This window comes from Blautia sp. OF09-25XD, assembly GCF_003482095.1.
In the GTDB taxonomy this organism is placed as follows: domain Bacteria; phylum Bacillota; class Clostridia; order Lachnospirales; family Lachnospiraceae; genus Fusicatenibacter; species Fusicatenibacter saccharivorans.
The window spans coordinates 1-115343 of record NZ_QUMG01000007.1; the positions used below are offsets into that span (position 1 = coordinate 1).

At 49.8% G+C, this 115343-nt stretch carries 100 protein-coding genes, 9 tRNA genes, 7 pseudogenes and 2 riboswitches (1 of these 118 running past the window's edge); of the genes and pseudogenes, 103 read left to right on the plus strand and 13 right to left on the minus strand.

Annotated features, from left to right (window positions below):
• Window positions 1-148 precede the first annotated feature (148 nt).
• The 9 genes and pseudogenes from DXA93_RS07275 (at window position 149) to DXA93_RS07315 (ending at window position 10254) form a co-directional block, all read left to right on the plus strand.
• Window positions 149-1177, plus strand: a complete 1029-nt coding sequence (locus tag DXA93_RS07275) for a zinc-dependent alcohol dehydrogenase (RefSeq protein WP_055268459.1) — start codon at window positions 149-151, stop codon at window positions 1175-1177.
• Window positions 1178-1186: 9 nt separating this feature from the next.
• Window positions 1187-1579 (plus strand): VOC family protein, encoded by a 393-nt coding sequence (locus DXA93_RS07280; protein WP_118719206.1) that lies wholly within the window; start codon window positions 1187-1189, stop codon window positions 1577-1579.
• A gap of 18 nt (window positions 1580-1597) precedes the next feature.
• On the plus strand, window positions 1598-2629 hold the full coding sequence (locus DXA93_RS07285) for an MFS transporter (RefSeq protein ID WP_256372639.1): 1032 nt from the start codon (window positions 1598-1600) through the stop codon (window positions 2627-2629).
• A complete protein-coding gene (locus DXA93_RS18910; protein ID WP_242998364.1) occupies window positions 2586-2963 on the plus strand; it encodes an MFS transporter in 378 nt (125 codons plus the stop codon). Before DXA93_RS07285 ends, DXA93_RS18910 begins: the two co-directional genes overlap by 44 nt.
• A 562-nt stretch (window positions 2964-3525) precedes the next feature.
• A pseudogene (locus DXA93_RS20540) lies at window positions 3526-4379 on the plus strand (YitT family protein).
• A gap of 257 nt (window positions 4380-4636) precedes the next feature.
• Entirely contained in the window at window positions 4637-6037 is a 1401-nt protein-coding gene (gene rhaB / locus DXA93_RS07300; RefSeq protein ID WP_119207985.1) for a rhamnulokinase, read from the plus strand.
• 34 nt (window positions 6038-6071) lie between these two features.
• Window positions 6072-7493, plus strand: coding sequence for an arabinose isomerase (locus DXA93_RS07305; RefSeq protein WP_119207987.1), 1422 nt, complete (start codon window positions 6072-6074; stop codon window positions 7491-7493).
• A 46-nt stretch (window positions 7494-7539) separates the two neighbouring features.
• On the plus strand, window positions 7540-8361 hold the full coding sequence (gene rhaD, locus DXA93_RS07310; RefSeq protein WP_117760516.1) for a rhamnulose-1-phosphate aldolase: 822 nt from the start codon (window positions 7540-7542) through the stop codon (window positions 8359-8361).
• Window positions 8362-8571: 210 nt separating this feature from the next.
• Entirely contained in the window at window positions 8572-10254 is a 1683-nt protein-coding gene (locus DXA93_RS07315; protein WP_117804234.1) for an AAA family ATPase, read from the plus strand.
• A gap of 64 nt (window positions 10255-10318) precedes the next feature.
• Here the strand turns inward: DXA93_RS07315 and DXA93_RS07320 are convergent, their stop codons facing one another.
• Window positions 10319-11251 carry an AEC family transporter gene (locus DXA93_RS07320; RefSeq protein ID WP_118594592.1) on the minus strand — a complete coding sequence of 311 codons (933 nt, stop codon included), beginning with the start codon at window positions 11249-11251 and terminating at the stop codon, window positions 10319-10321.
• A gap of 586 nt (window positions 11252-11837) precedes the next feature.
• On the opposite strand from DXA93_RS07320, the gene DXA93_RS07325 reads away from it, so the two are divergent.
• From DXA93_RS07325 to DXA93_RS07335, 3 genes are all read left to right on the plus strand, one after another.
• Window positions 11838-12104 (plus strand): hypothetical protein, encoded by a 267-nt coding sequence (locus DXA93_RS07325; protein ID WP_119207989.1) that lies wholly within the window; start codon window positions 11838-11840, stop codon window positions 12102-12104.
• A gap of 31 nt (window positions 12105-12135) precedes the next feature.
• A complete protein-coding gene (locus DXA93_RS07330) occupies window positions 12136-12480 on the plus strand; it encodes an L-2-amino-thiazoline-4-carboxylic acid hydrolase (protein ID WP_243109175.1) in 345 nt (114 codons plus the stop codon).
• Between the two features lie 68 nt (window positions 12481-12548).
• Window positions 12549-13355, plus strand: coding sequence for a class I SAM-dependent methyltransferase (locus DXA93_RS07335; protein WP_119207991.1), 807 nt, complete (start codon window positions 12549-12551; stop codon window positions 13353-13355).
• A 105-nt stretch (window positions 13356-13460) separates the two neighbouring features.
• Here the strand turns inward: DXA93_RS07335 and DXA93_RS07340 are convergent, their stop codons facing one another.
• Window positions 13461-14117, minus strand: coding sequence for an SDR family NAD(P)-dependent oxidoreductase (locus DXA93_RS07340; protein ID WP_055265843.1), 657 nt, complete (start codon window positions 14115-14117; stop codon window positions 13461-13463).
• Between the two features lie 229 nt (window positions 14118-14346).
• Here DXA93_RS07340 and DXA93_RS07345 point away from each other — a divergent pair, with 229 nt between their 5' ends.
• From DXA93_RS07345 to DXA93_RS07370, 7 genes are all read left to right on the plus strand, one after another.
• Window positions 14347-15078, plus strand: a complete 732-nt coding sequence (locus DXA93_RS07345) for an ABC transporter ATP-binding protein (RefSeq protein WP_119207993.1) — start codon at window positions 14347-14349, stop codon at window positions 15076-15078.
• Complete coding sequence (locus tag DXA93_RS07350) at window positions 15078-16001, plus strand: SufB/SufD family protein (protein WP_055219683.1); 924 nt, start codon at window positions 15078-15080, stop codon at window positions 15999-16001. Before DXA93_RS07345 ends, DXA93_RS07350 begins: the two co-directional genes overlap by 1 nt.
• 186 nt (window positions 16002-16187) lie before the next feature.
• Entirely contained in the window at window positions 16188-16319 is a 132-nt protein-coding gene (locus DXA93_RS18915; protein WP_256372640.1) for a hypothetical protein, read from the plus strand.
• A gap of 133 nt (window positions 16320-16452) precedes the next feature.
• Window positions 16453-16863 (plus strand): hypothetical protein, encoded by a 411-nt coding sequence (locus tag DXA93_RS07355; RefSeq protein WP_119207995.1) that lies wholly within the window; start codon window positions 16453-16455, stop codon window positions 16861-16863.
• A gap of 187 nt (window positions 16864-17050) precedes the next feature.
• A complete protein-coding gene (locus tag DXA93_RS07360; RefSeq protein WP_119207997.1) occupies window positions 17051-17887 on the plus strand; it encodes a pyridoxamine kinase in 837 nt (278 codons plus the stop codon).
• Complete coding sequence (locus DXA93_RS07365) at window positions 17887-18546, plus strand: TatD family nuclease-associated radical SAM protein (protein WP_117760508.1); 660 nt, start codon at window positions 17887-17889, stop codon at window positions 18544-18546. The genes DXA93_RS07360 and DXA93_RS07365 overlap by 1 nt, the downstream gene beginning before the upstream one ends.
• An 85-nt stretch (window positions 18547-18631) precedes the next feature.
• Window positions 18632-20014: a uracil-xanthine permease family protein gene (locus DXA93_RS07370; RefSeq protein WP_022462641.1), complete on the plus strand. Its 1383-nt coding sequence runs from the start codon at window positions 18632-18634 to the stop codon at window positions 20012-20014.
• A 281-nt stretch (window positions 20015-20295) separates the two neighbouring features.
• Here the strand turns inward: DXA93_RS07370 and DXA93_RS07375 are convergent, their stop codons facing one another.
• Window positions 20296-20778, minus strand: a complete 483-nt coding sequence (locus DXA93_RS07375; RefSeq protein WP_055265833.1) for an acetyltransferase — start codon at window positions 20776-20778, stop codon at window positions 20296-20298.
• 216 nt (window positions 20779-20994) lie between these two features.
• On the opposite strand from DXA93_RS07375, the gene DXA93_RS07380 reads away from it, so the two are divergent.
• Window positions 20995-22236 carry an Nramp family divalent metal transporter gene (locus DXA93_RS07380; RefSeq protein ID WP_119207999.1) on the plus strand — a complete coding sequence of 414 codons (1242 nt, stop codon included), beginning with the start codon at window positions 20995-20997 and terminating at the stop codon, window positions 22234-22236.
• Window positions 22237-22312: 76 nt separating this feature from the next.
• Here DXA93_RS07380 and DXA93_RS07385 read toward each other — a convergent pair whose 3' ends face one another.
• On the minus strand, window positions 22313-22948 hold the full coding sequence (locus tag DXA93_RS07385) for a LysR family transcriptional regulator substrate-binding protein (protein WP_243036242.1): 636 nt from the start codon (window positions 22946-22948) through the stop codon (window positions 22313-22315).
• Window positions 22949-22998: 50 nt separating this feature from the next.
• Entirely contained in the window at window positions 22999-23169 is a 171-nt protein-coding gene (locus DXA93_RS18380; RefSeq protein WP_242998360.1) for a helix-turn-helix domain-containing protein, read from the minus strand.
• 137 nt (window positions 23170-23306) lie between these two features.
• Between DXA93_RS18380 and DXA93_RS20545 the strand changes: the two are divergent.
• From DXA93_RS20545 to DXA93_RS20885, 39 genes and pseudogenes are all read left to right on the plus strand, one after another.
• Window positions 23307-25065: pseudogene (locus DXA93_RS20545) on the plus strand (ABC transporter ATP-binding protein).
• Between the two features lie 41 nt (window positions 25066-25106).
• A complete protein-coding gene (locus DXA93_RS07395; protein ID WP_082424887.1) occupies window positions 25107-26816 on the plus strand; it encodes an ABC transporter ATP-binding protein in 1710 nt (569 codons plus the stop codon).
• 311 nt (window positions 26817-27127) lie between these two features.
• Window positions 27128-27218: riboswitch (glycine riboswitch) on the plus strand.
• A gap of 209 nt (window positions 27219-27427) precedes the next feature.
• A complete protein-coding gene (locus tag DXA93_RS07400; protein ID WP_118697249.1) occupies window positions 27428-28792 on the plus strand; it encodes an alanine/glycine:cation symporter family protein in 1365 nt (454 codons plus the stop codon).
• A 509-nt stretch (window positions 28793-29301) separates the two neighbouring features.
• On the plus strand, window positions 29302-29502 hold the full coding sequence (locus tag DXA93_RS07410; protein WP_055227027.1) for a hypothetical protein: 201 nt from the start codon (window positions 29302-29304) through the stop codon (window positions 29500-29502).
• Between the two features lie 119 nt (window positions 29503-29621).
• Window positions 29622-29939 (plus strand): rhodanese-like domain-containing protein, encoded by a 318-nt coding sequence (locus DXA93_RS07415; RefSeq protein WP_022462633.1) that lies wholly within the window; start codon window positions 29622-29624, stop codon window positions 29937-29939.
• A 106-nt stretch (window positions 29940-30045) separates the two neighbouring features.
• Window positions 30046-30588 (plus strand): phosphodiesterase, encoded by a 543-nt coding sequence (gene yfcE / locus DXA93_RS07420; protein WP_022462632.1) that lies wholly within the window; start codon window positions 30046-30048, stop codon window positions 30586-30588.
• A gap of 16 nt (window positions 30589-30604) precedes the next feature.
• A complete protein-coding gene (locus tag DXA93_RS07425; protein ID WP_022462631.1) occupies window positions 30605-31762 on the plus strand; it encodes a THUMP domain-containing class I SAM-dependent RNA methyltransferase in 1158 nt (385 codons plus the stop codon).
• 161 nt (window positions 31763-31923) lie between these two features.
• A complete protein-coding gene (locus DXA93_RS07430) occupies window positions 31924-32448 on the plus strand; it encodes a hypothetical protein (RefSeq protein ID WP_055219714.1) in 525 nt (174 codons plus the stop codon).
• A 44-nt stretch (window positions 32449-32492) separates the two neighbouring features.
• Entirely contained in the window at window positions 32493-34223 is a 1731-nt protein-coding gene (locus DXA93_RS07435; RefSeq protein ID WP_119208001.1) for a carbon starvation CstA family protein, read from the plus strand.
• Window positions 34224-34351: 128 nt separating this feature from the next.
• On the plus strand, window positions 34352-34954 hold the full coding sequence (locus tag DXA93_RS07440; RefSeq protein WP_117760504.1) for an XTP/dITP diphosphatase: 603 nt from the start codon (window positions 34352-34354) through the stop codon (window positions 34952-34954).
• 14 nt (window positions 34955-34968) lie between these two features.
• A complete protein-coding gene (locus DXA93_RS07445; protein WP_330415456.1) occupies window positions 34969-35454 on the plus strand; it encodes a metallophosphoesterase family protein in 486 nt (161 codons plus the stop codon).
• A gap of 320 nt (window positions 35455-35774) precedes the next feature.
• Window positions 35775-35849 (plus strand) — tRNA-Pro (locus DXA93_RS07450).
• A 6-nt stretch (window positions 35850-35855) separates the two neighbouring features.
• Window positions 35856-35926 (plus strand) — tRNA-Gly (locus DXA93_RS07455).
• Window positions 35927-35952: 26 nt separating this feature from the next.
• Window positions 35953-36026, plus strand: a tRNA-Arg gene (locus DXA93_RS07460).
• Window positions 36027-36072: 46 nt separating this feature from the next.
• A tRNA-His gene (locus DXA93_RS07465) sits at window positions 36073-36146 on the plus strand.
• A 19-nt stretch (window positions 36147-36165) separates the two neighbouring features.
• A tRNA-Gln gene (locus tag DXA93_RS07470) sits at window positions 36166-36237 on the plus strand.
• A gap of 18 nt (window positions 36238-36255) precedes the next feature.
• Window positions 36256-36328: transfer RNA gene (locus tag DXA93_RS07475), tRNA-Lys, on the plus strand.
• Between the two features lie 69 nt (window positions 36329-36397).
• Window positions 36398-36479, plus strand: a tRNA-Leu gene (locus tag DXA93_RS07480).
• 285 nt (window positions 36480-36764) lie between these two features.
• The gene (gene rho, locus DXA93_RS07485; protein ID WP_119208003.1) at window positions 36765-38429 is read left to right on the plus strand and encodes a transcription termination factor Rho; all 1665 of its coding nucleotides are present in this window, start codon (window positions 36765-36767) and stop codon (window positions 38427-38429) included.
• 131 nt (window positions 38430-38560) lie between these two features.
• Window positions 38561-38761: a 50S ribosomal protein L31 gene (gene rpmE / locus DXA93_RS07490; RefSeq protein ID WP_022462139.1), complete on the plus strand. Its 201-nt coding sequence runs from the start codon at window positions 38561-38563 to the stop codon at window positions 38759-38761.
• A 104-nt stretch (window positions 38762-38865) separates the two neighbouring features.
• Window positions 38866-39849 carry a DUF1385 domain-containing protein gene (locus tag DXA93_RS07495; protein WP_117801936.1) on the plus strand — a complete coding sequence of 328 codons (984 nt, stop codon included), beginning with the start codon at window positions 38866-38868 and terminating at the stop codon, window positions 39847-39849.
• A gap of 3 nt (window positions 39850-39852) precedes the next feature.
• Window positions 39853-40710, plus strand: a complete 858-nt coding sequence (prmC, locus tag DXA93_RS07500; protein ID WP_117801937.1) for a peptide chain release factor N(5)-glutamine methyltransferase — start codon at window positions 39853-39855, stop codon at window positions 40708-40710.
• Between the two features lie 75 nt (window positions 40711-40785).
• The gene (prfA, locus tag DXA93_RS07505; protein ID WP_022462136.1) at window positions 40786-41862 is read left to right on the plus strand and encodes a peptide chain release factor 1; all 1077 of its coding nucleotides are present in this window, start codon (window positions 40786-40788) and stop codon (window positions 41860-41862) included.
• 92 nt (window positions 41863-41954) lie between these two features.
• Window positions 41955-42875: a nucleotidyltransferase family protein gene (locus DXA93_RS07510; protein ID WP_055219722.1), complete on the plus strand. Its 921-nt coding sequence runs from the start codon at window positions 41955-41957 to the stop codon at window positions 42873-42875.
• A 104-nt stretch (window positions 42876-42979) separates the two neighbouring features.
• A complete protein-coding gene (gene glmM / locus DXA93_RS07515) occupies window positions 42980-44326 on the plus strand; it encodes a phosphoglucosamine mutase (RefSeq protein ID WP_022462134.1) in 1347 nt (448 codons plus the stop codon).
• The gene (locus tag DXA93_RS07520; protein ID WP_117804213.1) at window positions 44323-45357 is read left to right on the plus strand and encodes a tetratricopeptide repeat protein; all 1035 of its coding nucleotides are present in this window, start codon (window positions 44323-44325) and stop codon (window positions 45355-45357) included. The genes glmM and DXA93_RS07520 overlap by 4 nt, the downstream gene beginning before the upstream one ends.
• 18 nt (window positions 45358-45375) lie before the next feature.
• Window positions 45376-46611 carry a GTPase HflX gene (hflX, locus tag DXA93_RS07525; protein WP_055227015.1) on the plus strand — a complete coding sequence of 412 codons (1236 nt, stop codon included), beginning with the start codon at window positions 45376-45378 and terminating at the stop codon, window positions 46609-46611.
• 247 nt (window positions 46612-46858) lie between these two features.
• Window positions 46859-49270, plus strand: a complete 2412-nt coding sequence (locus DXA93_RS07530) for a ribonucleoside triphosphate reductase (protein ID WP_055227013.1) — start codon at window positions 46859-46861, stop codon at window positions 49268-49270.
• Window positions 49271-49428: 158 nt separating this feature from the next.
• The gene (locus tag DXA93_RS07535; RefSeq protein ID WP_022463108.1) at window positions 49429-50706 is read left to right on the plus strand and encodes an O-acetylhomoserine aminocarboxypropyltransferase/cysteine synthase family protein; all 1278 of its coding nucleotides are present in this window, start codon (window positions 49429-49431) and stop codon (window positions 50704-50706) included.
• A 41-nt stretch (window positions 50707-50747) separates the two neighbouring features.
• Window positions 50748-51230, plus strand: a complete 483-nt coding sequence (locus tag DXA93_RS07540) for an acyl-CoA thioesterase (protein ID WP_022463109.1) — start codon at window positions 50748-50750, stop codon at window positions 51228-51230.
• Window positions 51231-51362: 132 nt separating this feature from the next.
• A riboswitch (ZMP/ZTP riboswitch) is annotated at window positions 51363-51443 on the plus strand.
• Window positions 51444-51521: 78 nt separating this feature from the next.
• A complete protein-coding gene (locus DXA93_RS07545) occupies window positions 51522-52235 on the plus strand; it encodes an IMP cyclohydrolase (protein ID WP_022463110.1) in 714 nt (237 codons plus the stop codon).
• A 31-nt stretch (window positions 52236-52266) separates the two neighbouring features.
• Window positions 52267-53445 (plus strand): phosphoribosylaminoimidazolecarboxamide formyltransferase, encoded by a 1179-nt coding sequence (locus DXA93_RS07550; protein WP_118594604.1) that lies wholly within the window; start codon window positions 52267-52269, stop codon window positions 53443-53445.
• Window positions 53446-53688: 243 nt separating this feature from the next.
• Window positions 53689-53931 carry a hypothetical protein gene (locus tag DXA93_RS07555; RefSeq protein WP_022463113.1) on the plus strand — a complete coding sequence of 81 codons (243 nt, stop codon included), beginning with the start codon at window positions 53689-53691 and terminating at the stop codon, window positions 53929-53931.
• The gene (locus DXA93_RS07560; protein ID WP_022463114.1) at window positions 53918-54445 is read left to right on the plus strand and encodes a DNA-deoxyinosine glycosylase; all 528 of its coding nucleotides are present in this window, start codon (window positions 53918-53920) and stop codon (window positions 54443-54445) included. Before DXA93_RS07555 ends, DXA93_RS07560 begins: the two co-directional genes overlap by 14 nt.
• Before the next feature lie 4 nt (window positions 54446-54449).
• Window positions 54450-54680 carry a hypothetical protein gene (locus tag DXA93_RS07565; protein WP_022463115.1) on the plus strand — a complete coding sequence of 77 codons (231 nt, stop codon included), beginning with the start codon at window positions 54450-54452 and terminating at the stop codon, window positions 54678-54680.
• A gap of 38 nt (window positions 54681-54718) precedes the next feature.
• Window positions 54719-55063, plus strand: coding sequence for a metal-sensing transcriptional repressor (locus tag DXA93_RS07570; RefSeq protein ID WP_022463116.1), 345 nt, complete (start codon window positions 54719-54721; stop codon window positions 55061-55063).
• A gap of 30 nt (window positions 55064-55093) precedes the next feature.
• Complete coding sequence (locus tag DXA93_RS07575; RefSeq protein WP_055219741.1) at window positions 55094-55918, plus strand: Mrp/NBP35 family ATP-binding protein; 825 nt, start codon at window positions 55094-55096, stop codon at window positions 55916-55918.
• 334 nt (window positions 55919-56252) lie between these two features.
• Window positions 56253-56480: an HPr family phosphocarrier protein gene (locus tag DXA93_RS07580; protein ID WP_022463118.1), complete on the plus strand. Its 228-nt coding sequence runs from the start codon at window positions 56253-56255 to the stop codon at window positions 56478-56480.
• A 330-nt stretch (window positions 56481-56810) separates the two neighbouring features.
• Window positions 56811-59301: pseudogene (locus DXA93_RS20885) on the plus strand (ATP-dependent DNA helicase).
• Here the strand turns inward: DXA93_RS20885 and DXA93_RS07600 are convergent.
• Window positions 59292-60185: an AraC family transcriptional regulator gene (locus DXA93_RS07600; RefSeq protein ID WP_158583280.1), complete on the minus strand. Its 894-nt coding sequence runs from the start codon at window positions 60183-60185 to the stop codon at window positions 59292-59294. The pseudogene DXA93_RS20885 and the gene DXA93_RS07600 sit on opposite strands and share 10 nt — an antisense overlap.
• 264 nt (window positions 60186-60449) lie before the next feature.
• Here DXA93_RS07600 and DXA93_RS07605 point away from each other — a divergent pair, with 264 nt between their 5' ends.
• The 7 genes from DXA93_RS07605 (at window position 60450) to DXA93_RS07635 (ending at window position 70320) form a co-directional block, all read left to right on the plus strand.
• On the plus strand, window positions 60450-61619 hold the full coding sequence (locus tag DXA93_RS07605; protein WP_022463121.1) for a galactokinase: 1170 nt from the start codon (window positions 60450-60452) through the stop codon (window positions 61617-61619).
• 40 nt (window positions 61620-61659) lie between these two features.
• On the plus strand, window positions 61660-63153 hold the full coding sequence (gene galT, locus DXA93_RS07610; RefSeq protein ID WP_055219747.1) for a UDP-glucose--hexose-1-phosphate uridylyltransferase: 1494 nt from the start codon (window positions 61660-61662) through the stop codon (window positions 63151-63153).
• A 73-nt stretch (window positions 63154-63226) separates the two neighbouring features.
• A complete protein-coding gene (gene galE / locus DXA93_RS07615) occupies window positions 63227-64243 on the plus strand; it encodes a UDP-glucose 4-epimerase GalE (RefSeq protein WP_022463123.1) in 1017 nt (338 codons plus the stop codon).
• Between the two features lie 187 nt (window positions 64244-64430).
• Entirely contained in the window at window positions 64431-66389 is a 1959-nt protein-coding gene (ftsH, locus tag DXA93_RS07620) for an ATP-dependent zinc metalloprotease FtsH (RefSeq protein ID WP_118601227.1), read from the plus strand.
• Between the two features lie 92 nt (window positions 66390-66481).
• Complete coding sequence (gene uvrC, locus DXA93_RS07625; protein ID WP_055219750.1) at window positions 66482-68341, plus strand: excinuclease ABC subunit UvrC; 1860 nt, start codon at window positions 66482-66484, stop codon at window positions 68339-68341.
• Window positions 68342-68435: 94 nt separating this feature from the next.
• Window positions 68436-69371: an HPr(Ser) kinase/phosphatase gene (gene hprK / locus DXA93_RS07630; protein WP_022463126.1), complete on the plus strand. Its 936-nt coding sequence runs from the start codon at window positions 68436-68438 to the stop codon at window positions 69369-69371.
• A 4-nt stretch (window positions 69372-69375) separates the two neighbouring features.
• Window positions 69376-70320, plus strand: coding sequence for an ROK family glucokinase (locus DXA93_RS07635; RefSeq protein WP_117509663.1), 945 nt, complete (start codon window positions 69376-69378; stop codon window positions 70318-70320).
• Between the two features lie 552 nt (window positions 70321-70872).
• On the opposite strand, the pseudogene DXA93_RS07640 reads toward DXA93_RS07635, so the two are convergent.
• A pseudogene (locus DXA93_RS07640) lies at window positions 70873-72990 on the minus strand (transglycosylase domain-containing protein); the annotation flags it as partial.
• A 205-nt stretch (window positions 72991-73195) separates the two neighbouring features.
• Here DXA93_RS07640 and DXA93_RS07645 point away from each other — a divergent pair.
• Window positions 73196-73891, plus strand: a complete 696-nt coding sequence (locus DXA93_RS07645; protein WP_117760495.1) for a YigZ family protein — start codon at window positions 73196-73198, stop codon at window positions 73889-73891.
• 13 nt (window positions 73892-73904) lie between these two features.
• Window positions 73905-74933, plus strand: coding sequence for a S66 family peptidase (locus tag DXA93_RS07650; protein ID WP_119208011.1), 1029 nt, complete (start codon window positions 73905-73907; stop codon window positions 74931-74933).
• Window positions 74934-75005: 72 nt separating this feature from the next.
• Here DXA93_RS07650 and DXA93_RS07655 read toward each other — a convergent pair whose 3' ends face one another.
• From DXA93_RS07655 to DXA93_RS07675, 5 genes are all read right to left on the minus strand, one after another.
• Complete coding sequence (locus DXA93_RS07655) at window positions 75006-75689, minus strand: Crp/Fnr family transcriptional regulator (RefSeq protein ID WP_117509659.1); 684 nt, start codon at window positions 75687-75689, stop codon at window positions 75006-75008.
• Between the two features lie 152 nt (window positions 75690-75841).
• Complete coding sequence (gene trxA, locus DXA93_RS07660; protein WP_022463132.1) at window positions 75842-76159, minus strand: thioredoxin; 318 nt, start codon at window positions 76157-76159, stop codon at window positions 75842-75844.
• A 155-nt stretch (window positions 76160-76314) separates the two neighbouring features.
• On the minus strand, window positions 76315-77115 hold the full coding sequence (gene nudC / locus DXA93_RS07665; protein WP_119206845.1) for an NAD(+) diphosphatase: 801 nt from the start codon (window positions 77113-77115) through the stop codon (window positions 76315-76317).
• Window positions 77116-77196: 81 nt separating this feature from the next.
• Window positions 77197-77268, minus strand: a tRNA-Gly gene (locus DXA93_RS07670).
• Between the two features lie 20 nt (window positions 77269-77288).
• A tRNA-OTHER gene (locus DXA93_RS07675) sits at window positions 77289-77358 on the minus strand.
• Between the two features lie 253 nt (window positions 77359-77611).
• On the opposite strand from DXA93_RS07675, the gene DXA93_RS07680 reads away from it, so the two are divergent.
• From DXA93_RS07680 to DXA93_RS07725, 10 genes are all read left to right on the plus strand, one after another.
• A complete protein-coding gene (locus DXA93_RS07680) occupies window positions 77612-77878 on the plus strand; it encodes a 4Fe-4S dicluster domain-containing protein (protein WP_022463134.1) in 267 nt (88 codons plus the stop codon).
• A 172-nt stretch (window positions 77879-78050) separates the two neighbouring features.
• Complete coding sequence (locus tag DXA93_RS07685) at window positions 78051-78506, plus strand: Lrp/AsnC family transcriptional regulator (protein ID WP_022463135.1); 456 nt, start codon at window positions 78051-78053, stop codon at window positions 78504-78506.
• A gap of 111 nt (window positions 78507-78617) precedes the next feature.
• Window positions 78618-79742 (plus strand): alanine racemase, encoded by a 1125-nt coding sequence (alr, locus tag DXA93_RS07690; protein WP_022463136.1) that lies wholly within the window; start codon window positions 78618-78620, stop codon window positions 79740-79742.
• A 206-nt stretch (window positions 79743-79948) separates the two neighbouring features.
• A complete protein-coding gene (locus DXA93_RS07695) occupies window positions 79949-80803 on the plus strand; it encodes an amino acid ABC transporter substrate-binding protein (RefSeq protein WP_119208015.1) in 855 nt (284 codons plus the stop codon).
• Window positions 80804-80809: 6 nt separating this feature from the next.
• The gene (locus DXA93_RS07700) at window positions 80810-81457 is read left to right on the plus strand and encodes an amino acid ABC transporter permease (RefSeq protein ID WP_022463138.1); all 648 of its coding nucleotides are present in this window, start codon (window positions 80810-80812) and stop codon (window positions 81455-81457) included.
• A 24-nt stretch (window positions 81458-81481) separates the two neighbouring features.
• A complete protein-coding gene (locus DXA93_RS07705) occupies window positions 81482-82240 on the plus strand; it encodes an amino acid ABC transporter ATP-binding protein (RefSeq protein ID WP_118666753.1) in 759 nt (252 codons plus the stop codon).
• A gap of 167 nt (window positions 82241-82407) precedes the next feature.
• Complete coding sequence (purB, locus tag DXA93_RS07710; protein ID WP_022463140.1) at window positions 82408-83844, plus strand: adenylosuccinate lyase; 1437 nt, start codon at window positions 82408-82410, stop codon at window positions 83842-83844.
• Window positions 83845-83985: 141 nt separating this feature from the next.
• Complete coding sequence (locus tag DXA93_RS07715; protein WP_055265795.1) at window positions 83986-85266, plus strand: adenylosuccinate synthase; 1281 nt, start codon at window positions 83986-83988, stop codon at window positions 85264-85266.
• Between the two features lie 25 nt (window positions 85267-85291).
• A complete protein-coding gene (locus DXA93_RS07720; protein ID WP_022463142.1) occupies window positions 85292-85984 on the plus strand; it encodes a hypothetical protein in 693 nt (230 codons plus the stop codon).
• Between the two features lie 27 nt (window positions 85985-86011).
• The gene (locus DXA93_RS07725) at window positions 86012-87409 is read left to right on the plus strand and encodes a glycine--tRNA ligase (protein ID WP_055265793.1); all 1398 of its coding nucleotides are present in this window, start codon (window positions 86012-86014) and stop codon (window positions 87407-87409) included.
• Window positions 87410-87484: 75 nt separating this feature from the next.
• Here DXA93_RS07725 and arcC read toward each other — a convergent pair whose 3' ends face one another.
• A complete protein-coding gene (gene arcC / locus DXA93_RS07730; RefSeq protein ID WP_022463144.1) occupies window positions 87485-88414 on the minus strand; it encodes a carbamate kinase in 930 nt (309 codons plus the stop codon).
• 197 nt (window positions 88415-88611) lie between these two features.
• Between arcC and DXA93_RS07735 the strand changes: the two genes are divergently transcribed.
• The 25 genes and pseudogenes from DXA93_RS07735 to DXA93_RS07845 all read left to right on the plus strand — a co-directional run.
• Window positions 88612-90087: a UDP-N-acetylmuramoyl-L-alanyl-D-glutamate--2,6-diaminopimelate ligase gene (locus tag DXA93_RS07735; protein WP_199709566.1), complete on the plus strand. Its 1476-nt coding sequence runs from the start codon at window positions 88612-88614 to the stop codon at window positions 90085-90087.
• Window positions 90084-92312 carry a replication restart helicase PriA gene (gene priA, locus DXA93_RS07740; RefSeq protein WP_119208017.1) on the plus strand — a complete coding sequence of 743 codons (2229 nt, stop codon included), beginning with the start codon at window positions 90084-90086 and terminating at the stop codon, window positions 92310-92312. The genes DXA93_RS07735 and priA overlap by 4 nt, the downstream gene beginning before the upstream one ends.
• 63 nt (window positions 92313-92375) lie before the next feature.
• A complete protein-coding gene (gene def / locus DXA93_RS07745) occupies window positions 92376-92867 on the plus strand; it encodes a peptide deformylase (RefSeq protein WP_055219778.1) in 492 nt (163 codons plus the stop codon).
• Window positions 92868-92894: 27 nt separating this feature from the next.
• The gene (gene fmt, locus DXA93_RS07750) at window positions 92895-93866 is read left to right on the plus strand and encodes a methionyl-tRNA formyltransferase (RefSeq protein WP_118660194.1); all 972 of its coding nucleotides are present in this window, start codon (window positions 92895-92897) and stop codon (window positions 93864-93866) included.
• Between the two features lie 86 nt (window positions 93867-93952).
• Window positions 93953-94648: a zinc metallopeptidase gene (locus tag DXA93_RS07755; protein ID WP_022463149.1), complete on the plus strand. Its 696-nt coding sequence runs from the start codon at window positions 93953-93955 to the stop codon at window positions 94646-94648.
• On the plus strand, window positions 94638-96005 hold the full coding sequence (gene rsmB / locus DXA93_RS07760; RefSeq protein WP_306665733.1) for a 16S rRNA (cytosine(967)-C(5))-methyltransferase RsmB: 1368 nt from the start codon (window positions 94638-94640) through the stop codon (window positions 96003-96005). Before DXA93_RS07755 ends, rsmB begins: the two co-directional genes overlap by 11 nt.
• Window positions 96006-96008: 3 nt before the next feature.
• Window positions 96009-97049, plus strand: coding sequence for a 23S rRNA (adenine(2503)-C(2))-methyltransferase RlmN (rlmN, locus tag DXA93_RS07765; RefSeq protein ID WP_055226967.1), 1041 nt, complete (start codon window positions 96009-96011; stop codon window positions 97047-97049).
• A gap of 30 nt (window positions 97050-97079) precedes the next feature.
• Window positions 97080-97823, plus strand: coding sequence for a Stp1/IreP family PP2C-type Ser/Thr phosphatase (locus tag DXA93_RS07770; protein ID WP_022463152.1), 744 nt, complete (start codon window positions 97080-97082; stop codon window positions 97821-97823).
• A pseudogene (gene pknB / locus DXA93_RS07775) lies at window positions 97817-99876 on the plus strand (Stk1 family PASTA domain-containing Ser/Thr kinase). The gene DXA93_RS07770 and the pseudogene pknB overlap by 7 nt, the downstream one beginning before the upstream one ends.
• A gap of 41 nt (window positions 99877-99917) precedes the next feature.
• Window positions 99918-100082 carry a hypothetical protein gene (locus DXA93_RS17830; RefSeq protein ID WP_158576257.1) on the plus strand — a complete coding sequence of 55 codons (165 nt, stop codon included), beginning with the start codon at window positions 99918-99920 and terminating at the stop codon, window positions 100080-100082.
• 2 nt (window positions 100083-100084) lie between these two features.
• Window positions 100085-100969: a ribosome small subunit-dependent GTPase A gene (rsgA, locus tag DXA93_RS07780; RefSeq protein ID WP_055219788.1), complete on the plus strand. Its 885-nt coding sequence runs from the start codon at window positions 100085-100087 to the stop codon at window positions 100967-100969.
• Between the two features lies 1 nt (window position 100970).
• Window positions 100971-101654 carry a ribulose-phosphate 3-epimerase gene (gene rpe / locus DXA93_RS07785; protein ID WP_118594617.1) on the plus strand — a complete coding sequence of 228 codons (684 nt, stop codon included), beginning with the start codon at window positions 100971-100973 and terminating at the stop codon, window positions 101652-101654.
• Between the two features lie 34 nt (window positions 101655-101688).
• Window positions 101689-102342: a thiamine diphosphokinase gene (locus DXA93_RS07790; RefSeq protein ID WP_147342458.1), complete on the plus strand. Its 654-nt coding sequence runs from the start codon at window positions 101689-101691 to the stop codon at window positions 102340-102342.
• Window positions 102343-102466: 124 nt separating this feature from the next.
• Window positions 102467-103564 (plus strand): redox-regulated ATPase YchF, encoded by a 1098-nt coding sequence (gene ychF, locus DXA93_RS07795; protein WP_022461456.1) that lies wholly within the window; start codon window positions 102467-102469, stop codon window positions 103562-103564.
• Window positions 103565-103592: 28 nt separating this feature from the next.
• A complete protein-coding gene (gene lgt / locus DXA93_RS07800) occupies window positions 103593-104468 on the plus strand; it encodes a prolipoprotein diacylglyceryl transferase (RefSeq protein ID WP_022461071.1) in 876 nt (291 codons plus the stop codon).
• Window positions 104469-104791: 323 nt separating this feature from the next.
• On the plus strand, window positions 104792-105223 hold the full coding sequence (gene mraZ, locus DXA93_RS07805) for a division/cell wall cluster transcriptional repressor MraZ (RefSeq protein ID WP_022461070.1): 432 nt from the start codon (window positions 104792-104794) through the stop codon (window positions 105221-105223).
• Between the two features lie 29 nt (window positions 105224-105252).
• A complete protein-coding gene (rsmH, locus tag DXA93_RS07810; RefSeq protein WP_055265773.1) occupies window positions 105253-106191 on the plus strand; it encodes a 16S rRNA (cytosine(1402)-N(4))-methyltransferase RsmH in 939 nt (312 codons plus the stop codon).
• 29 nt (window positions 106192-106220) lie between these two features.
• The gene (locus tag DXA93_RS07815; RefSeq protein WP_119208018.1) at window positions 106221-106664 is read left to right on the plus strand and encodes a hypothetical protein; all 444 of its coding nucleotides are present in this window, start codon (window positions 106221-106223) and stop codon (window positions 106662-106664) included.
• Window positions 106665-106803: 139 nt separating this feature from the next.
• Window positions 106804-107565 (plus strand): hypothetical protein, encoded by a 762-nt coding sequence (locus tag DXA93_RS18385; protein WP_243036621.1) that lies wholly within the window; start codon window positions 106804-106806, stop codon window positions 107563-107565.
• A complete protein-coding gene (locus DXA93_RS07820) occupies window positions 107544-108857 on the plus strand; it encodes a peptidoglycan D,D-transpeptidase FtsI family protein (protein ID WP_243109176.1) in 1314 nt (437 codons plus the stop codon). The genes DXA93_RS18385 and DXA93_RS07820 overlap by 22 nt, the downstream gene beginning before the upstream one ends.
• An 82-nt stretch (window positions 108858-108939) precedes the next feature.
• Window positions 108940-110672, plus strand: a pseudogene (locus DXA93_RS07825) (peptidoglycan D,D-transpeptidase FtsI family protein).
• Between the two features lie 240 nt (window positions 110673-110912).
• Window positions 110913-111869 (plus strand): phospho-N-acetylmuramoyl-pentapeptide-transferase, encoded by a 957-nt coding sequence (mraY, locus tag DXA93_RS07830; protein WP_119208020.1) that lies wholly within the window; start codon window positions 110913-110915, stop codon window positions 111867-111869.
• Between the two features lie 19 nt (window positions 111870-111888).
• Window positions 111889-113257 (plus strand): annotated as a pseudogene (murD, locus tag DXA93_RS07835) (UDP-N-acetylmuramoyl-L-alanine--D-glutamate ligase).
• A gap of 64 nt (window positions 113258-113321) precedes the next feature.
• A complete protein-coding gene (locus DXA93_RS07840; RefSeq protein WP_117509641.1) occupies window positions 113322-114404 on the plus strand; it encodes an FtsW/RodA/SpoVE family cell cycle protein in 1083 nt (360 codons plus the stop codon).
• 84 nt (window positions 114405-114488) lie between these two features.
• On the plus strand, window positions 114489-115343 hold the 5' portion of the coding sequence (locus DXA93_RS07845) for a UDP-N-acetylglucosamine 1-carboxyvinyltransferase (protein WP_119199198.1). Its footprint extends 333 nt past the window's final position; only the first 855 of its 1188 coding nucleotides appear in the window; its start codon is at window positions 114489-114491; its stop codon lies off the right edge, out of view.

Consider the following 115343-nt stretch of genomic DNA (forward strand, 5'->3'; position numbering starts at 1 on the left):
TACAAAAAAATATATTTTTGAAATTATGAAATATATAAAAAATATGAAAAAACATATTGACAAATTGTGTTTATAGGACAATAATATAATTACTTTAATAAAAACGTTTTATAAAACGCATAACAATATAAAAAAGGAGGAAACAACTATGTTACAGCAGGTAATGACAAATCCAGGAGAAATTATTTTCAGAGAGATTCCGGTTCCGGAGGTAAAGGAAAATCAGGTGTTGGTAAAGATTATGAATATTGGTGTTTGTGGATCAGATATTCATGTTTATCATGGAAAACATCCGTTTACAAAATATCCGGTAACACAGGGACATGAGGTTTCTGGTGAGATTACAGAACTTGGAAAAAATATCACCGAGTTTCATGTGGGACAGAAGGTGACGATAGAGCCGCAGGTATATTGTGGACATTGCTATCCATGTCGTCATGGAAAGTATAATCTCTGTGAGGAATTAAAAGTAATGGGATTTCAGACGACAGGAACAGCATCTGAGTATTTTGCAGTGGATGCATCTAAAGTAACACCTATTCCGGAAGATATGTCCTATGAAGAAGGAGCTATGATCGAACCTCTTGCTGTGGCAGTTCATGGTGTAAAACAGATGGGCGATGTGGCTGGCATGAATATTGCAGTCCTTGGAGCAGGACCGATCGGAAATCTCGTGGCACAGACAGCAAAAGGAATGGGAGCAGCGAAAGTGATGATCACAGATATCAGTGATCTTAGACTGGCGAAGGCAAAAGAATGTGGAATTGATGTGTGTGTGAATACCAAAAATAAAGACTTCGGTGAGGCGATGATCGAAGCATTTGGACCGGATAAGGCAGATGTGATCTACGATTGTGCCGGAAACAATATCACAATGGGACAGGCAATTAAATATGCAAGAAAAGGAAGCACGATCGTACTGGTGGCTGTTTTTGCAGGAATGGCAGAAGTAGATCTTGCAGTGGCAAATGACCACGAACTTGACATTAAGAGCACGATGATGTACCGCCATGATGATTACATAGATGGAATCAGACTGGTAAATGAGGGCAAAGTTCATTTGAAACCGCTCATCTCAAAGACATTTGCTTTTAAAGATTATCTGAAGGCATACCAGTATATTGATGATAACCGCGAGACAACGATGAAAGTAATTATCAACGTCAGTGAAAAGTAAGGAGTTCGTATGGAAAATAAATATGGAATTGTCGGAATTGCCCATGTCGGGCTTCCGACAAACGATTTACAGAAAACAGTTGAGTTTTATAAGAGTCTTGGATTTGAAGTAATTATGCAGTCTTATAATGAAAAAGCAGGGGAAAAAGTGGCATTTTTACAGATAAAAAATTACTGCATAGAGACTTTTGAAAATGGGAAGGCGGAAATGTCAGACGGTGCATACCAACATGTTGCACTTGATGTGGAAGACATTGAAAGTATGTATCAGAAAATCTGCAATGAAAAATACACAGTTATTACAGACGGAATCGAAGAACTGCCATTTTGGGAAAAAGGTGTGAAGTTTTTTATGATTAAGGGACCAAATGAGGAAAGAATAGAGTTCTGTCAGAAAATCTGATAAAAATAGGAGGGCCATATGGGAGGCGAAAGCAAAAATGGAAAAGTACCGCTGATCAGTAAGATTGCATATGGGTTTGGTGATGTTGGATGTAATTTCAGCTGGATGTTTGTCAGTAATTTTCTGATGATATTTTATACAGACGTGTTCGGAATCAGTATGGCGGCTGTGTCAGCACTGATGCTTTTTTCAAGATTCTGGGATGCAATCAATGATCCAATCGTCGGGGGACTTACGGATAAAACAAAATCGAGATGGGGACGGTACCGTCCATGGCTGTTAGTAGCGGCACCAATTACAGCAATTCTTCTTGTGATGACATTCTGGGCAAGACCTGACTGGCCGCAGAATGGAAAGATCATTTATATGGTAATTACATATTGTCTGCTGGTTTTGGGATATACCTGTGTGAATATTCCATACGGAACCTTGTGTGGTGCTATGACACAGGATATTGATGAACGTGCAAAAATAAATACATCCCGTTCGGTTGCAGCGATGATTGCAATTGGTGTGTTAAATATTATCACAGTTCCGCTGCTCAGCAAATTCGGCAGTCACAGTGCAAAGACAGGATATCTGACGGTTGCGGTCATATATGGGTGTATTTTTACAGCCTGTCATTTCTTCTGCTTTGCGAAGACGAAAGAGGCAGTGATTACTCCGGAAAAAGAAAAAATTTCTGTAAAGATACAGTTGAAAGCAGTCATGCAGAACAGACCATATCTTCTTGCATTGGTAGGACAGATATTATTTGGATTTACATTATATGGTAGAAACGCAGATATTCTGTATTATTTTACATATGTGGAAGGGAATGCCTCCTACTACACAACTTATTCGATGTGCATCATTATTCCTTCTATCATCGGGGCAGCCTGTTTTCAACCATTATTCCGCAAGCTGAATAATAAAGGAAGAACAGCATCTCTCTTTGCTTTGTTTACAGGAATTTCCATGTTGTCTATGTTTTTCTTCAATGCCAAAGAATCATCAGCTATTTTTTATGCATTATCTGGTCTCACACAGTTTTTTTTTCTCTGGATTTAATACCGCAATCTATGCAATTATTCCAGACTGTGTGGAATATGGTGAGTGGAAAACCGGACTTAGAAATGATGGTTTTCAGTATGCATTTATTTCACTTGGAAATAAAATCGGAATGGCAGTTGGAACAGCACTTTTAGCAGGATTACTTGGAAAATATGGTTACATTGCAAATCAGACACAAAATGCAACTGTACTTTCAATTATGAAACATGCATTTACGACGATTCCAGGTGCACTTTGGATTGTGACTGCGGTTGTATTATTTTTCTACCGGTTAAATAAAAAACGTTATAACGAGATTGTGGAGGAACTGAAAAATGGAAGAAAAAGTTAACATCGTGGCATTGGAAGAATTGCTGATTGATTTTACGGAAGCAGGACACAGCCAGGATGGGAGGAAATTAAAATACCGATACCAATAGAAATTTTAAAATCGGATACAATCTGAATGGCGTTTGCTTTTCTTCTGCCGGTGGATGCAAAAAGCCGTTTTTTTTTCTATCAGACCTTCCTGCTCCAGAAGGTTGAGGTTCTGGCTGACTGTGGATAAACCCATCTGCAGTTCCTGAACGATCTGCTGCTTGGAGGTCTTTTTCTTTCTGTAAATATATTGGTAAACCTTTGATTTATTTATTTTTTTGAGACTAATGTTGGTCAATCCCTTTTCGCTCATGTTGTTCTCCTGATTACGTTGCAAGATAATGTTAAGTTTATTGTAGCATAGAACGAAAAAAAGCAATAAAAAGGATATGTATTACAGAAAGCTGACGGAAAAGCAACAACGATACACAAATATGTTGGAATGATTCCCGGAAAGGGTTTACAGATCTTCAAAATGCCATTAATATAAGGAAGGGATCTTCCCACCCATAAAAAATAAGATACGGAGAATTAACATGAAAAAACAACTGAAGGATACTCAGATTCTGTTGGAAATCCTGATCCTGACAGCAGCTGTTGCTATTATTGCAGCGGCAGTCTATTTTTTTCTGGTACCAAGCCATACTTCTGTCAGCAGTATTTCGGGTCTTGGTATCGTACTTTCCAACTTTGTACCGTTGCCTCTTTCCACCATCACCATGATTCTGAACGTAGTACTTCTGATCATCGGCTTTTTTACCTGCGGAAGAGAATTTGGTGTAAAAACCGTCTACACCAGTATCATGCTTCCTGTTTTTCTTGGACTTTTTGAAAAATCTTCCCGGATTTTGGTTCGATGACAAACAGTCAGGAGCTGGATGTTCTGTGCTATACACTTGTAGTCAGTGTGGGACTCAGTATTCTTTTTAACAGAAATGCTTCTTCCGGCGGACTTGATATTGTAGCAAAGATCATGAATAAATATCTTCATATGGAGCTTGGAAAAGCTATGTCGCTGTCCGGTATGTGCGTTGCCCTGTCTGCAGCACTCGTTTACGACAAAAAAACGGTAGTCCTGAGTATTCTTGGAACGTATTTTAATGGAATTGTTCTGGATCATTTTATTTTTGATCATAATATCAAACGCCGGGTATGTATCATCACTCCAAAGGAAGAAGAACTTCGGGAATTTATTCTTCATGAGCTGCACAGCGGTGCTACGATCTATGAAGCCTATGGTGCCTATAACATGCAGAAGCGCAAAGAAATCATCACGATCGTAGACAAGACAGAATACCAGAAATTGATGAATTTTATCAACAAACTTGATCCGAAAGCGTTTATCACAGTTTATAATGTATCCAACATGAGATATCAGCCTAAAATGTAAAAAAAGTTCCGCAGCACCTCAATCACAGAAGTGCTGCGGAATTTTTTTACCGTAATTTCCTGTGAAAACGTTTTTTGAATTATTCCATGGAGCAAAAACTCCGGCGCGGCGGAAGGAGAAGAAGAGCGGACGGATGCAGATGGATACGATCAATGACATTGCTATAGTGCAAATAAGGACACTTTTTTAGACAAAGCGTGTTCTTTTTTTACCACATAAAGTTATCTATAATTAGAGACAGAAAATGGAGGAAGGGTATGAAAAGATATTATTTAGCAATTGATATAGGAGCATCCAGCGGAAGACATATTCTCGGGCATATGGAAGATGGGAAAATGGTTCTCGAGGAAATTTACCGTTTCCCGAATGGAATGCAGAAACAGGACGGTGAGAAGGTGTGGGATATCGAGGCACTCTTTGAAGCCGTGTTGGCCGGAATGAAAAAATGCAGAGAACTTGGAAAGATCCCGGTGAGTGTCGGAATTGATACATGGGCAGTTGATTTTGTCCTTCTGGACAAGGATGATCAGCGGATCGGAAATGCCGTTGCTTATCGCGATGACCGCACGAAAGGAATGGATGAGGAGGTTTATCGCACAGTGCCGGAGGAAGAACTCTATGCATCGACCGGTATTCAGAAACAGATTTTTAACAGTATTTATCAGCTTATGGCGTGGAAGAAGAAAAAACCGGAACAGCTGGAAAAAGCAGAGACTCTTCTGATGATTCCGGATTACCTGAATTTCCTGCTTTCCGGCGTGAAAGCGCAGGAATACACAAATGCAACAACGACCCAGCTCGTCAATCCGGAAACCGGGGACTGGAACAGGGAGATGATTCAAAAACTGGGATACCCGGAGAAAATTTTTCTGCCGATCCGTGAGCCGGGGACTGTGATCGGCCATCTGAAAAAAGAAATCCGGGAGCAGGTCGGTTTCGACTGTGAAATTGTTCTTCCCGCAACACACGACACTGGCTCTGCGGTAGTCGCTGTGCCAAGCAATGAGGAGCACGTGCTCTATATCAGCTCCGGAACCTGGTCTCTGATGGGAACAGAATTAAAAGAGGCCGATTGCGGAACAGAAGCTATGCAGCACAATTTTACCAATGAGGGCGGCTACAACGGAAAATACCGTTTCCTGAAAAATATCATGGGCCTGTGGATGGTCCAGTCTGTGAAAAAAGAAATCGCAGAAGATTTAAGCTTTGGAACGATCTGCGAAATGGCATCGAAATGCACCATCCAATCTATCGTGGATGCAAACGACGACCGTTTCCTTGCACCGGAAAATATGACAGCCGAGGTACAGAAGGCATGTGAAGAAAGTGGCCAGCAGATACCACAGGGAATTGCAGAGGTTGCAGCAGTGATCTATAACAGCCTGGCAGTATGCTATGCAAAGACATTAAAAGAACTGGAAGAACAAACAGGCTGCCGGTACCGAACTATTCATATCGTAGGCGGCGGCTCCAATGCCGACGATTTGAACCGACTGACGGCAGAAAGGACCGGAAGAACCGTGCTGGCGGGACCGACCGAGGCAACTGCCATCGGCAATCTGGCGGTGCAGATGATCACCGGAAAGGAATGCAGCAATTTGAAGGATGCGAGAAACTGTATTTTCCATTCCTTCGAAATCAAACAATATGAGCCATAAAAAATGAGACGAAAGGTTAAAAGGGGCAAAGAATATGTTAGTTGAAACAAAAGCAAAAGTAGGTGTATTTGCAATCGCACTGGGTGCATATCTGCCGCAGTTCCCGACGCTGGTTCCGGAATTTGAGGCACAGTATGATGCGTTCAAAAAGACGATTCCGGATACCGTTGAAATGATCGATGGTGGAATCGTTACAACGAAAGAATTATCCATGGAAGCAGGAGATAAGTTCCGTGCAGCGGATGTAGATCTTGTTATTTTACAGCTTCTGACCTACGCGACCAGCTACAATATGCTCCCGGCAGTCCGTGACCTGAATGTGCCGGTTGTGCTTGTGAATGTACAGAAACGGAAAGCACCGGATTATGCCAATACCGATACACCAAAATGGCTCGGTGAGCTGTATGCCTGTGGCGCAGTCGGTGAGATGGTAGCCGATCTGGAGCGTGCGGGCAAACGTCATGCCGTCATCACCGGTGTTGTAGAAGGCGGAGATGCTTACGTGGCAAAGGAAATCGATGAGTGGTGCCGGGCAGCCCAGGTACGCAGAAGATTCCGCTACACCAATATTGCCCAGATCGGAAGACCATATCCGGGAATGATGGATCTGTATATCGATGAAACCAATCTTTACAACCGGATGGGACTTTACACGAAACAGTTCGACTGGGAGAAAATGTGGGCAATCGCGGATCCTGTCACAGATGAGGACGCAATCCGCGCCAAGGCAGAGGAGATTCTGGATACCTTTGACATCGAGGGCGGTGCAACGGTAGAGACCGTATGGGATATGGCAAAATATGTCGTTGCTTTTGAAGAATGGGTGAAGAAAGAAGAGCTTGGTATGGTGGCATCCCATTATGACGGTTTTGCAAAAGGGGTTGCCGGAAAACTGGACAGCATGCTGATTCCGGCATTTTCCATGCTGATCAAACAGGGTACAGCCTGTGCCGTAGAGGGTGATATGAAAGTTGCAATGGCAATGAGCATTCTGAAAACAATCGCCGGAACCGGTCAGCTTTCTGAGATGTATTCGATCGATTTCAATGAGGATATCTGTATTATCGGCCACTCCGGATCGGGAGATGCTGATATTTCGCAGGCGAAAAAACCGTCCATGAAAATCGTTGATGTTTTTCATGGCAAGACGGGCGGCGGATATCTGACGCAGTTTTATCCGCCAGTCGGAGATGTTACATATCTTGGAATTACGCAGGATAAAGACGGTCATTTTAAATTTGTTGCTGCAGAGGGTGTCAATGAGGATGGTCCGATCTTTACCTTTGGCGATACAAACATGAGAACACGTTTCTCCATTGGGGCAAGAGAATTCTGCAACAGATGGAGTGAAGCGGGACCAACACATCATATGGCAGCAGCTGTCGGACATCATATTGATACGATTCTGAAAGTTGCAAAAATCCTGGATGTGCCGGTAGAGGTTGTGTGCCGGTAAATATCGATAAAAGAAGAGGAAAAGAGAGAAAGAAGAGGGAAAAAACATGAAATTTTTAGATGCAGAATTTGTAAAGGGCTTTATCCGAATGGCAAATGACGGCTGGGAGCAGGGATGGCATGAGAGAAACGGCGGAAACCTTTCTTACCGTGTGAAACCAGAAGAGGTTGAAGAGGTAAAAGAAAACTTTGAGGCCAGAGAGTGGAATTCGATCGGAACCGCCGTTCCAAATCTTGCGGGAGAGTATTTCCTGGTAACCGGAAGCGGAAAATATTTCCGAAATGTCACAATCAAACCGGAAGACAGCATCTGTATGATTGAGCTGGATGAAAAAGGTGAAAATTACCGCATCGTCTGGGGTCTCGTCAACGGAGGACGTCCGACCTCAGAGCTTCCGAGCCATCTGATGAACCTGGAGGTAAAAAAACTTCAGGACGAAAGATACCGCGTTGTGTACCATGCACATACCACCAACGTGATCGCGCTTACCTTCGTTCTGCCGCTGGAAGATAAAGTATTTACCCGCGAACTCTGGGAGATGGCAACCGAGTGCCCTGTTGTATTCCCGTCCGGAATAGGTGTCGTTCCGTGGATGGTTCCGGGAGGCAGAGAGATCGCCGTTGCCACGAGCGAGCTGATGAAGAAATATGATCTTGCTATCTGGGCACACCACGGCATGTTCGCCGCCGGCTTTGATTTTGACCTGACCTTCGGTCTGATGCATACCGCAGAAAAATCTGCAGAAATCCTGGTAAAAACACTTTCTATGCAGCCAACGAAACGCCAGACGATCACACCGGATGAATTCCGCCATCTGGCAAAGGATTTCGGTGTAACACTGCCAGAAGAGTTTTTGTATGAGAAATAAAACTGGAAACTGATAGTGAAAAATGGCCGTCTGATCCTTGCACTGAGGAATGGGACGGCCATTTTTTTGCTGTGCAGAAGAAAAAGTCTATTAATTTCTTTCGGAATTTGATAAACTATAAGATAAGATTATCGATTAGAAAACAGTGGAACATTTCATTATCAGACAGAAAATGCTGGTGTGTCTGCGCTCAGAAAGGAAAGATGAAATATGACTTCAGCGATTAGTATAGGAAAGCAGGATTTTGCTTCCCTTCGAGAAAATCATTATTTTTATGTTGATAAAACCGATTTTATCAGACAATGGTGGGAAAGTGGAGATGACATTACGCTGATCACACGTCCGAGAAGATTTGGCAAAACATTGAATATGAGCATGCTGAATTGTTTCTTTTCCAGACAGTATGCAGAAAAAGGTACCATCTTTGAAGGGCTTTCCATCTGGAAACAGGAAAAATACCGCAGACTGCAGGGAACTTATCCGGTGATTTTTCTGAGCTTTGCGGACGTAAAACAGAATAACTATCAAGATGCAGTGCAGAAGATAAAAAATATTATTGTAGATGCTTATCGCCAACATCGGTATTTGGAGCAGGAAGAATGCTTTACGCAAAATGAGAAACAGCAGATGCTGGAAATTACAGAAAAAATGAGTGATGTGACAGCACAGGATGCATTAAAAAATCTTTCCAGTTATTTGAATCTTTTATATGGAAAAAAAGTTTTGATCTTTCTGGATGAATATGACACGCCCATGCAGGAAGCCTATATTCATGGATACTGGGGTGAATTTGCCGGATTTATGAGAAGCCTTTTCAATGCGACGTTCAAAACAAATCCATATCTGGACCGCGCTGTGATGACTGGAATTACCCGTATTTCCAAAGAATCTGTTTTTTCGGACCTCAATAATCTGACGGTTATTACAACAACATCGGATGCCTATGCAGACTGTTTTGGTTTTACAGAAGAAGAGGTATTTCAATCATTAGATCAATTTGGAATGCCGGAAAAGAAAGATCTGGTAAAGCAATGGTATGACGGATTTTGCTTTGGCACGCATCGTGATGTTTACAATCCGTGGTCTATTACAAATTATCTGAAAGAGAAAAAACTGCGGCCCTACTGGGCAGCTACAAGTTCCAATGGATTGATCAGCAAACTCCTGCAGTCAGCATCGGTAAATATGAAGGAAGAACTGGAAAAACTGATCAACAGACAACAAATTGTAGTTAATTTTGATGAGCAGATTATATTTGGACAATTAGAACAGGATGAAAGTGCGGTATGGAGTCTGTTGGTGGCAAGCGGTTATCTGAAAGTGGAGGAGATTGAATACAGAGGACTGACGCTGGAGCCGTGGTATTCTCTTTCCATCACAAATCTGGAGACTGTGAGCATGTTTTCGAATATGTTCAAAAGCTGGTTTGCAGCGGCATCTGCCAATTATAATGAATTTATCAAAGCATTGCTGAATGGGGATGTAAAAGCGATGAACCTCTATATGAATGATATTGCACTTGCTACATTTAGTAATTTTGATGCTGGAAAACATGCGTCCGAGCGGAGCCAGCCAGAGCGGTTTTATCATGGATTTGTACTTGGGCTGCTGGTGGAAGTGAGAGATCTTTATGAGGTGCGTTCCAATCGGGAAAGTGGGTATGGAAGATACGATGTGATTCTAATTCCCAGAAATTTGGATCGAGATGCTATGATTCTGGAATTTAAAGTAAAAGAAACGGAAGAAAAAACGCTGCAGGAAACGGTACAAAAAGCACTGGCGCAGATTGAAATAAAGAAATACGACGAGGAACTGAAAGAACGGGGAATCCCAAAAGAAAGAATCCGGCATTATGGATTTGCGTTTGAAGGGAAAAAGGTACTAATTGGGTAATAGAAAACGCTGTCAATGCTTCTCTGGAAGGGGAAGCGGGACAGCGTTTTTTTGTTAATTGTGATTAGATTACCATCTGAAGCAGCATTACCATAAGCGGCATCGTCACAATAGAAGCCAGCGTAGTAACAACATTGATGGCACTGGCATAGCGCGAATCGTTGCCGTATACCTGGCACATCTGGGTAACCGTGGAAGCAGATGGCGTGATGATGGCGAGAAAAACGATCAGAATCAGTGTCGGTCCGTCAGCGGAAAGGTCGGCGAGATGGCTGAGTTTTAAGAGAACAAGCGCCATCAGCGGAACGGCGATCAGGCGGAGAAAGGTCACGAAGTAAATCCGTTTATTCGCAAAAATCTGACGGAAGTCCATGCCGGCAAAAAGCATACCCGTAACAATCATACTGGCAGGGCCAACCATGCTTCCGACAGAATGAAACGTATTGTTGACCAGCGCAGGAAGACGGATGCCCGTGAAAAAAAGAAGAATTCCGACGAAAATAGAAATAATATTGAGGTTCAGAACAATCTTCTTCCAGTCATAGGAAGCCTCACGGCTGATCACCTTTTTGCAGTGCGTCCAGAAAAAGACAAGCTGTACGCTCATATAAACACAGCTGTAAAGCACCCATTCCGCTCCTAAAACAGCCGTCACAAGCGGCACAATCAGATTGCCGGAATTGGAGTAGTAAACAGAAGTTATCTCAACCGCATCCAAATGAAACACCCGTCCAAGAGCTGAAACCGCAAAAAGAAGCACAACCTGCATCAGAAGCGAAGCCGCAAACGCAACCAGCAGCCCCCGCACCGTTTCCGGCGTGTAATCGACCTGAAACGCATTCAGAATCACGCAGGGAATGATCAGGTACAGCACAATTTTCGACAGAACTTTGCTGTCCTCATCCTTTAAAAGTCCGGCTTTTACGATTAAAAAGCCCATAAAAATCATAAGAAAAAGCTGCGCGATCTGTTGCGCAAGAAGAATACTGATCGTCATAAAAATCTCCCCATATGTGTGTCTTATAGAAAATATTATAAGGTGGAGGAGAGGGGATTTCAATTTCTTTTTGAGAGATTTGGATCGAAATAATGGTGAAAATATAAGAAAAATGGCTGTTGACCAAAAGAAAGTGCTGTCATATAATATATTCGACAAGAGAGCCGTTGGTCAGTGTACACCTGACCGCCGGATAAAGCTTCTAACTAAAAATAGCGCCTAACTTTACCAGAGCAGGGGCGCTATTTTGATTTGACAAAATTACACGATTGCAATATAATATACTTAACAAGACAGCCGGAAGGTGAGCGCAATCACCCGATCTGGCGAAAATATTAAATAGCTATAAGAAGTGGCCATCCATGCTTACCAGAGAGCAGGATGGCCATTTCTTAATTTCTATAATAAAGGAAGGCTGAATTATAGTCAAGAAATTTTTGCGATTTTAAAACAAAGTAATAAAAAGTGTGATATAATAACCTCATAATGAAAAGTAAAATTCCGCCTATTTTTCAACATTGTAGGCGGCAATTTCACACCTGCCAGTTAGTGAATCCTAATAAAAGTAAGATGGAGGTACCCGCCCATGATGGAATACACCAGCAAATATTGGAACATGCTGACTCCTTTAATAAAGAAAAGTCTGCTAAAACGCTACGGAAAAGAGGAGACCGCAGAGCTTCTCCGCAAGACCAACCAGATCTACCGCGACATGCTTCGCCGCGCCGATGATATCGGAAAGGACAACCCGATGGCGTCGAATCTCTATGAAGGCTCATTTTTCTTGCGCTCTGGGATGCGTCGGACAGACAGATTTCTGTGGATGAACTGCGTACAATCTCAGAGGAGATGATGGCCTTCCCGCTTCTGAAAGCCATGGGCTGATGATTAATGCGAATAAGAAGAGCGGCATGGCGCGGATTGCGAAGATGATGCATAAGGATGCCGCCTGGCTGGAAGCACATCCGCAGTATAAGGCGTATTCGTGGGATTTTCATTTTGATGAGACGAAGCATCAGGACGGTTTTTATTACCACTTCACCCAATGTCCCCTGAACACCTTCGCCCGAAAAGAGGGCTATCTGGAAGTGCTGCCGATTATGTGCGACATTGATTACAAGACAGCAGCCCTGATGCACGCGAAGCTCTACCGTGACCATACGCTGGCAGGCGGCGGTGAGGTCTGTGATTACTGGTTCGTGGGGGACAAGGTGGAAAATCCGAAATAAAACAAGACCGGACCGGAACCGGTGAAATGGATCGAAGAATATAAAACGCAGAAGGGAGATCACCCAGAATGAGCAATGAAAAAATAAAACCAAAACTGAACGGAACCGCCGAGACGATGCTGCAGTGCTTCTACGCCCGCGCCATGCACAGCAGAAATCCGAAAAACAAGTTCCGCGACACCAAAGCAGAAGAGCTGATTGACCGCATCGACTATGATTTCAGCAATGCGAAAAAGGACACAGCAATGAGCGGCGGAATCGTAGCGCGGAGTGTTGTGTTTGATGAGCTGGTCAGCGACTTTATCCGAAAGAACCCGGATTGTACCGTCGTCAACATCGCCTGTGGTCTGGACACACGGTTTTACCGCATGGATAATGGAAAAATCACCTGGTATAATCTCGATCTGCCGGAGACGATTGAGGTACGCGATTCGATCTATCAGGAATCCGGCCGCGTTTCCACGATTGCGTGTTCCGTGCTCGATCCGGCATGGGCCGATCAGGTAAAAGTGCGGAGCAAAATGCTTTTCATTATCGAAGGTCTGACCATGTACATGAAAGCGGATGAGGTCAGAATGATGCTCGCCATCATCCGCGATCATTTCGACAATGCCTACGTCTGCATGGAAACGCTGTGCCCGTACTTTGTAAAGAAAGAAAACATCGAAAAATCTATTCAGGCGACGGGCGCGACGTTTACCTGGGGTGCGAACAGCTTTGCAGACCTGGGCGACATTGCCGCCGGTTTCCGAAAAGTAAAAGACGACAACATCGCCCGCGGTATGGAAACACTGAATCCCATCTACAAGCTGGTGATGTGGATGCCGATCGTCCACAAATTCGCAGAGAAAATTCTGGTGTTTGAGAAAGCGTAAGAAAAAACGAAAAAAATAGAAAGAAACAGGCAGCCCGGCAGCGGAAAAGCTCAAAAAGCTTCCGTGCAGGGAACCTGTTTTTTGTTTGTGCAGGAAATTAACAAATCATTCATCCGGCCACACAAAGTGTGCGTTTCCCGCTTCAAGGCCGTCAATCAGAATATTCTGCCCCGTGCAGAACCGGTTCGTCACGGTCATAAAATACGCCCAGTCCGCCGTTTCCTCGACGGTCATCCACCGTTTCAGCGGCGTCAGATCCATGATCTGATCCCAGAGCTTTTGGTCTTCTGTGACAGGCAGATTCAACTCGGTCAGTACGCCGCCGAAATCAAGGCTGTTGCACGTTCCACCATACGGTGCAATGCGGAGTGCCACGTTTTTCGTGTAGGCGAGCACACCGCCCTTGCTTGCCGTGTATTCCGGAAACTCAGCTCCGGTATGGCCGCTGGCCGAGCCGATCATAAGGACGGCGCGGATGGTGTCATGAATGCCATACGCCTCTGTGATTGCGATGGTTCCCTTTAAATTGATATCAATATCATTCTCGTTCTGCACACCGGCGTTGTTGATGACAATATCGAAAGGCGCAAGCGCCGGATACTGTTCCCTGTCGCGGATATCAAGGCAGAAATGAGTATACGAATCCTGGCTGATTGAAGCCTCCTTCCGGTCAAATCCGGTAACGTCAAAGCCTTCTTTTAAAAATTTCTCCGCAATCGCCTTCCCGATTCCGGAACTGGTTCCTGTAATAAGTACACGCATACGATAACCTCCCGATGAAATATTACCCTCATTATACCGCAAACACAGCATGCGATCCAGAAGAAACGAAAAAGAATGCAGGAAAAGAAAATGTTACGGGAAAAATCACTGCATAAAACAAAAGAGTCTCCCAAACTGCAACAAATAATTGACAGATTTTAGGAGAAGGAGTAGAGTTTTTGAAAGGGGGATTATCCCTGCAAAGAGTGAAAACAAAAGAGGTGCAAATATGCTGAAAGTAGACAATCTTACCTTTGAAGTAAACGAAGAGGGAAGAAAACGCTGCCTCGTCAACCACATCAGTTTTGAGGTAAAGGACGGGGAAATGCTGGTGATTACCGGACCAAACGGTGGCGGAAAATCAACGCTGGCCAAAGTGCTTGCAGGAATTGAGGACGCCAATGGCGGAGAAATCTTCCTGGATGAGGAAAATATTACCGGTTATGATATTGACCACCGTGCAAACGCCGGCATCGGCTATGCATTCCAGCAGCCGCCGCGTTTTAAAGGAATGACGGTGAAAAAAATGCTGTCGCTGGCAGCCGGAAAAGAACTGACGGAAGCCGAGAGCTGTAAACTCCTCTCCGCTGTCGGACTCTGCTCTGCCGATTACCTGAACCGCCAGATGGACGGTACGCTCTCGGGAGGAGAGATGAAGCGTCTGGAGATCGCAACGGTTCTTGCAAAACCGCATAAGGTCAGCATTTTCGATGAGCCGGAGGCCGGCATTGACCTGTGGAGCTTTTCCATGCTGATCAAACGGTTTGAAGAAATCCACAAAGAGAAGAAAGAATGTCTGATCCTCATTTCTCATCAGGAACGCATTATCCAGATGGCAGACAAGATCATGGTGATCGAGGACGGCCAGGTGAAAGAATACGGTACAAAGGAAGACGTACTGCCGACCCTGTTCCAGCAGAAAACAGGCCGGATGTGCGGCCAGGAAGGAGGCATATGCTGATGGTACAGGTAGATGAGACAACCCAGGGCGTATTAAATCAGATCAGCGAGGGATTTGAGCAGAAAGGGGCATACAATCTCCGCCAGAACGGCATTCCGCTCTGCCACGGTGACAGTGAGCATATCAAAATCCGCAAAAAAGAGGATAAGCCGGGCATTGATATTTTGATCGATGGCGAGACGAAAGGTGAAAAAGTATTTATCCCGGTTGTCGTCAGCGTTTCCGGCATGACGGACCTTGTTTACAATGATTTCTACGTTGCGGACGGCGCCGATGTTACGATTGTAGCGGGCTGCGGTATCCACAACGGCGGCTGCAACGACAGCCGGCACGACGGTATCCATACGTTTCATGTAGGAAAAAATGCCAACGTGCGCTACGAGGAAAAGCATTATGGCGAGGGAAACGGAACGGGACAGCGGATTCTGAACCCGGTGACAAATATTGAAATCGGAGAAAATTCCGTTTTTACGCTGGATACCGTACAGATTAAGGGCGTTGACTCAACAATTCGTACGACGAATGTTGTGATGGATGCAAACTCCAAACTGTTTGTGCTCGAACGTCTGATGACAGACGGTGACCAGAAGGCAGAGTCGGATATTGAAGTATGTATGAACGGAAGCGGTTCTTCCGCACAGATTATTTCACGTTCTGTCGGAAAGGGCAATTCCTCCCAGGTCTTCCATCCGAAGGCAGTCGGCAAAAACAAATGCCACGCCCATATCCAGTGCGATTCTATCATCATGGATCACGCCCAGGTCGGATCTATTCCGGAGATCCAGGCAAAGCATGTGGATGCGGCAATCATCCACGAGGCGGCGATCGGACGGATCAATGATGAGCAGCTATTGAAACTCAGAACGCTCGGCATGACGGAAGCGGAGGCGGAAAACGTCATTATTGAAAACTTCCTGAGCTGAAGAAAAAAAGGAAACAAGAGAACAAAAAAGAGGCATTTCCAGTCTGCATAGATGGAGATTCCTCTTTTTGTGCATTTTTCACAAAAGCAGGTAGTAAATTTTACTAAAATAAAAAGTAAAATATTTTGACTTTTAACATATGATAAATTTGTACTGTTGAAAAAAGGAAAGATACAAGATAGAGAAATGGGGAAAGCGAAAATGGGTATTGTGATCAATCATTCCGAAAATATTTTCCTGCTGCAGACCAGATCCAACAGCTATGCGTTCGGCATTGACGATCAGGGACTGGTAAGACATACAGAGTTTCTTCCGTGATATGAAAAAAATACGAAGAGGCGATGGAGGCTCCGGTGAAGAACGAGGTGGCGATCGTGTACGATTACGATTCCCTGGCATCGTTCCGTATCCAGCGCCAGAGCATTCTGCTCGATCCGGCGGAACCGTAATCGTGACGTACCGCCACGCCGTGAAAGATGCGGACAACAACGTTCCGTTCGGCGAGACACTGCCGGTGCACTACAATGCGCTTGCGGGGCTGACCGTAGAAGAGACGGAGAGCCTGCAGGACTATGATGCATTCCCGGTTGTGGGAAGCGGCGTGTTCGAGGGCGTGGAAGGCACAGGCGGAATTTTCTGTGATATAGGCCTTGTGGAGCTCGAGCTCATCCCGGGAACGCGGAACAAAAAGAGGATTCTGCTGACGGATGCCGGACGGGAACTGGAGAAAAATACGACGGACCGGCTGCGCGGGGCGGAGATCCGTGCATATGGAAAACTCTCGGCAGAAGAGCTGAACAGCTATCTTGAGCTGACAAGAAAGCTGACGACAGCGCTGCGCGAGGAGACGGAAAAACTTTAAAGAGAGAGCAGAAATGAATCAGAAAAAAGACAAAATTCAGTTATCCGATCATTTTACATACGGGGCGGTCTATTTCCCGACAGTCCCTTTTCTTTTTGTCTGGAAAAAACTTGTAAATAAGACGCGAGTGTGCAAAAATAGACATAAAACAGATGCGGAGGCATCCTGAAAAAAAGAGGAGAACAACATGGAAAAACAGAAAAAGATAGCACTGATTAACGATCTGACAGGCTTTGGCCGGTGCTCAACGGCTGTGATGGCGCCGATCGTGTCGGCGATGAAGATTCAGGCGGTGGCAGTTCCGACCGCAATTCTCTCAGCACACACGCAGTTTCCGACGTATTACTTTGATGATTATACTGACCGGATGAAGGATTACATTCAGACCTATAAGGATCTGAAGCTCGATTTCGATGCGATCTCGACCGGCTTTTTAGGATCGGAACAGCAGGTGGATATTGTGCTTGATTTTATCCGCCATTTCAAGACGGACCGCAACTTTGTCATCGTCGATCCGGTCATGGGAGACTATGGGAAGCTGTATCGGACGTACACGAAAGAGATGTGCGACAAGATGAAAGAGCTGGTTCACTACGCGGATATCATCACGCCGAACCTGACAGAACTCTGTACACTGCTCGATGCGCCATATCCGGAGAACGGGGCTTCGATTGAGGAGCTGAAAGAAATGTGCGCAAAACTGGCGGAACGGGGACCGAAACATATTGTTGTGACGGGTATCCACTTTAACCAGACACAGATTGCCAACTTTATCTATAACAAAGGCGAGGATTTCCAGATCGTCATGGTAGACCGCATCGGCGGCGACCGGAGCGGTACGGGAGATGTCATTGCGGCAATTATCGCAGGCATGTATCTGAACGGCCACAGCCTGTACGAGTCGGTGAAAAAGGCGGCGGATTACGTATCGAAATGCATCCGCTACTGCGAAGAAAACGAAGTGCCGAGCTACTGGGGACTCTGCTTTGAAATGTTTATGAAGGACTTAACGGAGGAAGCGTAATGTATTTATATACTGTAACCGGAGCCGTCGGCGAGGAAGGGTATCTCGACCTTGCAAAGAGCGGCGATCTTACCGGAAAAAATGTCTATGTCAACATGACAAACAAATGCCCGTGCAGCTGTGTGTTCTGTCTGCGCCAGACGAAACAGCAGCAGGAGGGAAATACACTGTGGTTAAAAGAGGGCGAGCCATCCGTTGAGACGATGCTGGAGCTGTTCGCACAGTACGATCTGAACGTGATCAATGAACTGGTCTTCTGCGGCTTCGGAGAACCGCTTGAGCGGCTTGAGGATGTCTGCCGGGTGATCGATTCCTTAAAAGAAACGTATCCGAACCTGAAAGTGCGTCTGAATACGATCGGTCTTGCCAACCTGATCTATGGAAGAGATGTCACCCCGGAATTAAAGGGAAGATTCGATACCGTCTCGATTTCCTTAAACGCGCCGGATGAAAAAGAATTTCTGGAGCTCACACGGTCGAAATTCGGCATCCAGTCGTACGAGGCGATCAAGGAGTTTGCAGTACTTGCAAAACAGTATGTGCCGAATGTTGTGATGACCGTTGTCGAGAAAGTTATGCCGGAAGAAAAGATTCAGAAATGCCGGGAAATCTGCGATGAATTAGGTGTTACCCTTCGTGTCCGCCCGTTTGAAAATTAAAGTGTGCGGAACGGAATCTTCCGCTTGTATTTCCAGAATATAACGCCTATAATGGGAAGGAAAAACAAAAGAGAGGGAGAGACGTATGAACGAGTCTAATGGAGTCATCCGCGATGCGAGAAAGCTCGGCATTCCTAAAATGCTGATTCTCGGATTGCAGCACATGTTTGCCATGTTCGGTGCAACCATTCTGGTGCCGATTCTGGTAAACAGCTACTTTGTAGACGCATGCGGCGAGGGACCGTCCCGCGGTCTTACCGTATCCGTCACACTGTTCTGCGCCGGCTTTGGAACCCTGCTGTTCCATCTGTGCGCGAAATTTAAAGTACCGGCATTTCTTGGTTCTTCGTTTGCATTCTTAAGCGGTTTCGCCGCTGTTGCAAACCTGAATACCGGAAAATATGCCAGCATGAGTGTCAACGACAAGGCAGCCTATGCCTGCGGAGGTATTGTGGTAGCAGGTCTTCTGTACCTGATTTTTGCCTTGATCATCCGCATGGTCGGCGTCAAACGCGTGATGCGCTACCTGCCGCCGGTTGTCACAGGTCCGGTTATCATCTGCATTGGCCTCAGCCTTGCTGGTTCCGCCATTAATAATGCTTCGACGAACTGGTTCCTGGCACTGGTTGCGCTGGCAGTCATCATCATTTTCAACATCTGGGGAAAAGGAATGCTCAAAATCATTCCGATTCTGATGGGCGTTGTGATTGCCTACGCTGTGGCAGTTGTCCTGAATGCACTCGGCATCAAAAATCCGGACGGATCCGTGATCATCAACTTTGCGCCGGTTGCACAGGCAGGCATCGTCGGACTTCCGCCGCTGCAGCTCTGCAAATTCGATCTGACCAGCATTATGATCATGGCACCGATCGCGATCGCGACCATGATGGAGCATGTCGGTGATATGTCGGCGATCTCTGCAACCGTAGGAGAGAACTTCCTTTCTGATCCGGGCCTGCATAGAACCCTGCTCGGTGATGGTCTTGCAACCGCAATGGCAGGTTTCATCGGCGGACCGGCCAACACGACGTACGGCGAGAACACCGGCGTTCTGGAATTGAGCCGCGTACATGACCCGAGAGTCATCCGTATTGCCGCAGTCTTTGCGATTATTGTCAGCTTCATTCCGAAGGTATCGGCACTCATCAGCACCATGCCGTCCTCTATCATCGGAGGCGTTAGCTTCATGCTGTACGGTATGATTTCTGCCATCGGTGTGCGCAACGTGGTAGAGAATAAAGTAGACCTGACCAAATCGAGAAACCTGATCATCGCGGGCGTCATCTTTGTCTGCGGACTGGGCTTCAGCAACGGTCTCTCCTTTACGATCGGCGGAACGACCGTCACCCTGACTGCACTTGCCATTGCAGCCATCGCAGGAATCCTGCTGAACATGATTCTGCCGGGCAATGATTACGAATTCGGCGTAAACGAGTCCGGGGACGAGAACAGAGGAATCCACGCATAAAGAAAAATGCAAAAGAAAATCCGTTTTTTCTGCATCTGTATTCTGCACAAAGGAATGTGCAGAAACAGAGGGGAAAAAGCGGATTTTCTTTGCATTTCGGTACGGGCAAGTGCATACTGGAGAGTAAGAAGATGTAAGGTTGGTAAAAAATGACACACGAAAGATCGAAAAAGAGGATGATGGGACAGGTCGTCGGATCCTTATATTATCTGGATCCAACGGTGATTCCGCGGCTGAAAAGTCTGCGAAGCGGTGACGATTCGGTGTTTTCATTTGGTGTTTTATTTTACGCGCTCAAACGCAATCCGCGGAGAGTGGTTCAGCACGTAGATGATGCCGCGCCGTTCAAATCCGTTTTTCTGGATCAGATGCTGCATGATTTGATTGTCCGCATGCGTATCGACGCGCAGGTGCGGGATCTGTGCCCAGCAGTAATCGACGATCTGGGAGAAAAATCCGTGGATTGTTCCGTCTGAGGCAACCTGGTGAATCGTGCCATACGGCGCATCGGAGAGCCAGGAGCCGTCGTCGATCTGCAGATACGTCGGATCCTCACCGATGATGAAGGCAAACGCGCCGTGCAGCGTGCCGTTTTCTTCCAGGACAAAAAGCTGTTTGTCACGGATTCTGTTGTGAATCAGCTCCTCCGGCGGAAAATGGTTTCCCCACTGATTCGGATTTCCGGTTTCCTGCATAAAAGAGCGGGCGTACGCATAGATTGACATGATCGAAGTAAAATCCTCCGGGACGGCAAGTCGTATCATGATAAAAATTCTCCTTTTAGTTCAAAATAAGCAGTTTTATTGTAGCACAGCGGACGATGAAGCACAAGAAAGAGAAAACAGGATTTGACTTTTTGAAAAATCCTATGTACAATGTAGTTAGTTACAACTAACTAAAGTAACCAAAACCACAACAAAACGATTTCTGCCGGTCCTGGATGGGCCGGTTCCGTATCAAATTGTCAGAAAGGAAAGAATATGAAACAAAATCGAAAACGAAAAGAGACGGCGGGCATGAATTTTCTCCGCTATCTCGGCCCGGGACTTCTTGTCACGGTCGGTTTTATCGACCCGGGAAACTGGGCATCCAACATTGCCGCCGGATCGGGTTACGGCTACGAGCTTCTGTGGATGGTCACCCTGTCCACGATCATGCTGATTTTTCTGCAGCACAATGCGGCGCATCTCGGCATTGTCACGGGAAAGTGCCTCTCGGAGGCGGCGAGCCTCTATCTGCCTGCGTGGCTGAAAAACACGATTCTTGCGACGGCGATGATGGCAGCGGTGGCGACCGCAATGGCGGAGATCCTCGGCGGTGCGGTTGCGCTCCAGATGCTGTTCGGCATTCCGATCAAGCTCGGCAGCATGATAATTCTCGTGCTGGTTCTGATCTGTGAGTTTACAAGTGCTTACAAACGGATTGAAAAACTGATCATTGTGTTTGTCTCGCTGATCGGCTTTTCGTTCCTCTTTGAGGTCTGGATCGCCGATATCGACTGGGCGCAGGCGGCTGTCGGCTGGGTAAAACCGTCGTTTCCAGAGCACTCAATGCCGGTCATCTTAAGCGTCCTCGGTGCGGTCGTCATGCCGCACAACCTGTTTCTCCACTCGGAAATTATTCAGAGCCGCCAGTGGAATCTTGAGGATGATGAGATGATTGCGCGCCAGTTAAAGTATGAGTTCAAAGACACCCTGTTTTCCATGATCATCGGATGGGCCATCAACAGTGCAATGATCCTGATGGCGGCCGCAACGTTTTTCCAGCCACAGAATGCAAAGCAGGTGGATGATCTCGCAACGGCGGGAAAGATGCTGACACCGCTCCTTGGAAATGCCGCATCGGTGATTTTTGCAGCAGCGCTTCTGCTCGCCGGAATTTCATCGAGCATCACCGCGGGAATGGCGGGCGGAACGATTTTTTCGGGGATTTTTAACAAGCCGTATGAGATCAAGAGTAAGGAGACACGCTGGGGAATCCTTCTTACCATGATCCCGGCCGCAGCGGTCATTCTTCTGATTGATTCCCCGTTCCAGGGCCTTCTCTATTCACAGATGTTTCTTGGAATGCAGCTCCCGATTACGGTATTTACGCAGATTTATCTGACGTCCTCGAAAAAAGTCATGGGAAAATACGCGAACAGTCTGCGGCTGAAAATTGCCCTGTTTGCGATTGCGGTGATTGTGACACTGCTGAATATCGCGCTGCTGTTTGTGCAGTAAAAAGAATGAGAAATAAAAAAAGGAAGTCCGCTGCGCTGATCCCTGAAAAAGAGACCGGCGCAGCGGACTTCTTCTATTATAATATGCTCTCCATGCAGGCATCGACAAAGTCCTGCAGAAGCGGAGAGAGTTTCCGCCCCTTTTTCCAGATCACGGCGATCTGCGTTTCCAGGTCGCTTTCTGCGAGCGGCTGGATGCGGAGTCCCTGGCAGAGAGAGCTCATGGACTGCGGGAAAATGGCAGTGGCAAGGCCTTCCTTTGCCCAGAGCATCGCGCCGCGGGGATCGTCGCAGACGCAGAAAAGATCGGGCTCCATGCCGCGCGAGTGGAACGCATCCATGATGAGCGCCTCATACCGGCGGTAGATGATGAGCGGAATATTCAAAAGATCCGAGAGCTTTAGCGATCCGTTCTTCTCGGGAAGCATATCTTTTGAAGAAACGGCAATCATAGGTTCAGAGCTTAAAATTTTATAGTCGACATCGTCGAGCCGCAGCGGCGTGCGGGCGATGGAAATGTCGATGATGCCGTCCATCAGATAGCGGTACAGCGTGTAGGTGATGCCGTCGTGCACCTCGAAGTTGACATCGGGATTGCGGCGGGAAAAAAGCGAGACGCACGGCATGATCGTCGCAACGGTGGTCGGTGTGATGCCGAGGCGCAGAACCCGCTTTTTGCCGACCTTTGCGACCTCAAGCTCCGTCGATTTCACGTACTCGAGCAGGTTGGCGGAGCGGTCGTACAGCAGTTTTCCGGCTTCGGTCAGGCGGACGCCTGGCGGGTGCGTTCAAATAAAGTGACGTTCAGTTCGGCTTCCAGCTGCTTTAACTGATAACTGAGCGGCGGCTGGGACATATTGAGGCGGCGGGCGGCCTCGTGAATGCTTTCGGTTTCGGCGATGACGCGGAAATATTCAAGCTGGCGCAGTTCCATAAGAGACTTCCTTTCGTGAAATTATTTATGATATTAAAATTGTATCACTAAGCTATAAAAACAATACTATTCGTATTAATCATATGAGATTATACTGTCAATGTCAAGAAACAAAGAAATGGAGAGTGAAAAAGAAGATGAAAAGTCTTGGAGTCTACTTGAAGCACTACAAAAAAGAGAGCATCATCGCTCCTTTGTTCAAGCTTCTGGAAGTCGTATTCGACCTTCTGGTGCCGATGGTTGTTGCCAGATCATCGATGTGGGTATCGCAGGCAATAACCGTCCGTACATCGTCAGCCGTTTTGGAATCCTCGTTCTGATGGCGGCAGTCGGACTTTGCTGCAGCTTCACCGCGCAGTATTTCGCGGCAAAAGCGAGCGTCGGCTGTGCAACCGAGCTTCGCCAGGCGGTCTTTGATCACATCCAGGCTCTGTCCTTTACGGAGCTGGATACCATTGGAACCGATACGCTGATCACCCGTCTGATCAACGATATCAACCAGGTGCAGAACGGAATCAACATGGGTCTGCGTCTGCTGCTGCGGAGTCCGTTTATCGTATTCGGTTCCGTTGTGATGGCATTTACCGTCAACGTAAAATGTGCCATCGTATTCCTGGTTACTATTCCGATCCTATTCGTTGCCGTATTCGGCATTATGCTGGTCAGCATCCCGCTGTTCAAAAAGGTACAGGCGGCACTCGACCGCGTCACCGGAATGACAAGAGAAAATCTGAACGGTGTCCGTGTCATCCGTGCGTTCTGCCGTGAGGAGCAGTCTGTTGCCGATTTCGAAAAGAGCAACGATGAGCTGACTTGTCTGAACGAGTTTGTCGGAAAAATTTCCGCACTGTTAAATCCGCTGACCTATGTCCTCATCAACATCGCAGCCGTTGTCCTGATCTGGCAGGCAGGCTTCAGGTTAACATCGGCAGTATGCAGCAGGGACAGGTTGTCGCACTTTACAACTACATGCTGCAGATCATCGTGGAGCTGATCAAACTGGCATCGCTCATCATCACCTTAAACAAATCCGTTGCCTGTGCAGAGCGTGTCTCCGGCGTACTGGCGGTTCCGACAACCATGAACTACCCGGCAAAAGGCGGCGCTGCAAAGAAAGTAACTGGCGATGCAGCTGTTACATTTAAAAATGTCAGCTTCACCTATGCAGGAGCCGGCGCAGAGAGCTTATCGGATATCAGCTTTACCGCAAAACGCGGACAGACCATCGGAATCATCGGCGGTACCGGAAGCGGAAAATCGACGCTGGTCAGCCTGATTTCCCGTTTCTACGATGCGACCAGCGGTGACGTCATGGTAGACGGCGAGAATGTAAAGAATTACACGAAAGAAGAGCTCTGCAATAAAGTCGGTGTTGTTCAGCAGAGAGCAGTGCTCTTTAAAGGCAGTATCCGCGACAATATGAGGTGGGGCAAAGAGGACGCCACCGATGCAGAAATCTGGGAGGCGCTCACCACAGCCCAGGCGAAAGAAGTCGTAGAAGGCAAACAGGATCAGCTCGATTTTATGCTGGAGCAGAATGGAAAGAACCTCTCCGGCGGACAGAAACAGCGTCTTTCTATTGCGCGTGCGCTGGTAAAAAAACCGGAAATCCTGATTCTGGACGACAGCTCGAGTGCGCTTGACTTTGCAACGGATGCAAAACTCCGCAAAGCCGTCCACAATCTCGAAGGAAACACGACAACCTTCCTCGTATCCCAGCGAATCGCCGGCATCCGTCAGGCAGACCAGATCCTCGTTCTTGGAAATGGTACGCTCGAAGGAAACGGCACACACGACGAGCTGATGAAAACCTGCGAGGTTTACCGCGAGATTTACTTCTCCCAGTTCCCGGAAGAGCGTGCAGCTTATAACAACGAAAGCGGGGTGATCGCATGAAAAAGACAGAAAACAAGTCCGGAAAAAGCGGCATGCAGGTCATGAAAAAGCTGATGGCGTTTATCGGAAATTATAAAATTTTCTTAGGCCTTAGTATTGTCCTAGCTGCGGTTACCGTTATTTTACAGCTTTATATTCCGATCCTGTTCGGCGATGCGATCGATGAGGTTGTTGCAGCCCACCAGGTCAATTTCCCGGAGATGTGGTTCTATCTGAAACGAATCGTATTCTTTACCCTCGTTTCCGCACTTTCCGCATGGATCATGAACCTGATCAACAACCGTATGACGTACCGCATCGTGCGCGACCTTCGTTCCCAGGCGATCCGTCATATCCAGGTGCTGCCGCTGTCCTATCTGGATCAGCACAGCTCCGGAGACATCGTAAGCCGTGTTATCGCAGATACCGATATCTTATCGGACGGTCTTCTGCTTGGCTTTACGCAGCTGTTCTCCGGCATCGTAACCATTATTGTGACACTGTTTTTCATGTTCTCGAAGAACGTATGGATCACCCTTCTTGTGATCTGCCTGACACCTCTGAGCTTCTTCGTGGCAAAATTTATTTCCGGCCGCTCGTTCAAAATGTTCCAGAAACAGAGTGAGACGAGAGGAAAACAGACCGCACTCATCGATGAGATGATCGGAAACCAGAAAGTAGTCAAAGCGTTCGGCTATGAGGAAAAAGCTTCCGAGCGTTTTGCAGAGATCAACAAAGATCTGCAGAAATACAGCCAGCAGGCCGTGTTCTACAGTTCCTTAACGAACCCGTCCACCCGTTTTGTCAACAACGTGATCTATGCCGGTGTTGCCCTTGTGGGAGCTTTCATGATCCCGGGCGGCGCGCTGACCGTCGGCGGACTTTCCGTTCTGCTGTCGTACGCAAATCAGTATATGAAACCGTTCAATGATATCAGTTCCGTTATCACCGAGATGCAGAACGCGCTTGCCTGCGCAGGCCGTATCTTTGCTCTTCTGGAAGAGAAAGAGGAAAGTGCAGACCCGGCCGGAACGATCGATACCGTGACGGGAAATGTGACGATCGATGATGTAGCATTCAGTTATGACAAAGAGAAAAAACTGATCGAGAACTTTAATCTTGACGTACAGCCGGGCATGCGTGTTGCCATTGTCGGCCCGACCGGATGCGGAAAGACGACGTTTATCAACCTGCTGATGCGCTTCTATGATGTCGATGCCGGAAAGATCTGCATCGACGGAAAGCCGATCGACGAACTGTCCCGCCATGCGCTCCGCAGCTGCTTTGGTATGGTGCTGCAGGATACCTGGATCAAACAGGGAACCGTGCGCGACAACATCAGCTTCGGAAAGCCGGATGCGACGGAAGAGGAGATCATCAATGCGGCCAAAGAGGCACACAGCTGGGAGTTTATCAAGCGTCTGCCGAAGGGACTTGACACGGTTCTCAGCGAAGACAGCATCAGCCAGGGGCAGAAACAGCTTCTCTGTATCACCCGTGTCATGCTCTGCCTGCCGCCGATGCTGATCCTCGACGAGGCGACCTCCAGCATCGATACCCGTACCGAACTGCAGGTTCAGGAGGCGTTTGACAAGCTGATGCAGGGCAGAACGAGTTTCGTCGTTGCCCACCGTCTGTCCACGATCCGCAACGCTTCGCTGATCCTCGTCATGAAAGATGGAAAGATCATCGAGCAGGGACGCCATGAGGAGCTTCTTGAGAAGAAAGGCTTCTACTACAATCTGTACAACAGCCAGTTCCAGGCGTCATAAAAGATATTTGGAAAAGAGAACAGCAGATCTGTGCCGCGCATGCGATTTTGAGGCGTGCGCGCTCAGATCTGCTGATTTTTTATATGTTTTTGCAATATTCTGAAAAAAATACGGCATGGGGTATTGACGAATCCTATCACAGGTGCTATAGTTTTACAAAAATAAAAAAAGACGTAGAAGTTTTTAGAAAATGTGCGGAGAGCTTTTGGAAATTTAATTTTCGAAAGGTGCACGACCGAAGAAGTAAAACTTTCAGGTGCTGGTTCTCTTCTTAAAACAAGAACGGACGGGAGACGGCGAGGACTAAAAACGGAGTGGTCTCTGGAGAAGCTCTTGAAAAGAGTGCCGAAGGTGCAATGCAGCGATGCAGAATCTCTCAGGCAAAAGGACAGAGTCAAAAAAGATACAGAAGAAAAACAGCCGCGGAACAAAAAAAGCGGTGCGCAGAAACGAAAAAATTCCGGAAGCGCGGTTTTTTGCTGTATTTTTCAATCAGAGCCATGTTCTGCAGGAAAAATTCCGCAGGAGATGGTATTTTTTTTCTCAAAACGGTGCGGATGTGTGATCCACATCGTTCAGACCATACGTCGAATGGAAAGGGAGAAAAGAAAATGGATGCATTGAATCAGGCAATTGCGCAGATCAGTGATGTGCTCTGGAACAGCGTACTGCTGTTTCTGCTGGTAGGTACGGGAGTTTATTTCTCTGTTCGGACCCGCTTTGTACAGGTAAGAAAGTTTAAGACCGCGTGGAACCGCGTCTTCGGCGGTTTCTCGTTAAAGGGTAAGAAGGCCGGAAAAGACGGCATGACTTCCTTCCAGGCGCTTGCAACAGCGATCGCCGCACAGGTCGGAACCGGAAACATCGCAGGATGTGCGACCGCACTCGTATCCGGCGGCCCGGGAGCCATCTTCTGGATGTGGCTTGCTGCGTTCTTCGGCATGGCAACGATCTACGGCGAGGCGTATCTCGCGCAGATCTCCAAACGCCGCGATGAGAGCGGGGAAATCATCGGAGGACCGGTTTACTACATTACCCACGCATTCAAGGGAACGTTTGGAAAAGCACTGGCAGGCTTCTTTGCCGTAGCCGTTATTCTGGCGCTTGGCTTTATGGGAAATATGGTACAGTCGAACTCCATCAGTGATGCGTTCTACACCGCATTTTCCGTACCGAAATGGGTGATGGGTGTGATTGTAGCCGTTCTCGCCGCATTCATTTTCATCGGAGGTATCTCCCGTATCGCATCCTTCACCGAAAAAGTTGTTCCGGTGATGGCAGCACTGTATCTCGTCGGAGCCCTTGTTGTTATTCTGATCAACATCCAGCATGTGCCGTCAGCGATTGCTTCGATCTTTATCTGTGCATTCCGTCCGGACGCCGTATTTGGTGCAGCAGCCGGTATTACCGTGCGGAAAGCCATGCGTTACGGTGTTGCCCGAGGCCTCTTCTCTAATGAAGCCGGTATGGGTTCCACCCCGCATGCCCATGCGATTGCCGATGTCGAGAACCCGGAGGATCAGGGTGAAGTAGCGATGATCGGTGTCTTTATTGATACCTTCGTTGTCCTGACCATGACCGCTCTCGTTATTCTTTCTTCCGGCGTTCTGGAAGAGATGATGAGTACCGGTGTTAAAGGAACCCCGGTCGCACAGGCGGCATTCCGAACCGGCCTCAAAGGCTTCGGACCGGCGTTCGTAGCGATCTGTCTTCTGTTCTTTGCATTCTCGACCATCGTCGGATGGTACTTTTTCGCAAGACAGAACGTACAGTATCTGTTCGGAAAGAAAGCAGTCGTTCCGTTCTCGCTGATCGTCGTTGTGTTCGTTTTCCTCGGCTCTCTGCTGAAAGTGGATCTCGTATGGAACCTGTCAGACCTCTTTAACGGCCTGATGGTAATTCCAAACCTCATGGCGTTGATCGTCCTCGCAGGAACCGTAGCAAAAGCGGCAAAAGGTGAAAAAGTAGAATTCTAATCATATATACAGAACGGGAAAAAGGAGGAAAGTCTGCTGATGCAGACTTTCCTCCTTTTTGCAATTATTCAGAGCCACATAAAATTTCAAGAAGAACTGTTCGTTCATGCGAGCATGACTCACAGTTCTTCTTGAAATTTTGCATGGCTCTGAATAATTGCAAAAAGAAAGACCGGCAGGGGAGCTACCGATCTTTCAAGGGGAGTATAAATAATTAATAAGGGGTTATTAATTGTAAAAAAATTTATGAAGGGTAAATTCTTTTACAAAATTGATTATAATACAGATAACGGGAAAAAGCAACATCGAAATTCAAAAGTTGGAAAAAATTACCACAATTTGGAAAGCAGTGGTCCGAAAGCAGGAAAAACACTGTATTTTTGGGCTTGCATTCCCCACTTTGGAACAGATACCGTGGAAAAACAGGGTTCTGGATGCATAATCTGCGCGGAAAAAGCGATACTAAAGGATGTCGCAGGACAAAAAAACATTCAGGAGGAAACAAGATTATGACCAGAAACAGCAAAAATGAATACAGCAAAAATGAATACAGCAAAAACGAGTACAGCAAAAACGGATACGAGAAAAGCGAATACAGCAAAAACCAGAAGAACAGCAGAGACTGCAATCATGTGAAAGACCGTGAGATGTCATCCTACGGTCAGCAGAACCGGGAGCAGGACGAGAAGGATGAGTATGAAAAATACTAAGTAAACCTTGGGATTCCGGCAGAAAAAGCCGGCGGAGGGTCCCATACGGACTCTGCCGCCGGTTTCTGCATACATATAAAACAGGAGAGAAAGTCAGATCCGGAGAGGGGGACCAGGATATGGCAGGCATGACACTGCTGGCGGCAGACCAGCTGGACTGGTACGTGGGAAAACCGTGGGCGATGATCATCGATGTGCGGAACCGGCGGGAATACGAAAAAGGGCATGTGAAAGGAGCGGTGAATCTTCCCTATGACCATCTGCTCGAACGGGTCTGTCTGCCGCGGGACAAAATTCTTGTGATCTGCTGTGAGCGGGGTGCCGCGAGCATGGCGGAGGGAAAGCGGCTGGCGGAGAACGGATACGAGGTCAAAACGGTCATCGGCGGAATGCATGCATACCGCGGACGATATCTGGTGGCGGGAGAAGAGCTGTAATGGGGCGGCAATCCAACATTTCTTCTTGTCAAGCGGGAAAAGATACGGTAAGATGAAACAGAAAACAATACAAAACCAAACCACAAAACGAAAGAGAGATCACGATATGAAATACATGTTTGCATCTGATATTCACGGTTCTGCCTATTACTGCAGAAAAATGCTGGAAGCCTTCGAGGCAGAGGGCGCAAGCCGCCTGTTTCTGTTAGGCGACCTTCTCTATCACGGCCCGAGAAACGATCTTCCAAAAGAATACGCACCGAAACAGGTCATCGCCATGTTGAATGAGAAAAAACAGTACCTCACCAACGTGCGCGGAAACTGCGACGCAGAAGTAGATCAGATGGTACTGGAGTTCCCGGTGCTGGCAGATTACGGCATCCTGATCGAGGGAGGCCATACCTTCTATATGAGCCATGGCCACATCTACAATGAGCAGAATCTGCCGCCGCTGATGGATGGAGATATCTTCCTGTACGGCCATACCCACGTCCTGCGTGCCGAGAAAAAAGGCGCACACACCTTTCTGAACCCGGGTTCTGTATCTCTGCCGAAAGAGGGCAATATCCCGACCTATGCAATCCTCGAGGACGGCGTATTTACGATCAAAGGCTTTGACGGCACCGTCGTAAAACAGCTCACATTATAAGAGGGGACGGGAGAGTATGGAATTATATGAACTGATCGCCCCGTGCCACTTCGGCCTGGAGGCGGTGATGAAACGTGAAATCCTCGACCTCGGCTACGAAATCGAGCGCGTGGAGGATGGAAAAGTAACGTTTCTTGCAGATGCAGAGGGAATCGCCTACGCCAACCTGTTCCTTCGCACGACCGAGCGTATCCTGCTCAAAGTAGGACAGGTCCACGCCGAAACGTACGATGAACTCTTTGAAGCGACAAAAGCGCTCCCGTGGGAGAAATTTATCCCGAAAAACGGAAAGTTCTGGGTAACGAAGGCAAACTCCATCAAGAGTAAGCTCTTCAGCCCGTCCGATATCCAGTCGATTATGAAAAAAGCGATTGTCGAGCGATTGAAACAGGTCTACCACATGGAGTGGTTCCCGGAGGACGGTGCACAGTACCCGATCCGTGTTTCGATTTTAAAAGACGAGGTTACGATCGGACTCGATACCTCCGGCGTTTCCCTTCATAAGAGAGGCTACCGCAAGCTGACCGCGAAAGCGCCGATCACCGAGACCCTTGCCGCAGCACTTATCATGCTGACTCCGTGGAAGGGTGACCGGATTCTTGTCGATCCGTTCTGCGGAAGCGGTACGTTCCCGATCGAGGCGGCCATGATGGCGGCCGATATTGCACCGGGTCTCAACCGTTCTTTCCTTGCGGAGCAGTGGACGCACCTCGTGCCGAAAAAATGCTGGATGGATGCGGCGGAGGATGCACGCTACCGGATCCGGAACGATATTGAGACAGATATTCAGGGCTTTGATATCGACGGAGATGTCATCAAGAGTGCCAGAGAGAACGCAAAGCTGGCCGGTGTGGATCACCTGATCCATTTCCAGCAGCGTCCGGTTGCCGAGCTGTCGCACCCGAAAAAATACGGTTTTCTGATTACCAACCCGCCGTACGGTGAGCGCCTGGAGGACAAAAAAGATCTTCCGGCCCTGTATCAGACATTAGGAGAGCGGTACCGCGCTCTCGATTCCTGGTCGATGTATCTGATCACGAGCTACGAGGATGCCGAGCGGTATCTCGGCAAAAAGGCGGATAAAAACCGTAAAATTTACAATGGAATGCTGAAAACCTACTTTTACCAGTACGCGGGACCGAAGCCGCCGCGCCGGGAAAAAGAACAGAAATAATACAAATGGAGGAGCAATGCCGAATGATTTTTGGCGTTGCTCCTTTTTGATAACAAAAATTAAAAGAAGAATTTTAGAAAAGTTTAATATTTTCTTGAAATCACTGCACTACTGTGCTAAACTGTCCTCATGCGAAATTTTTTCATCAAGCGGAGGAAACCATGAACGGACAGGAGATCAGAGACAGGCTGCTGCATTCCTACGAGAGGAGCTACGATATCGTAAAGCCGTCCGAAGTAAACGGCCATACATACGATGCCTGTGCAAGCTACCACGAGAGCGGCGCAAAATACGTGCTCTCAAAGAAAGCAGAGCTGTGGAGGATCAGCTGTCATGAGCATGCGTATTTTAAAGCGGTGGAAGAACTGAACGACCAGGACGTCGAAACATTTCTGACGGACCTGACAGAATGGATAGAGCCAAAGGTGGTTCGCGAGGGGAAGGAAGTACCGGATACCGACCACATGTACACGCTGGTCACCGGTATTTTTTTTGCGGACAAACCGGTTGCGGACAGCGTAAAGAAGAAAATCCGAAAATATAAGTATTATAAAAATTACCGGTTTTCTTTGAGAGGCTACTGTCAGGTGCGGCTGCTCGTCTTTGATACGGCAGAACAGAAAGTGTTTGGAAACCGGGCGGCTTGGGAATTGGTAAAGGGATATGCTAAGATGTTCCGGTCTTAGTTATCTATAAATTTATTCTACCAAAAAGAGGGAGGAAAAAACAAATGAATAGTATTCTTGTACTGGTTGTCGGAATCGGCATTCTGATCGCCGGATACGTATTCTACGGAAAATGGCTTGCCGGGCAGTGGGGCGTTGATCCGAAACGGAAAACCCCTGCATTCACCGAGGAGGACGGTGTGGACTACGTTCCTGCCAAAGCTCCTGTCTTAATGGGACATCACTTCTCATCCATCGCAGGCGCAGGCCCGATCAACGGACCGATTCAGGCCGCTGTCTTTGGATGGGTTCCGGTTCTTTTATGGGTACTCATCGGCGGTATCTTCTTTGGAGGCGTTCATGATTACGGCGCACTGTTTGCATCCCTGCGCCACAAAGGACAGTCCATCGGCGAGGTTATCGCAGACACCATGGGAAGTAAAGCGAAAAAACTCTTTATCGTTTTCGCTTACCTGACCCTGATTCTTGTTGTTGCAGCCTTCGGTTCCATCGTTGCCAATACCTTCAAGGCAGCCTATACCGAGAGCGGCGCTGTCGATGTGGCAGCAAGTTCTGCAAATGCAACAACCGCTATGATTTCCATTCTGTTTATCGTACTTGCTGTTGTGTTCGGCTTCATGGTATACAGAAAAAATGTATCTCTTGGCGTTTCCACCATCGCAGGCGTTGCAGCTATCGTTGTCTGCGTTGTTGTTGGATTAAACTTCCATCCGATCTATCTCTCTGAGACAGCATGGATGGTAATCGTTGGTATCTATATCACCGTAGCTTCTGTTGCACCGGTCTGGATTCTGCTTCAGCCGCGTGACTACTTAAGCTCCTTCCTTCTGTACTTCATGATGATCGTAGCCGCTGTCGGTGTCATCGGAAGTGCTCTGATGGGCCATGCATCCCTGGATATCCCGGCATTCACCGGATTCAAAGATACGCTGGCTCCGACCGGAAGTTCTCTTGGATTTATGTTCCCGGCCCTGTTCGTAACCATCGCCTGCGGAGCAATTTCCGGATTCCATTCACTCGTTGGTTCAGGAACTACATCGAAACAGCTTGACAATGAGAAAAATGCCCGCCCGATCGCATACGGCGGTATGCTGATTGAGTGTGCGCTTGCGATTGTATCTCTGTGTGCAGTCGGCTACATCTGGTCCAGATACGCAGACGGAACCACCGTTGTTCCGACCGCTGTATTTGCAACCGGTATCTCCGAGATGGTAGCAACCATTCCGGGACTTGGCGGATCGACTCATGTACTGTACTCTCTGCTGGTTCTGACTGTATCGGTATTCTGCCTGACTTCTCTGGATACCGCAACCCGTCTGGCAAGATACATGTTCCAGGAGTTCTGGCTTGAGCCGGGACAGACTTACAAAGAGGCAACCGGCTACAAAGCCGTTCTGACCAATCCGGTTGTATCAACCGTTATCACCGTAGTACTCGGCATCGGCCTTGGCCTGACCGGTTATTCCAAAATCTGGCCGCTGTTCGGTGCATCCAACCAGCTGCTGGCAGCCATCGGACTTCTTGCTGTTGCCACCTGGCTCGGAAAAGTCGGCAAAAACAACAAAATGTTCCTGTTCCCGATGGTATTCATGCTGATCGTAACCATCACATCCCTTGTACAGACCCTGATCGCAAACTTCAAGGGCCTTGGCGCAGGCGTTGGCATCGGCTGGTGCGTAGCACGTATCGTGCTGGCAGGCCTGCTTGTCATCCTGGCGCTGATCCTGGCTGTCGATGGATTCAAGACTCTGGCAAATCAGAAAAAAGCAAAATAATGTGTGATTACAAAAAAGGCTCCCGGATAAAAACGGGGGTCTTTTTTTGTGACAGGGTTCTTGTGTTTGCGTCACACATACGGTATAATGATCGCAAGTTATTTCAGCGTGAAAGAAGGAAAACGGTTATGAAAAAAATTGTATTTGCAACAGGAAACGCCGGCAAAATGAAAGAAATCCGTGAAATCCTTGCGGATCTGCCGGTGGAAATTTATTCGATGAAAGAAGCCGGCATTTCGGTTGAGATCGATGAGAACGGCAAAACCTTTGAGGAGAATGCAAAAATCAAAGCACAGACCGTTGCCGGATGCACAGACGGCGACATGATCGTGCTGGCGGATGACTCCGGTCTGGAAGTAGATGCCTTAAACGGCGAGCCTGGTGTCTATTCGGCAAGATATATGGGAGAGGATACGTCCTACCGCATCAAAAATCAGAGCCTCGTTGACCGCCTGGAGGGCGTGCCGGTGGAAAAAAGAACGGCACGATTCGTCTGTGTGATTGCAGCTGCCTTCCCGGATGGAACAGTCTGTACCACCAAAGGAACGATCGAGGGAAAAATCGGTTACGAGGAACGCGGGGAGAACGGTTTTGGCTATGACCCGATTTTCTATCTGCCGGATATGAGCCGCACGACCGCAGAACTTTCTCCGGAAGAGAAAAACGCAGTCAGCCACAGAGGAAAAGCACTGGCGGCGATGAAAGAACAGATTGCATCATATTTGAAATAAGAAGAGGGAAGAGAATGAGTATGAAATTTCTGATAGTGAGCGATACCCATGGACGGATGTATAACCTTGAGGAGGCCATGGAACGTGAGGAGTTCGACGGCATGATCCACTGCGGTGACGTGGAAGGGATGGATGACCTGATCAAATCCAAGGTAAACGGCCCGTGCTATATGGTCATGGGAAATAATGACTGGTTTTCAGACCTCCCGGCGGAGATTCAGGTGAACATTGATGATTACCGTGCCTTTATCACACACGGTCATAACTACGGCGTATCGCTCGGCCTGGAGGGAATCTATGCGGAGGCACTTTCCAGGGGTGTGGATATCGTACTGTTCGGCCATACGCACCGGCCGGTCGCAGAAAAGCGTGGAAATCTCTGGATTGTCAATCCGGGCAGCCTCACGTATCCGCGTCAGATGGGAAGAAAACCAAGCTATGCCATGCTGGCGATCAACGAAGAGCATGAGCTTTCGGTGGAAATCAAGTATCTGGATTAAAAAACGGGTCGAAAAAGGGCGGAAAACAGCCCAAAATCGAATGAATTATCGCAACTAACATGACTATTCCAAAGAAAACAGGGTAGTACCGGAGCAGGTTCTGACTAATCCTTAAAAAGTTTGTCAAAAAAATACAATTTAGGTGTTGACAGATGAGAAAAGATATGATAAGATCTTTTTGTTGTCCGGTGAGAACAAAACAACACAAAAAACATTTTGAAAAAAATGAAAAAAAGTGTTGACAAACCGAAAACAATGTAATATAATAAATCTTGCGTCGAGCGCGAAAGGGTTAAACGCAAATCGGGAAACCTTGTTTACGGGGTGTGGCTCAGCTTGGCTAGAGCGCCTGGTTTGGGACCAGGAGGTCGCAGGTTCGAATCCTGTCACCCCGATGTCGTGCGGGTGTAGTTCAATGGTAGAACACCAGCCTTCCAAGCTGGATACGTGGGTTCGATTCCCATCACCCGCTTGCTGCTACAATTTTGTAGAAGCTGTGTGCTTGTAGCTCAGTTGGATAGAGCAACGGCCTTCTAAGCCGTGGGTCGGGGGTTCGAATCCCTCCAAGCACGCTTCACTAAAATTAAATAGTGAAAAAGACTGTAAGTCGTAATTATGGTGGGTATAGCGCAGTTGGTTAGCGCGCCAGATTGTGGCTCTGGAGGCCAAGGGTTCGAATCCCTTTATCCACCCTGCCAGCAAGGCGAAACATTGGCTATCGCCAAGCGGTAAGGCACAGCACTTTGACTGCTGCATTCGCTGGTTCGAATCCAGCTAGCCCAGTTGGATGCAAAAGTATACGGAGCATTAGCTCAGTCGGTAGAGCACTTGACTTTTAATCAAGTTGTCCGGGGTTCGAATCCCCGATGCTTCACTAAATAACCCATAGAAAACGCCCATGGAGGTTTTCTATGGGGTTTTTCTTTTTTTGAAAAAATAATATGCGGTTATGACGGAATTGGCAGACGTGCAGGATTTAGGTTCCTGTGCCTTTCGGCGTGTGGGTTCGAGTCCCACTAACCGCAGAAAAATCGTTACAGTTCACAGGTTCCCTGCGAACTGTAACATTCGCAGCCCTCATTTAAAGTTTTGCTTCGCAAAAGGAGGGCTGCTCACACCTGAATCACTTTCTTACGCAGCGAAACAGCAAGTGTTTCACTGCTGAGTGAACAGTAACGAAAAATCCACAGCAGTAAAATGATAAAAATCAGATTCTAAATAATTGCAGCAAAAATATTCGCGCATCAAATATCTTAAAAACTCCAAACAGAACCGAAAATCAAATAGAGAATAGATAGAGGAAAAATGGTATGACAAGAGAAAAGTATGAGTCATTGCCTTTGAGCACGCTGAAAGCGCTGGCAAAATCCAGAAACATGAAGGGGATTTCCACCCTGCGGAAAGAAGCGCTGATTGAGCGGATGCTGGAAGAAGATCAGAAAGAAAACCAGAAAAACATGGAAGAGCCGGCGGTTCTAAAAGAGGAAAAAAAGACGGAAACTGTACAGGATCAGAATCAGGAACCGCAGGAAAAGCGGGAGGACGGTATGGAGCGCCAGAATCGGGAAACCTCGGAAAACGGCACCGCGCGTCCGTACCAGAGACCGCGGTATGTCCGCCGGGAAGAGCGCAGTGAAAACGGAGAGCGCCAGGAGTACCGTCCAAGAGCGCCGCGTTTCAATGAGCGTAGATTTCAGGAACCACGAAATTATAATCAGAATAACCGTGAGGAAGAGCAAAGACAGGAGCCGCGTCAGGAAGCAGGGCAGGAAATGAGACAGGAGCCGCTGCGTCAGGAAGCAAGATCAGAGACGAGACAGGAACCGCGTCAGGAAACCAGCACGCTCGACAGCGGCCAGGAGGCCTGCGGCATCCTCGAGGTCATGCCGGACGGATTTGGATTTATCCGCTCCGACAACTATATGCCGGGCGACAGCGATGTCTACGTTTCTCCGTCCCAAATCCGCCGTTTCGGACTGAAAACGGGAGATATCATCCGCGGAAACACGAGAGTAAAGTCCGCAACCGAAAAATTCAGCGCCCTTTTATACTTAAAGAGCGTCAACAATCTGCCGCTCGACCAGATCATGCGCCGCGGCAATTTCGAAGATATGACACCGGTCTTCCCGGATGAGCGGCTGCGCCTTGAGCGCCCGGGCGGAAGCATGGCGATGCGGATCGTGGATCTTGTAAGTCCGATCGGAAAAGGCCAGCGAGGCATGATCGTCTCCCCGCCGAAAGCCGGAAAAACGACGCTTTTGAAGGATGCGGCAAAATCCATCCTGCTGAACAACCCGGAGATGTATCTAATCATCCTTCTGATCGACGAGCGGCCGGAGGAGGTCACCGACATCAAAGAAGCGATCCAGGGCTCCAATGTGGAGGTTATTTATTCCACGTTTGATGAGCAGCCGGAGCACCACAAACGCGTGTCCGAGATGGTCATTGAGCGCGCGAAACGTCTTGTGGAGAGTAAAAAAGACGTTACGATCTTCATCGACAGCATCACACGTCTTGCCAGAGCTTACAACCTGACCGTTCCGCCGAGCGGCCGTACCCTTTCCGGCGGTCTCGATCCGGCAGCACTCTACATGCCGAAACGGTTTTTCGGCGCGGCCAGAAACATGCGCGAGGGCGGAAGCCTGACGATTCTTGCAACGGCGCTTGTGGACACCGGAAGCAAGATGGACGATGTCGTTTACGAGGAATTCAAAGGCACCGGAAACATGGAACTCGTGCTCGACCGGAAACTGCAGGAACGCCGCGTCTTCCCGGCCATCGACATAGCCAAATCGGGAACAAGAAGAGAAGATCTGCTTCTGACACCAGATGAGCAGGAGGCCGTTTACAATATGCGGAAAGCATTAAACGGCATGAAATCCGAGGAAGCCGTGGAAAATATTCTGAACATGTTTGACCGTACCAGAAACAACGGCGAACTGATTCAAATTTTAAAGAAACAAAAAATAGTATAAGGCTTGCAATTTTCAAAATTGTGTGATACAATGAGAAAGCTGTGCAAGGTTGATGAGATTTTGTCAGCCTGAAATACGAAATCATCAGAGTAAATCTGAGAAGATAACAATATTAAGAAGAGGTGAATAAAATGAGAGAAGGAATCCATCCAGAATACCATCAGGCAACTGTTACCTGCAACTGCGGAAATACTTTCGTAACAGGTTCTACCAAGAAAGAGATCCACGTTGAGATCTGTTCTAAATGCCATCCGTTCTACACTGGCCAGCAGAAAGCTGCTGCAGCTCGTGGACGTATCGAGAAGTTCAACAAGAAATACGGCATGAAATAAGAATTGAATCAAGCAAGATGAAAAACGGGCTGAGGTTGGAAGATCTCAGCCCGTTCTTGCGTTACGGATGCAGAAAATCCCCTTTGAGGAGGTAAACGTAAATTATGAAATCATCCAATATTGGCGGCCAGGCCGTGATGGAAGGCGTCATGATGATGAACAAGGACCGCTATTCCGTCGCAGTACGCCGGCCGGACGGGGAGATTGAGGTTAAAGTAGAGCAGCACAAGCCGCTGACGAAGCACAAGGAGCTCTTAAAAGTTCCGATTCTGCGCGGTGTCTTCAGCTTTGCCGATTCGATGATCGTCGGCATGAGTTCCCTTATGTACTCCGCTTCGTTCTATGAGGACGAGGAGGAGGAAAAGAAAAAGCCGGCGACGAAAGAGGAAGAGGAGCAGCAGAAAGCGAAAAAAGAAAAGACAGACAGGCTGATGATGTACGGAACCGTCACATTTTCCGTTGTCATCGCCGTCGTTCTCTTTCTGATGGTGCCGTACTTCCTGTCCGAACTGCTGCACAAAGCGGGAGCCGGAACGACACTGACCGCGGTGGCAGAGGCCTTTGTGCGTGTGGCACTGTTCCTCGGCTATCTGGCAGCCATTTCCCGTATGGAAGACATTCAGCGCGTGTTCATGTACCACGGCGCCGAGCATAAATGCATCAACTGTGTTGAGCACGGTCTGGAACTGAACGTGGAAAACGTCTTAAAGAGTTCCCGGGAGCACAAGCGCTGCGGAACGAGCTTTCTTATGTACGTCATCGTCATCAGCATCATCTTTTTCATGTTCATCCGGGTCGATTCCCCGGTGCTGAAAATCGTGATCCGCCTGCTTCTCATTCCGGTGATCGCGGGCGTTTCGTATGAAATTATCCGCCTGGCGGGAAAAAGTGACAATAAACTGGTCAACCTGATCAGTAAACCGGGCCTGATGCTGCAGCACCTGACGACGCGCGAGCCGGATGCCGAGATGGCAGAGGTTGCGATCGCCGCTGTGGAGGCTGTGTTTGACTGGAGAGCGTACCTGAACGAAAACTTTGGTTATACGTACCCGGCCAAAACCGAAAAGAAAGAACATGAGGAGCCGTGACCGATGAGTGTGCACGATAGAAAAAACTTGAAATCTGCACTGGAATCCGCTATTCTGTACTTACAAAAGCAGGGGGTGGAGGAAGCCCGGCAGGACGCATGGCTTTTACTGGAGTATGTCTGCGGGATCAGCCACAGCACCTACTTTGTACACAGTGAAGATGAAATGCCAAAAGAACAGCAGGAGCAGTACGAAGCGCTGGTCAGAAAGCGCGGCGAACACATTCCGCTGCAGCAGCTGACCGGAGAGGCGTGGTTCTACGGAATTCCGTTTTTTGTGAATGAGCATGTACTGATTCCGCGGCAGGACACCGAGATTCTTGTGGAGGAAGCGCTCCGCGGCCTTCCAAAAGATGCACGGATCCTCGATCTCTGCACCGGTTCGGGATGCATCCTCATATCGCTTCTTGTGACGAGAGAGGACTGCACGGGAATCGGCGCGGATCTCTCCGAGAAAGCCTTACAGGTTGCGGAAAAGAACGGCGCACAGGCGGGCGGACGGGCATCGTTCGTAAAGAGCAACTTATTTGAAAACATCGAGGGAACCTTCGATGTGATCGCAAGCAATCCGCCGTATATCCGCACGGATGTGATTGAAACCCTGATGCCGGAGGTGCGCGACCATGAGCCGCGGATGGCACTCGACGGCAGTGCGGACGGTCTTGTCTTTTACCGGAAGATTACAGAGCAGGCAGGAAGCTATTTAAAAGAGGGCGGAAAGCTCTGTTTTGAAATTGGATACGATCAGGGAGATGAAGTGCGGGAGCTGATGGAAACCCACGGCTTTGCCGATGTACAGGTTCTGAAAGATCTGGCAGGCCTGGACCGCGTGGTGGCCGGTATCTGGCACAAAAAACCCTGACAGAAATGAATTTTAATTTTGACACCATAATGACATCATAAACAGACGAAAACAGTAAAAAGGAGCAGTCATTTTATGTTTGATAAACTTGATGATATCCTCATGCGTCTCGAGGAGGTACTGAATCAGTTAAGCGAGCCGGACGTCGCTGCCGATGCGGCGAAGTTCCAGAAGCTGATGAAGGAGCAGGCAGAACTCCAGCCGATCGCAGACGCATATAAGGACTATAAAACACAGAAACAGACCATCGAAGAGAGCCTGATGCTTCTCGAGGAGGAATCCGACGAAGAGATGCGCGAAATGCTGAAAGAAGAACTCTCCGATGCGAAAAAACGCGTAGAGGAGCTGGAGCAGGAGCTCAAAGTCCTGCTTCTGCCGAAAGACCCGAACGATGACAAGAACGTTATCGTAGAGTTCCGCGCAGGTGCCGGCGGAGACGAGGCGGCACTCTTTACCGCAGAAATCTGCCGTATGTACATCAAATACGCAGAGAGCCGCGGCTGGAAAACAGAGCTGACCAGCGCCGATGAAAACGGAATCGGCGGCTTTAAAGACGCAACACTTCTGATCAACGGAGCAGGCGCGTACTCCCGGATGAAGTACGAGAGCGGCACGCACCGCGTACAGCGTGTGCCGGAAACCGAGTCCGGCGGAAGAATCCATACCTCAACCATGACCGTAGCGATCATGCCGGAGGTGGACGACGTCGAAGTACAGATCGACCCGAAAGATTACAAATTCGATGTATTCCGTGCTTCCGGAAACGGCGGCCAGTGTGTCAATACGACCGACTCAGCAGTCCGTCTGACCCACTTCCCGAGCGGCATCGTCATTTCCTGCCAGGATGAGAAATCACAGTTAAAGAATAAGGACAAGGCACTGAAGATTCTGCGTGCCCGTCTGTACGACTTAGAGCAGCAGAAACAGCACGATGAGATGGCCGAGCTTCGAAAGAGCCAGGTCGGAACGGGAGACCGCTCCGAGAAGATCCGTACGTACAACTTCCCGCAGGGACGTGTGACGGATCACAGAATCAAACTGACCTTATACAAACTGGACGCCATCATGAACGGCGATCTGGATGAAATCATCGACAGTCTGATTGCAGCCGATCAGGCCGCAAAGCTGAGCAGCATGCAGGAAGAAGCATAATAATAAACGCTGCGAATCACGATTGGTCTACAGGATCGATTGTTGATAGAATAAACAAGAGAAAAAAGGGGAAAAGAGAAAGGGAAAACGCTATGAAGAAAACAGCACTTGTGATCATGGCAGCCGGAATCGGCAGCAGATTTGGAAAGGGAATCAAACAGCTTGAGCCAGTAGGACCAAACGGGGAGATCATCATGGATTATTCCATCCACGATGCACTGGAAGCCGGCTTCAACAAAGTAGTCTTCATCATCCGCAAGGATCTGGAGAAAGATTTCAAGGAAGTCATCGGCAACCGCATCAGCAAAATCACAGAGGTGGAATATGCATTCCAGGAGCTCGATGATCTGCCGGCAGGCTTTGCAAAACCGGAAGGCCGTACCAAACCGTGGGGAACCGGCCAGGCCGTTCTTGCCTGCAAAGGTCTTGTAAAAGAGCCGTTTGCTGTTATCAATGCTGATGACTATTACGGAAAAGATCCGTTCGTAAAACTGCACGACTACCTTGTACAGGAGCATGATGTGGATGAAGTTATGCCGATCTCCATGGCAGGATTCGTGCTTGGAAACACCTTAAGTGACAACGGCGGTGTTACAAGAGGTGTCTGCGTCGTTGATGAAAACGGAAATCTGACTGGTGTCAACGAGACGAAAAACATCGTAAAGACCGCAGAGGGCGCAGGCGTTGAAAAAGAAGACGGAACGGTTGATCCGATCGACAAAAACTCCCTTGTTTCCATGAACATGTGGGGACTGCAGCCGGAGTTCATTGATCTTCTGGAGAAAGGCTTTGTTGAATTCCTTTCTGCACAGAAAGAGGGAGATGTAAAAGGCGAGTACCTCCTTCCGATCTACATCGACGAGCTGCTGCACGCAGGAAAAGCAGAAGTAAAAGTTCTTCCGACCGACGCAGAGTGGTTCGGCGTAACGTATCAGGAAGACAAAGCTTCCGTAACAGAAGCATTCCGCAAACTGATTGCGGACGGCGTATACAGCGAGAAGCTGTACGACTAATTACGATATTTTGTTATTTGAGTGAATAACCAGAAAAAGCGTGTTTGAATGATTGCAAAAAATTTCAGACACGCTTTCTGCCCGAAAGGGGAAAGGAGCATACCATGGGTAAATATTTTGGAACAGATGGATTTCGCGGAGAAGCAAACATTGATCTGACGGTTGAGCATGCATATAAAGTGGGAAGATTCCTCGGATGGTATTTCGGAAAAGACCACAAAGCACAGATCGTCATTGGAAAAGACACCAGACGCTCCAGCTACATGTTCGAATATTCGCTGGTAGCAGGACTGACCGCATCGGGAGCAGACGCTTATCTGCTGCATGTAACGACCACCCCGAGCGTTTCCTATGTTGTCCGTACCGAAAACTTTGACTGCGGAATTATGATCTCCGCCAGCCACAACCCGTTCTATGACAACGGAATCAAAGTGATCAACGGCCTGGGACAGAAACTGGAAGCCGACATCGAAGCGCAGATCGAAGCCTACATCGACGACGGAACACCGAAGATCCCGTTCGCAACGAGAGAAGACATCGGACGTACCGTGGATTTTGCAGCCGGAAGGAACCGCTACATTGGACACCTGATCTCGATTCCGACAAAATCCTTTAAAAACATGAGAGTCGGACTCGACTGCTCCAACGGAAGTGCCTCTTCCGTAGCCAAGAGCGTGTTTGATGCCATCGGCGCCAAGACATATGTGATCCACAACGAGCCGGACGGAACAAACATCAACTGCGGCTGTGGTTCCACCCACATCGAAGAGCTTCAGAAATATGTAAGAGAGAAACACCTCGATGTCGGATTTGCCTACGACGGAGACGCAGACCGCTGCATCGCTGTCGATGAGCTGGGAAATGTGGTAGACGGAGACCTGATCATGTATGTCTGCGGTAAATACTTAAAAGAAAAAGGCCAGTTAAACGGAGATACGATCGTGACCACGATCATGTCAAACCTCGGTCTTTACAAAGCGTGTGACCGCGCCGGTATCCGGTATGAGAAGACGGCAGTCGGCGACAAATACGTGTGCGAGAACATGATGGCAAACGGCTATTCTCTCGGCGGAGAGCAGTCCGGCCACATCATTTTCAGCAAGCACGCGACGACCGGTGACGGAATCCTGACCTCCCTGATGGTGATGGAAGTGCTGATAGATAAGAAACTCCCGCTCAGCACCCTGACAGCCGAGGTAGTGATTTACCCGCAGCTCTTAAAGAATGTCCGCGTGGCAAACAAAGCAGCTGCAAAGGCCAACCCGGCAGTACAGAAAGCAGTAGAAGACGTAGCAGAGGCCCTGGGCGATGACGGACGCATCCTCGTAAGAGAGAGCGGCACCGAGCCGGTGATCCGTGTCATGGTGGAAGCACCGGACGACGCAACGTGTGCAAAATACGTAGACCAGGTTGTTTCTGTGATGCATAAAGAAGGACTTGTGACAGAATGAAAAAAAGACTGGTAATCTTTTTTCTGGCGGCGGCAATGGTGCTTGGCGGCTGTGAAAATAAAAATTCAAAGCTTTATAAAAAGGGCATCGAGGCGCTCGAACAGAAGGACTACGTAACGTCGATTGCGATGCTGGAGGGAGCCGTAAAGGCAGGCGACCGACTGGCGGAGAGCTACCGGTCGCTCGGCATCGCTTATCTGAAAAGCCAGGAGTATGACAAGGCAAAAGAGGCTTTCAAGAGCAGTCTTTCGAGCATGAAGCACAAAGACGCGGAGTTTTCGCGCGATGTCATGTATTACGAGGCGGAAACCTGCGTACAGGCCGGAGATCTGGATGGAGCCATTGAGATCTGCACCAATATTCAGGAAGAAAAGGCAGATGCCGATGCGCTGTTCCTTAGGGGACGCGCGTACTTCCTGCAGAAGAATTACGAGCAGGCGAAGGTGGATTTTGATGCGGCAGTGGAGACGAAGGAGAGCTATCAGCTCTGCTTTGACATTTACGAGCTGTATCAGGAGAGCAGTATGAAGGCGGACGGAGACCGTTACCTCGAAGCGGCAGTGAAGATTGAGCCGAAAACGACCGAGGATTATTATAATATCGGCTGTGCATACTACTATCTGGAGGAGCAGGACGAGGCGGTCAAAGCGTTCTCGAAGGCAATGAAGGACGGCAGCAGCGCGGCGATGGAAATGCTCGGCGAGGTTTACCTTTCCAATGGTCAGAACGACGAGGCGAAAGCACTGTTTTCTTCGTATCTTTCGACAGATGGCTTTGCGGCGGCAGCCAACAACGGGCTGGCGCTCTGCGCACTTGCGGAAAACGACACGGACAGTGCACTCTCGTATATCGAGGAAGGACTCAAAACGGCGGAGGATTCCGACCGGGAAAATCTGCTGTTCAACCAGATTGTATCCTATGAAAAACGGGCGGATTTTGATACCGCGAAGTCGCTGATGGCGGATTTTCTGGCAGCATACCCGGAAAACACCGCGGCGCAGCGGGAAAATACGTTTCTCCAGAACCGATAACAGACGGAGGAAGTTGAATTGTTTGATTTAAGAGAAGAACAGGAGCGCGTGATTCTGGTCGGCGTACAGGAAAACGGCGGCGCAAACGCAGAAGAATCGCTCGACGAGCTGGCGGAACTGGCCAGCACCGCCGGTGCGAAGGTGGAGGGCCGCCTGGTGCAGGTGCGAGAGGCCATTCATCCGGGAACGTACATCGGAAAAGGAAAATTAGAGGAGTTGAAAATTCTGGTGCGCGCCTGCGATGCGACGGGCATCATCTGCGACGATGAGCTCTCCTCGATCCAGTTAAAAGGGCTGGAGGAAGCACTGGAATGCAAGATCATGGACCGTACGCTTTTGATCCTGGATATCTTTGCGGCGCGCGCCGTGAGCAGCGAGGGTAAAATCCAGGTTGAGCTGGCCCAGTTAAAGTACCGTGCGTCCCGACTTTCCGGCCTTGGCACATCGCTTTCCCGTCTCGGCGGCGGAATCGGTACGAGAGGACCGGGAGAGAAAAAGCTGGAAACCGACCGGCGCCTGATCCGCACGCGTATTACGCAGTTAAAACGTGAGCTTGAGGAAGTACGCCAGCACAGAGAGCTCCTTCGTGAAGGCAGAAAACGTTCCAAAATCCCGGTAGCGGCGCTCGTAGGCTATACGTCAGCGGGAAAGAGCAGTCTTTTAAATGCACTGACAGGATCGGAAATTCTGGCAGATGCAATGCTGTTTTCCACGCTGGATACGACGACGCGGTCACTGACCCTTCCGGATGGACAGGAAATCCTGCTGACCGATACGGTTGGATTTATCAATAAGCTGCCACATCATCTGATCGATGCATTCCGCAGTACGCTGGAGGAAGCACGGTATGCCGACTATATTCTCCACGTTGTGGATACGTCAAATCCGCAGATGGAGCTGCAGATGCAGGTCGTGTACGATACGCTGCGGGAACTGAAAGTTGAGGACAAAAAGATCGTCACCCTGCTGAACAAGCAGGATAAGCTTCTCGCCCCGATGGTTGTAAAAGATTTCCGGGCAGACGCGAGCCTTGCGGTCTCTGCCAAAACAGGACAGGGACTCGAAGACCTCAAAAATTTACTCTCCTCGTGGATGATGGAGGGAAAAATCTATATCGAGCGCCTCTATCCGTACGATAAGGCGGGAACGATTTCACTGATCCGCGGATACGGAATTCTGCTCGAAGAAGAATATCTGCCGGAAGGCATCCGCGTAAAAGCCTATGTACCGAAGGATATCTATCCGAGGGTATAGAGGTATGGCAAGCGGGCTTAAAAACGGCAGTACATCCCTTTAAGCGCCGTACAGCGCCGAAAAATGGAAGGGACAGAATACAAGTAAAAGTACCATATCTAGTGATGTTAGAAAATTTCACACTAGATATGGTACTTTTTACTATTGACGGGAGAAACATGCTCTGCTATCATATGGTTCAGACACTGCAAAGAGTGGAACCTTAAAAAGGCCTTGCAGAAACGGTTGAATTAACAGGAGGGATTCCATGTTTCAGGTAGAAAAGAGAGACGGAACGATTGCAGAGTTCCAGATGAAAAAGATTACCGATGCGATTGGAAAAGCATTCGGCGCAAAAGATATGCAGTTCAGCGATGACATGCTTCAGATGCTGGCACTGCGCGTAACAGCGGACTTTCAGTCCAAGATCAAAGACGGAAAAATTTCAGTGGAGGCAATTCAGGACAGCGTGGAGAACGTGCTGATCCAGTGCGGCTACGCAGAAGTGGCAAAAGCTTACATTCTGTACCGCAAGCAGAGGGAAAAAATCCGCAACATGAAATCGACGATCGTAGACTACAAAGAGATCGTGGACAGCTACGTAAAAGTAGAGGACTGGCGTGTCAAAGAGAATTCGACCGTAACGTATTCTGTCGGCGGTCTGATCTTAAGCAATTCCGGCGCGATCACAGCCAACTACTGGTTATCAGAGATTTATGATGACGAGATCGCCGAGGCACACCGCAACGCGGATATTCACATCCACGACCTGTCGATGCTGACCGGCTACTGTGCAGGATGGTCGTTAAAACAGCTCATCAAAGAAGGACTTGGCGGCATCAACGGAAAGATTACTTCTTCTCCGGCAAGACATCTTTCGGTTCTGTGCAACCAGATGGTCAACTTCCTCGGCATTATGCAGAACGAGTGGGCAGGTGCGCAGGCATTTTCTTCATTTGATACGTATCTGGCGCCGTTCGTCAAAGTGGACAACTTAAGCTACGGCGAAGTGAAGAAGTGCATCGAGGCGTTTATCTACGGCGTCAACACACCGAGCCGCTGGGGAAGCCAGGCACCGTTCTCCAACATCACACTCGACTGGACCGTACCGGATGACCTCGCGGAGCTTCCGGCGATCGTCGGCGGCAAGGAGATGGACTTCAAGTACAAAGACTGTAAAAAAGAGATGGATATGGTCAACAAAGCGTTCATCGAGACGATGATCGAGGGAGATGCCAACGGAAGAGGCTTCCAGTACCCGATCCCGACCTACTCCATCACATCCGATTTTGACTGGTCCGATACGGAGAATAACCGTCTGCTGTTCGAAATGACTGCAAAATACGGTACCCCGTACTTCTCCAACTACATCAACAGCGATATGAAACCAAGCGACGTGCGCTCCATGTGCTGCCGTCTCCGCCTGGATCTGCGTGAGCTTCGAAAGAAAACCGGCGGATTCTTCGGTTCCGGCGAGAGCACCGGATCGGTCGGCGTTGTCACCATCAATATGCCGCGTATCGCATATCAGTCCAAAGATGAGAAAGAGTTCTACCGCCGTCTCGATCATATGATGGATATTGCCGCACGTTCGTTAAAGACGAAACGTGAGGTCATTACCCGCCTCCTGGACGAGGGACTGTATCCATATACGAAACGGTACCTTGGAACGTTTGAGAACCACTTCTCAACCATCGGTCTGATCGGTATGAACGAGGCCGGCTTAAATGCCGCATGGCTCGGAAAGGGTCTGGAGGATCCGAAGACACAGCAGTTTACGAAAGAAGTTCTGAACCATATGAGAGAGCGTCTTTCTGATTACCAGGAGGAGTACGGCGATCTGTACAACCTTGAGGCAACTCCGGCGGAGTCGACCGCATACCGTCTGGCAAAACACGACCGTGCAAAATGGCCGGATATCAAGACCGCAGGCCATGAGGGAGATACCCCGTACTACACCAACAGCTCCCATCTGCCGGTGGACTATACCGAGGATATTTTCTCTGCGCTTGATATTCAGGATGATCTGCAGACGCTGTACACCTCGGGAACTGTCTTCCATGCGTTCCTTGGCGAAAAACTGCCGGACTGGAAAGCAGCAGCTTCCCTTGTGCGGAAGATTGCAGAGAACTACAAACTGCCGTACTACACGCTGTCCCCGACGTATTCTGTCTGTGCGAACGACGGCTATCTCGCCGGCGAGCACTTTACATGTCCGATCTGCGGAAAAGAGGCAGAGGTTTACAGCCGTATCACGGGATATTACCGTCCGGTCAAGAACTGGAACGACGGAAAACGCCAGGAGTACAAGAACAGAACTGTATATGATATCATCCACTCCAAATCGCCGGAGCAGAAAATGAAATCGTACGGTGCAGCAGAGAAACTGGCAGAGCAGGCCGCTGGAAAAGAAGAGCCGAAAGCCGCTGCAGCAGCAGATAAAATCGAGGAAGACGGCATGTACCTGTTCACGACAAGCACCTGCCCGAACTGCAAAATGGCAAAAGAAATGCTCGCCGAGGAGCAGTATGAGGTGATCGACGCAGAGCGTCACCCGGATCTTGCCGCACAGTACGGCATCATGCAGGCACCGACTCTTCTCGTTGTGGAGGACGGCCAGGCGCAGAAGATTGTGAATGCTTCCAATATCCAGAAATATGTGGATGAATATCTCTCCTAAATCTGTGCGCATATAGTTGCAGGAAAGAACAAACAGAGTTATAATAGGAAAAAGTGATACCCTCGCCCGGGCATCCCGGGTGGGGGTATTATTATGGCGCTGAGCACAGCAGAAATCGGCCCGGTGGACCGGTTTCACTTACAGAAGGGAGAAAAATTATGGGATACAGCCAGGACACAATCTGTGTACAGGGAGGATGGCAGCCGAAAAACGGTGAGCCGCGTGTACTTCCGATTTACCAGAGCACAACATTCAAATATGCAACCAGCGAGGAAATGGGAAAACTGTTCGATCTGGAGGAGGAGGGATATTTCTATTCCCGTCTGCAGAACCCGACGAACGACGTCGTAGCACAGAAAATCTGCGATCTGGAGGGCGGCGTGGCAGCCATGCTCACATCTTCCGGCCAGGCGGCAACGATGCTTGCTGTTACCAACATCTGTGAGGCAGGCGACCACGTTGTCTGCGCGGCAAAGGTTTACGGAGGAACCTCCAACCTGCTCGCCGTTACCTTAAAACGATTCGGCATCGAGACTACTCTCGTGGACCAGGATGCGCCGGCAGAGGAGCTGGAAAAAGCATTCCAGCCGAACACCAAAGCTGTCTTTGCCGAGACGATTTCCAACCCGGCAGGTGTTGTACTTGACATTGACAAGTTTGTTAAACTTGCACATGAGCACGGCGTTCCGATGATCTGCGACAACACCTTTGCAACCCCGATCAACTGCCGTCCGTTCGAGTTCGGTGTAGATATTGTCACCCATTCCACCACAAAATACATGGACGGCCATGCAATGGCGCTCGGCGGAGCGATTGTCGATTCCGGAAACTTCGACTGGGATGCGCATGCAGACAAATTCCCGGGCCTTACTACACCGGACGAATCGTACCACGGCGTGATTTATACGCAGAAATTCGGTAAAAAAGCGTATATCACAAAAGCAACCGCGCAGCTGATGCGTGATATGGGAGCGTGCCAGTCCCCGCAGAATGCATTCCTGACGAATGTCGGTCTGGAGACCCTGCACCTGCGCGTGGAGCGCCACTGCAGAAATGCCGAGAAAGTGGCAGAGTTCCTGAAAAATCATCCGAAGGTAGCGTGGGTTGAGTACGCAGGCCTTGCAGACAGCAAATACCATGCACTGGCAGAAAAATATATGCCGAACGGAACGTGCGGCGTTCTCTGCTTCGGACCGAAGGGCGGAAGAGACGGTGCGATGCGTTTTACGAACGGCCTGAAAATGGTAGCAATTGTAACACACGTTGCCGATGCAAGAAGCTGCGTTCTGCACCCGGCAAGCCATACCCACCGCCAGCTGAACGATCAGCAGCTCATCGAAGCCGGTGTTCTGCCGGATCTGATCCGTCTGTCAGTCGGCATCGAGGATGTGAACGATATCATTGCAGACCTTGATCAGGCGCTTGCGAACGTATAAAGATACAAAAAACAGGATGTGAAAAGGAGCGTATTGGTAAAATGGAAGAAATGGCAAAGAAACGCGTAAAAGATTCTGAGACAGAGCAGTCGTATCTTCTGATGCACCGCCATATCAACGGCTATGGCCGTCTGTTCGGCGGCCAGCTGGTCGCGTGGATCGATGAGCTTGCCGGTCTGGTGGGACGCCGCCACTGCGGCCACGAAATAACCACCGCGTGCATCGACAATCTGAACTTCAAGCATCCTGCTTTTCTGAACGACACCGTCGTACTGGTCGGAAGGGTGACGTATGTCGGACGCACTTCAATGGAGGTGCGCGTCGACACGTACGTGGAAGAGCTTGCGACCGGCATTCGGAAAATGATCAACCGTGCCTACGTGGTGATGGTGGCCATCGACGAGAACGGCCGCGCACTTCCCGTCCCGGGCCTGATTCTGGAATCCCCGGAGCAGGAAGCTGAGTGGGAGGGCGGAAAACGCCGCTATGAACTGCGAAAAGAGCGTCACAGAGAGGGGTTCTAAGTTGACGTTCACCCGCACATTTGCAGAATCCACCGGGGCGTTTACCGGAGCTGTCTTCGTGCATTCTGAAAATTTCATTTAAAAAAATCCCGCCGTGTCCCTTGACAGGCGGGATTTTCCATGTTAAGGTAAAGGCAGTTATACGACTGACGGAAGTGGAAATGACCACAGGGAGTATAGCGTGAGAAGAGGCCGACCGTCTGGGCAGAAGAATGCTTGGGGGAGTGGGTCTGTTTTTTTATCCAAAAACAGAAAATCCCATTCCAGCCACCTTGAAAAGGAGATCAGAAGATGAAAAAAGTATCACTGGAACAGGAATTAAAAGGAAATGCATATCCAGGAAGAGGAATTGTGATCGGCAGATCCAAAGACGGCACAAAAGCCGTTGCCGGATACTTTATTATGGGCAGAAGCCAGAACAGCCGCAACCGTGTCTTTGTTGAGGAGGGTGAGGGAATCCGCACACAGGCGTTTGATCCGTCGAAGCTGGAAGATCCGAGCCTGATCATCTACGCACCGGTACGCGTTCTGGGAAATGATACGATCGTAACAAACGGAGACCAGACCGATACCGTATACGAAGGACTGGAGCAGGGAAAAACGTTTGAGGTATCCCTTCGAAGCAGAGAGTTTGAGCCGGATGCACCGAACTACACTCCTCGTATTTCCGGTGTGATGCACGTAGAGAACGGAACGTACGGCTACCAGATGTCGATCTTAAAGAGCAATAACGGCGATCCGTCCCAGTGCAACCGCTACACCTTCTCCTATGATAACTGTGTAGCAGGGGAAGGCCATTTCATCCACACCTACATGCACGACGGCAATCCGCTGCCAAGCTTTGAGGGTGAGCCAAAACTGGTCGAGATTCCGGATGACATCGATGCCTTCACCGAACTGCTCTGGAGCAGCTTAAACGAGGACAACAAGGTGTCCCTCTTCACACGCTATATCGACATTGCAACCGGCAAGTATGAGACAAGAATCGTGAATAAAAATAAATAAGAAATCGAGTGTTTTGCGAAAGGAGAAAATCATGAAAGAATTAGCGTTAAAATACGGATGCAACCCGAACCAGAAACCTTCCAGAATTTACATGGATGATGACAGAGATCTTCCGATCGAAGTATTAAGCGGCCGTCCGGGCTATATCAATTTTCTGGATGCCTTCAATGGCTGGCAGCTGGTACGTGAGCTGAAAGCAGCCACCGGTCTTCCGGCAGCAACTTCCTTCAAGCACGTTTCCCCGGCAGGTGCAGCCGTAGGTCTTCCGCTGGACGAGATCCTGCGTAAAATTTACTGGGTAGACGATATGGGAGAGCTTTCTACGTTAGCATGCGCTTATGCAAGAGCCAGAGGCGCAGACCGTATGTCTTCTTTCGGCGACTTTATCGCACTTTCTGATGTCTGCGACAAAGACACCGCATCCCTGATCAAACGCGAGGTTTCTGACGGTGTCATCGCTCCGGGATTTACCGATGAAGCACTGGAAATCCTGAAAGCAAAGAAAAAAGGTAACTACTGCGTCATCAAAATCGACGAGAATTACCGTCCGGCTCCGCTCGAGCACAAACAGGTCTTCGGCATTACCTTTGAGCAGGGCCGCCAGGAGCTGCCGATCGACGATGAGCTGCTCTCCAACGTGGTAACCGAGAACAAAGAGATTCCGGAAGCAGCAAAACGCGATCTGAAGATTGCACTGATTACCTTAAAATATACCCAGTCCAACTCCGTATGCTTCGTCAAAGACGGTCAGGCCATCGGTGTCGGCGCAGGCCAGCAGTCCCGTGTGCACTGCACCCGTCTTGCCGGACAGAAAGCCGACAATTGGTTCCTGCGTCAGTGCCCGAAGGTGCTGGATCTGCAGTTCGTAGACGGCATCCGCCGTGCAGACCGTGACAATGCGATCGACGTTTACATCGGCGAGGAGTACATGGATGTTCTCGCAGACGGCGCATGGGAGAAGATCTTCAAAGTAAAACCGGAAGTCTTCACAAGAGAAGAGAAACGTGCATGGCTCGACCAGATGAAGGGCGTAACCTTAGGTTCCGATGCCTTCTTCCCGTTCAGTGACAACATCGAGCGCGCACACAAGAGCGGCGTCCAGTACATCGCAGAGCCGGGCGGATCGGTTCGTGACGACGCTGTCATCGAGTGCTGCAACAAGTACAACATGGCGATGGCATTTACAGGAATCCGTCTGTTCCATCACTAAAAAGAAATGCGTTTTATATTTATATAAGAAGAAAGAATCCGGTCTCTGGGCGGCCGGATTCTTTCTTTTTTTCGCACATGTATCATCAAAGAGAGAGTAGCACTTTCTGAAGAATAAAAAATAAGCAGGAAGAGGGCGGTACCGCCCTTTTTCTGTCGAAAACCCCTGTTCTTTTTCGGAAAAGTGTGATAAAATACCCCATGGGCGTATCTTTTGCCCGCTGCAAAAAGGAGGATGAGGAATATGCGGCAGATGGAATTTAAAATGGAGCGACAGGGACTTCTCGAGGAAGGCCAGGAAGTCAACGTGACAGAAAGCGCACTGCCTACCTCCTATTATTATACGATTACCCCGGCAGTGGCCATGAGCAGGAATTATCAGGCGTATGAGAGGCTGCAGTCCCGGAAGGGAATCGTAAAAGAAGTAAAAGAGACACCGAGAGGATTCTATACGGTAGTGGAGTTTGATGAAGATGAGCCGACCTGACGAGAACAAAAATGAGCACCCGGTGGTGCATCCGATTCCGCCGGTTTACCGCGCCGATTCCCGGATTCTGATTCTCGGCAGTTTTCCGTCCGTAAAATCCAGGGAGACCGGATTTTTTTACGGCCATCCGCAGAACCGTTTCTGGAAAGTGACGGCAGCCGTGTGCGGGGAAGAGGTGCCGCAGACCGTGGAAGAGAAGAAGGCGTTTCTGCTCCGGAATCATATCGCTGTCTGGGATGTGATCGCGTCCTGCGTCATCACAGGCTCGAGCGATGCGAGCATCCGCGATGTTGTGCCGAATCCGCTGCAGGACATTCTGGAATGCGCCGATATCCGGCAGATTTACTGCAACGGGGCGACCGCGTGGAAGTATTACCGGAAGTACCAGGAGAAGCAGCTGGGACGGGAAGCGGTTCGTCTTCCGTCGACGAGTCCCGCGAACGCCGCATGGTCTGTGGAGCGGCTGCTTGGCGAGTGGAGCCAGTGCGGAGAAGTCTTACGAAACGGAGAGTGACAGGATGAAAAAAGAGTACGAGACCGTCTGGGAGATTTTTAATGAGTGTGCCAATAATCAGATGCGGGACGTCTTTTTCGACGAGATCGAGACGGATGACCCGGAGGCGTATATCCGTCAGAAATTTCCGGACAAAAACTTAAAATATGAAAAAACGGTGGAAGCGGACGGATCTCTGGTCTTTGACATTGAGACCTCCGGCATCCGCCAGCGGTTTACGTTTACAGAAATCTGAATCGCGCAGAAAATACCAGAAAAGCGGAGAAAAAAACGATGAGTGAAGAAAAACACACGCATGTGCATGTGCTGGAAGACGGCACCGTGATCGAGCATTCCCACGATCACGCCCACGGGCACCATCATACAAATACAAAAGCAGTCTTAAACCGCCTCTCCCGCGCGATCGGACACATGGAGTCGATCAAGCGGATGGTAGAGGAAGGCCGGGACTGCACTGAGGTTCTGATCCAGCTGTCTGCCGTGAAGGCGGCCATTAACAATACAGGAAAAATTATCCTGGAGGATCACATTGAACATTGCATCGTCGATGCAGTCGAGCATGGGGACATAAAAGCGATTCAGGAGCTGAATAAGGCGATCGACCGCTTTGTCAAATAAGCAAGAAAAACAAGAAAAGAGGAAAGAAACATGGCAAAAGAATGCAGCAATTCGAGCTGTTCCAAAGAAAGCTGCGAAGGATGTCCAAGCAAAGCAGGACAGGGCAAACCGGATTTTCATATTGATCTGAATGCCGATTCTTCGATCAAACATGTCATTGGCGTTGTCAGCGGCAAGGGCGGTGTTGGTAAATCCATGGTAACCGCATCTCTGGCAAACCAGAAAGCAAAAGAGGGCTACAAGGTTGGTATCCTCGATGCCGATATCACAGGACCGTCCATCCCGAAAATGTATGGCCTGAAAGGACCTGCAAACGTAGATGACAAGGGCGTTTACCCGGCAGTTGCAGCAAACGGCGTAAAGGTAATGTCCATCAACCTCCTGCTTCCGGGCGAGGAAGAGCCGGTCATCTGGAGAGGACCTGTCATCGCAGGAACCGTAAAACAGTTCTGGACCGACGTCATCTGGGGCGACCTGGACTATCTCTTCGTCGATATGCCGCCAGGAACCGGTGATGTTCCGCTGACCGTTTTCCAGTCTCTTCCGGTAGACGGCGTAGTGATCGTATCTTCCCCGCAGGATCTGGTGCGCATGATCGTCATGAAAGCCTACAAGATGGCACAGATGATGAGTGTTCCGGTGCTCGGTATCGTAGAGAACTACAGCTACCTCGTATGTCCGGACTGCGGCAAAAAGCTGTCCATTTTCGGCGAAAGCCACATCGACGAGATCGCAGCCGAGATCGGCGTGCCGGTTCTCGGCAAAATGCCGATTCATCCGGAGTTTGCCGAGCTGGTGGACGAAGGAAGATTTGCAGAAGTGGATAACACCGATATTGCAAAGATCAACATCTAATCATTAAATATAGAAGCAAGTAATGGCATGAAAACTCGTTTTTCCTTGATTTTACAAGGAAAAGCGGGTTTTTTTGACAAGATTTTTACGTTTCTTTTGGCAAAAACTATTTTATTTTAAACGGATTTTGTGTAACCGGTTACACACGACTGCGCAAATGAGACAAAAAGCGACAAATATGAAGGGTTAATGAGAAAAACTTGCATAAAAAACATGCATAATATGGCAAAAACAAGGAAATAAATTCAATATTGACATTTAAAGAGAAAAAGTGCATAATCTACCTCAACGATAGGAAAACAAACAGCTATTGATTAAGAAAGAGGTGAATCGTATGTCACACTGCGTAGTAAGACTCAATGGAACTGAGGAAGTAGAGGAGTTTGTAAAAGCAGCTTCCAAATGTGATTTTGATATTGACATTTTTTACAACCGCGTTATTATTGATGCAAAATCCATTCTTGGCATCCTCAGCATGGATCTGAACCGTGATCTCACCGTACACTGCTATGGTGACAGCCCGGCATTCAATAAAACCCTGCAGAAATTTGCTGTAGCATAAATTTTATTAAGGGAAACGAAAAAAAATTCAGCCTGCGCCGCCAGCGAGAGTAGAGACAGAATTTGCGCAGGGGACTTTCTGAAGAAAAACTAATCACACGAGACACATAACTTCAGAGAGAAAAAAAGGAGACTGTTGCGGCAGTCTCCTTTTTTCTGTATAATGATAACTATTCAGAGCCATGCGAAATTCCAGAAAAGGACACGAATCATGCTTGCATGAATGAGCGTTCTTTTCTGGAATTTCATATGGCGAGAAGCCACATCGAGATGCAGCGCAGCGGAATCGAGATGGGGCTCTGAATAGTCTGGTTAGAAAAGGAGCGGGCTAGTGGAAGAGAAGAAGAAAGAGATCCGGATTTCCGTGCGGAATCTGGTGGAGTTTATTCTGCGCAGCGGGGATCTGGACAACTCGTCGGGCGGTTTTGGCGAGCGGGATGCCATGCAGGCGGGAACGCGGGTGCATCAGCAGATTCAGAAAAAACGGGGCGCCGATTACCGTGCGGAGGTTCCGCTGGTTCACGAAAAAGAATATGAGCATTTCATCCTGCGCGTCGAGGGAAGAGCGGACGGCATGTACGAGGACGGAACCACGACCGTGATCGAGGAGATCAAGGGAACGTACCGTGACCTCGAAACGATGGAAGAGCCGGTTCTGGTACATCTGGCACAGGCGAAGTGCTACGCTTACATCTACGGCCTCAGAACCGCAAAGAGGAGATGGGCGTGCTGATGACGTACACCCTGCTCTCCTCCGAGGAGGAAGGCCTTCTGCGCCCGCTCACCAAAGAAGAGGTAAAGCCGGAGCACTCCAACTGGCGCATCCGCCATTTTCTGCAGACGTACAAGCTCCCGGAACTGGAGCAGTGGTTCGATGAGCTACTCGACGCCTGGTTTATCTGGGCGGAATTCCAGTACCAGTGGCAGAAAGCGCGAGATGCCTCAATGCAGCACCTCGAATTCCCCTTCCCGTACCGGAAAGGCCAGCGGGAACTGGTGAGCGGCGTCTACCGTACCATTCTGCGGAAAAAAGAACTCTTCGTCCAGGCGCCGACCGGCATCGGAAAAACAATGTCCACGGTCTTTCCGGCCATCCGCGCGATCGGAGAGGGCTGCGGCGACCGTCTTTTTTATCTGACTGCGAAAACCATCACCCGTACCGTGGCAGAGGAGGCGGTCTCCATTCTAAAAGAGAAGGGACTGCAGTTCAAAGCAATCACGCTGACCGCAAAAGAAAAAATGTGCATCCTCGATGAGCCCGAATGCGATCCGATCCACTGCCCGCGCGCGAAAGGTCATTTTGACCGGATCAACGCGGCGGTGTACGAGATGCTGACGGAATGCGATTCCTACACAAGAGAGGAAGTCCTGCGCCAGGCGGAAAAATGGAACGTCTGCCCGCACGAGCTCCAGTTTGATGTGGCTTCGTGGGTGGACGGTGTGATCTGCGATTACAACTATGCGTTTGATCCGAACTCGAAATAAAACGCTTTTTCGCAGAAGGAACGAAGGGTGACTACATCTTTCTGATCGACGAGGCGCACAACCTGGTCGAGCGGGGCCGCGATATGTTCAGTGCCACGCTCGTCAAAGAGGAAATTTTAAAGGTCCGCCAGCTCCTCCGCCCGTATGCACCGGGCAAAAAGCTCGAGAAGGCGCTGAACCGCTGCAATCACCAGATGCTCGTCTACAAAAGAGAGTGCGATTCCTGCACGGAGCTGGAAAGCGTATCGACGTTTCTTATGATGGTCAATCAGCTGCTGGAAGAACTGGCGGGCTGGCTGGAAGCGCATAAGACAAGCGAAATCCGGAAGCAGGTTCTGGAATTTTACTTTAACTTGCGAAATTTTTCCGAGATTTACAATTTAGTGGATGAAAATTATCTGATCTACACGAGTTATCTCGATAACGGCGATTTTGCACTGCGCCTGTTCTGCGTCAACCCGGCGGAGAATCTGCAGCAGTGTATCAACCAGGGGCGGTCGGCCGTCTTCTTTTCCGCGACGCTGCTGCCGGTGCAGTATTATAAGAAGATGTTCAGCACGAATACGGACGATTACGCGATTTACGTGGAGTCCCCGTTTGATCCCACGAAGCGGTGTCTGGCGATCGGAAGCGAGGTCAGCACGAAGTATCAGCGGAGAAACCGCGCAGAGTTTGAGAAGATCGCCGCCTATCTGAACGAGATGATCCAGAGCCGGAAGGGCAACTATATGGCGTTCTTCCCGTCATACCGCCTGATGCAGGATGTCTATGCGGTCTATGAGGAACTGTATGCAGATGAAAACGTGACCTGCCTGATCCAGGAGTCGGCGATGCGGGAGCAGGAGAGAGAAGCGTTTCTGGAAGCGTTTGCGAAAGACAACGAGAAAACGCTGGTGGGATTCTGTATCATGGGAGGCATTTTCTCGGAGGGAATTGATCTGGACGGGGAAAAGCTGATCGGCGCGGCCGTTGTGGGAGCCGGAATCCCGCAGGTGGGGCCGGAGAGAGAACTTTTAAAGCAATATTTCGACCGCAGCGGAGAGAACGGTTTCGACTACGCGTACCGCTATCCCGGCATGAATAAAGTATTGCAGGCGGCAGGGCGCGTGATCCGTACGACGGAGGACACGGGTGTGATTCTGTTGCTCGACGAGCGGTTCCGAAACCGGGAGTACCGCGAGCTGTTCCCAAGAGAGTGGGAGGACTGCCGGATTGTGCAGCGCAGCAGCCTCCCGGAGGTAATCCATTCGTTTTGGGAGAGGGTGGATTGTGAGAGCGGATCAAAAGCCGGGCAGCAGGAAATGAAATCTCGGTGCAGCGCTGAACGTTACGTGTGATCCGCACGGTTCCGGTATTCGCTCGGTGAGCAGCCCATCTGCTGCCGGAAAATTTTAGAAAAATAGGCAGGACTGGAAAATCCGGTCTGTTCCGCTACGGAAGTGATACTGGCCTGGCGCTCGAGAAGGAGCGGCAGGCTTTTTTCAATACGGTGATCGAGAAGATAGTCAAACAGGGATTCGTTCATGCATTTCTTGAAAAAACGGCAGCATTCACTGCGGCAGATGTGGATCTGTGCGGCGAGATCCTCGAGCGTCAGATGCTCCATATAATGGCGGTGGATGTAGTCGAGCAGAATGCGGAGCCGCTCAACATCACGCGCTGCCGCCGTGTTCTGGGATTCACCGGAAAACGATGCGTGGCGGTAAATCTCAATCCAGATCGACAGCAGAAGCTCCTGGATTTCCATCTCAAACGCGGACGGCTGTGAAAGCGAGAGGTCGTAGATGCGGTGCATACAGGCAAGTACCTGGTTCTGCCAGTCGATCTCCGGCGAAAAGACGATGGAGGCGAGCTGCATATCCGTCAGCACCGGTTCGACGTAGCGCGTCTGGATCACACTGTTTGAAAAACCATAGAGAAAGCGCGGGGCGAACGTGGTTGAAATATAGACGCAGTCCATCCCGTCGATCATGTGGCCGCTGTGAAGCGCATTCGTGTTGCAGAAAATGCCGTCCCCTTCTTTTAAGACATACGATTTGCCGTTGACCTGATATCCGATCTGTCCCGAGAGGACAAACGTCAGCTCAATTTCCGGGTGCCAGTGCCAGGAAAAGGAGCCGCGCTCGTAGCGGGAGAGCTGTTCGTAACTGATGTTGACAGGAAATTCATAGCTGCCGTGGGCCTTCAGCTCACGGTTTTCTTTATCCATGCGGATCTGCATGAAACGTACCTCCAATCCATAAAATCCATTAAAAATCATACGATAAGTAAAGTATGCGGCAAAAAGGGAAAAAAAACAAGAAAAAATCGAAGATCACCTCAATATAATTATCGTTTGCCCCAATATTGTTGTTGCAGATGGGCGTACGGCTCACTATAATGATACTTAAGAAGATAAGAAAAAACACACAAACACACAATACACACACAACACACAAAACGAAACCATGAAAACAACACACCAAAAAGAAAAGGAGACAACAAAATGAAACAGCAGGTACTGGATTGTTTTGCAAAACTGTTCGGGGGAGAGGGCGACATCCGCACCTACTTCGCACCTGGACGTGTGAACCTGATCGGTGAGCACACCGATTACAACGGAGGCCACGTATTTCCATGCGCACTGACCATCGGAACCTACATGGCAGCAAGAAAACGTGACGACAGAAAGCTTCGTTTTTACTCTATGAACTTTGAAAAACTCGGCGTGGTAGAATCTTCTCTCGATGAATTCCTGATGGGAAAAGAAGGCAACTGGACCGCATATCCGAAGGGAATGATGTGGGCATTTTGCCAGAAGGGCTTCCCGGTAGAGCAGGGCTTCGATATCGTGCTCTACGGAAACATTCCGAACGGCTCCGGCCTTTCCTCTTCCGCATCCGTTGAGACCGTAACCGGCGTAATGCTGCGTGACATGTTCGGCTACGACACCATCTCCATGATCGACATCGCTCTGTACGGCCAGTTCTCCGAGAACAACTACAACGGCGTCAACTGCGGTATCATGGATCAGTTCGCCATCGCCATGGGCAAAAAGGACTGTGCGATCTTCCTTGACACCAGCGATCTGAAATATGAGTACGCACCGGTTAAACTGGAAGGCGCAAGAATTGTCATCTCCTGCAGCAACAAGAAACGCGGCCTTGGCGACTCCAAATACAACGAGCGCCGCAGCGAGTGCGAGACTGCTCTGGCTGAGATCCAGAAAGTCAAAGACATCAAGAGCCTTGGTGAGCTGACCGAGGAAGAGTTTGAGGCAGTGAAAGATGCCATCAAAGATCCGGTCCGCCAGAAACGTGCAAAACATGCTGTTTACGAGAACCAGAGAACCGTTCAGGCCGTTGCAGCTTTAAAGGCAAACGACATCGCAAAATTCGGCGAGCTGATGAACGCATCCCACGTTTCCCTGCGTGATGACTATGAGGTAACCGGCATCGAGCTGGATACTCTTGTGGAAGAAGCATGGAACTGCCCGGGTGTCATCGGATCCCGTATGACAGGCGCAGGCTTCGGCGGATGCACCGTCAGCATCGTAAAAACAGAAGATATTGACAACTTCATCGCAAAAGTAGGCGCAGCTTACAAAGAAAAAATCGGCTATGCCGCAGACTTCTATGTCGTAGACATCGGAGACGGCGCAGGCGTATTAAAATAAGAAATAAAAAAGCTGGATCGGCAGCAGGGAGGAAGCTACAGTGATTAACGAGAGTATTGCAAAACTGGTAAAATATGGAGAAAATGCCGGTCTTGTTTCGGGACTGGATAAAATCTATGCGACAAACCGGATTCTGGAAGTCATGCAGATTTCCGATTACGAAGAGCCGGAGCAGATTCCGGAGACCCCGGATCTGGAAGAGACTTTAAATGAACTGCTTGATGATGCAGCTAAGCGCGGTCTTCTCGAACACAACAGCGTCGTTTACCGCGATCTGTTCGATACGAAACTGATGGACTGCCTGATGCCGCGCCCGGGAGAGGTGGTAAAGAAGTTTGAGGAACTCTATGCGAAGAGCCCGCAGGAGGCAACCGATTACTTCTACAAACTGAGCCAGGATTCCAACTACATCCGCAGATACCGCATCGCAAAGGATATCCGCTGGAGCGTACCGAGTGCCTACGGCGATATTGATATCTCGATCAACCTCTCCAAACCGGAGAAGGACCCGAAGGCGATCGCGGCTGCAAAACTGGCAAAACAGAGCGGTTATCCGAAATGCCTGCTCTGCAAGGAGAATGTGGGCTATGCGGGACGCGTCAACCACCCGGCGCGCCAGAACCATCGCATCATTCCGCTGACGATCAATCAGACGGAGTGGGGATTCCAGTACTCGCCATATGTGTATTACAATGAGCACTGCATCGTGTTCAATTTCCAGCATAACCCGATGAAGATCGAGCGCGCGACCTTTGTGAAGCTGTTTGACTTTATCAAGCTGTTTCCGCACTACTTCATCGGTTCTAATGCGGATCTGCCGATCGTGGGAGGCTCCATTTTAAGTCACGATCATTATCAGGGCGGTCACTATACCTTCGCAATGGCGAAAGCGCCGATCGAGCGCCATTTTACCATCAAAGGATACGAGGATGTGGAAACCGGCATCGTCAAATGGCCGCTGTCCGTCATCCGGATCCGCCACAAAGATGAGAAACGGCTGATCGATCTGGCAGAGCATATCCTGAACTGCTGGAGAGGTTACACGGATGAGGATGCGTTTGTATTCGCCGAGACTGACGGAGAGCCGCACAACACGATCACACCGATCGCAAGAAAAGTGGGCGATACGTTCGAACTCGATCTGGCACTGCGCAACAACATCACGACGGACGAATGCCCGCTCGGTGTTTACCATCCGCATGCACAGTATCATCACATCAAAAAAGAGAACATCGGCCTTATTGAGGTTATGGGACTTGCGATTCTGCCGGCGCGCTTAAAAGATGAGCTGGAAGAGCTTTCCAAATGCCTTGTAGAGGGAAAAGATGTCCGCGCTGTCGCAGAGCTGGAGAAACATGCCGACTGGGTAGACGAATTCCTGCCGCGCCATCCGGAGCTGAACAGCGAAAATGTGATGGATATCCTGAAAGAGGAAGTCGGAAAAGTCTTTGTCGGCGTACTCGAGGATGCCGGCGTTTACAAGTGCACCGAGGAAGGCAGAAGTGCATTTGCAAAATTCATGGAAACGTTGTAGAATAAACTAAATGCTTCAATTAACCCGCTGCGGCAAAAAAGCAGCAGCGAAGGAAAACATGGAGGATACCAAAATGAAAATCTTAGTTACTGGCGGTGCAGGCTATATTGGAAGCCACACCTGTGTGGAACTGCTGAACGCAGGCTATGACGTTGTTGTCATGGACAACCTTTACAATGCAAGCGAGAAAGCCATCGAGCGTGTAGAACAGATTACCGGAAAGAAAGTAACCTTCTACAAAACCGATATGCTGGACCGCGAAGGCGTAAAGAAAATTTTCGACAACGAGAAAATTGACGCTGTCATCCATTTCGCAGGCTTAAAAGCAGTCGGCGAGTCCGTACATAAACCGATTGAATATTATCACAACAACATGACCGGAACCCTGATTCTCTGCGATGAGATGAGAAACCATGGCGTAAAGAACATCATCTTCAGTTCTTCTGCAACCGTATACGGCAATCCGGCACAGATTCCGATCACCGAGGAGTGCCCGAAGGGAACCCCGACCAACCCATACGGCTGGACAAAAAGTATGCTCGAGCAGGTTCTGACCGACATCCACACCGCAGATCCGGAATGGAATGTTATCCTGCTTCGTTACTTCAACCCGATCGGAGCGCATAAGAGCGGCCTTATCGGAGAGGATCCGAAGGGCATCCCGAACAACCTGCTTCCGTATGTCGCACAGGTTGCCATCGGAAAACTCGAGTGCATCGGCGTTTTCGGTGATGACTACGATACTCCGGACGGAACTGGTGTCCGCGATTACATCCATGTTGTTGACCTGGCACGCGGCCATGTAAAAGCCATCCAGAAACTGGCTGACAACGAGGGCGTTTCCATTTACAACCTCGGAACCGGCAAAGGCTACAGCGTACTCGATGTGATCCACGCATTCGAGAAAGCATGCGGCCATCCGCTGAAATACGAAATCAAACCGCGCCGTGACGGTGATATCGCAACCTGCTACTCCAAATGCGACAAAGCAAAAGAGGAGCTTGGCTGGGAGGCTGAGTACGGCATCGAGGAGATGTGTGCCGATTCCTGGAACTGGCAGCAGAAGAATCCGAACGGATATAACGACTAATGTAATGTGAGTGTTATCTGGCGGTCCGCCGATACTTGAAAGAGTGTCGGCGGGCCGTTTTTGTATAGATAAATTCAGTCTTTTTTCACAAAGTCCGGCTTGCTAATTAAGAGGGAATCCGATATAATGTAAGAGTTAAAGTGTCCGTAAAAAAAGAGGGGCGGTTTGACATACAAGGAGGAAAAGCATGGACGATAGAAAAAATCAGAACCGGGAACCAGAAAACGGCTCCGGGGGAGGACCGAAAAACAGACAGACGATACTCATTATCCTGATCTGCCTCCTCGTCAGCCTGATGGTGATGGGACTTCTGAACAATGCCCTTGGGGGAATTACTTCCGAGGATCTTGACTATAGCAAATTCCTGGACATGGTAAACAACGATGAAGTGCAGGAAGTTGTCTTGAAATCGGGAACACTGACCGTAACGCCGAAAGACCAGAAATCGGAGGGAATCACCTATCAGGTAACGATGATGGGAGATGAGCAGGAACTGGTCGATCTGTTACAGGAGAAAGGCATTACGTACCACAAAGATCCGCCGGATTCTACCGGAACGATCATTTACACATTGCTGACCGTCATTCTGCCGGTTGTGATGCTTGTCGCTGTCATGGTATGGGTGATGCGCAGCATGAACAAAGGCGGCGGAGTCATGGGCGTAGGAAAGAGCAGAGCAAAGGCCTACGTACAGAAAGAAACCGGCGTGACATTCCGCGATGTTGCGGGACAGGACGAGGCAAAAGAATCGCTCCAGGAGGTTGTGGATTTCCTGCATAACCCTGGAAAATACACGACAATCGGTGCAAAACTTCCGAAAGGAGCGCTTCTTGTAGGCCCTCCTGGAACCGGAAAAACACTGCTTGCCAAAGCCGTAGCCGGTGAGGCGCACGTACCGTTTTTCTCGATGTCCGCTTCGGAATTTGTCGAGATGTTCGTCGGTGTCGGTGCATCGCGTGTGCGTGACCTGTTTGAGGAAGCAAAGAAAAACGCACCGTGCATCATCTTTATCGATGAGATCGATGCGATCGGAAAGAGCCGTGACAACAGCTACAACAGCAACGACGAGCGGGAGCAGACGTTAAACCAGCTCCTCGCCGAGATGGACGGATTCGACAGCTCCAAGGGTATTCTGATCCTTGCGGCCACAAACCGCCCGGAGGTTCTTGACCCGGCGCTGCTGCGTCCAGGCCGTTTTGACCGCCGGATTATCGTAGAAAGACCGGACCTGAAAGGCCGTGTGGAAATCCTGAAAGTACACGCCAAGAACGTATCGCTCGATGAGACGGTTGATCTCGACGGCATCGCACTTGCGACATCGGGAGCCGTTGGTTCTGATCTTGCAAATATGATCAACGAGGCAGCGATTCTTGCGGTCAAGAACGGAAGAAAAGCCGTTTCCCAGAAGGATCTTCTCGAGGCAGTCGAGGTTGTCCTCGTCGGAAAAGAGAAGAAGGACCGCATCTTAAGCCAGGAAGAGCGAAAGATCGTTTCCTACCACGAGGTAGGCCACGCACTTGTTACTGCACTGCAGAAGGATTCCGAGCCGGTACAGAAAATCACGATTGTGCCGCGTACGATGGGTGCGCTCGGCTACGTCATGCAGGTGCCGGAGGAGGAGAAATACCTCAACACGAAGAGCGAACTCGAGGCGATGATCGTCGAGTGCCTCGGTGGAAGAGCGGCAGAGGAGATCGTATTCGGCAACGTGACAACGGGAGCTTCGAATGATATCGAGAAAGCGACGAAGATTGTCCGCGCGATGATCACGCAGTACGGTATGTCGGAAAAATTCGGTCTGATCGGTCTTGCGACCCAGCAGAATCAGTACCTCGACGGAAGAATGGTCTTAAACTGCGGCGATGCCACAGCAACCGAAATCGACCACGAGGTCATGAAGATCTTGAAAGAGTCGTATGAGCAGGCAAAAGAACTTCTGGCAGCTAACCGCGATGCGATGGATGAAATCGCAGCTTACCTGATCCAGAAAGAGACGATCACCGGAAAAGAATTTATGGAGATTTTTCATCAGGTGATTGCAAAACGGAATGGAAACGCGGAAGAAGCAGTTGAAAATCCAGAAAATACAGAAACAGAAAATACAGCACTTCCGGAGGCGGATTTTACCGTAAACCCAGAAGTATAAAAAGAAAGCGAAAAGGCCCGGCGGGAGCAGAGAAAACGATCTCTGCACGCTGGGCATTTTCAACATTACAGTCCCAAAAAGAGGAGGGTCATATGGCGTTTGATATCCAGGAAGAACTGAAAAAACTGCCGGGGAAACCCGGCGTCTATCTGATGCACGACGCGGACGATACAATTATCTACGTAGGAAAGGCGATTTCGCTGAAAAACCGTGTCCGCCAGTATTTCCAGACGAGCCGCAACAAAGGGCCGAAGATTGAGCGGATGGTCACGCATATCGCCCGTTTTGAGTATATTGTGACGGATTCCGAACTGGAGGCGCTCGTGCTGGAGTGCAACCTTATCAAAGAGCACCGTCCGAAATACAATACGATGCTGAAAGATGACAAGGCGTACCCGTACATTAAGGTGACCGTGAACGAGGATTTTCCACGCATTCTGTTTTCCCATCAGATGAAGAAGGACAAGGCGAAATATTTCGGCCCGTACACGAGCGCCGGAGCTGTGAAAGATACGATCGAACTGTTGCGGAAGCTGTACGATATCCGTTCCTGCAATAAGAGCCTGCCAAAGGAGATCGGCAAGGACCGCCCGTGTCTTTACTATCACATCCACCAGTGTAAGGCACCGTGCCAGGGATACATTTCCAAAGAAGAGTACGGCGAGCAGATCAAAAAGGCGATCAGTTTTCTGAATGGAAATTACAATGACATTATCAAAGAGCTGACTGGAAAAATGACGGAGGCGGCTGAGGAGATGCGGTTCGAGCAGGCGGCGGAGTACCGTGATCTGATCGACAGCGTGCGCAGGATCGGCGAGCGGCAGAAGATTACGAACAGTGACGGCGAGGACAAGGATGTCATTGCGCTTGCGATGGACAAAGAGGATGCGGTGGCGCAGGTCTTCTTTATCCGGAACGGAAAGCTGATCGGGCGGGAGCATTATTATCTGCGGATCGGCGAGGAGGAGCAGAAAAGCGAGGTGCTGCTCACGTTTATGAAACAGTTCTATTCCGGCACGCCGTTCATCCCGCGGGAAATCATGATTTCCGAGGAGATTGCCGAGCAGGAGCTGATGGAAGAGTATTTAAGCAGCAAACGGGGCCAGAAGGTCCGCATCCGCGTGCCGAAAAAGGGCAGCAAGGAAAAAATGGTGGAACTGGCAGAGCGGAACGCACAGATCGTTCTCGACCAGGACCGCGAGCGGATCAAGCGGGAAGAGGGTCGGACGGTCGGTGCCGTAAAAGAGATCGCCAGATGGCTGAACCTGCCGTCGATCGACCGCATCGAGGCGTACGATATCTCCAATATCAGCGGTTTCCAGTCGGTCGGCTCGATGATCGTCTACGAGAAAGGAAAGCCAAAGCGCGCCGATTACCGAAAATTCAAGATCAAATCCGTCGAGGGACCGAACGATTACGCCAGTATGAAAGAGGTCTTAAGCCGCCGTTTTCTGCGCGGCATCCAGGAGGACAGCGGTTTCGAGCGGCTGCCGGACCTGATCATGATGGACGGCGGACGCGGCCAGGTCAACATTGCGCTTGAGGTGCTTGAAGAAATGGATCTTGCGATTCCGGTCTGCGGTATGGTAAAGGACGACAAGCACCGCACGAGGGGTCTGTATTTCCGAAACGTGGAAATTCCGATCGACCGGAATAGCGAGGGCTTCAAACTGATCACACGCGTGCAGGACGAGGCACACCGCTTTGCAATCGAATACCACCGCCTGCTGCGGAGCAAGGGCCAGGTCCACTCGATTCTCGACGACATCCCGGGCATCGGGCCGACAAGAAGGAAAGAACTGATGCGCCACTTTCAGGGAATTGATGATATCAAGGCGGCAACCGTGGAAGAACTTTCCGGACTTCCGGGCATGAATAAAAAGGCGGCGGAGCAGGTTTACACATTCTTTCACGCACCTGCACAGGAGGAAAATGAGGATTCGTCAAAATAGTTAAATTTCTAGGTTGCCCGTGATGCTTTATTGTGCTAAAATCATAGAAGAGACGGATTTAAAAAGACGTCGAATGAAGTCGGAGGACAGGAAAATGAAAGAAATTGAAATGACCAAAATGGTGGAGGAAATGGATCTCCGCAACCTGACACCAGAGGTTGATATGACAGATCTTGTCATTGCCACACCGGATATCAACCGTCCTGCACTGCAGCTGACCGGTTACTATGAGCATTTTGCCAATGAGCGTGTGCAGATCATCGGTTATGTAGAGTTCACGTATCTGCAGCATCTTGAAGAGAGCGAGCGCGTCCGCGCGTTTGAAGAGTTTGTAAGCCGCAAGATCCCATGTGTCATTTTCACCACGAAGATGATTCCGGGACCGGAAATTCTGGAGCTGTGCAATCGTTATCAGGTACCGGCCTTTGCGGTAGACAAATCGACTTCCGTTTTCATGGCTGAAATCATCCGCTGGCTGAATGTCCAGCTTGCCCCGATGATCTCCATCCACGGCGTGCTGGTCGATGTATTCGGCGAGGGCGTTCTGATCATGGGCGAGAGCGGAATCGGAAAGAGCGAGGCTGCACTGGAGCTGATCAAACGAGGCCATCGTCTCGTCAGCGATGATGTGGTTGAAATCAGCCGTGTCAGCGACATTACGCTGGTCGGAACGGCACCGGATATCACGCGTCATTTTATCGAGCTGCGCGGTATCGGTATCATCGACGTCAAGACGCTGTTTGGTGTCGAGAGCGTAAAGGATACCCAGTCTATCGACCTTGTTATCAAGCTTGAAGAGTGGGACAAAGAGAAAGAATACGACCGTCTGGGCCTGGAAGAAGAGTATATTGAGTTCCTTGGAAACAAGGTTGTCTGCCATTCCCTTCCGATCCGTCCGGGCCGTAACCTGGCGATCATCGTAGAAACCGCTGCTGTCAACCACAGACAGAAGAAGATGGGCTACAATGCCGCACAGGAGCTGTACCGCCGTGTACAGGCTAACTTAGTGAAAAAAAGAGAGGAGAAGTAAGAAAATGGCAAACTATGTATTTGGAATCGATGTTGGGGGTACTTCAGTAAAATGCGGACTGTTCCAGACAGACGGAACTCTGTTGGAAAAATGGGAAATCCCGACCCGCACCGAAAACGGCGGAAGCGAAATTCTGCCGGATATCGCAAAAAGCGTAAAAGCAAAAATGGCTGAGAAGGGTATCGCAGCAGATGATGTTGCCGGTGTCGGCATTGACGTACCTGGCCCGGTTAATGACAAAGGTGAGCTTTCCATCGCAGTCAACCTGAACTGGGGATATAAAAATATCGTAAAAGAGCTTTCCGACGAACTCGGCGGAATGGCAGTAAAAGCAGCAAACGACGCAAACGCAGCAGCTCTCGGTGAGATGTGGGCAGGCGGCGGAAAGGGAAGCAAGAACCTGGTTATGGTTACCCTTGGAACCGGTGTCGGCGGCGGAATCATCGTGGACGGCAAGATCGTAGCAGGTGCTCACGGCGCAGGCGGCGAGGTTGGTCATGCATGTGTTGAGCCGGAAGAAGAAGCGGTCTGCAACTGCGGAAACCACGGATGCCTCGAGCAGATGACATCTGCAACCGGTATCGTTCGTCTGGCAAAGAAATATCTGGCATCCCATGATACTCCGTCTTCTTTAAGAGAAAGAGGAGAGTCCATCAGTGCAAAAGCTGTCTTTGATGCATTAAAAGAAGGCGATGCAGCAGCAGAAGCAATCGTTCAGGAGTTCTCCGAGTACCTCGGAAGAGCACTTGCAGTATTCGCATGCGTTGTTGACCCGGAAGTTATCGTAGTCGGCGGCGGTGTATCCAAAGCAGGCCAGATCCTGATCGACGGCGTAGCTAAATACTACCGTGAAGCAGCATTCATCGCATGCAAAGATACCCCGATCGTACTCGCTTCCCTTGGAAACGATGCTGGTATCTACGGCGCAGCAAAAATGCTGATTGACTAATTGATTCAGATGGAAAAAGAAGTATAGAAAAACCGGTCCTGCTGGCATATGCCAGAGGGCCGGTTTTTTGTGTATAGACTGACTGAAAAAGTTATTCGGAAGAGCCGCTCTCTTCGGACTGCGGCTGTACTTCCGATATCTCCGCCGGGGTATCCGGTTCTGACGGTGCATCAGGGGTATCCGGTGTGTCAGGAGTCTCCGGTGTATTAGAAGGCGGATCGGCAGGTGTTTCGGGCGGAGCCGGAGTTTCCTGCGGTGTCTCCGTCGGTGTCGGGGTTGCCTGCGGAGTTGATGCTGCAGAAGGGGTTCTGGTCGGCGTCGGTGTTGAGGCCGGCGCGGTGTAGTGGCCCTTGCAACGCTCGGTCGGCAGATCGGATACCGCAAAGTATTCGGTGATGGACGGGCAGCTTGAGCGGGCGAGCAGGCCGGTCTTCGTACAGATCGTTGCCTCCTGTACTGTTGCGGAAGTTTCGAAATCCATATCGGCAAGGCCTCGTGGATTTCATTCATGACCTTTGCCCAGAGACGTTTGTGGAATTCACGGTCGCTCTCCGGAAACTCCGCGTGTGTATCATACGTTGCCCAGATGGCAGCGGTATAATATGGTGTAAAGCCTGCAAAGACGAGATCCTTGGCCTCGTTCGTCGTACCGGTTTTTCCGGCTGCGTGCATATTGTCGAGGCGGGCGGCAACACCGGTACCTTTTTCCAGAACATCCTCCATGACATTGGTGAGGAGGGAGGCAGTGCTTGCCTTGAAGACCTGCGTTGCCTTGTTTTCTGTGTTGTCAATTAAAACATTTCCCTTGCTGTCGGTAACCTTTGTGTAGAACACCGGCTTGCGGTACTGGCCGCCGTCTGCGATTGCCGCGTAGGCTGCCGTCAGTTCGAGATCACTGACACCGTAGGTGATACCGCCGAGAGCCAGCGGCTGGATCACATCGTATTCCTCGGAGAGTTTGGAAAAACCAAGCTTCTTCAGATAATCAAAGCCGACCTTCGGCGTAAGCTCGGTCAGTACCTTGACGGCCGGGATATTGATGGAATTGATGATCGCCTGGCGGACGGTAACATCACCATGGTAGGTAAGATCCGAGTTCTGCAGCGGTGTGCCGTCACTGTAGTTGAACGGCTCATCCTTAATTACCGTAGCCAGTGTAATCTTTCCAAGGTCGAGTGCCGGTCCGTACGCAGAAAGAATCTTGAATGTGGAACCCGGCTGGGAATAATTATCGGTTGCGCGGTTGAAGGTAAGACTTGCTGTTTTTTCGCCGCGTCCGCCGACGATGGCTTTCACGTAGCCGGTGCGCTGATCCATAACGGTCATGCACGCCTGCGGCTGCGGGGTGAAGCTGCTGCGCTCGGCAACAATCGTATCGCCCTCCTGCATGATAGCGGCTTTGTACTGGTCGATATAGCTCTGTGCCTCCTCCTGGGAGTCAAAGAGCAGATCGAAATTCGGATCGCTGTTGCGGAAGTAGAGCTGCAGCATCTCTTTGCTGTAGTTCTGTACCTCGCCGTCTGCCTGCTCTACGGTGAGCGCCCAGTCGAGACCGATCTGCGTGTTCGCCGGGAAGTTCTCCGGATTCTGGAATTCCGTATCGAGGATTGACTGCATGTAGGAATCCTGTGTGGTATAAATTTTGAGGCCGCCGCTGTAGACAACGTTCTTTGCCTGCACTTCGGTGTAGCCTTTCTGTACCATCAGATCGTTGATCAGGTTGGTGATGACTTCATCGATAAAGTAGGAGTACGGCGCGCTCTCCGCCTGGGACTGCGTGTGCATGGCGATGCGGTCGTAAACGTTGTCGTTCATGGCAATGGTGTGTTCTTCTTCGGTGATGTAGCCCTGCTCTTTCATGTTGTTCAGGATCTTGTCGCGGCGCTGCTGGTTTTTCTCCGGGTGGTTTTTCGGATTATATGCCGTCGGCGCCTTTGGAATTGCGGCAAGAACGGCGCATTCAGAGAGCGTCAGATTTTTTGCATCCTTTCCGAAATACGTCTGCGCTGCCGTCTGGACACCGTAGCAGCCGGAACCCAAGTTGATCGTATTCAGATAATTTTCCAGAATAACGTCTTTGGCGTTTTCACCCTCTGCGGTCAGTGTTTTTTCCAGCTTCAGCGCCAGGTACTGTTCCTGGATCTTCCGCTTGAAGCTCTGAATCCGCGTCTCTTCCATCCAGTCAGTGAAAACATTGTTTTTTAAGAGCTGCTGTGTGATCGTGCTGGCGCCCTCGGTAAAATGAAAGCCGTGGCTGACGCCGACAACGAAAGCACGGATGATACCGCTCGGATCAATGCCGTTGTGCTCATAAAAACGGGCATCCTCAACCGCGACGATCGCGTGCTGCATATCGAGCGGAATCTCCTCAATCGAAATCGAGACACGGTTTCCCTGAGCCCCGGTCAGCTTCTGTACCTGGTTGCCGTCAGCATCGTAGATAAACGACGCGTTGCCGAGCGGCATGATATTTGCCTCCGAGATATCAGGGGCACTGTCAATCACGCCGCGGACAGCGCCGATCACAAGCCCGGCACCGCAGACGAGAACGACAAGAAGAAGACAGAACGCGATGCGCAGCGCCGTCACGCCGGCCGTCTTTTCAATCTTTCCGTAATGGGACCGCAGATCTTCACGTTTGTCTTCCAGATGACTTTTTCCAAAGTGCATATAGAAAATCCTCCTTATGTCATGTTCCTGCAAAACTGATTTAGTTCAGTAATCAATGGTGTTCCTGCCCTGCAAAAAGCAGGGTATACATATTTTTATTATACCAAACAAAGGGCTGGAATAAAAGTATTTCTGAAAAGAATGCTGATTTTTCAGAAATGATATGGTAAGATAGGTACATATTTGGATGAAGGAGTAAGAATATATGATCGATCAGTTTCGGACGGTTTACCGGGGTGGAACCGGGGAAATCGTGGAGAAGAAATCACGTTTTATTGCGACGGTGCGTCTGGTGGAATCTGAGGAGGAGGCACTTTCCTGCCTGGAAGCTCTGCGGAAAAAATACTGGGATGCGCGGCATAACTGTTTTGTGTATATTATTGGAGAAAATCAGGAGACGGTGCGCTGCAGCGACGACGGGGAGCCTTCCGGCACGGCAGGGCGGCCGATGCTCGATGTGGTACAGGGAGCAGGCCTCCGCAATGTGCTTGTTGTGGTGACGCGGTATTTCGGCGGTACGCTGCTGGGAACGGGCGGCCTGGTGCGCGCGTACTCGCAGGCGGTGCAGGAGGGGCTGGCAAACAGTGTTCTGATTGACGAGATCTGCGGCGTGCGGCTGTTGATTGAGACGGATTACAACGGCATCGGTAAAATCCAGTATCTGCTCGGCCAGCGGGGGATTCCGATTCTGGAATCCGAGTACACCGATCAGGTGAAAATCCGCGTTCTCGTTCCGAAAACGGAGGTGGACCGTCTCTGCGCGGAGATTACCGAGGGGACGAACGGAAAGGCAAAACTGGAAAAAGAAGAGGAGCTGTACTTTGCGCAGAACGACGGAGAGCTGATCTTCGGGGATGAGCTGACGCAGTATAAGAATCTGGAGGCAGAAGAATTAGGATAAAGGAGGATGCGACATGAGGTTTCCGGAAAATCTGAAAAAGGGCGGAACGATCGGCTTTGTGGCACCATCGTTTGGATGCACAACAGAGCCATACAAGTCCGCGTTTGCAAATGCACAGAAAAAATGGAAAGAGATGGGATATCGGCTGGATCTTGGGCCAAACTGCTATGCAGAGCACGGCATCGGAATCAGCGCGGCACCGGAGGAGTGCGGAAAAGAGCTGACGGAATATTATGTCAGTGAGAAGAATGACTGTCTGATTTCCTGCGGCGGCGGAGAGCTGATGTGCGAGGATCTCGATTACGTGGATTTTGAAAAGATCAGAAAGGCACCGGCGAAATGGTATCTCGGCTATTCTGACAATACGCATTTTACATATCTTCTGCCGACCCTCTGCGATACGGCGGCTGTTTACGGCCCGTGTGCGAGTGATTTCGGCATGGAGCCGTGGCATAAATCCGTAGCGGATGCGTTTGGCGTACTGACGGGAGAAGTGCGTACCGTCCGCGGCTATGAGGGATGGGAAAGAGACGATGCGAAGGGCAGAAGCGAGGAAAATCCGTATCTGCCGTACCAGATTACAGAACCGCGCGTTCTGCGCCGCTTCCCGGATGCGGACAGTGCATTTGAGGGACGACTCATCGGCGGCTGTCTCGACTGTCTCGTCAATATTCTTGGAACGAAGTACGACGGAACGGTTGATTTTGTGGAAAAATATAAAGAGGACGGTTTTGTCTGGTTTCTGGAAGCGTGCGATCTGAACGTCTTTGCGATCCGCCGCGCAATCTGGCAGATGGAGCACGCCGGCTGGTTCCAATATGTGAAAGGCTTTTTGATTGGCCGCCCGCTGCAGTTCGGACAGAAATTCGGGGAACTCGACCAGTACCGCGCCGTGACGGATCTGCTTGGAAAATACAACGTGCCGATCGTGATGGATCTCGACATCGGACACCTTCATCCGGCGATGCCGCTGATCGTCGGAAGTTATGCGAAGGTGGCCGTGGAAGGAAATGAGATTGAAATTAAGATGGAGTGCCGTTAGAACGCTTTTGAAAAATATTTTCTCGAGCGGCAGGGCAGAACCTGTGGGAAAATGTCTGCGCGCGTAGAAGAACTATCGGCGCATCCGGCAGATGCCGCGGAGCTTTTTGACATCGAGAATCGTGACCGTGCCGCGGGAGAGTGCGACGATGCCGTCTTTCTCGAACGACTTTAAGGTGCGGGAAACGACCTCTCTGGCACTGCCGAGGTTCCGCGCGATCTGCTCGTGCGTGGTGGAGAGCACCGGGGAACCGGTGCGGATGCGTTCATCCTCGAGATATCCGGCAAGGCGCTGGTCAAGCCGCGTAAAGAGAAGCTGGCCCATCGCCCACATGACTTCGGAAAAATGCTCCGTTGTTTCCCGGTAAATGTAGTTTTCAACGTAAATATTCTGATTTAACAGTCTGCGGAACGTGCTGGCCGGAGTGATGAGAACTTTCGTCTCCTCCTCGGCCTCAATCAGAATATCAAAGCTGATTTCCTGCATCGCACAGGAGGCAGACAGCGTGCAGACTTCGCCGGGACCGGTGGTAAACAGGGTAATTTCCCGCTGCTCGCCGGACTGGATAAAGATGCGGAGCTTGCCGGAGAGGACAAGCAGAACGCCGAGACAGTCATCGTCGCAGCTGTAGAGAAAATCGCCGCGCTGATACGTCGTCAGGACGGAAGAGAGCACGAGTGTCTGCTGTTCATCGGCGGTAAGCTTTGAATAAAATGGATAATGCTCCTGAAAACAGGATTCCAGAAAAGATGACATAAATAAAACTCCTTTCGGAAGAAGATCATTCTTTTGTAAACTACGGCAGCAGCCGTTTCTTCCATGATAGAAAAGAACAGAAAGAAATGCAAGAAAAAACGTATCGGTTTTGTGCCGATACGTTTTTTCTTGCATTTCCAATATTACGCTGTTTATTTTACAGAGTTAATCAGCTCTTCCAGCTCCTCATAGGAAACGGCGCCGACGTTTTTCTTTACGAGCTCGCCGTTTTTGAAGAAAGCGAGGGTCGGAACGCTCATGACTTTAAAGGATCTTGCCAGCTCCGGTGCTTCGTCAACGTCTACTTTGTAGAACTGGATCTCCGGCATATCCTCAGCGGCCTCTTCGATGACCGGGGCGAGCATTTTGCATGGTCCGCACCAGGTAGCAAAGAAATCAACAACGGCAACGCCAGGTGCTGCCTGCAGAGCTTTTTCGAAGTTTTTGGATGTAACATGAATTAATGACATAATAGAAGTCCTCCTTTTTATTGTACGGGTAATTCCCGGTAAGTGTTTTCCTGTTATGTCTGTAGAATACCACAGCGGAACGGGAATTTCTGTGACTAAGTCACAAAACTATCTGGGTTCTTTTCCCTGGCGGAAACATTCGATCATTTCGCCGGTCAGGCTGATGAGATTTGGCGTTTCGGGCAGGAACCGCGGTCAAACCATTCGGCAGTGGAGAGCTCGTCGCGGTCGAGGGTGATGGATGGATCGCCGTCTACATCGCAATAGAAGCCGGCAAGCAGCGAACCGCTGAAGGACCATGGCTGACTCTTATAGTATCTCAGATTTTTGACTTTCAATCCGACTTCCTCCATAACCTCGCGGTGCACCGTCTGTTCCAGTGTCTCGCCGACTTCTGTATAACCTGCGACGAGGGCATAGGAACGGTGGCTGCTGTGGGATGGCGCATACTTCGTGAGCAGCAGGCGGTCGCCATCAGTGATGGCGACAATGACGCTTGGGCAGATCACCGGATAGGAGAGTGCGCCGCAGGACGGGCACTGCATCGCACGTTCATTTCCGGGCGCGTGCATCTTGGTTCCGCAGCGGCCGCAGTAGGTGTGGTCTGTGTACCAGGTGTGGATCTGGTAGCCGGTGATGCCGGCGAATCCGAGCCATCCCGGAACGGCGCGGCGCAGAATCAGTGTGTTTTCATATTTCCAGATATCAAATTCCGAAAGCTGCGGGCGGCGCAGTTCATAGTAATTGGTTTCGTCGATACGGAACAGAAATTTTGCTTTTTCCCGGATTTCCGGGAAAACAGGTGCAATTTCTGCAATCGAAGGATAGCGGATCTGCGGATCTTCAAAATTGCACAGAATTGTGTGATGACCGTAGATGAAAACGAGATCGGTATCGTTCGGTGTGGAAGGGTGGTAATCTACATAATATTTATGCGGAGCGATATCCTGAATCATAAGAACTCCTTTCCTTGGTAAAAAAGTTTTTGATAAAACAAAAAACCGAAATTCCTGTGAAGAAATTTCGGTAATAAAAAGAGCGCGAGACGGGATTCGAACCCGCGACCCCAACCTTGGCAAGGTTGTACTCCACCCCTGAGCCACTCGCGCATATACATCCTTTTGGATGAAGCGGGTGATGGGAATCGAACCCACGTATCCAGCTGGAAGGCTGGTGTTCTACCATTGAACTACACCCGCAGATGATGGGCACTGATTTTTTTTTCTCTGTCTTGTTGACTGCCGTGCCTCACTGACAAAACGTATTCTACAGGAAAGCTGAGAAAAAGTCAACCCCTTTTTTGAAAAAAATTAAAAAATTTTCAAAACACTGAAAAAGGAGAAAATTCAGGGTGAAAGGGGCGTGAAAATGTCCGCAAAGATCAGCCTTGTTCCAGAACGGGAAATGTACTATAATAGAAAAATGGAAAAGCAAAAAAGGGGGAATTTCCCTATGCAGGAAAATGGAACAGAACTTCTGGTTTGCTGCACCGGTTGTCAGAGCTGTATGCCGTGCATGGTAAAAATCAACATCCCGGGTTTGTTTGCGCTTTACAACCGGACAGCGACGGAAGGCGTCGAAGCGGTTCGTGCAGAGTATGAGCGTCAGGACAAACGTGCCGATGACTGCATCAACTGTTATCGCTGTGAAAAGCAGTGCCCGCAGCACCTCGGGATCGGCATTCTGATGCAGGATATTGCAGAAACCTTCGAAGAATAGAAAAACCGGTATCTGTGCAATTTAAAGAAAAATTCTAATCTTTCTATAAAATATTTTGGGAAAAACTGGACTTATCTGAAAAATTTGATATAATAGAAAGGTAGTGACAGGGAAATTTTATGCTAAAATCTGGAAAGAAGAGCCCTGTCAATTCTTATGGGAGGAAAAATACATGGATGCCATTGATTATAAGATTCTGAAGATATTGCAGAAAAATGCCCGCGAGACGGCTTCCAATATCAGCAAAGAGATTCATTTATCGGTTTCTGCAGTCATCGAGAGAATCCGTAAAATGGAAGAAACCGGAGTGATTAAAGAATACACCATTATTGTAGACGAAAAGAAAACGGGAAATGAGATGACCGCGCTGATGGAAGTCAGCCTGGAGCATCCGAAGTTCTTTGACAGTTTTGCAGATGCGATCCAGAAACTGGAGTACATCGTATCCTGCTATTATCAGACCGGAGATTTTGATTTGATTATCCGCATTTCCTGTCACTCATCCGACGAACTCGAAGAAATCCACCGCCAGGTGATGAGCCTTCCGGGCGTCGATGCGACAAGAACGCATGTAGTGCTGAAAAATGTAAAAAATATCTATTCCGCCATCCGCAGACCGGACAAATAAAAACCGGCACAGCCGGAATCTGATACGAGAGCGTGTCTGAAAATAATCCGAAAGAGTTTTCAGGCACGTTTTGGCGTCTCAGAAAAAGTACGGAAAGAAAGAAGGAAAAAAGTGAACAGATACTTACGCTGTTATGCAGAGATTTCACTCGAAGCGATCGGGCATAACATCAGAGAAGTGAAAAAAAGACTACCGGAGGGCGTGAAACTCCTTGGCGTTGTAAAAGCGAACGCCTACGGCCACGGTGCCGTTCCGGTAGCATCCTATCTGGAAAACCAGGTTGATTATTTTGCAACCGCAACCATCGAGGAGGCTGTCGAGCTCAGAGAAAACGGCATTTCCGCGCCGATCCTGATTCTCGGCTACGTGTCCCCGTCCCAGTATGGCGACCTTGTGGAATACGACATCACTCAGACGATCGACAGCTACGCACAGGCGCTTGCCCTCGAAAAAGAGGCAGCACGCCAGAACCGGAAAGCAAAAGCACACCTTGCGGTCGATACCGGCATGACGCGGATCGGCTTCCAGGTGACGGAACACGATGCGGATGAGGCGGCAAAAATCGCGGATCTTCCGCACATCGAGCTGGAAGGTATGTTTACGCATTTCTCCTGCGCCGATCAGGAAGACAAGACGTACTGTTCGATGCAGATGGAAAAATATGATAAGATGACGGCACTTTTAGCAGAGCGCGGCGTGACGATTCCGCTTCGCCATATTTGCAACTCCGCCGGAATCATGGAATTTGACGATCACCGCTTTGAGATGGTGCGTTCCGGTATCATCACCTACGGCATTTACCCATCCGAGGAGGTAAAAAAAGAGCGCCTCGATCTGATCCCGGCGCTTTCCTGGAAGAGTCATGTCATCCATGTGAAGGAAGTCGGCCCGGGCATCGGCGTCAGCTACGGTGCCACGTATGTGACCGAGAAACCGATGACACGGATCGCAACTGTTTCAGCCGGCTATGCAGACGGCTATCCGAGAGCTCTCTCGAACCAGGGCTGTGTGCTGATCCACGGGAAAAAAGCACCGATCATCGGAAGAATCTGTATGGATCAGATGATGGTGGACGTGACCGACATCCCGGATGTGCAGGTGGAGGACGTTGTAACGCTTGTCGGAACCGACGGGGATGAGACCATCACGATCGAAGAGATCGCCAACCCGGCGGCACGTTTCGATTACGAAATGCTCTGCGATATCAGCAGCCGTGTAACAAGGGTTTATAAATAGTTATCCAAAATAGAAAAATCAAAGTCTCCGAAGACGGAAAAAAGCAGAATCTGCTGACCGTTTCGGAGACTTTTTTGTGTTGGAACAGGTTTTCTGGATTATTTAACCGGTGCGGGTTGACAGGCGGTGCCGGAGTATGGTAGGATACCAATTAGTTTAGCGTAGTACAGTGATAACATGATCACGTAGAAAAGGAGAAGATTATTATGAAAAAGAAAATGGTTAGCATTTTGACAGCAGCCTTTTGTGTATCTGCCCTGCTGGCTGGCTGCGGCTCTGCAGACACAGCAAAAACATCTGCCTCATCAGCAGGAGCAGCATCCTCTTCCGCAGACGGAACGACAACCTTTACCGTAGGCTTCGATGCAGAATACCCGCCGTACGGCTACATGGACGATGAGACGGGCGATTACACCGGATTTGACCTGGAGCTCGCTGAGGCAGTCTGCGAGATTTACGGCTGGAAGCTGGTAAAAACCCCGATCAACTGGGATGCGAAAGATACCGAGCTGAATTCTGGTGCGATTGACTGCATCTGGAACGGCTTTACCATGAACGGCAGAGAGGACGATTACACCTGGTCCGATCCGTACGTGGACAACAGCCAGGTGATGGTCGTATCCGAGAATTCCGGCATCAACAGCCTGTCCGATCTGGCAGGAAAGACGGTTGGTGTGCAGGCAGCATCCGCAGCACTCGATCTTTTACAGAGTGAGGAAGAAGGCGGTCAGAAAGAACTCGCCGATACTTTCGCCGCTCTGCAGCAGTTCCCGGATTACAACAATGCGTTTGTAGAGCTTCAGGCAGGTTCCATCGATGCGGTTGCCATGGATATCGGCGTTGCCAAATATCAGCTGGAAAGCCGCGGAGAAGGATACAAAATCCTCGACGAGCACCTGAACTCTGAGAAATATGCGATCGGATTCAAAAAAGGAAATACCGAGCTCTGCGATAAAGTAAACGAAGGCCTGCAGCAGGTTCTGGCCGACGGAACATTCGGCAAGCTCGCAGAAAAATACGGAATCGCAGACATGGTGTGTCTGGAGAAAAAAGGAGAGTAAAGCAGCATGAAGTTGTCCATGATTCTATCACAGCTTAGTACCGGAATGGCGGGAACGATTTCGATATTTGTCCTGACGCTCGTATTTTCCCTGCCGCTCGGTCTGCTAATCGCCTTTGGGCGTATGTCGAAAAACCGGATTGTGAGCGGAATTTTCCGGCTCTATATCTCCCTGATGCGCGGCACGCCTCTGATGCTGCAGCTCATGGTGGTTTACTTCGGACCGTTCTATCTGTTCGGTATGAACATCGGAAAATGGCGCTTTCCGGCGATTATCACCGGATTTGCCTTAAACTACGGCGCCTATTTTGCAGAAATCTACCGCTCCGGCATCGTTTCGATGGATCGTGGACAGTACGAGGCAGCAAAGCTTCTTGGTTATTCGAAGGGACAGACGTTTGTCCGCATTATTCTGCCGCAGGTTGTGAAACGGATTCTGCCGGCGATCACTAATGAGGTGATTACGCTGGTCAAGGATACGTCGCTGGCCTTTTCCATTTCCTATGTGGAAATGTTCACGATCGCAAAACAGATCGCGGCGGCCAAGACCACGATGGTTCCGTTCGTCGCCGCCGGTATTTTCTACTACATCTTCAATTTTGTCGTGGCGTGGGTGATGGAACTTTTGGAAAAGAAATTTTCTTATTATCATTAACTATAGAAGAGAGCGGAAAACGATATGATTTATCTGGAAATGAACCATGTAAGAAAGAGCTTTGGGGATCTCGAAGTGTTAAAAGATATTTCCCTCAAAGTAGAAGAGGGCGAGGTGCTCTCGATCATCGGCCCGTCGGGATCGGGAAAATCGACGCTGCTGCGGTGTGCGGCGATGCTGGAGACGATGGAGGGCGGTGACCTGACATATCTTGGCGAGCAGGCAGTCACCATGCAAAATGGAAAATCCGTTTATGCAAAGCCGGCCGTGCTGCGGAAAATTCAGGAAAACTTTGGAATGGTATTCCAGAGCTTCCACCTGTTTCCACATTATGATGTGATGAAAAACCTCTGCGATGCGCCGATTCATGTGCAGAAACGCAACCGTGCGGAGGTGGAAGCACAGGCAGAAGAGCTGCTGCAGAAAATGGGACTCACAGGAAAAGAAAAGGCGTATCCGTGTCAGCTTTCCGGCGGTCAGTGTCAGAGGGTTGCGATTGCGCGTGCGCTGATGCTGAACCCGAAGGTGCTCTTTTTTGATGAGCCGACTTCGGCGCTCGACCCGGAGCTGACAGGCGAGGTGCTGAAGGTCATCAAATCCCTTGCGGAGATGAATATGACCATGGTGATCGTTACCCACGAGATGAATTTTGCCCGGGAGATTTCCAACCGCATCATCTTTATGGACCAGGGCGTGATCGCCGTGGAAGGAACGCCGGACGAAGTCTTCGATTCCGAAAATGCCAGAATGCAGGGCTTTTTGGGAAAATTTCGTGAGAAGTAACGACGTTGCACTTGCCTAAAAAAACAACATGCGTTATACTAGAGCGTGGTTGAAACGTATTTCAAACACGCTCTTTATACGCCCCGTTCTGTTTTTGGGGATGAAAAAGAGCGGGGATAAAAGAGAAACCGAATACACATTTTGACAAGAAAAGGAGAATCGTGTCTATGAGCGGAACTGACAGATATGTAAGCCCTCTTTCCGAACGTTATGCAAGCAAGGAGATGCAGTACATCTTCTCCCCGGATATGAAATTCCGTACCTGGAGAAAGTTATGGATTGCGCTGGCTGAGACAGAAAAAGAACTGGGACTTTCTATTACAGATGAGCAGATCGAAGAACTGAAAGCAAATGCCGAGAACATCAACTACGATGTGGCAAAAGAAAGAGAGAAAGTCTGCCGTCATGACGTAATGTCCCATGTGTATGCCTACGGCGTACAGTGTCCGAAAGCAAAAGGAATCATCCATCTGGGAGCAACCAGCTGCTACGTAGGCGACAATACCGATATCATTGTCATGAACGAAGCCTTAAAGCTGGTGAAGAAAAAACTGGTGAACGTTATCGCTGAGCTGGCAAAATTTGCGGATACCTACAAAGACCAGCCGACCCTTGCCTTCACCCACTTCCAGCCGGCACAGCCGACCACCGTCGGAAAACGTGCAACCCTGTGGATGCAGGAGTTCTTAATGGATCTTGAAGATCTCGAGTACGTACAGAGCACCTTAAAGCTGCTCGGCTCCAAAGGAACAACAGGCACACAGGCAAGCTTTTTAGAGCTGTTCGACGGAGATCAGGAGACCATCGACAAGATCGATCCGATGATCGCTGAGAAAATGGGCTTCAAGAACTGCTATCCTGTTTCCGGACAGACGTATTCCAGAAAAGTCGATACGAGAGTATTAAACGTTCTGGCAGGCATTGCGGCAAGCGCAACAAAATTCTCCAACGACATCCGTCTTCTGCAGCACTTAAAAGAAGTTGAGGAGCCGTTCGAGAAAGGACAGATCGGATCTTCCGCCATGGCATACAAGAGAAATCCGATGAGAAGCGAGCGTATCGCATCCCTGTCCCGTTATGTGATCACCGATGCATTAAATCCGGCCATCACCTCTTCTGTACAGTGGTTTGAGAGAACCCTCGATGACTCTGCAAACAAGAGACTTTCCATTCCGGAAGGCTTCCTTGCCATCGACGGTATCCTGGATCTGTGCATGAACGTCGTAGACGGACTTGTGGTTTATCCAAAGGTTATCTTAAAACACATGATGGCAGAGCTTCCGTTTATGGCAACTGAGAATATCATGATGGATGCGGTAAAAGCAGGCGGCGACCGTCAGGAGCTGCATGAGAGAATCCGCGAGCTGTCCATGATCGCCGGAAAACATGTCAAAGAGGAAGGCCGCGACAACGATCTTCTGGATCTGATCGCAGCGGATGAGATGTTCCATCTGACCAAAGAAGAGCTGGAAAAGACGATGGATCCGTCCAAATACACAGGCCGCGCATCCGTACAGGTTGACGCATTCCTGAAGAACGTAGTTAATCCGGTGCTTGAGGCAAACAAAGAGGCACTTGGCATGACTGCGGAAATCAACGTCTGATGCGTTTGATAAACAGAAATAATAAAAAAACAAATTTTATAAGTAATAATAAGTTTTACTTATGAAGAAAACATGGTATACTATGCATGAACGGCCGAAACAAAGAGGCCGCAAGTATACGTTGAATTAGGAGGATGTCACATGATTAAGGCAGTAGTAGGAGCAAACTGGGGAGACGAGGGAAAAGGTAAGATTACCGATATGCTCGCAAAAGAGGCAGACATTATTGTCCGTTTCCAGGGTGGTGCGAATGCAGGCCATACCATTGTAAACAACTATGGAAAGTTTGCACTTCATACCCTTCCATCCGGCGTATTTTACAGCCACACAACAAGCGTAATCGGAAACGGTGTTGCACTCAATATTCCGGTTCTGATCAAAGAGTTAAATGAGATCGTTTCGAAGGGAGTGCCGGCACCGAAGATCAAAATTTCCGACCGTGCACAGATGGTAATGCCGTACCACATCCTGTTCGATCAGTATGAGGAAGAGCGTCTGGGCGGAAAATCCTTTGGTTCCACCAAATCCGGTATCGCTCCGTTCTACTCAGATAAATATGCAAAAATCGGTTTCCAGGTAAACGAGTTGTTCGACGATGAGCACCTGAAAGAGAAACTGAAATCCGTATGCGAAACCAAGAACATTCTGCTCGAGCATCTGTATCACAAACCGCAGTTAAATCCGGATGAGATCTATGCAGAGCTGATGGAATACAAAAAAATGGTTGAGCCATACGTATGCGATACTTCCGCATTCCTGTGGAACGCGATTCAGGAAGGCAAGGAGATCCTGCTTGAGGGTCAGCTTGGTTCCTTAAAAGACCCGGATCACGGAATTTACCCGATGGTAACTTCTTCTTCCACACTGGCCGGCTACGGCGCAGTAGGAGCAGGTGTTCCGCCATATGAAATCAAGAAAATCGTAACCGTATGCAAAGCTTACTCCAGCGCAGTAGGAGCAGGTGCTTTCGTTTCCGAGATCTTCGGCGATGAGGCAGATGAGCTCAGAAGACGCGGCGGAGACGGCGGAGAGTTCGGTGCAACCACAGGCCGCCCGAGACGTATGGGATGGTTCGACTGTGTTGCTTCCCGTTACGGCTGCAGAATGCAGGGTACCACCGATGTAGCGTTCACCGTACTTGACGTACTTGGCTATCTGGATGAGATTCCGGTCTGCACAGCATACGAAGTAGACGGAAAAGAAATCCACGATTTCCCGAACACCAGCATTCTTGAGAAAGCAAAACCAGTTCTGAAAACCCTTCCGGGATGGAAATGCGATATCCGCGGCATCAAGAAATACGAGGATCTGCCGGAGAACTGCAGAAACTACATCGAGTTTGTAGAGAAAGAAATCGGATTCCCGATCACCATGATCTCCAACGGACCGGGAAGAGACGATATCATTTACCGCAATAAATAATTCAGGCGGTTTTTAGAGGATTTTTATGAAAAAAGCAGGACAGCTTCTCGCAGTTCTGACAGCGGCTTCCGTGCTGCTGTCGGGCTGTGAGAAGTTAAAAGATGTGACAACGACATCTGTCTATGTGAGCAAAAATGGTGTTGTGACAGAAGCTATTGTGGAAGATTACAGCAAAGACGATGATTACACGGAAGACGAACTGAAGGTCTTTGTGGAGGATGACATCAAAAAATTCACAGAGGAGCGCGGCGATGCGGATTCCGTGAAGCTGGAAAAATGCCAGATCAAAGAGGACAAGGTGGAGATCCGGATGGAATACGGAGATTACCAGTCTTACGCGGATTATCACGGAGCAGAATTTTTCGCAGGCACGCTGGATGAGGCAGAAGAAGCGGGATATGATTTTTCCGCTTCCTTTGTCGATTCTAAAGGCAATGAGGTTTCAGTCGAAGATGCGGTCAAAGGCGTTAAGCATGTACGCGTGATTGTCTGCGAGGAGCCGCTGGAAATCGTAACGGAAGATCCGGTGCTCTGCGTTTCCGGTACAGCCGTGATCAAAGGAAAAAACACGGTGGATACGGCCGGCGAGTGGACCACAAAGTCCACAGAGAGTGCTTCTGCGTCATCATCAGAGCAGACTAAGACAGAAGAAACAGAGCAGGAATATGAGCAGGACGTTCTTCTTGCCAGTCCTGTTATTGTTGTTTATGGTAAGTAAACAAATAAAATAGAGGAGTAACTAACTATGGAAAAGACAATGGACAAAATTGTGGCAGTAGCAAAATCCAGAGGTTTTGTATATCCGGGTTCCGAAATCTACGGCGGCCTGGCAAATACCTGGGATTACGGCCCGCTCGGTGTTGAGCTGAAAAACAACGTGAAAAAAGCATGGTGGCAGAAATTCGTGATGGAGAGCCCGCACAACGTAGGTGTTGACTGCGCGATCCTGATGAACCCGCAGACATGGGTAGCTTCCGGTCATCTCGGCGGATTTTCCGATCCTCTGATGGACTGTAAAGAGTGCCACGAGCGTTTCCGTGCAGACAAGCTGATCGAAGACTTCTGCGAGGAAAAAGGCATTGAAATCGAAGGCGGCAGTGTAGACGCATGGTCCCAGGAAGAGATGAAGAACTTCATCGAGGAGCATCAGATTCCGTGTCCGTCCTGCGGAAAACATAACTTTACCGATATCCGTCAGTTCAACCTGATGTTCAAAACCTTCCAGGGTGTTACAGAGGATGCGAAGAACACCGTATATCTTCGTCCGGAGACTGCACAGGGTATCTTCGTAAACTTCAAAAACGTACAGCGTACTTCCAGAAAGAAAATTCCGTTCGGAATCGGTCAGATCGGTAAATCTTTCCGTAACGAGATTACACCGGGTAACTTCACCTTCCGTACCCGTGAGTTCGAGCAGATGGAGCTGGAGTTCTTCTGCGAGCCTGGCACCGACCTTGACTGGTTCCAGTACTGGAGAGGCTTCTGCATCAACTGGCTGAAGAGCCTCGGCATGAAAGACGAAGAGATGCGTGCAAGAGACCATTCTCCGGAAGAGCTGTGCTTCTACAGCAAGGGAACAACCGATATCGAGTTCCTGTTCCCGTTCGGATGGGGCGAGCTGTGGGGAATCGCAGACCGTACCGATTACGACCTGACCCAGCATCAGAATGTATCCGGACAGGATATGACCTATTTCGATCCAGAGAAGAACGAGAAATACATCCCGTATGTTATCGAGCCGTCTCTTGGTGCTGACCGTGTCGTTCTGGCATTCCTGTGCAGCGCTTATGACGAGGAAGTTCTCGACGCAGAGAAGAATGATGTTCGTACTGTGATGCATTTCCATCCGGCACTGGCACCGGTAAAAATCGGTGTGCTTCCGCTTTCCAAGAAGCTGAACGAGGGCGCTGAGAAAGTCTTTGCAGAGCTGTCCAAGAAATACAACTGCGAGTTTGATGACCGTGGAAATATCGGAAAACGGTATCGCCGTCAGGATGAGATCGGTACTCCGTACTGCATCACCTACGACTTCGATTCCGAGACCGATGGTGCTGTTACCGTCCGTGACCGTGACACCATGGAGCAGGAGAGAATTAAAATTGAGGATCTCGATGCTTACTTTGCAGATAAATTTACTTTCTAATCTGGCTTTTTAGTCCGAAAAAAGAGTAGAAAAAAGGATTCCCACTCGCGGGAATCCTTTTTTCTATACTTTGTATTACTCGATAATCGTACCTGTTTTTCCCTGGAATCCGGCGAGTGCAGAATCAATGGAAGTGATGACTGCGGTACGGCCGATGCCTTTCTCGAGGAAAGAAACAGCTGCTTCCATCTTCGGCAGCATGGAGTTTTCTCCAAACTGGCCTTCTGCGATGTATTTCTTCGCGTCAGCAACGGTGATGTGCTCCAGCGGTTTTTCGTCCGGGGTACCGTAGTTGATGGAAACGTTTTCCACGCTGGTCAGGATCATCAGCATGTCTGCGTTCAGCATTTCTGCCATCAGGCCGCTGGTGAGGTCTTTTTCGATGACTGCGGATGCACCCTTTAACTCTTCATTCTGCGGGAGAACCGGGATTCCGCCGCCGCCTGCTGCGATGACAACCTGTCCGGCATCGAGAAGAAGACGGATGGAGTCGATCTCTACGATATCCTGCGGCTTCGGAGCAGCAACGATTCGGCGGTAGCCGTCCTCGGTTTTCGTTACGTAGTTTCCTTTTTCTTCCTCTGCGTCAGCCTCCTCTTTGGTAAGCGTACGGCCGATCAGTTTGACCGGATTGTTGAAGGCATCGTCGTACGGATCTACTTCAACCTGTGTAAGAATCGTGGATGTAGTTTTGAAGATTCCTCTGCGGAGAAGCTCAGCACGGATGGCGTTCTGCAGGTCGTAGCCGATGTAGCCTTCGCTCATAGCGGAGCAGACAGACATCGGGGCTGCGCTGTAGTCGGTGTGCATTTTGCCGAATTCATTCATCGCCATGTGGATCATGCCGACCTGCGGCGCATTGCTGTGGGTGATGACAACATCAGCACCGGCAGCAACGAGATCTGCGATTACTTTTGCGGAACGTTTTACGGCTGCTTTCTGTTCCGGCAGCGTCGTTCCAAGAGCTTTGTGTCCCAGTGCAACAACTATTTTTTTTCTTTTCATTGGAAGATACCTCTCTTTGCAGTTCATAGATTTTGATACGAAAAAACCAGGCATCAATATAGAACTATTATAAAGTTTATGGGAGCAAAAATCAAGAAGAAACCGACATTGCGCACATTGAAATGTTTTTCGGACTATGGTATTCTATAAAAGTATCTGAGTCGTAGGGATTTGAAACGTGAAAGGGAGGTCCCGGCATGAAAAACATGCGCACGTTACAAAAGCGGATCGCATATCAGCTCCAGCAGGGCAGTCTGGATGCGGAAGTTACAGGAATCACATGCGACAGCAGAAAAGTACAGCCGCAGAACGTGTTTGTCTGCATCCGCGGAAACAGGATGGACGGGCACGTATATGCAGAAGAAGCAGTCGAGAGGGGCGCTGCTGTTCTGGTTGCGGAGCGGGAACTGGAAGGGATTCCGGAAAAGGTAACCGTACTCGTAGTAAAGGACAGCAGAGAAGCACTCGCACAGCTTTCCTGTGCCTGGGAGGACGATCCGGCGCAGCACCTTGTGACAATCGGAGTGACCGGCACGAAGGGAAAGACGACGACTGCATATATGATTTACGAAATCCTGCGAAAAGCAGGGATCCGCGCAGGACTCATCGGAACGATCGAGACGAGGATCGGGGAAAAAAGCATTCTGTCAGAAAATACAACGCCGGAGCCTGTTGTGCTGCAGAAGCTGTTTTCTGAAATGATGCGGGAGGGCTGCACCCATGTTGTGATGGAGGTTTCCTCGCAGGCGGAAAAACAGCACCGGTGTGATGGAATTACGTTTGATTACGGTGTGTTCACCAACATTGGAAACGACCACATCGGCGCCGGGGAGCATGCATCGTTTGCAGAATACCTGTCCTGCAAAAAGAAGCTGCTTCGCACCTGCAGAACCGGAATTGTAAACCGGGATGACAAAAGGTTTCCGGAGATCATAAGGCAGAGCACCTGCCGTCTGGTGACATTCGGATGCAGGGAAAAAGCTGATTTTATGGCAGCAGATGCAGCACTCGATCAGGCGCCCGGCGTGCTCGGTGTCTCATACCGGGTGCAGGGCGCAGCGGATTTTCCGGTACGGGTAGATCTGCCGGGTCTGTTTTCCGTTTCCAACTCGCTTGCCGCCATTGCGGTCTGCGCGCAGATGGGAATCCCGGAAAAGGCGATGCAGGAGGCACTTTCCACAGTCCGCGTCCGTGGGCGGTGTGAGGCAGTTCCGGTGTATCCGGAAATGACGCTTCTCATTGACTACGCACACAATGCGATGAGCCTCGAAAGCCTGTTAAAGACACTGCGGAAATACCATCCGAAGCGCCTGATCTGTCTCTTCGGCTGCGGCGGAAACCGCGCGCGGGACCGGAGATTCCAGATGGGAGAGGTGTCGGGGCGTCTGGCGGATCTGACCGTCATCACCTCAGACAATCCGCGGGATGAGGAACCACAGGCGATTCTGGACGATATCCGGACGGGAATCGGGAAAACAGAAGGCGCTTTCGTTGAGATTGCAGACCGTAAAGAGGCGATCCGGTATGTGATCGAAAACCGGCAGCCGGGCGATCTCGTGGTGCTCGCGGGAAAAGGCCACGAAACGTATCAGATCCGGAAGGGGAAACGGTACGAGATGGATGAGCGCGCGCTGATCCGGGAAATACTGGAAGAAAGTAAGGGGAATGTATGAGCAGCGTTTACGCTGATGTAATCGTAGATATCACAAATGAAAAACTGGACCGGACCTTTCAGTACAAGGTTCCGCCGGAACTGACAGGGGAGATCGGTCCGGGAACGGCGGTACAGATTCCGTTTGGAAACGGAAACCGCACGATCACCGGCTATGTGCTTTCCGTCGGAAACGAGCCGAAATGTCCGCAGGACCGGATGAAGGCCATCCTCGCGGTACAAAAGGATGCGGCGACTGTAGAGACGAAGCTCATCGCGCTCGCCGCGTGGATGCGTCATACGTACGGATCGACGATGATCCAGGCGTTAAAGACGGTGCTTCCGGTCAAAGTAAAGGCGCGCGGGAAAGAAACCCGCGAAATTGCGCTTCTTGCAGATCCTGCGAGATGTGAGGAGCTGCTGGAAAACTACAGAAAGAAAAATTATAAAGCGAGAATCCGTCTCTTAAACGCGCTGCTGGCCCAGCCGGTTCTTCCAGGGCCGGTTGTGAGCAAGAAACTAAAAATCACGGCAGATACGCTGCACGTGATGGAAGAGCAGGGCGTGTTGGAAATCCGCCGTACGAGCACCTGGAGAAATCCGGTATCTGATGCGGCAGGAAGAACAACTGCGGGAAAACCAAACGAACAGCAGCAGGCCGTGGTGGACGGCATTCGAAAGGAATGGGAAGGGCAGAACCGCCCCTGCCTGATCCGCGGTGTGACGGGAAGCGGCAAAACGCTCGTCTATATGGAGCTGATGGAGCGAGTGCTGAAGGAAGGAAAACAGGTGATCGTGCTGATCCCGGAGATTGCGCTGACGTATCAGAACGTGGAGCGGTTCTGCGCACGGTTTGGAACAAGGGTCACGGTAGTCAACTCGCGGATGACACCGTCCGAGCGCGCCGACCAGATGGAGCGCGCGCGGCGCGGGGAGGTCAGTATTATGATCGGTCCGCGTTCCGCACTCTTTGCACCGTTTCCGGATCTGGGGCTGATTGTAATCGATGAGGAGCATGAAACCTCCTATAAAAGTGAAGTGACGCCGCGCTACCATGCAAGGGAGACCGCCGTGCGCCGTGCCGGGCTGGAGCATGCCCATGTGGTGATGGGTTCGGCAACGCCGTCGGTGGATGCTTCTTACGCCTGCGAGACGGGAGCGTACGCGCTGTTCCGGATGGATGCGCGGTACGGAAATGCAGCACTTCCGTCCGTATGGATCGCGGATATGCGGGAAGAATTACAGATGGGAAACCGTTCGATTCTGTCCGGAAAGCTGCGGGAAGAGATCGAAAAACGGCTTGAAAAAAAGGAACAGGTTGTACTGTTTCTGAACCGCAGAGGCTATGCGGGCTTCGTCTCATGCCGTGCATGCGGCCATGTGATGAAATGCCCGCACTGCGATGTATCACTGACAGCACACAATAACGGAAAGCTCATCTGCCATTACTGCGGTTATGAAACACCGCAGGTACATGCGTGCCCGTCGTGCGGTTCCCCGTACATCGGCGGCTTCCGTGCCGGCACACAGCAGATCGAGCAGAACGTGAAAAAGCTGTTTCCAAAGGCACGCGTTCTTAGGATGGACGGCGACACGACAAAAACGAAAAACAGTTATGAAGAAATCCTGTCCTCATTTGCGGCGGGGGAGGCCGATATCCTGATTGGAACCCAGATGATCGTAAAAGGCCACGATTTCCCGAATGTCACGCTGGTGGGAGCGCTGGCGGCGGATCTCTCCCTGAATGCAGTCGATTACCGTGCCGGGGAGCGTACGTTCCAGCTGCTGACGCAGGCAGTCGGCCGCGCCGGAAGAGGCGAAAAGCCGGGAATGGCAGTCATTCAGACGTACCATCCCGAACATTACAGCATTCAGACGGCGGCAGAGCAGGATTACGGGACATTTTACGAGAAAGAAATGGACTACCGCCGTCTGATGGGATATCCCCCGGCGGCGGAGCTTCTGGCGATCCACGGAGCCGGGGAGAATGAAGCGCATCTGGCGCAGGCGATGGAATACATTCGCAGATATCTCATCCGCATCCGGGGAAACCGCGAAGTCCAGATCATCGGCCCGGCAAGTGAGGCAGTGTCGAAAATCAATGACCTGTACCGCATGGCCGTGTATGTACGCGCGCCGCAGGAAGAGGTGCTGGCAGAGCTGCGGGAAAAACTGGAGCGGTATATCGAGATTAACAAAGGCTTCCGTACCGTTTATTTACAGTTTGACTTCAGCAGAAAGTATTAGTTTTTTCATACTATTTACACATAGATTATTTATAATAGAAGAGCAAAAGAAAGGAAAAGAATTATGGCAATCAGAGAAATCAGAGTCGTAGGCGACCGCGTATTAACGAAAAAATGCAGACCGGTGGAGAAGATGACACCAAGAATCAGCGAGCTGATCGACGACATGTTTGACACCATGTATGAGGCAAACGGTGTCGGCCTTGCCGCACCGCAGGTCGGCATCTTAAAGAGAATCGTAGTCATGGATGTGGACGGAACCCCACATCTTCTGATCAATCCGGAAATCCTGGAGACTTCCGGAAGCCAGACAGGAGCAGAAGGCTGCTTAAGCCTTCCGGGAAAATCCGGTACAGTAACCCGTCCGAATTACGTAAAGGTAAGAGCGCTGGACCGCGACATGCAGCCGTTTGAACTGGAGGGAACCGAACTTCTTGCCCGCTGCATCTGCCACGAGTGCGATCACCTTGATGGACATATGTATACAGAAAAAGTAGAAGGTGAACTCTGGGACAACACGTACGATGAGTATGAGGAGTACGAGGACGAAGAGTAAGTCTTAAAATAAAGGAGATGACTTCAGATGAAAGTGGTATTTATGGGAACCCCGGATTTCTCCGTGGGAACACTTGAGGCACTCGTGGAGGCCGGTTATGAGATCACAGGCGTTGTGACCCAGCCGGACAAACCGAAGGGCCGCGGAAAACAGATGATGCCGACACCGGTGAAAGAGGCAGCCGAAAAACACGGCCTTCCGGTCTATCAGCCGCGCCGCGTGCGGGATGCAGAGGCGATCGAGGAGATCCGGAAAATGGAGCCGGATGTGATCGTTGTCGTTGCATTCGGCCAGATTATTCCAAAAGAGATTTTGGACATGCCGAAATACGGATGCATCAACGTTCATGCATCCCTGCTTCCGGCTTACCGCGGAGCAGCGCCGATCCAGTGGGCTGTCATGAACGGCGATGAAGTGAGCGGCGTAACCATTATGAAGATGGATGAAGGCCTCGACACAGGCGATATGCTGACGAAAGTGGAAGTTCCGCTTGCAGCAGATGAGACCGGCGGCAGTCTCTTTGACAAGCTCGCCGCAGCCGGAGCAAAACTTCTGGTGGAGACACTTCCAAGACTTGAAAAAGGCGAAGTGACACCGGAAAAACAGCCGGAGATAAGCACTACAGAGTATGCGCGGATGATCAAAAAAGAAGACGGAAAGATCGACTGGACGAAGAGTGCCGTTGAGATCGAACGTCAGATCCGTGCGATGAGTCCGTGGCCGAGTGCTTTTACAAAAGTAAACGGAAAGAACCTGAAAATCTGGGATGCCAAAGTCATTGCCATGTTCGGCGGCGATCTGTTTTCGAAAATTCCGGGACAGAATCCGACGAAGAGTGCCGGAAAAGTCTGGGTGGCAGATGAGACAGGTCTCCATGTAAAGACGGGAGACGGCATTCTGGTGATCGAGGAGCTGCAGCTCGAAGGAAAGAAACGGATGAAAACCGCCGATTTCCTGCGCGGCTATGCGATCGAGCCGGGTACCAGACTTGGCGAATAAAAGAGAAAAAGCAACCTGAAGTTAAGGCGGGGAACTGCACAGCGGTGTGATGGCTGCTGTGCCTGAGAAAAAAGGAGAAAAACGATATGGGACTTTTTTATGACAGTACGTATCTGCTGGTGATTCTTGCCGCACTGATTTCCATGGCGGTATCCGCCCGCATGAACACGATTTTCAGCAAATATCAGACCGTCCGCTCGTACAGCGGCATGACGGGACGCGAGGCGGCGATGCGCATTCTGCATCAGGCCGGCATCTACGATGTGACCGTCCGCCACGTATCCGGTAAACTGACCGACCACTATGATCCGCGGACAAAAACCGTGAATTTATCGGATGCGGTTTACGATTCAACCTCGGTCGCAGCGATCGGCGTCGCAGCGCATGAGTGCGGCCATGCCGTACAGCACAATACGGATTACGTGCCGCTGAAAGTAAGAAGCGCCATTGTTCCGGCAGCGAACCTTGGATCCCAGCTTTTCTGGCCGCTGTTCCTGATCGGACTGATTTTCAGCCTTCCAATGCTGGTGAAAGCCGGTATCTGGCTGTTTGTGCTGGCACTGGCATTCCAGGTGGTAACACTTCCGGTCGAGTTCGATGCGTCGAGAAGAGCATTAAAAATGCTCAGTGAGGGCGGTATGGTGACAGAGACGGAACACGACGGAGTCAAGAAAGTACTCTGGGCTGCAGCCATGACATACGTGGCAGCGGTGATCGGTTCTCTGCTGCAGCTGCTCCGGCTGCTGATTTTATCCGGAGCATTTAGGAGAAATGATGACTGATACAATCAATACAAGAGAGCTGATTATGAACATTCTGCTTGAGATGGACAGGGAGAAAACGCCCTGCCATCTTGCTGTAAGGGACGCCCTCGATAAATACCAGTTCCTGCCGCGGCAGGACCGTGCGTTTATCAAGCGGGTCTGCGAGGGAACCGTGGAATACGGCATCCAGAATGACTACATCATCAATCAGTATTCCAAAATCAAGATCAACAAATGCAAGCCGGTGATTCGTGCGATCTTACGGATGTCGGTGTACCAGATCCGTTTTCTTGACGCAGTACCGGATTCGGCAGTCGTCAATGAGGCGGTGAAACTGGCGGAAAAGAAGCATTTTTACAACTTAAAGGGCTTTGTCAACGGCGTTCTGCGCACGATCGTGCGGGAAAAAGATCATCTGCCGATGCCGAAGGAGAACAATACTACGCAGTATCTTTCCGTGAAATACTCCATGCCGGAATTTCTGGTTGAGGAGTTCGTATCCCAGTACGGAAAAGAAACGGCAGAAACGATGATGGCGGATTTCCTGAAAGAAAAACAGGTGACGATCCGTATCAACCGCTGGAACAATACGATCGAGGAGACGAAGAAAAGCCTGGAAAGCCAGGGGGCAGAGCTGGAAAAAGCGCCGTATCTTGGCGAGGCGTTCTATCTGAAAAACTTTGAGACGATCGCATCACTGAATGCCTTCCAGGAAGGCCGGTTCCAGATTCAGGATGTGAGCTCCATGATGGCGGCGCATCTGGCGGATCCAAAGCCGGGTGACCAGGTGCTGGATCTCTGCGCGGCACCGGGCGGAAAGAGCCTCCATGCAGCAGATAAAATGAGAAATCAGGGATGCGTGGAAGCGCGTGATCTCACCGAATACAAGGTCGATCTGATCCGGGAAAATGTGCAGAGAGCAGGTGTTTCCTGCGTCGTGCCGAAGGTAAAAGATGCGGAACAGCTCGATGCGGAATGGATCGGAAAAGCGGACGTTGTGATTGCGGACCTGCCGTGCACCGGATACGGTGTCATCGGCAGAAAGCCGGATATCAAATATTATGCTTCAAAAGAAAAAGAAGAGGAGCTGGTACGGATTCAGCGGGCAATCCTTGCAAATGCCGCATCGTACGTAAAGCCGGGCGGCACACTGCTGTACAGCACATGTACCGTCAACAGAAAAGAAAACGGCGAGAATGCCGCATGGTTTCTGGAACAGTTCCCGTTTGAAGCAGTCAGTCTGGATGAACTGCTGCCGGATGAGCTGAAAAGCGGAGAAACGGCCAAAGGACAGCTGCAGCTGATCCCGGGGGTACACAAGACAGACGGATTTTTCCTTGCAAAATTCCGGAAAACAGAGGAAGGACGGGCGTAACAGATGGATATTAAATCAATGACCTTAGACGAATTAAAGGACGCTTGCCAGCAGATGGGAGAAAAGCCGTTCCGTGCCAAACAGTTATACGACTGGATGCATCATCGTCTGGCGGGCAGCTACGATGAGATGACGAATCTCTCGCTTGCCTTCCGGGAAAAATTAAAGGAACAGTATCCGCTTACCTGTCTCGAAAAAGTGCAGGTGCAGGAGTCTAAAATCGACGGAACGAGAAAATACCTGTTCCGCCTTAGCGACGGTAACGTGATCGAGAGCGTCTGGATGAAGTACCACCACGGAAATTCCGTCTGCATCTCATCCCAGGTCGGCTGCCGGATGGGCTGCCGCTTCTGCGCGTCCACAATCGGCGGACTCGTGCGGTGCCTGACTCCGTCGGAGATGCTCGACCAGATTTACCGGATTTGGGAGGACACCGGGGAGCGGGTCTCCAATCTGGTTGTCATGGGAACGGGTGAGCCGATGGACAACTACGACAATCTGGTGCGCTTCGTGCGGCTGCTTTCGAGCCAGGAAGGACTCAACATCAGCCAGAGAAACATCACCGTTTCCACCTGCGGAATCGTGCCGAATATGTACAAATTGGCAGATGAGGGACTCCAGATCACCCTGGCACTTTCCCTTCATGCGCCGAACGATGAAAAGCGCCGCGAGCTGATGCCGATTGCCAATAAATATTCCATTGATGAAATTCTCGATGCATGCCGCAATTACTTTGCAAAAACAGGCCGTCGGATTACATTTGAGTACTCTCTCGTTGGCGGGAAAAATGACAGCGAAGCCGATGCAAAAGAGCTTTCCGCGCGGATTTCGGATATCAACTGTCATGTAAATCTGATCCCGGTCAACCCGATCAAAGAGCGCGATTACGTGAAATCAACGAAAAAAGTCGTAGAGAATTTCAAAAATAAACTTGAAAAATACGGAATTAATGTTACTATTAGAAGGGAAATGGGCGCCGATATTGACGGAGCCTGTGGACAGTTAAGAAAAAGTTTTATCGATAAATCAAACGAACAGCCGTAAAAAGCGGCTGTCAATACAGGAGAAAAAAGCATGAAGGTATTTTCTGCAACCGATATCGGACAGAAACGGACGATGAACCAGGATTTTGTGTTTGCCTCCGCCTCTCCGGTCGGAAACCTTCCGAACCTCTTTGTCGTTGCAGACGGCATGGGAGGCCATAACGCGGGCGATTTTGCTTCGCGTTACGGTGTTTCTGTACTGGTGGAATCTGTAAAAAGGGATACGAATTTCAACCCGGTGCGGATCATTCGGCATGGAATTGAAGCAGCAAACAGCCAGATTTTTGAGCAGGCAAAACGAGATATATCCATGGAAGGCATGGGTACGACGATGGTAGTAGCTACGGTTGTCGGCAACTATGCCTACGTTGCAAACGTAGGAGACAGCAGGCTGTATCTGGCAGCAGATGGCACGTTTGACCAGGTGACGCAGGACCATTCCCTGATCGCAGAGATGGTGCGCCTTGGAGAACTCACTCCCGAGCAGGCGCGGAATCACCCGGACAAAAACATTATTACCAGAGCAGTAGGCACACAGGATACCGTAAAGATTGATTTCTTTGACATTCAGCTTGAAGAGGGCAATCAATTGGTGATGTGCTCGGACGGCCTTTCCAACATGGTAACGGATGAAGAGATTTTCGAACTCATCTGCCGAGAAGACGGTGAGGACAAGGCGAAACGTTTAATTGATAAAGCAAATGCAAATGGCGGCAGAGACAATATCGCAGTCATTGTCGTTGAACCATTTACAAACGAGGTGAAAGAATGTTAAAAGAGGGCGTTATTTTAGGAGAACGATATGAGATCATAAGCCGGATCGGTTCCGGCGGTATGGCTGATGTCTACAAAGCAAAAGACCACAAGCTGAACCGCATGGTGGCCGTCAAGGTTTAAAACCGGAATTCCGGGAGGATAAAACCTTTATCCGCAAGTTCCGCACGGAGGCACAGGCCGCAGCAGGACTGTCCCATCCGAATATTGTAAACGTGTACGATGTCGGGGAGGACCGCGGCGTTTACTATATCGTCATGGAGCTTGTCGAGGGAATTACTCTGAAGGATTACATTGACCGCAAAGGAAAACTGAGCGTAAAAGAGGCAACCAGCATCGCCATTCAGGTTTCCCTTGGTCTTGAAGCAGCACACAACCGCAATATTGTACACCGCGATGTCAAACCGCAGAACATCATCATTTCCACAGACGGAAAAGTAAAACTTTCCGACTTTGGTATTGCAAAGGCAACTTCTTCCAATACGATCAGTTCGAACGTTATGGGAAGCGTACATTACAGCTCTCCGGAGCAGGTGCGCGGCGGATATTCGGACTATAAGAGTGATATCTATTCCCTTGGTATCACCATGTACGAGATGGTAACCGGAAGAGTGCCGTTTGACGGCGACACCACCGTTGCCATCGCAATCAAGCATCTGCAGGAGGAGATTGAATCTCCATCCAAATATACCCCGAACCTTCCGTTCGCACTGGAGCAGATTATCTTAAAATGTACCCAGAAGAGCCCGGACCGCCGTTACAATAACATGGCGGAGCTGATCGACGACTTGAAGCATTCGCTGATGGAGCCGCAGGGCAATTTCGTAAAGGTAACTCCGTTAAGCTCTCACGCCGAGACTGTTATGGTATCCGCAGAGGAGTTAAGCCAGATCCGTTCCGGCGCAGCAGCAAAGGCAAATGCGCAGACGGCAGAGGAGCCGGCCCGCAAGCGCTACAGCAAGATCGAGGATGAGGAAGAGGACGAAGATTACAGCTACGAGGACGAAGAAGACGAGGATGAGGACGAAGAAGAGGATGACCGCGATTCCTACGATGAGGATGACGACGATTCCTACTACGACGATGAGGATGACGATGACAAAGCCGGAAACAAACTCGAGAAGATCATCACGATCGGCGGTTTTGCGATTGCAGCCATCATCATCTGCATGCTGATCTACTTTATCGCGCAGGCAGCCGGCATTGTCGGCGGAAAAGGACCGACCGCAGCTTCTTCCGGTTCCGCATCATCATCGAGCAGCACGGAAGTTGTTTCTTCCAGCAGCAAAGAAGAGGAAAAAGTAACCGTTCCGAATCTGACCAATAAAACCGAGGCAGATGCCGTCGATCTGGCAAACAGCCTGAACCTTGGTGTAGTCAACGGCGGAACCGAGGCATCGGATGTCATTGAGGCAGGAAAGATCTGCCGCCAGGATCTGACACCGGGAACGAAAGTCGATAAAAATGCAACGATTACGTATTATGTAAGCTCCGGAAAAGAAACCGTAACGATTCCGACCGGCATTGTGGGAACACAGAAAGACGCTGCAAGCGCTGCTCTGACCCAGCTTGGACTTCGGGTTTCTACCACAGAGGATTTCAGCGATACCGTTGCCGAAGGATACGTAATTTCCGTTGATCCGGCCGAAGGAAGCCAGGTTGCACCGGAATCCACCGTTACCCTCGTTGTCAGCAAGGGATCAAAGGACGCGGAAGAAATTGCAATCCGTGATGTGATCGGTCTGGATGAGGAAACTGCAAAATCAATCCTGAGCGATTTCAATATTATTGTAAAAACAGGAACCAGCAGCAAGGTGGCCGAGGGTGAAGTCATGGAGGTTGACCCGGCAATCGGAACCAAAGTGAAGAAAGGTTCGGACGTTACGATTTATGTCAACAGCCCAAGTGCACAGCCAACAACGCCGGATGAGAATACACCGACCCCGACACCGGCCGAGCCGGGCGCAAATACCGCTACGGATGTTACCTGGTCCTGCAGCCAGACCTTAAGTGCGCCGGATCAGTATCAGGGTGGTATTGCAAAATTGAGCTGATCCAGGATGATGGAAACGGAAACGAGACCTCCATCACCATCATGGATGGACAGGCCATTACGAGCTGGCCGTATTCTGTCAACACCAACTGGAGTGCTTCATCGTCTGCTTCTTCTACCGGAAGAATCGTCTTCTATGAGATGGATTCGAGCGGAAGTTATCAGGCAATTGCACAGTACCCATCGGTTCCGTTGAGTGAAGGGTGAGTATGACAGGAAAGATTATGAAAGGAATTGCCGGATTCTACTACGTAGACGTAGAAGAATCCGGCATTTATGAGTGCAAAGCAAAAGGAATTTTCCGAAAGGAAGGCCAGAAACCGCTCGTCGGAGATCTTGTGGAAATCGAGATTCTGGATGAAGCGGAAAAAACAGGAAATATGACCCGGATTCTGCCGCGAAAAAATGAACTGATCCGTCCGGCAGTGGCCAATATCGATCAGGCGCTTGTGATTTTTGCGCTGGAAAATCCGACCCCGAACCTGACGCTTCTGGACCGTTTTCTTGTGATGATGGAACAGCAGAACGTTCCGACGGCAATCTGTTTCAATAAAAGAGATCTTGCGGGGGAAGATTACACAGACCATCTGCGAAGCGTCTATGAGAACTGCGGTTACCGTGTCTTTACGGTGAGTGCAGCGAAAGAGCAGGGCATGCAGGAAGTGGAAGCATACCTGAAAGGGAAAACAACGGTGGTAGCCGGTCCGTCCGGCGTCGGAAAATCTTCGATCACAAACCGGATGCAGAAAGAAATTCAGATGGAGACCGGAGAGATCAGCAAAAAGCTGAAAAAAGGAAAACACACGACGCGCCATTCCCAGATGATCCCGATCGACCATGAGACGTATCTGTGCGATACGCCGGGGTTCAGCTCGCTTTATACAACCGATATGGAAAAAGAGGAGCTGAAAAACTTTTTCCCGGAATTTCATCCGTACGAAGGAAAATGCCGTTTCCTCGGCTGCATCCACGGAAAAGAGCCGGGCTGTGCCGTCAAAGAGGCACTGGAACAGGGAAATATCAGCAAAGAAAGATTTGAAAACTATACCATGTTCTATGAAGAACTGAAAGAACAGGAAAAGAGGAGATACTAGCATGAGCCGAGTATATCAGTTGGCACCTTCTATTTTATCCGCAGACTTCAACCGTCTCGGAGAACAGATCCAAAGGGTAGAGAAAGCAGAGTGCCGGTGGCTTCATATCGATATTATGGATGGAATGTTTGTACCATCCATTTCGTTTGGAATGCCGGTGGTAAAGTCGATCCGAAAAGAAAGCAGTCTGTATTTTGATGTTCATATGATGGTAAAGGACCCGGAGCGGTACGTAGAAGAATTTCAAAGATGCGGGGCGGATATGATCACGGTTCACGCGGAGGCATGCCGCGATCTGGCAGAAACCGTGAAAAAGATTCATGAAACAGGCGCAGATGCCGGAGTTGTCGTAAATCCGGATACGCCGCTTTCTGCGGTTACGGACGTGATGGATCAGGTAGAAATGATTCTGATTATGAGCGTTTATCCTGGCTTCGGCGGCCAGAAGTATATCCCGGAGTCGACGGAGAGGATCCGTACGCTCCGCAGAATGCTGGATGAAAAGGGACTGGAGCATGTGCACATTCAGGTCGATGGCGGCATCAACCGCGCGACCATCGATGAAGTCCTTGCGGCAGGTGCCAACATCATCGTGGCAGGCTCTGCTGTATTTGGCAGCAACATCGAGCAGAACGTGCGCGAGCTGCAGGAAAAAATTTCTTCATACAGCAAAAAGGCAGAATAAGATACAAAAAGACAGAAAAAAGAGGCAGGGAAACGTGAGAACATGTATTATTTCGGGAGGGATGATCGAACCGGATTTTGCCTTCCCATATCTTCAGAAACAGCAGTTTGATATTATCCTGGCAGCAGACCGGGGACTGGAGTTCTGCTACCATTACCAGATTATGCCGACGTATATTCTGGGAGATTTTGACAGTTTATCCCCGGAGATTTTAAATTATTACAAGGAGAACCATGTCGCACCGATCCGGGAATTTAATCCCATGAAGGACAATACGGACACGGACATCGCATTTCAGCAGGCGATTGTTCTGGGAAGCAGTGAAATCACGATCCTCGGAGCAACAGGGGGAAGACTCGACCATTTCTTAAGTATTGTGCAGAACCTGAAAACGGCATGGGAGAAGAAAATTCCGGCTTACATCGTGGACAGCCGCAATCTGATTACGATTCCGGTGGAAACTTCGTTTGAAATCCGGAAAGAAGAGCAGTTCGGAAAGTACGTTTCGTTCTTCCCGCTGGAAAAGGAAGTCGCATCCATCACCCTGGAGGGCTTCGCCTACCCGCTCGACCATCACTATCTGCCGAATACTTCGGGTGGTCTGTGCGTGAGCAATGAGATCGTCGAGGAGACCGCGCATGTATCGTACGAGGGCGGCATTCTTCTGATGGTACAGTCAAGAGATTAAAATCCATTGAAATCAAAGAGCCCGTGTGCTATAATTTATAGTTGCATTGGGCTCTTTTTGTGCATAAAAAGAACCCGAACAGAAAAAGAAGCGAAAAATAAAAACAAAGGAGATATAGATTACTATGAAATTAGGTATCGTGGGCCTTCCGAACGTCGGAAAAAGTACACTTTTCAATTCCCTGACCAAAGCAGGAGCAGAGAGCGCAAACTATCCGTTCTGTACCATTGACCCGAATGTCGGCATCGTGCCGGTTCCGGACAAGCGTCTGCAGCAGCTCGGAGATTTCTATCAGTCCAAGAAAGTAACACCGGCTGTCATCGAGTTCGTTGACATCGCAGGTCTTGTAAAAGGTGCATCCAAAGGAGAGGGACTTGGAAACCAGTTCCTTGCCAATATCCGTGAGGTAGATGCTATCGTTCACGTTGTCAGATGCTTTGAGGATCCAAACGTTATCCACGTAGACGGCAGCATTGATCCGCTCCGTGATATCGAGACCATCGACCTTGAGCTGATCTTCGCCGACCTTGAAGTACTCGAGCGCCGTATTTCCAAAACTGCAAAATCTGCAAGAATGGACAAAGAGGCGGCAAAAGAGCTCGAATTCCAGGAGCGTCTGAAAAAACTGCTGGAAGACGGAAAAGATGCCATCCTGATGGAGCTGCAGAACGAGGACGAGGAAAAATGGATCGCAGAGTACAACCTTCTGACCAGCAAACCGGTCATCTACGCAGCGAACGTAGCAGAGGATGATCTCGCAGACGACGGCGCAAACAACTCTTATGTACAGTCTGTCCGTGAGTATGCAAAAGAGCACAACAGCGAAGTGTTCGTCATCTGCGCCGAGATCGAGGCAGAAATTTCCGAACTCGAAGAGGATGAGAAAAAAATGTTCCTCGAGGATCTTGGTCTTACCGAGTCCGGCCTGGAAAAACTGATCGCAGCAAGCTACCGTCTGCTCGGCCTCATGAGCTTCCTTACAGCAGGAGAGGATGAGACCCGTGCATGGACCATCAAAGTCGGAACAAAAGCACCGCAGGCAGCCGGAAAAATCCACACCGATTTCGAGCGCGGATTCATCAAAGCCGAGGTTGTCAATTATCAGGATCTGCTCGACTGCGGTTCCTACGCAGGAGCAAGAGAGAAAGGCCTTGTGCGTATGGAAGGAAAAGATTACATTGTCCGCGACGGCGATGTCATCCTGTTCCGTTTCAACGTTTGATAAGTAATAATAAGAGAGAATATAAGTTATGGATATGGAAATTAATTTTCCCAATCTCGGGATCTATCTCGACCATGTGGGAAAAAACATCAGTATTTTCGGATTTTCCATCGCCTATTACGGCATCGTGATCGTAACCGGTATGATGATTGCGATCTGGATTGCCCAAAGAGAGGCAAAGCGGACGGGGCAGAACCCGGAGCAGTACCTCGATCTTGCGATGATCGGCATCGCAGCCGGTATTCTCGGGGCACGGATTTACTACGTTATATTTGCCTGGGACTATTATAAGGATGATCTTTTGAGTATTTTCAACATCCGCCAGGGCGGACTTGCCATCTACGGCGGCATCATCGGTGCCTGCATTGCGGTGGTGATTTACAGCAGAAAGAAGAAACAGAACTTCAGCCTTCTGATGGATACCGCGAGCATGAGCATCGTGTTCGGTCAGATTATGGGACGGTGGGGAAACTTCTTTAACCGTGAGGCATTCGGTGACTACACTAACAACCTGTTTGCGATGCAGCTTCCGGTTTCCGCGGTCCGTGCCAATGAAATCACACAGAAAATGTGGGATCATGTGGTGACGGTAAACGGCGTCGAGTATATTCAGGTGCATCCCACCTTTTTATATGAAAGTTTATGGAATGTGGGTGTCCTGCTTTTTCTTTTCTGGTTTCGGAAAAGAAAAAAATTTAACGGCGAAGTGTTCCTGATGTATCTGATAGGATATGGCCTTGGAAGAATCTGGATCGAGGGACTCCGCACCGACCAGCTTCTGCTTCCGGTGGTGGGACTTCCGGTTTCCCAGCTCCTTTCGGGGTGCCTTGTGGTGGGATGTACCATCCTGGTGGTATGGAAACGAAAAAAATTATCATCCGGTGGGGAGACAGCCCATTCTTAAGGATAAAACCAGTGAAAAAAACAGAATAAAAATACAGAAAAGGGGAAAACCGGCAAAAAAGGTTTTCTCTTTTTTGATACAAAATTGGTATAAAAAAGGCGGAAAATGCGCATAAAAATGTTGCATTTTGGGAAAAATCTTAAAAATGAAATAGAAAAAAGACCTTGCTATTTTCCCTGAGTTGATATAGAATAAAAATATAAGTGGTAGAAAGTGGTGAAAAGTGGTGCGTTGTGGAGCGGATGTGGCAGTCCGGCTGCGGCGCGATACATGAAGTGGTGCGTGGGGAGACCGCCATTTCAGGTGATAAGAGGGTTTTCATTATGTTCATGGGAGAGTACAGTCATACGATTGACGCGAAGGGAAGATTGATCATACCGTCCAAGTTCAGAGAACAGCTGGGAGAAGAGTTCGTACTGACGAAGGGATTGGACGGATGCCTTTCCATTTACCCAAACGACGAATGGGCTGCCTTTGAAGAGAAGCTGAGAGCCTTACCACTTACAAACAAAAACGCCAGAACTTTTTCCCGTTTCTTTGTAGCAGGTGCTACGTCATGTGAACTGGACAAGCAGGGGAGGATTCTCGTACCGGCAACGCTGCGGGAATTTGCTGGTCTGGAAAAAGATGTAGTCCTTACCGGAAATATCAACCGGATTGAAATCTGGAGCAAGGAAAAATGGAACGAAAACAGCAATTATGATGATATGGATGCCATCGCCGAATCAATGGAAGAGATGGGCATTGTGATCTGATCTGTTTCGTTGGGATACAGGAGATGACCATGGAATTTTCGCATACATCAGTATTACTGAAGGAAACCATTGAAAACCTTAAGATAAAACCGGACGGAATCTACGTGGACGGGACGTTGGGAGGCGCTGGACATTCCAGTCATATATGTGAGCGCTTATCTGCCACGGGGAGATTAATAGGCATAGATCAGGACGAAGCTGCGATAGCTGCTGCGGGTAAACGCCTGGAACCATTTCAGAACCAGGTCACGATTATCCGCAGCAATTATTGCGATATGGTTCCGCGTCTTGCCGAAATCGGAGTCACCGGGGTAGACGGAATCCTGCTGGATCTTGGAGTTTCATCCTATCAGCTGGATAATGCAGAGCGTGGATTCACATACCGTGAGGATGTTCCGCTGGATATGCGGATGGATCAGAGAAATGCTCTTTCCGCGTACGAAGTCGTGAACGATTACAGTGAAGAGAATCTTTCGCGTATTCTCCATGAATATGGAGAAGAGCGTTTTGCAAGAAAAATTGCACACAATATATGCGTAAGCCGGCAGCAGGCGCCGATTCGAACAACTGGGGAGTTAATCGAAATCATCAAGCGCTCGATTCCGGCAAAAATAAGGGCGACGGGCGGCCATCCGGCCAAGAGAACCTTTCAGGCAATCCGTATCGAAGTGAATCAGGAACTTACCGTTCTGTCGGAGTCACTGGACGGCATGATTGATCTCTTAAATGACGGTGGAAGACTTTGTGTCATCACCTTTCATTCTCTGGAAGACCGTATCGTAAAAAACATTTTCAGAAAAAACGAGCATCCATGTACGTGTCCGCCGGAATTTCCGGTCTGCGTATGCGGAAAGAAGTCCAAGGGAACCGTAGTAACTCGGAAACCGATCTTGCCGGGAGAAGAGGAAATGGAAACAAATCCCCGTTCCAAGAGCGCAAAACTGCGCGTCTTTGAACGAAAAGTGTGACGGCTCGGCACGAAGGAGACAGAGAAGTTATGGCCAGACGGGCAGATGGAAGGGTAAATTCGACAGATAGAACGAAACGTTATACGCCAGATACGTTTGAGGACGGAAGTGCGGTACGGCGTCTTGCAGCACAGCCGCAGGAAGCACCAAAAGAAGCACGGCCTCTGAAATCGGGTGTGAGCAGCCAGACAAGAAGAAACCGGGCACGGGCGACACAGATCAGCGCGGGCTACGCTGTTTTTCTTGCCATTGTCTGCACACTGTGTATCGCGGCGTGTGTTGCGTATGTCAAGTTGCAGACCGTGGTTACCACGCAGGCGGAAGACATTACCAGCAAAGAAAAAGAATTGAGCGATCTGAAGGCGGACAATGACGCCTATTACAATACAACGGTTGCCTCCGAAGATCTTGAGGCAGTCAAAGAAGTAGCACAGAACCGGCTCGGCATGAAATATGCAGATGAGTCCAGGTAATTTATTTCGATGATTCAGAAAACAGCTATGTGAGACAGTATCAGGATGTTCCGGATGCGAAATAGGTGAAAACGTGAGTAAACAGAAAAAAAATAAAAAACGAAGCGGGGCATTCCGGAGACGGAAGACAAGTGGGCGTATGAGCAGAAAACTGGTAGCACTCTTTTTGGGAGTGATGCTGGTTTTTGTTGCTTTAGCGATTGACATTACGTATGTGAATGCCACAAAGGGAGAAAAATACGAAAGACAGGTTTTAAGCCAGACGCAGCAGTCCTACGACAGCAGGACAATTCCATTCCAGCGGGGAAGTATCACCGACCGGAACGGAACGATTCTGGCAACGAGTGAGAAGGTTTACAACGTTATTCTCGACTGTAAACTTGCCAATACGACGGTAAAAGATGAAGAAAAGAACGATACCCATCCGTACGTCGATCCGACCGTAGCAGCACTGGTTGAATACTTCGGACTCGACGAGACGGATATCCGGGATCGTCTGACCGGCGAAACGACAAAAGAAAGCCAGTACCAGGTTCTCGCCAGAGAGGTCTCGATGGACGCGAAAAAAGCGTTTGAGGCCTATGTGGACGAGTACGCGGACAAAAAGAACAAGGAGCTCGATGAGAACGAGCAGGCGGAAAAAGCATACCGTGCCAACATCCGCGGCGTCTGGTTCGAGGAATCCTACCACAGAACGTATCCGTTAAATTCACTTGCCTGCGATCTGATCGGCTTTACGTATTCAGGAGACACGGCAGACTGGGGAATCGAAGGGTATTATTCCAGTATCTTAAATGGCGTGAATGGCCGCCAGTTCGGCTATTACAACGAAGATGCGGATATGGAACAGACGATCATCGAGCGCAGCCGGGCAAAAACGTGGTTACGACGATTGATGTAAATATTCAGAAGATCATCCGCACGGCGATCGAGAATTACAATGAGCGGATTCATGTCCAGAACGGCGCGGACGAATCGGACACTGAGACGAACCGTCAGACAAAAGCGGCAAAGAATATCGGCGTTGTCGTGATGGATCCGAACAATGGAGAGATTCTTGGTATGGATTCTTCCGACTGGTATGACCTGAACAATCCAAGAGATCTGACACCGTTCTATTCGCAGGAAGAAATTGATGCGATGAACGATAACGAGACAATGGAGGCTTTGAGTGCCATCTGGAAAAACTACTGTATTTCCGATGCATATGAGCCAGGTTCCACGGCAAAACCGATGAACGTGGCGGCGGCATATTCCCTCGATGTAATCGATGATGATACCCTGTTTGACTGTGAGGGGTTTGAGACGATTGCAGGGCAGATGATCCGCTGCGGAGCTTATCCGGGAGCACATGGCGTACAGACACCGGCCGATGTACTGAAAAACTCCTGCAACGCTGGTATGATGCAGATCGGACAGAAGATGGGAGCAGCGGAATTTCTCCGCTATCAGGATATTTTCGGTTTCGGCAGTCTGACAGGAATTGACCTGCCGGGTGAGGCGTACGGCCTGGTTCACACGGAGGATACCATGGGACCGACCGAGCTTGCAACGAGTACATTCGGACAGGGCTATACCGTGACGATGGTACAGCAGGCAGCTGCGTTTTCCTCTCTGATCAACGGAGGCAATTATTACCAGCCGCATGTGATGAAGACGATCACGGACAGCACAGGAGCCGTTGTTGAGAGCAATGAGCCGAATCTGGTGCGTCAGACGGTTTCCGCGGAAATCAGCGATAAAATGAGAAGTTTCCTCCAGGGAGTCGTGACCGATGGAAGCGGCCAGAGTGCAAAGGTTGCCGGTTACACGATGGGAGGAAAAACAGGTACTGCACAGAAGTATCCGCGAGGCAATGGAAAATATCTCGTTTCCTTTATCGGATTTGCACCGGTAGAAAACCCGAAAGCTGTTGTTTACGCGATTGTGGACGAGCCGGATGTAGAAAATCAGGCGAACAGTGTGCTGGCACAGGAGATCGTAAAAGAGATCTACACAGAACTGCTGCCGTATTTGAACGTATTCCCGGATGATACGGACGGTGTGACGGGCGAAGGCTCCGAGACCGGAACGGATGATCCAAACGTAGCGGCACCGGTACAGGAAGACGATACGGAAAACAGTGCTGAAAACAGCAATATCGAGAACGGCGGTCTGACAAACGCCGAGCTGGATCTCATCAATGAAGAGTAAAAAAACATAAAAAACAAAAGACATAACCCCATAGCAGTTTCCATATAGTGTTATCATAATGGATTCGGCTATGGGGTATTCTATGCGTAAAAACAAAACGTATCACCGGAAAAAGACGGTTCTTCTGTGGGTACTCTGCATGGGAATGATGGTCGGACTTGCCGGGCGGCTGGTGTATCTGTGTGTGTTCCGGTCCGTCTATTATTCCGAGAAGGCGGATGATCTGCACGAGCGGGAGCGCGGGATCAAGGCGGCGCGCGGCCGGATTCTTGATGCAAACGGGGAAGTTCTCGCGGCAAACCGCACGGTCTGTACGATTTCCGTGATCCACAGCCAGATCGAGGAGCCGGAGGCGGTGATTGCGATGCTGGTAAAAGAGCTTGGAATTTCGGAGGAGACGGCGCGGAAACGCGTGGAGAAGCGGTCTTCAATCGAGCGTGTTAAGACGAATGTGGACAAGGAGACGGGTGATACCATCCGGTCGTACGGATACGCGGGGGTAAAAGTGGATGAGGATTTCAAGCGGTATTACCCCAAAGGGAAGCTGGCGTCGCGCGTTATCGGCTTCACCGGAGGCGATAATCAGGGCATCATCGGACTGGAGGTGGAATATGAGGAAATTTTAAAAGGAATCAACGGAAAAATCCTGACGACAACGGATGCGCGCGGGATTGAGCAGAACGGCATCGGGGAGAGCCGCCAGGAGCCGGTGGCGGGAAGGGACTTAAAGGTCAGCCTGGATGTCAATATCCAGGAGTACTGCCAGCAGGCAGCGGAAAAGGCGATGGCAGAAAAACAGGCGGACAGCGTCTCGATTCTTCTTATGAATCCGCAGAACGGAGAAATCTATGCCTGTGTCAATGTGCCGGAGTTCGACCTCAACGATCCGTTCACGCTGCAGCAGGATACAACGGGACTTTCGGAAAAAGAAATTCAGGATCTGCTGAACCAGATGTGGCGGAATGCCTGCATCAACGATACGTACGAGCCGGGATCTACCTTTAAGATCATCACGATGTCGGCGGGACTTTCGGAGGGCGTTGTGTCGCCGAACGATTCGTTTTTCTGTCCCGGCTACAAAATCGTGGAGGACCGCCGGATCCACTGCCACAAGCGGACGGGACACGGAGCCGAAAACTTCGTGCAGGGCGCGCAGAACTCGTGCAACCCGGTGTTCATTGAAGTGGGGCTGCGGCTCGGTGTGGAAAAGTTCTGTGATTACTTCCGGAATTTCGGTCTGATGGAAAAGACGGGGATCGATCTGCCGGGCGAGGCATCGACGATTATGCACAAGGAGGAAAACATCGGAGATGTTGAGCTTGCGACGATGGCATTCGGCCAGTCCTTCCAGATCACGCCGATCCGCCTGGCGGCGACGGTCTCTGCGCTTGTCAACGGCGGAAAAATGGTGACGCCGCATGTCGCAACGGATGTGCTCGATGAAGAAGGAAATGTTGTAAAGCATCTGAATTTTCCGGAAAAGAAGGGGTTCTTTCGGAAGAAACTTCCAGGACGGTGCGCGAAATTCTGGAAAGCGTTGTTTCAGAAGGGTCTGGAAAGAATGCGTACCTCGAGGGATATTCCATCGGCGGAAAGACGGCAACTTCGCAGACACTTCCGCGGAGCGCCAACCGCTATATTTCCTCATTCCTCGGCTTCACCCCGGCGGAGCATCCGACGGTGCTGGGGCTTTGCATTATCCGCAATCCGCAGGGCGTCTACTACGGCGGAACGATCTGCGCGCCGGTGATCCGCGATATCTTTTCCAATGTACTTCCGTATCTCGGTATTGGACACAATTCTCAGGAAACCTGAGAACTGTGTCCTTCGCAGCCCTCATTTAAAGTTTTGCTTCGCAAAAGGAGGGCTGCTCACACCTGAATCACTTTCTTACGCAGCGAAACAGCAAGTGTTTCACTGCTGAGCGAACCGTAACTTGGATTATAAAAGAAGGTTGCGAAACAGAACAAAAAGCTATATACTGAATAGGCTGGAGAAAATATTTTGACATGCCTGTTCCGTACACAATCCGTACAAAAAGGAAGAGGTGCGTCTATGAAAAGAGAAATGATCCTGCCGGTTCTTCTTTCCTTTGGCATCAGCCTGGCGCTGGGGCCGGTTCTGATCCCGTTTCTGCGAAAAGTCAAAGCGGGGCAGAAGGAGCGGGAAGAAGGTGTGCCGAGCCACCAGAAAAAAGCGGGAACCCCGACGATGGGCGGCGTGATGTTTCTGGCGGCGTTTACCGCAGTTTCCCTCCTTTTCCGGAAAGAGGGAGCGGAAGTGGTTCCGGTGCTGTTTCTGACGCTTGGTTTTGGCCTGATCGGCTTTCTCGATGACTATCTGAAAGTCGTGCTGCACCGCAGCGACGGGCTGTACCCGAAGCAGAAAATGGCACTGCAGGCAGTGATTACAGCAGTCTTTCTGTGGTATTTGGCGCGTTTTTCCGGAATTTCCCTCCGGATGCGCATTCCGTTCCTTCCAGGCAAAGAGCTGGACGCAGGGATTTTTACGATTCCGTTTTTCGCCTTTGTGATTCTTGGAACGGTCAACGGTGTCAACTTTACCGACGGCCTTGACGGACTGGCGGCGAGTGTGACGATTTTAAATGCTGTTTTCTTTTCCGTGGCATCGATCGGCCTCGGAAACGGTGTTTCCCCGTCCCCGCTTGCGGTTATCGGGAGTCTGCTGGGGTTTCTGGTATTCAATGTATTTCCTGCCCGCGTCTTTATGGGCGATACCGGAAGTCTGGCACTCGGCGGTTTCGTCTCGGGAATGGCGTGTTTCTTACGTCTCCCCTTATTTCTGCCGCTTGTGGGATTCATTTATATGATGGAGATTCTCTCTGTGATCCTGCAGGTGTCATTCTTCAAACTGACGAAGGGAAAACGGATCTTCAAGATGACGCCGATCCATCACCATTTCGAGCTGATGGGCTGGTCGGAGACACAGATTGTGACGGTGTTTGCTACAATCACAGCGATACTATGCCTGATCGCATTGATGGGGCTTTAAAATATGGAGGTAATCAAACATGATTTTCACAGGAAAAAAAGTACTGGTTTTCGGAACCGGAAAGAGTGGAATTGCAGCGGAGGAGCTGCTGCACAAGAAAGGTGCTTCTGTCGTTCTTTACGATGGAAATGACAAACTCGAAAAAGAAGAAATCTTAAAAAAAATTAGAGAGCCGTGACAGCGTGGAAGTTGTCTTAGGCGAGCTCCCGGAGGAGATGCTCGACAGCCTTGATCTTGTCGTTTTAAGCCCGGGTGTTCCGACGGATCTGCCGGTTGTCCTTAAAATGAAAGAAAAAGAGATCCCGGTCATCGGTGAAGTGGAGCTGGCGTATCAGGTAAGCCGCGGAAAAGTGCTTGCGATTACCGGTACTAACGGAAAGACCACCACAACATCGCTGCTCGGCGAGATCATGAAAGCATATCAGCCGGAAGTAAAAGTGGTCGGAAACATCGGAACCCCGTACACATCCGCGGCACTCGACACGACAGATGATACCGTAACGGTTGCCGAGATCAGCAGCTTCCAGCTGGAAACCATCAAAGAGTTCCATCCGGCGGCAAGTGCGATCACAAACATTACCGAGGATCATCTGAACCGCCATCACACGATGGAAGAGTATATCCGCGTGAAAGAGTGTATCACCGAAAATCAGACGATGGATGATCTCTGTGTGCTGAATTATGAGGACGAAATCCTGCGCCCGTTCGGCGAGAAACTGATGGCAGAGAAGAAAGTACAGGTGATGTACTTCTCGAGTCTGCGTGCGTTAAAGGACGGCATCTATTATCAGGACGGCGAAATCCGCATTGCAAAGAACGGCGAGACGGAGCTTCTGACCAGAACCGACGACTTAAAACTGCTCGGCCTACATAATTTTGAAAACGTCATGGTTGCTTCTGCGATGGCACTTCATGCAGGCGTGCCGATGGAAACTGTCCGCAAAGTCATTCAGGAGTTTGCAGGGGTAGAGCACCGCATCGAGTATGTCTGCGAGAAGGACGGCGTGGCATATTACAACGATTCCAAGGGAACGAATCCGGATGCGGCCATCAAAGGCATCCAGGCGATGAACCGCCCGACTCTGCTGATCGGCGGCGGCTACGACAAGCAGTCCACCTACGAAGAGTGGATTCAGGCATTCGATGGAAAGGTACGTTTCCTGGTTTTGATCGGAGATACGAAAGAGAAGATCGCAAAAGCGGCAAGAAACGTCGGATTCAACGACATTATCATGGCAGACAACTTAAAAGAAGCCGTACAGATCTGCCACGACAAGGCAAATGCAGGGGATGCGGTTCTTCTTTCCCCGGCCTGCGCAAGCTGGGATCAGTTTAAGAGCTATGAGCAGCGCGGTGAGCTGTTTAAGGAGTACGTAAGAGCACTGTAAAAACGTCATATCAGGAAACTATCCCGCATAAGCTGAAAAAGAGCGAACGGCGGGTGTGGCGCGGATGCGGAAGGAAAAAGAGAAAAAAATAGATGGGACGCTGCTGGTGACGGTATGGATTCTGCTTGGCCTTGGCCTTGTGATTCTGTACAGCGCCAGCGCGTATAACGGCCGGGTCAGATTCCATGACCCGGCTTATTATTTCAAGAAGCAGCTTTTTGCAAGTGCGCTCGGTGTGATCGGTATGTATGCGGTTGCAAAAATAGATTACCGGCGGCTGTTTGCACTGGCACCGTGGTTTTATGCGGCTTCCCTTGCGCTCTCGACGGCGGTGCTCTTTTTCGGAAGTGAGTACAACGGCTCGAAGCGGTGGTTAAAGCTTGGCCCCTTATCGTTCCAGCCCTCGGAATTTGCCAAGATGGCGGTGATTCTCTTCCTGCCCTGGGTGATGGAGCACACGAAAGGCCGGTCCGACAGTCTCTGGTTTATGACAAAGGCGGTGCTGTGCACCCTGCCGATTGCAGCGCTTGTCGGAAGCAATAACTTAAGTACGGCGATTATTTTGCTCGGAATCTGTGCATTTCTGATCTTTATTTCACATCCGGGCTACCTGCCGTTTCTCGGAATCGGAGGCGCCGGCATCGGGTTTATTGCCGTTTTTCTGATGATGGAGAGCTACCGCCTCGAACGCCTTGCCATCTGGCGCAACCCGGAGGCGTACGAGAAGGGGTTCCAGACCATTCAGGGACTCTATGCGATCGGCAGCGGGAGAATCTTTGGCTGCGGGCTTGGAAAAGGCCTGCAGAAGCTTGGCTTTGTGCCGGAAGCGCAGAATGATATGATCTTTTCGATTATCTGTGAGGAGGGCGGACTGTTCGGCGCCTGCCTGGTGATCGCCGTGTTTGCGGTGCTGATCTGGCGCTTGATGGTTATTTCGATCCATGCGCGGGATCTTGGCGGAGCACTGATTGCGGGCGGAATTATGGGGCATATTGCGCTTCAGGTGATTCTGAACATCGCGGTTGTGACAAATACGATTCCGAATACCGGCATTACGCTGCCTTTTATCAGTTATGGCGGCACCTCCGTGTTGTTTCTGCTCGGCGAGATGGGGCTTGCCCTGTCGGTCTCGAGGGACACCGATTAAAAAGGCGGAAAAGCGCTGCAGAACGGGAACAAAACGGGAGTGTAATGCATACCGTAAAAAGAGAGGCCGGATGGGAGAGAACAGGTGGGAGTATATCAGATTCTCGGCGGAAGGCGGCTTTGCGGAACGGTAACAGTCCAGGGTTCCAAAAATGCCGTTCTTCCCATGATCGCGGCGGCGGTTCTGACAAAAGAGGAGGTCGTGCTGGAAGGCTGCCCGAAGATTTCCGATGTGGAGGATATGGCGGAGATTGTAAGAAGCCTTGGCGGAACAGTCTGGTGGGAGAGGAATGCGCTCCACCTGAACTGTGAAAAGATCGAAAAAAGCCGTGTGGAGGGAGCGCTTTCGAAGAGACTGCGCGCCTCTCTTTTGTTTCTGGGAAGTCTTCTTGCAAGGACAGGGGAGGCATACCTTGCAGGGGCCGGCGGCTGCCGGATCGGAAAGCGGCCGACGGACCTGCATCAGAGGGCAATGGAGCTTCTGGGAGCCGAGGTCTTCGAGGAGGACGGCACCATTCGGGCAAAGGCAGATCATCCGAAAGGAGCCGTGCTCTGCTTTCCGAAAAAGAGTGTCGGGGCGACGGAAAATGCGGTTCTTTTTGCTGTCGGAGCGGAAGGTGCAACAAGGCTGGAGCACTGTGCGCGGGAGCCGGAAGTGGTTCATCTCTGCCGGTTTCTTAAGGCCATGGGAGCGGAGATTACCGGCGAGGGGACGGAGCAGATTACCGTTTACGGAAGGCAGGGAAAGAGACTGCTGTCCGGCTGCCGGTATCGTGTTCCGGGTGACCGGATCGCGGCAGGGACGTATCTTCTGATGGGCGCGGCGACGCGGGGGCACCTGACGCTTTCCGGCGCGCCGCTGGACGAAATGGGGGCGGTTCTGTCCCTCTATCAGAAAATAGGTGGACAATATACAAGGAAGAGTGGTACACTGGTAGCA

Bases quoted from the DNA above. Each gene is read 5' to 3' on its own strand.
- DXA93_RS07345 (WP_119207993.1), top strand. From the start codon at position 14,347: ATGCTGAAAGTAGACAATCTTACCTTTGAAGTAAACGAAGAGGGAAGA.
- DXA93_RS07510 (WP_055219722.1), top strand. From the start codon at position 41,955: ATGAAGAAAACAGCACTTGTGATCATGGCAGCCGGAATCGGCAGCAGA.
- DXA93_RS07560 (WP_022463114.1), top strand. From the start codon at position 53,918: ATGAGCCGACCTGACGAGAACAAAAATGAGCACCCGGTGGTGCATCCG.
- trxA (WP_022463132.1), bottom strand. From the start codon at position 76,159: ATGTCATTAATTCATGTTACATCCAAAAACTTCGAAAAAGCTCTGCAG.
- DXA93_RS07600 (WP_158583280.1), bottom strand. From the start codon at position 60,185: ATGCAGATCCGCATGGATAAAGAAAACCGTGAGCTGAAGGCCCACGGC.
- DXA93_RS07650 (WP_119208011.1), top strand. From the start codon at position 73,905: ATGAGGTTTCCGGAAAATCTGAAAAAGGGCGGAACGATCGGCTTTGTG.
- DXA93_RS07375 (WP_055265833.1), bottom strand. From the start codon at position 20,778: ATGATACGACTTGCCGTCCCGGAGGATTTTACTTCGATCATGTCAATC.
- DXA93_RS07400 (WP_118697249.1), top strand. From the start codon at position 27,428: ATGGATGCATTGAATCAGGCAATTGCGCAGATCAGTGATGTGCTCTGG.
- purB (WP_022463140.1), top strand. From the start codon at position 82,408: ATGAGCGGAACTGACAGATATGTAAGCCCTCTTTCCGAACGTTATGCA.
- lgt (WP_022461071.1), top strand. From the start codon at position 103,593: ATGGATATGGAAATTAATTTTCCCAATCTCGGGATCTATCTCGACCAT.
- prmC (WP_117801937.1), top strand. From the start codon at position 39,853: ATGAGTGTGCACGATAGAAAAAACTTGAAATCTGCACTGGAATCCGCT.
- DXA93_RS07545 (WP_022463110.1), top strand. From the start codon at position 51,522: ATGAAAAAAGTATCACTGGAACAGGAATTAAAAGGAAATGCATATCCA.
- DXA93_RS07685 (WP_022463135.1), top strand. From the start codon at position 78,051: ATGGATGCCATTGATTATAAGATTCTGAAGATATTGCAGAAAAATGCC.
- DXA93_RS07365 (WP_117760508.1), top strand. From the start codon at position 17,887: ATGTATTTATATACTGTAACCGGAGCCGTCGGCGAGGAAGGGTATCTC.
- DXA93_RS07725 (WP_055265793.1), top strand. From the start codon at position 86,012: ATGGAAAAGACAATGGACAAAATTGTGGCAGTAGCAAAATCCAGAGGT.
- arcC (WP_022463144.1), bottom strand. From the start codon at position 88,414: ATGAAAAGAAAAAAAATAGTTGTTGCACTGGGACACAAAGCTCTTGGA.
- DXA93_RS07425 (WP_022462631.1), top strand. From the start codon at position 30,605: ATGGAATTATATGAACTGATCGCCCCGTGCCACTTCGGCCTGGAGGCG.
- DXA93_RS07735 (WP_199709566.1), top strand. From the start codon at position 88,612: ATGAAAAACATGCGCACGTTACAAAAGCGGATCGCATATCAGCTCCAG.
- DXA93_RS18910 (WP_242998364.1), top strand. From the start codon at position 2,586: ATGCATTATCTGGTCTCACACAGTTTTTTTTTCTCTGGATTTAATACC.
- DXA93_RS07410 (WP_055227027.1), top strand. From the start codon at position 29,302: ATGACCAGAAACAGCAAAAATGAATACAGCAAAAATGAATACAGCAAA.
- mraY (WP_119208020.1), top strand. From the start codon at position 110,913: ATGAAAAGAGAAATGATCCTGCCGGTTCTTCTTTCCTTTGGCATCAGC.
- DXA93_RS07415 (WP_022462633.1), top strand. From the start codon at position 29,622: ATGGCAGGCATGACACTGCTGGCGGCAGACCAGCTGGACTGGTACGTG.
- DXA93_RS07755 (WP_022463149.1), top strand. From the start codon at position 93,953: ATGGGACTTTTTTATGACAGTACGTATCTGCTGGTGATTCTTGCCGCA.
- DXA93_RS07275 (WP_055268459.1), top strand. From the start codon at position 149: ATGTTACAGCAGGTAATGACAAATCCAGGAGAAATTATTTTCAGAGAG.
- galE (WP_022463123.1), top strand. From the start codon at position 63,227: ATGAAAATCTTAGTTACTGGCGGTGCAGGCTATATTGGAAGCCACACC.
- glmM (WP_022462134.1), top strand. From the start codon at position 42,980: ATGGGTAAATATTTTGGAACAGATGGATTTCGCGGAGAAGCAAACATT.
- DXA93_RS07555 (WP_022463113.1), top strand. From the start codon at position 53,689: ATGCGGCAGATGGAATTTAAAATGGAGCGACAGGGACTTCTCGAGGAA.
- ychF (WP_022461456.1), top strand. From the start codon at position 102,467: ATGAAATTAGGTATCGTGGGCCTTCCGAACGTCGGAAAAAGTACACTT.
- rpe (WP_118594617.1), top strand. From the start codon at position 100,971: ATGAGCCGAGTATATCAGTTGGCACCTTCTATTTTATCCGCAGACTTC.
- DXA93_RS07580 (WP_022463118.1), top strand. From the start codon at position 56,253: ATGTCACACTGCGTAGTAAGACTCAATGGAACTGAGGAAGTAGAGGAG.
- DXA93_RS07440 (WP_117760504.1), top strand. From the start codon at position 34,352: ATGAAAAAAATTGTATTTGCAACAGGAAACGCCGGCAAAATGAAAGAA.
- DXA93_RS07315 (WP_117804234.1), top strand. From the start codon at position 8,572: ATGACTTCAGCGATTAGTATAGGAAAGCAGGATTTTGCTTCCCTTCGA.
- DXA93_RS07645 (WP_117760495.1), top strand. From the start codon at position 73,196: ATGATCGATCAGTTTCGGACGGTTTACCGGGGTGGAACCGGGGAAATC.
- DXA93_RS07575 (WP_055219741.1), top strand. From the start codon at position 55,094: ATGGCAAAAGAATGCAGCAATTCGAGCTGTTCCAAAGAAAGCTGCGAA.
- DXA93_RS07680 (WP_022463134.1), top strand. From the start codon at position 77,612: ATGCAGGAAAATGGAACAGAACTTCTGGTTTGCTGCACCGGTTGTCAG.
- DXA93_RS07720 (WP_022463142.1), top strand. From the start codon at position 85,292: ATGAAAAAAGCAGGACAGCTTCTCGCAGTTCTGACAGCGGCTTCCGTG.
- DXA93_RS07530 (WP_055227013.1), top strand. From the start codon at position 46,859: ATGTTTCAGGTAGAAAAGAGAGACGGAACGATTGCAGAGTTCCAGATG.
- prfA (WP_022462136.1), top strand. From the start codon at position 40,786: ATGTTTGATAAACTTGATGATATCCTCATGCGTCTCGAGGAGGTACTG.
- DXA93_RS07655 (WP_117509659.1), bottom strand. From the start codon at position 75,689: ATGTCATCTTTTCTGGAATCCTGTTTTCAGGAGCATTATCCATTTTAT.
- DXA93_RS07370 (WP_022462641.1), top strand. From the start codon at position 18,632: ATGAACGAGTCTAATGGAGTCATCCGCGATGCGAGAAAGCTCGGCATT.
- DXA93_RS07565 (WP_022463115.1), top strand. From the start codon at position 54,450: ATGAAAAAAGAGTACGAGACCGTCTGGGAGATTTTTAATGAGTGTGCC.
- yfcE (WP_022462632.1), top strand. From the start codon at position 30,046: ATGAAATACATGTTTGCATCTGATATTCACGGTTCTGCCTATTACTGC.
- DXA93_RS07380 (WP_119207999.1), top strand. From the start codon at position 20,995: ATGAAACAAAATCGAAAACGAAAAGAGACGGCGGGCATGAATTTTCTC.
- uvrC (WP_055219750.1), top strand. From the start codon at position 66,482: ATGGCGTTTGATATCCAGGAAGAACTGAAAAAACTGCCGGGGAAACCC.
- DXA93_RS17830 (WP_158576257.1), top strand. From the start codon at position 99,918: ATGGATGGACAGGCCATTACGAGCTGGCCGTATTCTGTCAACACCAAC.
- DXA93_RS07635 (WP_117509663.1), top strand. From the start codon at position 69,376: ATGGCAAACTATGTATTTGGAATCGATGTTGGGGGTACTTCAGTAAAA.
- DXA93_RS07605 (WP_022463121.1), top strand. From the start codon at position 60,450: ATGAAACAGCAGGTACTGGATTGTTTTGCAAAACTGTTCGGGGGAGAG.
- mraZ (WP_022461070.1), top strand. From the start codon at position 104,792: ATGTTCATGGGAGAGTACAGTCATACGATTGACGCGAAGGGAAGATTG.
- rhaD (WP_117760516.1), top strand. From the start codon at position 7,540: ATGAAATTTTTAGATGCAGAATTTGTAAAGGGCTTTATCCGAATGGCA.
- DXA93_RS07305 (WP_119207987.1), top strand. From the start codon at position 6,072: ATGTTAGTTGAAACAAAAGCAAAAGTAGGTGTATTTGCAATCGCACTG.
- DXA93_RS07350 (WP_055219683.1), top strand. From the start codon at position 15,078: ATGGTACAGGTAGATGAGACAACCCAGGGCGTATTAAATCAGATCAGC.
- rsmH (WP_055265773.1), top strand. From the start codon at position 105,253: ATGGAATTTTCGCATACATCAGTATTACTGAAGGAAACCATTGAAAAC.
- DXA93_RS18915 (WP_256372640.1), top strand. From the start codon at position 16,188: ATGGGGAAAGCGAAAATGGGTATTGTGATCAATCATTCCGAAAATATT.
- DXA93_RS07715 (WP_055265795.1), top strand. From the start codon at position 83,986: ATGATTAAGGCAGTAGTAGGAGCAAACTGGGGAGACGAGGGAAAAGGT.
- DXA93_RS07395 (WP_082424887.1), top strand. From the start codon at position 25,107: ATGAAAAAGCTGATGGCGTTTATCGGAAATTATAAAATTTTCTTAGGC.
- priA (WP_119208017.1), top strand. From the start codon at position 90,084: ATGAGCAGCGTTTACGCTGATGTAATCGTAGATATCACAAATGAAAAA.
- ftsH (WP_118601227.1), top strand. From the start codon at position 64,431: ATGGACGATAGAAAAAATCAGAACCGGGAACCAGAAAACGGCTCCGGG.
- DXA93_RS07840 (WP_117509641.1), top strand. From the start codon at position 113,322: ATGCGGAAGGAAAAAGAGAAAAAAATAGATGGGACGCTGCTGGTGACG.
- DXA93_RS07550 (WP_118594604.1), top strand. From the start codon at position 52,267: ATGAAAGAATTAGCGTTAAAATACGGATGCAACCCGAACCAGAAACCT.
- def (WP_055219778.1), top strand. From the start codon at position 92,376: ATGGCAATCAGAGAAATCAGAGTCGTAGGCGACCGCGTATTAACGAAA.
- DXA93_RS07540 (WP_022463109.1), top strand. From the start codon at position 50,748: ATGGAAGAAATGGCAAAGAAACGCGTAAAAGATTCTGAGACAGAGCAG.
- DXA93_RS07325 (WP_119207989.1), top strand. From the start codon at position 11,838: ATGATGGAATACACCAGCAAATATTGGAACATGCTGACTCCTTTAATA.
- hprK (WP_022463126.1), top strand. From the start codon at position 68,436: ATGAAAGAAATTGAAATGACCAAAATGGTGGAGGAAATGGATCTCCGC.
- DXA93_RS07570 (WP_022463116.1), top strand. From the start codon at position 54,719: ATGAGTGAAGAAAAACACACGCATGTGCATGTGCTGGAAGACGGCACC.
- DXA93_RS07340 (WP_055265843.1), bottom strand. From the start codon at position 14,117: ATGCGTGTACTTATTACAGGAACCAGTTCCGGAATCGGGAAGGCGATT.
- DXA93_RS07445 (WP_330415456.1), top strand. From the start codon at position 34,969: ATGAGTATGAAATTTCTGATAGTGAGCGATACCCATGGACGGATGTAT.
- DXA93_RS07360 (WP_119207997.1), top strand. From the start codon at position 17,051: ATGGAAAAACAGAAAAAGATAGCACTGATTAACGATCTGACAGGCTTT.
- rhaB (WP_119207985.1), top strand. From the start codon at position 4,637: ATGAAAAGATATTATTTAGCAATTGATATAGGAGCATCCAGCGGAAGA.
- rpmE (WP_022462139.1), top strand. From the start codon at position 38,561: ATGAGAGAAGGAATCCATCCAGAATACCATCAGGCAACTGTTACCTGC.
- DXA93_RS18380 (WP_242998360.1), bottom strand. From the start codon at position 23,169: ATGGAACTGCGCCAGCTTGAATATTTCCGCGTCATCGCCGAAACCGAA.
- DXA93_RS07535 (WP_022463108.1), top strand. From the start codon at position 49,429: ATGGGATACAGCCAGGACACAATCTGTGTACAGGGAGGATGGCAGCCG.
- DXA93_RS07430 (WP_055219714.1), top strand. From the start codon at position 31,924: ATGAACGGACAGGAGATCAGAGACAGGCTGCTGCATTCCTACGAGAGG.
- DXA93_RS07280 (WP_118719206.1), top strand. From the start codon at position 1,187: ATGGAAAATAAATATGGAATTGTCGGAATTGCCCATGTCGGGCTTCCG.
- DXA93_RS07700 (WP_022463138.1), top strand. From the start codon at position 80,810: ATGAAGTTGTCCATGATTCTATCACAGCTTAGTACCGGAATGGCGGGA.
- DXA93_RS07815 (WP_119208018.1), top strand. From the start codon at position 106,221: ATGGCCAGACGGGCAGATGGAAGGGTAAATTCGACAGATAGAACGAAA.
- DXA93_RS07320 (WP_118594592.1), bottom strand. From the start codon at position 11,251: ATGACGATCAGTATTCTTCTTGCGCAACAGATCGCGCAGCTTTTTCTT.
- DXA93_RS07495 (WP_117801936.1), top strand. From the start codon at position 38,866: ATGAAATCATCCAATATTGGCGGCCAGGCCGTGATGGAAGGCGTCATG.
- DXA93_RS07770 (WP_022463152.1), top strand. From the start codon at position 97,080: ATGAAGGTATTTTCTGCAACCGATATCGGACAGAAACGGACGATGAAC.
- fmt (WP_118660194.1), top strand. From the start codon at position 92,895: ATGAAAGTGGTATTTATGGGAACCCCGGATTTCTCCGTGGGAACACTT.
- DXA93_RS07695 (WP_119208015.1), top strand. From the start codon at position 79,949: ATGAAAAAGAAAATGGTTAGCATTTTGACAGCAGCCTTTTGTGTATCT.
- nudC (WP_119206845.1), bottom strand. From the start codon at position 77,115: ATGATTCAGGATATCGCTCCGCATAAATATTATGTAGATTACCACCCT.
- DXA93_RS07335 (WP_119207991.1), top strand. From the start codon at position 12,549: ATGAGCAATGAAAAAATAAAACCAAAACTGAACGGAACCGCCGAGACG.
- DXA93_RS07705 (WP_118666753.1), top strand. From the start codon at position 81,482: ATGATTTATCTGGAAATGAACCATGTAAGAAAGAGCTTTGGGGATCTC.
- rho (WP_119208003.1), top strand. From the start codon at position 36,765: ATGACAAGAGAAAAGTATGAGTCATTGCCTTTGAGCACGCTGAAAGCG.
- DXA93_RS07285 (WP_256372639.1), top strand. From the start codon at position 1,598: ATGGGAGGCGAAAGCAAAAATGGAAAAGTACCGCTGATCAGTAAGATT.
- rlmN (WP_055226967.1), top strand. From the start codon at position 96,009: ATGGATATTAAATCAATGACCTTAGACGAATTAAAGGACGCTTGCCAG.
- rsmB (WP_306665733.1), top strand. From the start codon at position 94,638: ATGATGACTGATACAATCAATACAAGAGAGCTGATTATGAACATTCTG.
- DXA93_RS07330 (WP_243109175.1), top strand. From the start codon at position 12,136: ATGATTAATGCGAATAAGAAGAGCGGCATGGCGCGGATTGCGAAGATG.
- DXA93_RS07435 (WP_119208001.1), top strand. From the start codon at position 32,493: ATGAATAGTATTCTTGTACTGGTTGTCGGAATCGGCATTCTGATCGCC.
- DXA93_RS18385 (WP_243036621.1), top strand. From the start codon at position 106,804: ATGAGCAGAAAACTGGTAGCACTCTTTTTGGGAGTGATGCTGGTTTTT.
- DXA93_RS07520 (WP_117804213.1), top strand. From the start codon at position 44,323: ATGAAAAAAAGACTGGTAATCTTTTTTCTGGCGGCGGCAATGGTGCTT.
- rsgA (WP_055219788.1), top strand. From the start codon at position 100,085: ATGACAGGAAAGATTATGAAAGGAATTGCCGGATTCTACTACGTAGAC.